We start from the raw sequence: 115343 nt of genomic DNA, 5'->3' as shown, positions 1-115343 counted from the left end.
TGAATTTAAGAATCACAAATTTAATGAAATATTTAGCGTTTTGCGGTATTGTCAGGGACTTTTTCAGTAGGACAATAAAGATCTACAAATAATTCCGCCACCTGCCGACCGCCGATCCTTTTTTTCTTTTTAGCTGCTAAAAATCAATCGTGGTGGGAACTTTAAGAATATTTTAACCTTTCCCAGTCCCAACCTCCAGGAAATATTGGTTAAATTTGAGAAACAAAAATATTCAATTATTATGGCTAATATTACATTACATGGCAATGCCATCAACTCTGCAGGTAACCTGCCCGAACTGGGTTCACAATTAAAAGATTTTACTTTGGTCAATGAAAAGCTGGAGGAGAAAAAGCTATCAGATTTTGCAGGCAAGAAAATGATCATCAATATTTTCCCAAGTATAGATACCGGAGTCTGTGCGGCCGCTGCACGAAAATTCAATGAAGAAGCCGGTCACATTGGTGATGCGGTCGTAATTAATATCTCTAAGGATCTGCCCTTTGCGCTGACCAGATTTTGCGCTGCCGAAGGTTTGGATCATGTGACAAATCTCTCTGATTTCCGTGGTGATTTCGGTACGGATTATGGCGTAGAGCTGATTGATTCACCAATGAAAGGGTTGCTGAGCCGCGCGGTCATCGTGGCGGATGAAAACGGAAAAGTTCTTTATACCGAACAGGTTCCCGAAATTGCACAGGAACCAAATTACGAGGCAGCTTTGAATGCTTTAAAATAAAATATTCACATTGCAGTTTTGGCCCTGCTGGGAATTAATTCGGCAGGGTTTTTTAATTCACCTCAGTCACGATAGAAACCCCCTTTAATAAATAAATGAAACGTTCGGGTTCCGCAGATTTACCGCTTCATTATGGCTATGTTCCGCAGTGGCTGTATGAGCGCATGGCTAAACTTGGACTTTCTGTGGTTGAAGTTTTACTGAGCGATTACGGTAAAGACGAGGTCATCCGCAGGTTGAGCGATCCATTATGGTTTCAGTGCTTTGGCGCGGTGATGGGTATGGACTGGCATTCGTCGGGTGTTACGACCTCCGTCATGGGTTCTTTGAAAAAATCCATTAATCCCAATTCAAGGTCACTCGGAATTTATATTGCTGGTGGCAAAGGAAAATTCTCCCGGGAAACGCCGACAGAATTAATGAAAATATCTGAATCAACCGGATTGAAAGGCGATGAACTCGTGCGCGCCAGTAAACTTTCAGCGAAAGTAGACAACACTGCCATTCAGGATGGCTATCAGTTGTACACGCACAATTTTATTCTAAGTGATGAAGGAAAATGGGCTGTGATTCAGCAGGGAATGAATGTTAAAGATAAAACGGCGCGCCGCTACCACTGGCATTCCGAAGACCTGACATCATTTGTAGAAGAGCCACACTCAGGAATCTCAGGAATTAATCAGGGGCAGATTTTAAATCTCACCGCACAGGCGGCTGGCGAAAACAGAAAAAGAATTTTGGAGGTTTCGCACACAAATTCCGAGAAAATCATGCAGGATTTTGCCCGGTTAATTTTGCCGGCGCATCACGATATTCGCGCATCGGATGTGGATCTGAAACGCCTCGGCGCTCTGCTGTACATGACCCGCGAAACCCAGCCCGAAAACTTCGAAGAACTTCTACTTTTAAAGGGCGTAGGGCCGCGGACGCTGCAAAGTTTGGCTTTGGTGAGCGAGGTAATTCACGGCGCACCATCGCGGTTTAAAGATCCTGCGCGCTTTGCATTCGCGCATGGTGGGAAAGACGGTCATCCTTTTCCGGTACCTCTGAAAATTTATGATGAGACGCTCGAAATCCTGCAGAAAGGAATTGAAAAATCAAAACTGGGACACTCCGATCAGCAGAAAACATTGGCTAAATTACATACAGTAATTTCCCGCGCCGAAGAAAACTTTGAACCGGACTTTGGCCTGAATGATGTAATTGACGAAGAGCGTAAAAACTCCTGGAAATATGGCGGTAAAACTGTTTTTGGTGATGCCAGCAAACCAACAGGTTCGCAGCCAATCCAGCTGTCGTTGTTTTAACGTCGTTGCTTAATGAAATTAATAGTTATACAGGATTTCATAAATACAAAGAATTTTTTTTAAGACTAAATTTTATTACCTTAGTAAAAATGAAAATTATGGAGCCAATTAAAATTGACATCACTATTCTGAAACCTGTTCAGATGGTTTGGGATCTTATGAATGATCCGAAGCATATTGTAAAATGGAACTTTGCCCAGGAAAAATGGCACTGCACAAAAGCGGAAAACGATTTTCGCGTAGGCGGCACCCTGCATACGAGAATGGAGGCGAAAGACGGCAGTTTCGGATTTGATTTTATTGGTGTATACGATGAGATTATTCCGCTGAAAAAGATTAAATACCACCTCTCCGACGGCAGAAATGTGGAAATTACTTTTAATGAAATCGATGCAAACACGACTCAGGTCATTGAAGTTTTCGATGCGGAAAGCAAGAATTCCCGGGAGATGCAGCGCGATGGCTGGTACGGGATCCTGAATAACTTTCACAAGTATGTTGAAAATCATTAAGAAAAATCATGACACGATCCTGTGCAACACCTGATGGATCAATTTTTAAAAATGAATAAATCCTTACCAAAACCTTTTTTAAATAACAGTTTATGAGAACCCTAAATTACGAGAAAGTAATACAAGCGCCGATAGAAAAAGTTTGGGATCTGCTGTGGAATCCGGAAACGTACAGAGAATGGACAAAGTTTTTCGGAATGGGAACAGTAATGAAAACCGACTGGAAGGTGAACGGTGAAACCCTGTTTCTGGATGAGAACGGAAACGGCATGGCCTCAACCATTACGAGCCTTCACGAACCTACAGAAGTCGTGTTCAGTCATCTCGGTCGGGTGAAAAACGGTTTCGCCGATATTAAAGGTGAAGCGGTAGAAGAATGGAGTGGTTTGGAAGAGAAATATTTCCTGCGCGCCATTAACGAAAATACCACGGAACTCCGCGCTGTAACACACACTTTGCCGGAATATGAAGATACCATGAATACAGGCTTTAACAGGGGTTTTGAGTGGATTAAAGACACTGCTGAAAAAGCGCTTTAAATTATGACATCAATTTCCTGCGAAAATAAATTTGCAAAAATCATCCTCTGATCAAATGCTGAAATTATCCTCAGCATTTTTTTTATTTAGGTTCATAAAAATTTAAAATCCGTATTTTTGTGATCTGAATACGGAATGAAGAATTACTACTATTTTTTGGGCATCAAAGAAAATGCGCCCCTCGAGGACATTAAAAAAGCCTACCGTAAACTTTCCCTGAAATACCATCCGGACAAGAACGAAAATGATCAGTTTTTTGCAGACCGTTTTATGGAAATTCAGGAAGCTTACGATATGCTGGGCGACCCGGAGAAAAGGCGGATTTACGACGATAATTTAGGCCATCAGCAGCGAAGTTACCGCCCCACACTGCCGCCCTCCATCAAGAACTTTACGGCAAACAAAGTCCGGGCCCAGAAAGGTGAGGAAGTGATCATCAACTGGCAAACGCACAACGCCGATATTGTAAAGGTGATGCCATTTGGCCTGGAAAAAGGTTATGGCGAGCGGACTTTCCGCATCACGGAGTTCAAAGACGGGAAGTTTCAGCTTCTACTGCATGCCACAAATTCACTGCTGAATAAGACCATTGTCCGCGGCATTACCATCACCGAGATTTTCGGGAGCGACAAAGAACAGTTCAGAGACGAGGTAGAAGAATTGTTTAAACCGCAGCAGCCCACAGCTGCGAATCCGGCAGGGCGCCCAAAGGCGGTACTTATCGTGCTGGCTCTGCTTTTTCTCACGATAGCGCTACTGATTTTACTTAAAGTGTTCAGCTCCTAATCACCGGGATTTGCTCATTCTGAATTCGGTGTTCACATTTTGCTGATTTCCGTCATTGGTCTTCTGACTTAAAAGTAGTACTTTTACGAACCTTTATTTCAACAAAAACCCCATTCAAAATTTTATGAATACCACGCAATTTGTAAACCGCCATATCTCGTTAAATGAAGCGGATAAAGATGCAATGTTAAAGAAAGTTGGCGTCTCCAGCATTGAGGAACTCATGTCTCAGACAATACCCGAAAGTATTCGGTTAACCAAAGATCTGGAGATTTCACCGGCACTTTCAGAACACGAAATGTTGGCACATTCCAAAGATTTGGCATCCAAAAATCTGATGTTTGATAACTATATTGGATTTGGCTATAACAATACGATTTTACCAAGTGCGATTCAACGGAATATCTTAGAAAACCCTTCCTGGTACACAGCTTATACGCCGTATCAGGCAGAAATTGCACAGGGACGGCTCGAGGCTCTTTTAAATTTTCAGACCGTAGTCTGCGACCTTACAGGTTTTAAACTGGCAAATGCCTCACTTCTCGATGAATCCACGGCTGCTGCCGAAGCGATGCACATGTTTTTTGAAAGCCGGACCAAAGACCAGAAAAAGGCGGGTGCGCAGAAATTTTTTGTTTCAGATCTTGTTCTTCCCCAAACCGTCGCTGTATTACGAACAAAGGCTTCCGGTTTAGGTATCGAAATTATTGTTGGTAATCACAACAGTCATCAGTTCAACGAGTCCTATTTCGGTGTGCTGCTTCAGTATCCGGGAAAAAATGGGATCATAATCGATTATACGGAAAACATCGCCACTTATAAAGGACTTAACCTCCAGGTTGTTGTAGCATGTGATCCGTTGGCTTTAGTGAAGTTGAAATCGCCGGCAGATATGGGTGCAGACTGTGCGGTGGGAACTACGCAGCGTTTTGGGATTCCGATGGGTTACGGCGGTCCGCACGCGGCTTTTTTTGCGTGTAAGGAAGAATACAAGCGTGATATTCCCGGCAGAATTATAGGTGTTTCCCAGGATGCGTACGGTAAGCGCGCGCTGCGAATGGCTTTGCAGACACGTGAGCAACACATCAAGCGCGAAAGGGCGACCTCCAACATCTGTACAGCGCAAGTGCTGCTTGCCGTAATGGCCGGTATGTATGCGGTCTATCACGGACCGAAAGGTTTAAACTTTATTGCTGATCAAATTCATTTTAAGGCCAACGCGCTGCGCGACGGTCTAAAAATTCTGGGTTACGAAATTGTGGAAGAACCTATTTTTGACACGATAAAGTTTAGAATCGATGAAGAGGAAAAAACATCTTTAATGTATTTAATGCGTGACCGTAAAATCAATCTGAACTATTTTACCGAAGGTTTTGTCAGCATTTCATTAAATGAAGCATCTACAACGGAAAAAATTCAGGATTTATTTGATGCTTTTGCGCAGTTCAAAGAAAAACAGAGTTTTAAACTTACTTTTAAGGAAGAGCTGCAGATACCCGAAGAGTTTTTACGTACTGATTCGATTTTAAATGAAGAAGTTTTCAACAAATACCATACGGAAACTGAGCTGATGCGTTATATCAAGCGCTTGGAACGAAAAGATCTTTCCCTCACGCATTCTATGATCTCGCTCGGTTCGTGTACTATGAAGCTGAATGCCGCCACTCATATGCTGCCGCTTTCCTGGGCAGAATGGGGAAGTGTACATCCTTTCGTACCGACAGAGCAGGCAGGCGGTTACCAGATATTAATTAAGGAACTGGAAAAAGATCTTGCCGAAATTACCGGTTTTGCAGGAACCTCTCTGCAACCTAATTCCGGCGCGCAGGGCGAATATGCCGGTTTAATGGTTATCCGCGAATATCACAAGTCACGTGGCGAAAGTCACCGTAATATTGTTCTGATACCACAGTCCGCGCACGGCACCAATCCTGCTTCTGCAACAATTGCGGGAATGAAAGTTGTGGTGGTGAAAAATCTTGAAAGCGGCGAGATCGATTTTGCTGATTTGAAATCCAAAGCAGAGTTGCACAGTGCAAATCTTTCTGCAGCAATGATCACCTATCCCTCAACTTACGGATTCTTTGATGAGAACATCAAAGAAATTACAAAACTTATTCACGACAATGGCGGCCAGGTTTATCTCGACGGTGCAAACATGAATGCGCAGGTCGGCTTTACAAGTCCCGGAAATGTAGGTGCTGATGTATGTCACTTAAATCTCCATAAAACCTTTGCTATTCCTCATGGTGGCGGCGGTCCCGGCGTAGGTCCGATCTGTGTGGCGGAACATCTGGTACCGTTTTTACCTTCAAATCCCAACATTAAAACTGGAGGGAACGAATCTATTGACGCAATTTCGGGCGCGCCCTACGGCTCGAGTTTAGTCCTCAATATTTCTTATGCGTACATCAAAATGCTCGGAACTTCTGGTTTAATGAAGGCTACTGAACACGCCATCCTCAATGCGAACTACCTGAAAGAAGTGTTGGCAGAACATTTCCCGATTCTTTACGCCAACTCAGCCGGCAGGGTTGCGCACGAATGCATCGTAGATTTCCGTCAGTTTAAAACTCTGGGAATAGAAGTGGCCGACGTCGCAAAAAGATTAATGGATTATGGTTTTCATGCACCGACAGTAAGTTTTCCGGTGGCGGGTACTTTGATGATCGAACCTACAGAATCGGAAAGTAAACAGGAGATTGACCGTTTTGCAGAGGCGCTGATCGCCATTAAAAAAGAGATCGAAGAGATCGCAACTGGCGAGGCCGACGAAAAAAATAATGTATTGAAAAATGCACCACATACCGAACAGGTGGTTATTTCAGATTCGTGGGATAAACCCTACAGCCGCGAGAAAGCCGCTTATCCTTTGGATTGGGTGCGCGACCACAAATTTTTCGCTACCGTTTCCCGCGTGGATGAAGCGTATGGCGACCGAAATCTCATCTGCACGTGTGCACCGATCGAGAGTTACATGGATTAATTAAAATCTTGCAAATAACAAATCCCCTTCAGTCTAGTCTTGGAGGGGATTTTAGCTTGTTATTGACAGGAATTTACTCTTTAATGAACTTTGAAGAATAGGAAATTCCGTTGCTGCCGGTTATTGTTATAATGTAGGTACCAGCTCGCAAGCCAGCAAGATTAATGGTATTTTCCGTTGTTTCCTTGTTCAGAATCTTTTGTCCAACCAGATTGTATACCGCGATATTTGCAGTTTTCGTCGTATTGGGCAAACTGAAGTTCAGGTTGTTTTTCACAGGATTTGGGTAAACAGCAACCGTTGCTTTGCTAACTGTATTTACTGCCAGACGTTCGCCATTGACTTTGATATTATCATAGAACGCACTGCCACCATAGTTGTTATGCAGAAAGTTGATGCCGTTCACATTTACTTTGCTGGTGTTTTCACCGCTGTAAATTACGGCGTCATTTAAATAATATGTAATGGTATTTTTCTTGATCTCAACTTTAAGGTTGTACCACTGATTGGCGGACCACTGTGCATCAGCATAAGTAAATCCTCCGAAATTTTTTTCGTTGAAAATGTAGATCAGGCCGCGGTTTTCGAAACCAACTGACAACAGAATATCGTATTCCTGAGTCGCATCATTTATGGAATAAACTGCAAATTCAAAATCAGCGCCACCTTGCTGTGGTGCGTAAAAGTCGTAAGAAACAGTCGTGTTTTTGTAATCCAGAGCGGGTGTAAAAGATTTTTCAATCCCAAAGATCGGAAACCACTGCGCATCATATTCGGGAACGTATGCATTTTTAAAAGAATAAATTCCTGTTGATGCCACTTCATTGCTTATGGTCTGATTGGTAAGCGGTCCGTCGCTGGTTTCTGTAACTGTCCAGCCGTTTTGACCGTTGATGTCGCCTAAAACATATCCTTCGCTGCTTTCGAATGAAATTTGGCTCTGCGCCGACACTGTACTGCAGAAAAGCGCTGCAGCCATAAAATATAAACTTTTCATAAAAATAATTTGTGCAATTATAAGCGAACTGCCTTGCAGAAGCAAACAAAAAGTCAACAAAAAAATCACTATAGCAGCAGGTTTTTTTCGGGATTAATGGCTACCGGAACTACCGATGTATCAATTTATGCATACAGTTTCTGGTCGGTTTCGCAATAGAAGGTTCTGCGGTTTGAAAGTCCAAGATGTTTTTTAGTGAGTGGCTGGCCACATTTTGGGCAGTTCTTTTTCGTGTGTACGAGCCAGTTTTTCTTTAAGACATATTCTTTTTTCCATCGCAGAAAATCAAAACTGTAATTACGTGCTTCAAAAATTAGTGCGGAAAGCTTTTTGGGTGGAAGTTTGCCGATTACACTTTCCGGATGCACGCCAATACGGAACAGTACTTCATTTTTGATGATGTTGCCCACGCCGGAAAAAATATTTTGGTCGAGCAGTGCGTCGCAAACCATCATTCCGGGTTGCGCTTTGAGTTTCTTTCTCGCTTTCGAAGGTTTCCAGTCGTCGCTGAGAACATCGGCGTTCCAGTCAATTTCCTTTAATACTGCCGCATCCAAAAGTTTGACCGAACACGAATAGAAGTAAAGGTCACCGTTTGCAAATTTCAGGTGCAGCCGCAGTTGGCGCTCAGGTTTGGTAAGTTCGTCGATGGAGTAACTGCCGAAGAGCAGCAGATGGATCCGTATTGTATAATGCTGGCAAACTAGGTAAGACTGTTTACCAAAGATTTTATATTCCTGAAAAGTAAGTCCCGGGATTTTTTCCATTTCAATTTTAGCGTTTCCCTCCGCGGCAAGTATTTCTTTACCGATAAATTTTGTGGCAAGCTCTTTAAGAATCAGTATGGAAGGACCTTCAGGCATCGTATTAAATTTCAACAGAAAAATCAAAATTTAAACCATTTAAAGAAGGCATCATTAAAAATATCATTTGAGCGAAACTATATCAGAAATAGTGCTGAGCCTTTTGTTAGCTTGTAATGTTGTTATAACTTTGAAAAAATCCGCGGAAACGAATATCCTATTTATTAAAAAAGGAAACTTCGCTGGCAAAAAGACGCGATACTTTCACGACAGCGACAAAAAATGTTTTAAAAACTTTGCGGGATATATTTAGAAAATAATGGATTTAAATAAAATTTTCACCAACCAGCGGACCGGACAGAATGCTGCGACAGCGGCTTCACGAACGGATTATCAGCGGGATTTCGACCGTATTATTTTTTCTGCAGCTTTCCGGAGGCTTCAGAACAAAACCCAGGTCTTTCCGCTGCCAGGTAGTGTCTTTGTCCACAACCGCCTGACACATTCGCTTGAAGTTTCCTCGGTTGGGCGAAGTTTGGGAAGTGTGATCGGCGAATTCATTTATAAAGATTTTAAAAGTGACCTCGACGAAAACAGTCAGAACTTTTACCAGCACAACCTGCAGAATGTAATTGCCGCTGCCTGCCTTTGCCACGATGTGGGAAATCCTGCGTTCGGACATTCCGGTGAAGATGCTATAGCAAGCTATTTCGAGAAAAATGAGAAGGATTTAAAGCATAAGTTTTCGGAAAAGGAGTGGGCAGATCTCGTCAGTTTTGAGGGAAATGCCAATGCGATACGCGTATTAACACATCAGCAAACCGGTAAGGATGAAGGCGGCACGCAGTTGACCTACAGTACTTTGGCCAGCATTGCAAAATATCCGTGTGAGGCTGTTGCTAAAAAGAAAGGCATCATCCACCGGAAAAAATTCGGTTTTTTTCAAAATGAGAAACAAACTTTTCTGCAGATCGCCCAGTCAGTTAACATGATGGCCGAAAGCCGGGAGCCGACCATTTTCAAACGCCATCCTTTCGTCTGGTTGGTAGAGGCGGCCGACGATATCTGTTACAACATCATTGATATGGAAGATGCGCACCGCTTGGGAATTGTGTCTACCGGCGATTGTGAGAATTTATTCTTCGACCTCATTAAATCAGAAAATATCAGTACCAATAGGGTGGAAGCGAAACTGCCGGTTTTGACCAATGCCAATGAACGGATCTCGTATCTGCGCGCAAAGGTGATCAACACGCTGATCAATAAATCAATCGACATTTATCGTGAACGGTTTTCGGACATCTTAACAGGAAATCTAGATAAGGGTTTGCTAGATATTTACAAAGCCGACAATCCATCACTTCAGGAAATTGAAAAATTTTCAATCGCTAAAATTTACAACCATAAAAACGTTATTGAAATTGAAAACGCCGGCTATAACGTAATGAATGAACTGCTCGACCATTTTATTCCACCGGTTTTGAAAGAAAAATCTGCGCGGAAGTCTTATGATAAAATGGCGTTGAAACTTCTGCCACAGCAATTTCTTTATGAAAATGAAAGCGACTATCAAAAAGTGTTGGGCGTGGTTGATTTTGTATCCGGTATGACGGATAATTATGCAACAGACCTTTACCGGAAAATCAAGGGAATTGATATTGGCATGACCATGTGATTAAATTTCGAAATTCCGCAGCCAGCGATCTATAAACGCCTTACCGTTATCATACATTATACCGCGCACGACACTTTTCAGATCGGCCGTAGATTTATTTGCGAGGACGCAGGTTCCGCCGTTCTCATCCACGTAGGCTTTTTCTGCAACAGGCAGCCATTTGATCATGTTTGCCTCCAGTTCCCCGAGTGATGAAATGTCAGGAGAAACTTTCAGCGGTTCTATTAAACCATCGAAATCGCTGCCCAGGCAAATCTGTTTCCAAGGTTCGCTGATCTCTGTTTTCAGCAGACCAACCTGAATGATGTGGATGATATTAAAGCAAAAAGCCAAGGGATGGCGATCTTCTTTGGTGAGGATCAGCCAGCTTTCCTGTTCTGTGACCATCGATTCCATGGTGTTTACCGGCAGATTCTTGACAGTGATCTGTGGAAAGTGTGTCTGGAAATCTGCAGTGCTGAGGAATTCGTTTTCGCTGTTCAGATGAATGCCGTATTCCGACTGGAAACCAAGAATCCGCACGTCGAGACTCATGCCCATGATTCCGTTTGATGAAAGTATTTCTGTAATATCTTCATCCATTAAATTTATGGACCACGGATTAAAAGAAAAATCATTATTCACGAATGAACCCCATTTGCCGCAGTTCTTTTTATCCATTTCTACCGAAACGGCGCGTGTTCCCTCGTAATTATAAACGGTACAGGTATCGCGTTTCAAGGCGTTTTTCCATTCATTATACGTATAACCGGTCACGCCAATGTGCGAAGCGATGATCGGGATATTCGCGTATTTTTTTTCTTTCTGAATTAATGATTTGCGGAACGCATAAAAATCCTGTCTTGATTTCAGGCCCAGATGTTTGACATCCAGGATCACGGGCCGGTATTCATTTTTATCATTGGTGAGTGAATAACATTTCTCAATCACTTCATAACCTGCGGTGGTAATACCGTTTCCATACGGATAGAATGAAGGATGTTTCAGCATTTTCATCCCAAATGCGTGTGTGGCTAAAAACTGCTCGCTGATGTGCGTGAGGTGGGTGAGTGTGAGATACAGCAGATCCATTTTTTCTTTGGCCAGACTTTTATAGAAATGCTCGAAATTTACCGCCGGATTTTGGCTGTGATTATCGGCCGCTGTTTCCGGATCGGTGATCATCTCCCTCCAGAGATTATCGGCAACCTCCGAAAGCTTCACCGACTTCTTTAAATCAATGTAGCGGTCGGGCACATGATCAATGACCAACGGATTACCAATCATGAGTTTGCTGAAATTGTGTGATCCCTCAAGACTAAAAATTATATTTAATGGCTTAGTTCCGGATGTATTACTGCTGTTTCTGGATAAGACTGCAACCGGACTTTCTTTGTGATCGCGCAGTTGCTTATAAAGTGACAGCTCCATTAACATGAGGCGGTAATAGGACACTTCGCCACGGCGTACTTTTTCAAAAAAAGTTTTGTCCAGCGGATTCGAAAACCTGCTTTTTAAAATATTCCCGAAAAATCCGCGGCTGTCTGCAAAGCCAAATTCCAGATTTACAATGGCGGCAACAATGTATGCCGCATTTCCTTTTTCACATTGTTCAATGCAGCTTTGGCTTTTTAAAATGTGAATAAACAGCTCATCGACGACGCTGGTGATGGCGTTGGACATGCGCACGGGTTGCGTTAGCTCTGCGAGTTTGCGGTTGAGTGGCGGCACAGTCACATCATATCTGCTCAGAAAATTCTTAAATAAAGGATGGAGATGCAGGTCGAAATATTTTTTTTCCATGGTTACTGTTTTTTGTAGCTGTCGAAATACATTTTAAGGATCCTGTCGGAATCGGTGAGGGCAGATATGCTGTCACTCTCAAAAATACTGGAAACAGTGTTGCCCGTCATCGCGGTGATCGCGATCCTGGACCTTTCGGTGAGCTGCATATTTTTTGCGGACTCGGTTTCCGACGGCGATTCGCCAAGCTGGTTTTTCCATAAAAAATGAACCGCCTCTCTCACGCCGAGATCCCATTCCTGACGTGAATCATTAGCGTACGCGTACTTTTTCCCATCGATTTCCGGAAGTTCTACTTTTAGTAATTCCGCAATATTTAAAATGCCGGCTCCGTAGTTCTCACTATCCCAAACTTTCGGTTTTGTGGCTGATTGTTTTACACTTACCCGGAAAGCTTCCACGATTTGCCACGGAAACGGATATTTCCGGTAGATATCGCGGCGGTTTTTGGCTTTCCACAAAGCTGCTGCGGCGGCAACATGTGCGGCAGCATAGCCTGTCCCACTTCCATAAACCATTATTTCGTTATATTTTTCGTCTATCGCAGGCACATAGATATCTTCGCCCGGTGCCGACAGATCAACCTCTTCGCCGTAACTGCTCCCACGCCACGGTTTTTCATTTGGATTGCTGGCTGCCACCGCTACAGTTCCCGGATATAAAGCCGGGGAGACCACAAGTTCAACTTCATTTCCGGCAGCGCACACCCAGATTATGCCATTGTCATACGCAGCTTTGGCTGCTTCTGCAATCATTGGTCGTGGAGAGCTGCCAATGCTCAGGAGCATTACATCGCCATTGGTATGAATGACCTGGTTCACCGCGTCAACCACATTTTTGCCACGGTTTATCATGGCAACCGATTCCGCGATGCGGTATGGAATGATATTCAGGAGTGCGTTTTTTTCATTATCGCACAGGATTCCATAATTTCCATCGTCTTTGTAAATACTGCTCATGTCGCCGCCTATAATAATACTTGCGGTTCGAGTTCCATGGCCGGGGTGGCGCAGAAAACCGGTGCGCATCTCATCGCGCGCGTCGGAACCATCGATAAAATCTTCATCACAGTTAAAATTAAAACGTCCTTTTACTTTGGCGTGATCAGTGTAACCTGTGTCTAACTGTACCAATTCCAAATTTTTTAAATTCGCCAATATTCCGTCAACATGGGAAGTCTCGAGCAGTTCTTCATTTGATGAACTACTTTTCTTCGCTGTTAAAGAATTCAGCAAAACCCGGACGCCGGAAGCAGGATCATTGCCAAATCCCACCGCAATCCGGTTCCAGGTGCGCTGTTTCCAAATATCGGCCTCACTCAGTTCGAAGTAGGGCGAGGCGCTCCATTTCGCTTTAAAGTCATCCTGTCGGCCGGCGGCGTTGTTTATCTTCATGCTTTCCATCATTTCAGTTTCCGTCATTGCGTTTGAGCTTTTGCTTTTCATCCGCAGGTCAGTTTCAATTTCAAGATCAGGTGTTGCTGTACGGATTTGAGGCAGCGCTTCCAGGCGGGCTGCGATCTCCCAGGGATTGTCAGCAGATTTCAAGGTGAGATAGTGCATGGTTTTTTGTGAAGCGACGGTTGACAGTGGAAACAAAGGTTCGGAAGTTACAATCTCGGGGACGAGCTTTTTGTAATTTTCCTTCCAGTCCTCCTGCATCATTACCACATTCGAAAGCTCGATTTCAAAATATTGCAGCGGCAGATCAGAAGCCGCCATGGCTTGTGGAATCATGTTTACTGCCTGATTTAAAACAGATTCTGTAGAGTTTTTCATTTCAGTTTTCGGATTTTCATTAATGGGCTCCGGCGTTTTTGAAGAAGTGTCGTCCTTTTTTTGTTTTCCAAAAAATAAAGTTCTCAGATTCGCCATATCATCTGGCAGAACTGCGGCATGGATCGCGCGTACCAGGGAACTTACACGGATTCCCTCGTTGCCGAGCCAGTCGATAGACTCGTCAGGTTCACCGTCTTTATAAACGCCACCATCTTTCCGGAGCCACTGGCCCTGGGGATTTTTGTTGGGAATGCTGCTGTGGTGGAGCGCAACTACTTCGCCTGTTCCCAGTCCAATTACCACGGCGCCGGATGAACCGGGGAGCGTGTCGGATTCGTAGATCAGAAAATCATCTTTCAGCGTAAGCATTCGGATATCTTTCATGACGGTTTTTTTATAATCACCTTTAGGATGCTGAATGACCACACAATTTTCGCCTTCAATGATTTTTCCTAAAGTTTCATCCAGAACAGTGTGCGGGATTTCGCTGATATTTTTACCTTCTTTGGATTTGTCTGTAACTGCCACGATGGTAAAATCTAATCCACTGTTTGGAATCGCGGGATCTGCGACATAGTTTGAAGTAAGGAAGAACTTTTCGGGGATAAAGCCGAATGTCTGCACTTTTCGACATTCGTTATTTTCATCGAGTTCATAGTAGAACTGCACTACAGAATTTTTTGCGGTTTCGGCATCTGGGAAAACGTGGTTGTTGGTGATCAGCAATCCCGGGGCAATGAGAAATCCTGTACCATAACCGGAATTCCCGTAGCGTGTTTTTATGGTGATCCTGCCCACGGACTCAGAAATTTTCAGGATTTTGTACAGAATCTGAATGTCCTGAAAATTCGGCACGCCATTAATCCTTTCCAATGCAGCAGAAACGGGCATGTTTTCCCGCGCAATACGTTTTGAGAGTTTGGAACTGTCCGTTTGTATATCTGTAAGTCTCGCTTCGCCCATCCGGTTTTCCTGAATTCCTTTCTTTATATTGTCTATCTTGGGACTGGCCTGCTGGAAATGCGCGTAAGCTATATCGTTTAGGATTTTATTGAAGGACATGAGCTGGAATTTTAAGATTTTATTTAGAGCCGGATGCTTTCTCTTTTACAGTTTTTTTAAATTAGATAGTTCTCACAATGTTCAGAACGTTATTAGCAAAAAGAAAATAGATCTGCTGTTGAAAATATTCGAGGAGAATCTTCTCAAAATTACAATAAAATAGAGCCCGCCAGTATAACCTGCTAATAAACAGTGAATTCCTCATTACGACCGGGTGAATTCACCTTTTATATTGTTGGTGCCGGAATTTTCTTTATCTTTATAACAAATCAGTGCAATTGCTGGTTTCATAAACATTAACTCATTAAAATTTAACAATGGCATTTTTAGGAATTATAGTCTTTTTTGGACTGATCGTTTTATTTGCGTCCTTCTTTACGGTGAAGCAGGCGACCGCGGCAATTGTAGAGCGGCTCGGGAAATTTCATGTAGTGCGCCAGTCGGGACTGCATTTAAAAATCCCCTTCATCGACCAGGTTGCAAAACGTATGAATCTGCGGATCCAGCAGTTGGATGTGATCATCGATACGAAAACCTTAGATAATGTTTTCGTGCGTATGAAAGTTTCTGTGCAGTATCAGGTGATATTCTCGCAGGTTGCGGACTCATTTTACCGGCTCGAAAATCCGGAAAATCAAATCACATCGTATGTTTTTGATGTGGTAAGAGCTGAAGTTCCGAAACTGAAACTCGATGATGTATTCGTAAGAAAAGATGATGTGGCGGTGGCTGTAAAAAGTGAACTGCAGGAGGCCATGCAGAGTTACGGTTACGACATCATCAAAGCTTTGGTCACCGATATCGATCCCGATGAGCAGGTGAAACACGCAATGAACAGAATTAACGCCGCAGAGCGCGAAAAAACTGCTGCTGAATATGAATCTGAAGCACAAAAAATACGGATTGTGGCTGTGGCAAAAGCTGAAGCAGAATCGAAAAAACTACAGGGACAGGGTATTGCCGATCAAAGAAGAGAAATCGCAGCAGGTCTTGTAGAATCTGTAAAAATGCTGAATGAGGCCAGCATCAATGCGCAGGAAGCTTCTGCATTGATCGTGGTTACACAGCATTATGATACATTGCAGGCGATAGGCGCAAGTAACAGAAGCAATCTTGTACTTCTGCCAAATTCACCGAATTCCGCGAGTACATTGCTCAACGATCTGATGGTTTCTATGGCGGCAACGCAGCAAATGGATAACTTACCAAAAATAGACTAAGACCGGACTTTTAATAAAAGCAAAACCAACTTTTCGGAGTTGGTTTTTTTTATTTGAATCGTTCTGAATATAGTTTGGTTTTTTTAAAACCTTGTACAACTGTTTTAGTTCTGTTCGGTTTTATTTTGCGAGGAAGGAATTTCAGATTTGAACCTTTCTTTTCCTGTCAATAGCTCAAAGAACATTTTAAAATCCGAAGCCAGACTCCAAAGGGGATACTTAAAAGTTGCGGGCCTGTTCTTTTCGAAGACGGCATGACTGAACCACGCAAAGCCATATCCAAATATGGGAATATACCACAGAAATCTTTCTTTCCCCGACTTTATCACGTAGAAAATAACAAAAAAAATTAAAAGTGTGCCCGCAAAATGAAAAATGCGTGTCCACGTTTTGCTGTGCTCCGTTAAATAAAATTTATAAAAGGCGGTGAAGTTTTCTATTCTTTCCGACATGAGATCTAATTTAAATCACCGTTCAGATCGTTATTCAATTTGCTGTGGCTGAAACCATAAGAAAAATAGATCACCAGACCAATTGCAAACCATAACAGGAACCAAAACCAGTTGTTGTGGCTCATTCCGGTGAGGAGGTAAAGACATGAGCTTAATCCAATTAGCGGAATTAAAGACAAATTTTTAACGACAGCCAGAACACAAAGCCCGATATTTATTAAAATGAAGAAAAACATGGAAATACGGAATTCACCTTCTGCAGGATCCTTCCAGTCCATCAGCGTATTGAAAAATACCGGTTGCCACCAATAGAAAAAGGCGAGTCCGCCGAGAAACAGCACCGGAAAGATAATCTTTGAGTTAATGTACGGTAAGTGGAACCTCCCGGGAAGTTTCTTTTTTGACGGCAGCATAAGAACACCGCCGCAGACAAGTACAAAAGCGAAAATCGTTCCTATGCTCGTAAAATCTAAAATAAAGGATTTGTCGGTAAATAAAATCGGCAGGCCAACTACAATTCCCGTGGCGACCGTGGCGTATGAAGGCGTATTGTATTTCGGGTGAATCCTCATGAAGCGCTTCGGCATCAGTCCGTCGCGGCTCATGGCATACCAGATCCGTGGCTGTCCCATTTGGAAAACGAGCAGAACGGTTGTAATCGCAATAATTGCGACAAAGGAAACCGTAAGCTCCATCCAGGGCAGATTTGCGTTGGATCTTTCAAAAATGAAAGAAAGTGGATCGCCGATACCGTCGAACCTTCTGTAATCTACCATTCCCGTTAAGACAAGAGTTAAAATGATATAGATAACGGTACATAAAACGAGTGAAATAATCATTCCCCGCGGCAGATTCTTTTGGGGATTTTTTGTCTCTTCCGATAAAACGCTGAGCGCATCAAAACCGATATAAGCAAAAAATACACCCGACACCGCGCTCATTACCCCGGCGAAACCATTAGGCATAAAAGAAGAAACTTTAGTTTCGGGATTAAGCGGCGTCCAATTGTCGACATTAATGTAAGCTACGCCGACAAGGATAATAAGAACAATAACCGCAAGTTTCATTAACACAAGGGCATTGTTGAAATTTTTACTTTCACGTACGCCACGATAAACGAGCCACGTAATCAAACCATTAATTACTAATGCAGGAACATCTAGTATAATTTTCAGATTGCCGATTACGGGTGCGTTTTTCCAGGCATTCAGCAGTTCTTTATTCTGTGAACCGCCGAAGAATGCTTTTTTGGCCTCAGGGTAACTGCATGTAAGGAAGTCGGGGATATGTACGCCAACTCTCGCCATAAAACTCGTGAAATAATCGCTCCAGGAAAATGCGACGTAAATATTTCCAAAAGAATACTCCATGATGAGCGCCCAGCCAATAATCCAGGCAATCAGTTCGCCAAAGCTGGCATAAGCATAAGTGTAAGCGGATCCTGCTGTCGGAATTCTGCTGGCGAATTCTGCATAGCACAATGCTGTAAATCCACAGGCAAAACCACAAATGATATACAGGATAATTACGCCGGGACCACCGCGGAAAACCGCTTCGCCGAGGGAACTGAAGCTGCCGGCACCGATGATTGCAGCTATGCCGAAGAAAACGATATCCCAAACGCCCAGAACCCTAAGTAAACCTGATGAATTCTCGTTGGCGCGGTAACTTTTTCTGCGGAATAATTGATTCATATTAAAATTAGTTTAGACAAATGTAAAAGAAAATTTGAGAAATTTTATTTTTTTTAGTTTGGAAATACTAAAAACAGTGCGATTCGGGTTATTATTAATGGTGTATTTTTGAAAAAAAATTTATTTGATGCGGAATTTTTCTGTTTTTGTCTTTCTTCTTTTTTGCTCTTTGGGTACGGCGCAAACCGTCACTCTTTTAGATCCTGCAACCAATGCAATGTACCCTTCGCAGATGTATTTTTGCGCGGGCGAAAAATTTTCTTTAAAAGCGGACGCAGCGGCATCTTCTACGGGTGATTATGCTGTTGCAAAAGAAAACCCTTCGAATTATCCGCTGTCGCCGGGTGGAACGCCGATTGTTTTTCCGGCGACCGGTACCAATAAATTCAGCCAGGTTATTCCAATCGGTTTCACATTCAGCTTTTACGGGAAAGATTATACGAACGTGGTTGCGGGAAGCAATGGCAGGTTAGTTTTCACAAACAGCCCGGAACTTGCCAATCTCAATAATATAAATACGTATATAGACCGACCTTTCAGTGGAATTGGAGCTTTTCCGCTTTCAATCTTGCCATCCACTGATTATAACAAAGTTTACCGGAATGCTCCCGCGCAGGAACTGAATCTTGCGCAGATCTTTTTTGGATATACTAATTTGGTCCCAGCTTCGGCGAACGGCACTGTAACTTATAGTTATAAAACAGTTACAACTTCTGAGGGTGAGCCAGCTCTTCAGATATCTTATCAAAACCAAATTCAGACTGATGGTGCGGGAAGCATTTCGAGTTCAAAATATAACAGCACCATCTTGCTGATAAAAGGTGGTAAGATCGTTATTAATGTAACAAATAAAACGGAAGATACCTACAATGCGATTCTCGGAATTCAAAATGAAGACGCTTCAAAGTGGAAAGTTCCTGCCCACAATACAATTCCTTCGGATTATAATAATGGTCACTGGAAAAGTGAAGGCCTGGCGATGGTGTTTACACCCAATCAAAATTTAACACCCAAATTTGAATGGTCGCAAAATGCCACTGTATTAAGCGAAACCTCGGATACATTGTCTGATTTCAGTCCTAATGACGGTGATATCTTAATAGTAAAAGTGACTTATGCGGAAGATGCCTCATTAGTTAAAACAGGACAGGTGAAGTTTATGCGGATCCCGAAACCCGTTATTACGGCTGGTGGAGCAGGTGGTTGCGTAACGGGCGTTAATCTAACTGTGCCCGGCGATCCTGATTTAAATTTTGAATGGTTTCTCGTGGGAAATACCGAAGTTATAGGAACCGGAAATTCATACTACGCGACGCAAACGGGAAGTTATTTTGTTCGTGCTTCCAGAAAAACTTTGCCGGTCTGTTCTGTCGATTCTGACCCCATTCCTGTAAATCGAAATTCTACGATTCCCGCGTTTAATGAAAGCAATACACCGCTTTATTATTGCGAAAACTCCGGTGCTGCGAGTAAATCCATTAATCTTTACAATTATTATCCGGCTGATCCGACAAAATATAGTTTACTGTTTTCGGAAAACGGAACTGCCATTTCCGATCCGTCCAATTTTGTGATCAGTGCGAATACAAACAGAACCGTCCATATTTATGTGAATGATCCTGCATCGACCTGTACCATTGATCAGGATTTTGTGATACGTTTTGATTCATTGCCGCTGCCGGTTGATAATTTACCTAAAAAATTCTGCTATGGATCTGCTTCCGTAGATGTTTCGCAATATCTGCCGGAAATCGGAGGTGCAAGTTTTGCCCTTTTTGATTACCAGTATTCAACAGATGGGACTTCTTATTCTACAAATTCCGTCATTAATCCAAAAAGTTTTCCGAAGGTGTGGATTAAGATTTTACCTAAAAATCCACCAGCGGGCAGCTGCAGTACGATTTCTACAATTGTTTTTACGGAAGACACAAAAGTAGTCGCAAACACTCCTACAACGCAGTTGCCGCCACAATGCGCGAGTGCAACACAAACTTTCGGTCTGGAGTCGCTGATTCCTGAAATTAATCCGGATCCCAATGTGACGGTAACTTTTCATGAATCTCCGCAGAACGCAGCAGACGGAGTTGGTGCTGTTGCATACAATTACAGAAGCGGACTCGGCTATACAACGCTTTACATTCGTGTTGTCGATAATTCTACAGGCTGTGTGTCCCCAGATCGTCCTACAATTACACTTTTAGTTTATCGCAAGCCGACTTTGACAGCGAATACCTTAACGAAAAAGAACTGTCAAGGAAATACATTTTTTGATCTGACACAAAATCCTTCGACGTTGACCAATGCGCAACCTCCCGTTTCTGTGACGTTAGAATATTATGCACCGAACGGAACTTTACTTACCGGAAACGATATAACAAGTTATAACGAAGCGCTTTGGGGCGCAAATCCTTATATTAAAGTCATTTACAATACAACCTGCGGTGATTTGGTTACTTTTAATTTATCTTACAATCCAAAGCCGATTGCCCTCCGCACTCAAATTCCAATCTGCTCCGAAACGACCTATTCACTTGAAGATTTTAAAAATCAAGTCATTAATAATCCTTCACAGTATACTTTTACTGCTGAAGACGGAGGTGCACTTCCTTCAAGTTTTGATGTGAGTTCAGGAGCACTACCGAAAGAGATCAGGTTTTACATCAAAGATAATACAACAGGCTGTACTTCGGAGCTGCAAACGGTCACTTTTGTACAGAACGGGAATTCAGTATTGACTGTAAATGAAATCACATACGAACTTTGTGATCCTGATTTTGATGGAATAACAACATTTGATTTGGACTCAAAAAAATCAATTTTTACTACCGATCCAGCTGCGGTTTTTGAATATTTCAAAGACGCTTCTTTCACGCAGGCAATTCCGGCTAATTATACGAACAAAACGCCTTTTGCACAAACTGTTTATATCAGAATTACGCTTCCCGGCTTTTGTCCGTCCGATGCAGAAATCCATCTGAAAGTGAACATTCCCACAAAATCTTCTACGCTGCTGGAAAAGTATTTTATTTGTTTTAATGATACTTTAACTATAGATGCAGGTCCGGAAAATGATTCAGTTACCTGGAGTGACGGAAAAACCGGGCGTTTTGCAGATTTCACGCAGCCCGGAAATTATTCTGTGACGCTGCAAAATGGTGTTAATGGTTGTCCATACACGCACAGTTTCAGCATTTCTGATGAAAACCAACCGAAAATTCAGGTGATCAACCAAACGAATACTTCCATTGAAGTTGTGGCGGAAGGCGGCACCAAACCTTACTGGTATTATTTTAATGGCGTGAAGCAGCGTTCGCCCATTTTACAGAATCCCACCGAAGACTCTTATCAGATCCAGGTACAGTCGGACACAGGATGTTTCGGGCCACCGAAAACCGTTTATTTCATCAAGATCACCAATGCATTTACACCCAACGGCGACGGCAAAAACGATGTCTGGAAAATTGATAATCTCGACAAAATGCAACAGGTTTCTCTGCTGATCACAGACCGCTACGGCCGCAAGGTTTTTGAAGCCGCAAATCCAGCAAAAGCCGAATGGGACGGTAAAACCAACGGCAGGGAACTACCTACTTCTTCTTATTGGTACGTGGTTTCGTGGTTCGATCCGGTAACGCAGAAAAGCGAACAGCGGCAGGGCTGGATTTTGCTGAAGAACAGGAATTAGGTTTTAGATGGCAAATATTAGATTTTAGATGTCAGATGTCAGACTTTAGATTGTAGATCATAGAATTTTGGATTTGAGCATTTGGGAATGTGAAAATTTGAGGATTCTGGGGCTGAAACGAATAAAAAAGACGGGGTTATCCCCATTTCCACAATAAGTGTATTTGCTTGTGCAGGCAATAACTTTTTTCTATTTTCGTTGATTAAATGTGGATAGCGCTGTTAGAGCTCCGAGCTCTAACAGCGCTCAGCAAATCCCTAAAAACTTCCAGAAAATCAGGATTACATGAATTCAAAAAAGATATTAGTCGCAGCCGCGATTTTCTATTTCGGCTTATCCGAAGCACAACAATCTCAATATTTCAGCGACCGCGAAAATTACCGTTTTAACCTCGCCGAAAATCTTTACCAAAATAAAATTTATAACGCTTCTCAGTTCGAATATGCCCGACAGTATTTCTACAACGGGAATCTTTCCAATTCTAAAAAAGAAGCAGCACAGTTTTTCGATAATGTTATCGGCGTTATTTTGCGTGAGAATCATGCAGAACAAGGTTTAGATGCTTTTATTAAAGAATATCCAAACTCGGCTTATTTCGCGCAGGCAAATTTACCTTTGGCCGATTTTTATCTGGCTCAAAAGGATTTTGATAAAGCTTTGGAAACTTTAAATAGCGTCAATCAATACCAACTTTCACGAGAAGAAAATACGCAATATATCATGAAACTTGGTTATGCGAAATTCATGACCGGCGATTCTCAAGGTGCGATTGAAGCTTTAGAAGAAGCGTACAAAACGAGCGAAGGTTCCGATAAAAACGATATCGCATATATGTTGGGACATCTGTATTATGCGGATGGACAAAACGATAAAGCCTTCACTTATTTCGATCAGATTAAAGATAACGACAAATATGCACGCGTTGTAAAACCGTATTACGTGCAGTTATATTTTAATGATAAAGATTACGATAAGGCGATTGTAGAAGGAAATGCGTTGCTCAACGAAAATATTTCCGCCGATTATAAAGCGGAAGTTCACAAGATGATTGGCGAAAGTTATTTCATGAAAGGTGATTACAGTTCGGCTTATCCGCATTTAAAAATTTATCTGGAAAGTAAGGGAAAACCTTCTGAAAGTGATTTGTATGAAATGGGATTTGTTTCCGCACATTTGAAAAAATATGATGAAGCGGTTTCTTATTACAATCAATTATTAAACAGTAATTCGGCGACTTCTCAAAACGCATATTACCAGTTGGGAAATGCTTATTTAGAAGTGGGTAAAAAACAGGAAGCGCTTTCTGCGTTTCGTTCGGCGTATCAAATGACATACGATCCGAAAGTTCAGCAACTTGCTCATTTACAATACGCTAAGTTAAGTTATGAACTCGGAAATCCTTTTGAATCTGCTTCAAATGTGATTCAAAGTTATATTACGAAATATCCGAAAAGTCCAGATACTGCAGCAATGAAATCACTTTTGGTGAAATCTTATTTGTATTCAGGTGATTATAAAGGAACATTGGCGGCAATTGATAAAATGCCAAATTCCACTCCGGAAACCGATAAAGTTGATCAGGAAGTTTCTTACTTAATTGGAACAGAAGAATTCAATAAAGGGAATTTAGATGCTGCAGAAAAGTATTTTCTAAGAAGTTTAGAATTCAATATCAATAAAGAATTTCATTCTAGAGCATTGTATTGGTTGGCGCAAACTTATTATCAAAAAGCCAATTATTCTTCGGCGATCGTTCGTTTTGAAAAATTACAGAATGAAAGTTTCCCTGAAAAACAACAGTTGAATTATGATTTGGGTTACGCTTATTTTAAATCAAAGAAATTCGACAAAGCGAAACAATATTTTGAAGCATATTTAAAAGATCCAAAACCGGAGTTTAAAAAAGATGCAGAACTTCGATTGGCAGATACCTATTATGCAAATAATGATCTGAACGAAGCAATTGCAATTTACGATAAAACGGAAAGTGCTGATGATTACACGATGTTCCAAAAAGCGATGGCTTTAGGATTTAAAGGGGATACCGTTGCGAAAATTGCGGAATTGAAAAAGTTGCTGGCTCAGTATAAAAATTCAGAATATTTTGACGATGCACAATATGAAATCGGAACTGCTTATGCCGCGAATGATGATTTTAAAAACTCAAACGATTATTTCACACAAGTCATCAAGACCAGTACAGATAAAGATTTAGTTGCAAATGCTCAGATTTATCGTGCTCAGAATTACATCGACCAAAACGAAGATTCCAAAGCTTTATCTGAATTAAAGTCTCTTGGAAATCAATATAAAAACACGGCGTTTGCAAGTAAAATTGTTCAGGCAGCAAGACCGATTTTCATTAAAAATAATGATGTTTCAGGCTATCAAAAGTTTGCCCAAAGTTTAGGCGTAAGAATCGATGCTTCAGAAATTGATGAAATTAACCTGAACACGGCGAAGTCTTATTACGCAAGCAAAGAATATCAGAAAGCAATTCCGCTTTTTGAAAAATATTTAACGCAGAATCCAACCGGAGAAGGTTTGTATCAGGCGCAATATGAATTGGGAGAAAGTTATTTCCAGACTCAGAATTCTACTAAAGCATTGTTGGTTTTGCAGGAAGTTGCGAATGTTCAGAACGATTATCAGGAAGATGCGCAAACCAGAATTACCCAGATTTATTTAGCGCAGAATAATACGAATGAAGCTAAAAAATATTTGGTGTCGCTTTCTAATTCTACAAACGTGAATGTTAAAAACTTCGCAAATGTAGAATTAATGAAGATTTACGCAGACGAAAAAGATTTCAAAAAAGCAGAAATGCTGGCTGATTTAGTTTTGCAAAATCCTAAAAATTCAGCTTCGGTAAATGAATTGGCGAAAGTAATTAAAGCCAGAAGTTTGATGAACAATGGTAAAGACAACGAGGCGAAAACAGCATATACGGCTTTAGAAAAATCCTCGAATACGGAAGTTGCTGCGGAAGCTTTATATGCAAAAGCGTTCTATCAAAACAAAGGAAAAGCCTTTAAATCATCCAATGAAACGATTTTCAAACTGGCTAATAATTATGCTTCCGAAGAATATTGGGGCGCAAAATCTCTGGTCTTAATGGTTAAAAATTATATTGGCCTAAAAGACAATTACCAGGCGAGTTATACCGCCGATCAGATTATTGCCAATTATGGTGATTTCCCGGAAATTGTTGCAGAAGCAAAGGATTTAAAAAAGCAAATTAAAAAATAAATCCAGTAAGCCACGAAGTGGCGCTATCAATAGCAATGGGTGCAGCCCATTAAAAGAAAATTAAAAAAAACTCCAGCAAGCCACAACGTGGCGAGATCAATAGCAATGGGTGAAGCCCATTGAAAGAAATCAATAAAATGGGTGAATCCCATTGACAAGACGTAATAAAATGGCGAGAAACGATTGAACGTCGAAAAAAAAATAAATAAATGAACAAACGATTTCAAATATTATCCCTGTTATTTTTAGGATTTTCGCAATTTGCATTTTCCCAGATCAAAGAAGAAAAATTGATTTTGGACCGAAAGCGCGAACCGGAAGTAAAGAAAATCGAAAAGAAGAAAACTTCTGTCGAAGCAGAAAAAAATTATCCACCAGAAGAAAAATCTGCGAATCCGCCGACTTACGATATTACCAATGTTCCGGCATCTTCAGATTTTAAAACCTCGCTAATTCAAGGTGAAGATATCTCGCCGAAATTTGATGCAGAATATCAGAACAACTATTTCCAACTCGGAATGGGGAATTACGGTAAAATTCTTGCCGACGGAAACATTTCTACCAAATTAGAAAACGGAATGGAAGTCGGAGGAGATGTCCATTTCCTTTCTACCAATGGTTTGCGTAAGATTTACGACTGGAATTCAAAACAAAATTCCGGTAATGTCGGTTTATATTTGAATTCTTACGGTGATAAAGGGAAATTCAGCATCAATGCCGATTATGGTTTAAATGATTATAACTATTACGGAATTTATGCATTTGATCCAGGTTCTTCGAATATAGATTTAAAACAGAAAACCAATCGTATTAAATTAAATGGTTATTACGATTTTTATTCGAATGAAATTTTAAATGATGTTCGCGTGAAATCATCGTTCCTGACAGATCACTTCCACGCAAAAGAAAATCAGGCTGAAATCCTGGTGAATTTATCAAAGCATGGAGTAGAGCTTCCAAAATTTGATGACGTGAATTTTAATGCCGATCTCGGAGTGAATCTGGAAACGGTACAGTCGGATTTTGATATCCTGAACAAAAATTCCTCCGAATTCTTCAATGCGACTTTAGCACCGAAAATGACTTTCTTTAAAGGAAAATCGTATGTAATGATCGGTTCTGATTTTTCGTTTTTAAATGCTAAAAATTCAAATCTTGTTTTGGCAGATAAGATCAAGAACAATAAAACCTTTTGGTTTCCAAAAGCAGAATTACAGTTTGCAGCGGCAGACGAATTCAAGTTTTATGCAGGAATTACTGGTGGCTTAAAGTTAAATACTTTCGCGAATTTACTGGAAGAAAATCCGTATTTGGTTTCGGATCAGGAACTCCGACCTACAGAAACAAAATATAAATTTTATTTTGGTTTGCGTGGTGATATCGACCAGAATATTAAATACAATTTCAGTGCAGGATTCGGAAAAATGAACGATATTCTGTTCTTCAAAGCGAATGATCTGTATAATTATGCGGTAGATTATAATCGGCCGGCTTACGATTTTGCCAATACTTTCTCTTCGGTTTACGACAACGGAACTGTAAGCGAGGCGAAAGCCAGCGTGCAGTATTTCCCATTAGCGAATCTGGCATTGGACGCGGAATTAAGTTTTGAAAAATATATGCTCGATAATTATGATGACATTTATTATAAGCCATTGGTAAAAGCCAGTATTGGCGGTAAATATGCAATGTTGGACAAAAAATTGAACCTTGGCGCGAAAGTATTTTTCGCGACGGATCAAACCACAAATTCATTTGTACTTGATAATGATGGTATTAATCCCGATGTTTTTTTCTCTGTGCAAAACACAAATGACAAAGTTGGTGGATTTGCAGATTTAAATTTGTCTGCAGAGTACCAGGTTCACAAAAATTTCAGTATTTTTGCACTCGGAAACAATCTTCTCAACACCCAATATCAAACGTACAAAGGTTACAAAGTTTTGGGAGCACAGATTTTGGCAGGAGTGAAGATTCATTTTTAATTAATAATTATTGATTAAAAATTAAAAAATGGCTGCGTAGTTCAACTGGATAGAATATCAGATTTCGGCTCTGAGGGTTAGGGGTTCGAATCCCTTCGCGGTCACAAAAAAAGGATGAAATTAATTTTTCATCCTTTTTTGTTTTCTATCAATTATTATATTAACTTTATTAATTGCATTTTAGTGCAGAATATTATATGATGACTATGAAAAAAATAATTATAATCTTTTCCTTAATTTTTTCAGGAATAGCATTCGGACAGTTTACGATTGCAGATTCATCTGACAGTTGGGAAAAGATAGGCAATGTTTATGCACACACTATTCTGTACGAGCGAACAGATAAGACAAAGGCAAAAATAGAGTATCGCGATTTTCAGAATGTAAATCCATATAGTATGGACTTAAGTTATTATATTTTTGAGTTTTCAACTGAACCTGACACCTTAGAAAAAATATATCAAATATTTAAGGACCATTTTGCCACTAAAAAAGAGGAAACAGTAACTCTACAATTTCCAGAAGGTAAAATGATTCTTGAGTTCGGCAAATCATTTGGCGCTTATTATGGTAATTTTAAATTTGAGAAAGCAAGTGAATTAATAGATAAAGGTGAAAAATCTATGAAAACTTCTGGTGCATTCACTGAAAGACAACTGAGCAAGTTGTTCGGTAAAAAATAGAGATTCTTAATATTATCAGTGTAAGATCGAAGAAATGATGAATTAATAAAATAAAACGACACAACTTAAATAAGTGGTGCCGTCTTTACTTTCGATTAAATCTTAGAATCTATTCAATCTGCTATATATAATGATGTGTTTCTGAATAAACCGGTGCAACTGAATTAATTATTGGTTACCGCAAGTTTTACTTCAATATTGTTTCGTGTCGCATTGGAGTAGGGACAAACCTGATGTGCCTGTTCTGTTAAGGATTGAGCTTCTTCCAAAGAAACACCCGGAACATTCACATCCAGCTCAACCGCTAAGCCAAAACCGCCATTTTCGAGCTGGCCGATGCTCACTTTTGCTTTCACGGTGGTTTCACCACTTTTGATTTTTGATTTTTTAATGACCAAATTTAAAGCGCTGTCAAAACATGCGGAATATCCTGCTGCAAAGAGCATTTCAGGATTAGCAAAATCGTCACTTGCTCCTCCCAGTGATTTTGGAGTTCTAACGTCCAATTCCAGAATTCCGTTTTCACTTTTTACATGTCCGTCACGACCACCTCTAGCGGTTGCATTTGTAGTATATAATGTTTTCATTACTGTTGTTTTTCTATTATCTGTAATAATTTATTGACTGATTCTCTCAGTTCCAGCAGGTCACTTTCCGATAAATTAAGTTTTTCCTGCATTTTCCCCGGAATTGCACAAGCCTGCTTTTGGAGTTGATCGCCTTTATCCGTCAGGAAAACCTCAACTACGCGCTCGTCTTCCTTTTTTCGGTGTCTGATGATATATTCCTTCGCCTCCAGTCTTTTCAATAGGGGAGTCAGCGTTCCGCTGTCCAGGTAAAGCTTTTCACCGATCTGGTTCACAGTAAGTCTTTCAAATTCCCACAGAACCATCATGACCAAATATTGCGAGTAGGTAATATCCAGTTCCTCCAAAAACGGGCGGTACATACCGGTGATTTCTTTGGCGATGAGATAGAAGGGGAAGCAAAGCTGTTCGCCCAGTTTTGGCGTGGGATTTTCCATAATTTAAAAGGATAATTGTATTCCTTTATTTTTTAATGATGAATTCCTCCATAGGAATCCGTACTTTTTTCATGTGCGAAAGATAATCTTTCTCAAGATCTCTGTAACCAAGATAGAGCAGCGTGACACTTTTCAGGCCAAGCTCTCTTAAGCCTAATATTTCATCCACAACTTTATTGCTGAAGCCTTCAGCGGGCGTACTGTCAATTTTAAGTTCTGCAGCCTGCGCCATTGCCAGTCCCAGTGCAATATATGTTTGTCTGGCAGTGTGCGCAAAGTTTTCTTCGGCTGTCTGCGCGCCGTACATCTGTTTCAGTTTGTCGGTATAACTGCTGAATCTTCCTTTCGGCAGGTCCCGTACTTCGGTATGATAATCGTATACCCTGTCTATTTTCTCTTCCGTATAAGTATCCCAGGCGGCAAAAACCAGTACCTGCGATGAGTCTTTCATTACCTCAGGGTTAAGGGCGCCCTGAACCATGAGTTCTTTCAATTCCTGATTTTGAACCACAATAACCCGGAAGGGCTGCAGTCCAGAAGATGTGGGCGCAAGCCTCGCGGCTTCCAGTATTTTATTTAAATCCTCTTCCGATACTTTTTTTGAAGGATCATACGCCTTTACAGCATGTCTCCATTTTAAATCTTCTAATAAGGCCATAACTTTTAATAATTTTCTACCGCAAATATAGTAAACAATTAAATTGCACACAATATAATTAAGGGTTTTTTTTCGTTTTTTATAAAAATCGCTGTTAAAATGCGACATTATCGATATTTTTTCTGTTGATATTAGGCTGAATCCCGCATAAATGTTAAGTTTGCAGACTAAATTAATTTTTTATGAAAGAACTTATTGAAAAAATCAACGCAGAATTTGAAACATTCACCACAGAATCTACACAACAAGCGGAAAAAGGAAACAAAGCAGCTGGTACAAGAGCCCGTAAAGCAGCTTTGGAATTAAGCAAACTGTTCAAGGATTTCAGAAAAGTTTCTGTAGAAGAATCTAAGAAATAAGACTTCTTAAGCCGGCTGTCAGTCGGTTTTTTTTTGCTTTTCATTCTAGGTTTCGCGATCTAACATTAACTGCGCACGAAAATGCAGTTGAAATTTTTAACGGATTTTCAGGTTGTATTTAACTGCAGTTTTTTTCTTCTTTTTATAAGTAAATAAATTTCTATATTTGTGAACACACAAATGCTATGAAAAAATTTACTTTTTTTCTGTTTATCCTATGCGGTATTCAGATATTTCCTCAGATTACTCTTTCAAGAGACAACTCCTTCGCCACCGGCGGAACATTTACGACCGGATTCACTGCCGGCGAAACTGTTTTACAAAGCAATGTCCTGGTCCTGCCGGATAATGCCATCCTTTTCCTCATCAACACTTCTATAAAAAGTTACATCTTAAAGCTCAGGCCCAACGGAAAGTTAGACACTACTTTTGGGAACAATGGCAGGTTGCAGTTTGACCAGAATAATTTTGTAAATGCATTGCTGCAGGGTGAGAAGATCATCGTCTGCTTCGGGCCGAAACCTTCGGATTACAACACCTACGAAGATTCAAAAATTCTGCGGTTTAATTCAAACGGAAGCCCGGACCTAACTTTTGGAAACAGCGGCGTAATAAATGAAGTCACAGAAAGTACCAACCCGCAGTCGCTGAGTGTTTTGGTTCTTGACGACAGAAGTCTTGTGGTCAGCAATTCCAACAGCACAAATGCTAAAAAATATACGGCCGACGGTAAACTGGATACCGGTTATGCCGGTAACGGCGAAATACAGTACGACTATCACTTTCCGCTCGGGCAGTCTGCAAACGGAAAAATTGCAACCTGCGATGTGAATTCACTTTCCTCGTCTGTATTTTCATTCTATCACATCAATGCTTTGAATGCCCATACTGTTTTGGATTTAAATGATAAGATTTGCCACCAGTATAATGGAGTTACATTGCAGAATAAGACCAATGTTTCGACCAGGATGACCAATGAAGGACTCGTATATTCCGTTTTCGAGTACAAAAATTATCCGCTCCCTGATTTCAGCAGATTAGTTGTAATTCGTAATGAGCAGCTTGATTCCGGTTTTAATGGCAGTGGTTTCGTGTCTTCCGCAAATTATGAACAATTTTTAGACACCGGTTTTACAGATAATTCATTTTTTGTCCTTAAACAGAAAGATGATCAGAAATCAATAAGTGCCTATTCCACATCGGGAAATTCCTTAATGATAAACAGCCGCAGTGATTTTAAACTTCTTTCCGGACACGAAATTGAAGTGAAAGACAACTATATTTTAGTCAACTCCATTGTTCCTGCGGACGGACAAAATCCTGAGCAGGTAAAAATTGAAAAGTTTACGGTCGTTGATGAGCGCCTTTCAACAGCAGCTGTCACCCTTAAAAGTATCGAAGTTGAAAATCCGCTTAAGGATTTCCTGCGCATTAAAAATGTTGAGAATGCAGCCGGATTTGCGCTGTACAATACGGAAGGACGGATGGTGTTGGCCTCCAAAAACCCAAATTATATGAGCACCGCCAACCTCCTGCGCGGCAATTATATTTTAAAAATCGATATGAAAGACGGTACTGTCTTTTCGAAAAAACTGATCAAGAACTAGTTTTCTGTACAGCGCATTAAACCGGAACTTTTAACTTCAAAAAAACCGCCTGAATTTCAGACGGTTTTATTTATTTTATTGAATGCGGTTCTAGCCCATCTTTTTTGCATCAGCTACGAACTGTTCCAAACCCTTGTCGGTCAACGGGTGGTTAAGCAAATTCAGGATTGACGGTAACGGCGACGTTACTACATCTGCGCCGATCTTTGCACAGTTGATGATGTGCATTGGCGAACGGATCGATGCAGCAAGAATTTCTGTATCGAACATATAATTATCAAAAATAATCCGGATTTCTTCAATTAAATTCATTCCGTCAACGGAAATATCATCTAACCTTCCGAGGAACGGAGAAACATAATTTGCGCCTGCTTTGGCTGCCAATAAAGCCTGACCGGCAGAGAATATTAAAGTACAGTTGGTTTTAATTCCTTTGTTTGAAAAATATTTTAGAGCTTTAATTCCGTCTTTGATCATTGGTATTTTCACTACGATGTTCGGGTGAATTGCGGCGAGTTCTTCACCTTCTTTGATCATTTCATCATAACTGGTGCTTAAAACTTCGGCAGAAATATCACCGTCAACAATTTCGCAAATGGTTTTGTAACGGTTAAGGATCGCCTCTTTTCCGCTGATTCCTTCCTTAGCCATTAGCGATGGATTGGTCGTAACACCATCTAAAATTCCGAGTTCCTGTGCTTCTTTTATTTGCGCAAGGTTTGCCGTGTCGATAAAAAATTTCATATTGATTTTTGTTTGTGCAAAGGTAAGATACTTTCCTTACATCTTTAATTAAAGGGCGAAGGATTAATCTTCTTTCGCTGACAGTTTTTCTTCAATAACTGCCAATGCAGATCTTACATCGCGCATCTTTTCCATTGAATCTGCATCGATTTCAATATCAAAAGCTTCTTCCACATCCAGAACTACATCGACCAGATTGGCAGAGTTGATATTCAGATCATTGATGAAATCAGTATCTTCGGAAATATCTGCTAAACCTTCTCCGTTTTTTACATAAGGCTTTACAATTTCCTTTAATTTTTTAATGGCTTCTTCTCGGTTCATTATGTGATTTTAATTTTAAGAATATTTTTTAAAGATAGCACATCCGTTTACATCTCCAAAGCCAAAACTTACTTTTGCCGCAAAGTTGATGTCTGCTTTTAGTAGTTTTTGCGGAATACACGCCGCGTCAATGAACTGACCGATCTCTGGATTCAGATCTTCGCAGTTGATGTTTGGCGCGACAAAATTTTCAGATACCTGTAAAACAGTTGCAACAGCTTCTATACTGCCAGCTGCGGAAAGGCAGTGTCCTGTCAATGCCTTCAATGAATTGATGTATGGAAAATCTTTCCCTGAGCGCTTCAAAGCTTCAGATAAGTTCTGAATTTCGGCAGCATCTTTTGCAGTGGCAGTTAAATGACCGCTTATATAATCGATATCGTCTGCTTTAATTCCTGCCTCCAGGATCGCATCCTGCACACACTTTTTTACGGCCGCGGAATTTGGTGCAGTCATACTTCCACCGCCGCGCTGCCCACCTGAATTAATGTTTCCGCCCAGAATTTCACAATAGATTTTTGCATTTCGCGCCAACGCAGATTCCAGATCTTCGATTACCAAAGCGCCGGCGCCACTTCCGGGAACAAAACCCGCTGCAGAAGCACTCATCGGCCGGGAAGCCTTCTCCGGCTGCTGGTTCGATTTGAAAGTACACACTTTTATAGCGTCGAAACCGGCCCAGATATAAGGTCCTGAATCACTTGTGCTACCTGCCAGAATACGTTTTGCCTTGCCGGATTTTATACGGTCAAAAGCCATAATAATACTTTCTGTACCGGTTGTACACGCGGAAGAATTTGTGGTGACCTGGTTTCCCAAACCTAATTTGCCGCCCAGATATGCGGAAATGCCGCTGTTCATCGTCTGCGAAACAGCTGTACTTCCCAGCCTTCGGGTTTGCAGCGCATCGATTTTGTAAATACTTTCACGAAATTTTTCGACGCCGGAGGTTCCTGTGCCGAAGATCGTTCCACTTTCCCAATCCGGATCTGCACGTTCTGATATCTCCAGACCTGCATCTTGCCAGGCATCTAAACCTGCAATCACGCCGTACAAAATTCCTGTTGAATTAAAATTCCTCAGTTCTAAGTCGGTGAAATATTTTTGTAAATTTTCTTTGTCAATAGGTGGCGTCCCCGAAACCTGACAGGAAAACTGCAAATCTGCTAATTGTTGATCGAAGCTTATTCCGGAACGGCCTTCTTTTAAAGCCACACAGAAATCTTCCAAGCCAACACCATTTGGTGCAACAACGCCTAAACCTGTAATGACGACCCTTTTTCCTTTCATAATTTTTTAGTTGCTATTTGGTGTGACTTTCGCACCGATTTCCACGGCTTTTCATAGATTTTTAAATGCTAACTTTAAATAATTTTAATCTGTATGGATAATTTCGCTAAAGCAATTTGTACCTGTTTTCTCAGGGTCGGTAATTCTTTCTCCACGAAATCCATGAAAATCTGTGCAATCTGTGCTCGAAATCAGGCAGCATACATTTTAGCTCACATTAATTTCGTTGCATGATATCGGTGCAAATCTGTGGAATCTGTCCGCAAAGACTTTGCTGCATATTTTTCTATTATTAAAAAACTACTTGATAATTCCCGCGATATGACCTTCACAGACGATTTGGGATTGTACATTCAGCATTTTGACTTTGCATTTTAATTTATTAAATCTAAAATAAATTTTCTCCGAAATGACTGTGACTTTTTCACCCGGAAAAACCGGTTTTAGAAATTCGATTTCTGTAGATGTTAACCCAATCTGACTTTTCGCAGTTAAATCGTTGCCAATCAAAAAGATCCCGAGACAAACAACACCAATTTGTGCCATTGTTTCTGTTAAGATCACACCTGGAGTAACCGGATTATTTTTAAAATGACCTTTATAAAAACCGGAACTTTCTTTAAAAGTAAAAATGCCGGTCACGCCGTTTTCATCCACACGCAACAGATCATCCACGAATAAAAATGGCGCCGAGTAAGGTAGTTTTTCGATAATTTCTGTTGTGTCCAACTTTTTCTTTGTTTTTTTTATAAGCTTATCGAGGCTGTAAATTGTTAATTACAGTCAATAATTAAAAATTAATAATTAATAATTAAAAATGAGATTCTTTTCATCAAAAATTTATACTCAGTAACAATTCATAATCCATAATCATCATTCATAATTCAACATTCATCACAAATCTAACATCTATCATCTATCATCTATCATCTATTGTCTAACATATGTTGCAAAGAATCTAACACAAATGTTCGCCGCCATCGACGGGAATTATGCAACCGTTGATCCAGGCTGCTTCATCTGTACATAAAAGACTGACCACATTTGCCACATCATCGGGCTCAGTTAACCGGTGGAAAGGGTTGCGTTTTTGGGTATGCTCTTTTATTTGCTCACTTCCCGGAATCATCTGTAGCGACCGGGTATCCGTCACGCCTGCCTGAATGCAGTTTGATCGTAGTCCAAACGATGCAAATTCCAAAGCAATGTTTCTGCTAATTGCTTCCAAAGCGGCTTTTGCAGCGGAAACCGCGCCGTAGCTGTTGATCGGTCTTGTACTCCCTTCGCTGGTGAATGCCAGAATTCTTGCATCTTCTGCAAAAAGCCTTTCGCTAAAAATCAACTTTGTCCAGTCGTATAAACTTGTGGCCATCGCCTGAAGTGTAATGCTGAAATCATCTGCAGAAAGGCAATCGTCACCAGTCATAGGTTTTAAATTTCCTTTTGCGATACTGTGTAAGAGACACCGAATTTTCCCGCCCGAAGCTAAAGCTTGTTTCAATTCCGCTAAAATATCCTGCTGATGCTGAAGATTCAGCGCATCTTTGTTTAGGCTTAAAAATCTGATGTTTTGGTCCTGGATCAACGAAAATTCTTTATTAATGACTTCCAATTCTGCACGGGCATTGCGGTGAATAATGCAGATGTTCATTCCTTCTGAAGCCAGTTTTTTTGCAGAAGCTAAACCTAATCCTGAACTTCCGCCCAGGATCAATGCCCAAAAATCTGTATTCTCAAATCTTTTTACCATTGCAGTAAAACTCTTTGTGCAGAAAATCCAGGTCCAAAACTCAGCATCAGACCTTTGTCACCTTTTTGCGGATTTTGATTCATAATTTCTTCTAAAACATAAAGTACGGTGGCGCTTGACATATTGCCGTACAGGCGCAGCACTTCTTTAGTCATATCAATATTTTTTCCTAATTCGGAAAATAAACCTTCAACCATCTGAACGATCTTTTTTCCGCCGGGATGAAAAATTAAGTGGTCGATATCATTAATCTCTAAATTACTTTTCGCCAGAAAAGGGTGAATAATTTCCGGAAAATGTGTCCCGATCGTATCCGGAACTTCGATATCCAAGATCATCTGCAAACCCGAATTTGTCAGTTTAAAACCCATCATATGTTCATTATCATAAAAATGATACATTTCTTCGGCAACGATCTCAGGACCTTCCGCATCTTCATCCGAAGAAAGCAGGACACAAGCTGCTCCGTCGCCAAAAATTGCAGCACTTACAATATTCGCCATCGAAAAATCTGTCAGCTGAAAAGTGGCAGTCGGACTTTCTACCGCAATTACGGCGGCGCGTTTTCCCGGGTTGGCCTGCAGAAAATTTTTAGCATAGATAATTCCGGAAACTCCGGCGGCACAACCCATTTCTGTAACGGGTAATCTAACTATATCCTGGCGTAAATTTAACTTATTGATGAGATAAGCATCGAGCGAGGGAATCATAATTCCGGTGCAGCTTACTGTGATGATATAATCCAGCGACTGTGGTTCCCAGTTGGCTTTCTTTAATGCTTTATCTAAAACTTTTTCGCCGAGGGTCACCACTTCGCGCGCATAAATATCATTTTTTTCTTCAAAAGAGGTAGCAGTGAAAACTTCAACCGGATCCATGATGGAATACCGTTCATCAACTGCAGCACCTTCAAAGATCTTTTTGACTTTGCGCACAAAACGGCTTTCCTGGCCGGCAAGCCACTGGTCCAGAAAAGGTAAAACTTCAGCAGTTTTGCGGGAATGTTTCGGCAGCTGTTTGGCAACTGTAACTATTTTTACGCTCATATATCATTGTGCGGTACACTTGTCCAGGACCTTGCGGAAAGTTATCTGTACCTTTTTTTTAATTATTTTTTTCGATGATCCACTGATACCTGAAAGCCCATTTCCATCTGATACTGTAATTTTTAAAATTCAGGTTTTTGGAATATTTGGTCAAATCTTCTTTTTTAAAGCCGCGCAGGATGGAGATCAAACCATCATCGGCCGTCATTTTATCCAGCCTAAATATAAAGATAATTGCCTGAAAAAGCCGGTATGCGATCTTACTGCGATGCAGATCATTCACCACGATGCCTTTTTTCACAAGTGAAAACAGAACTTTCATAATTCTGACAATCCCTTCATCCTTAAAATGATGTAAAGTAAGTGTAATCAGCGCAATATCGATATTGTTTTTTGAAAAATCGTAATGAAAAATATCTTCTGCGAGATAAGAAATATTATCAAAACCTTCAGAACATTTTCGGGCGTGCCGGATCGTGGCTTCGTTGGCATCAATTCCTATCAGCCGGAAGTTTAATTGATTGCGACTGGCATAATAAGACAGCATGCGAAGCATATCGCCACTGCCACAACCAAAATCAATTATTGTAACCTCCGTATCTGCGGGCACATTTTTAAGTAAATATTTCACGCCATTTAAAGTCACGGAATTGCCGCCCAGAAGTTGGTTGATTTTGGAAATATCATCGAGCGCGGTAACAAGTGCATCGTTATCCATTGAAAAATCGTCCATCGATTCTTCCAGATCAGTGCGGTGAGTCGTGTCTAAAGCCATCAGCATTTTACAGCAATTTTTTTGCCGTGCGTATTTTTAATGATAACCGGGAGTAAAAAAGGAAAGTAGGTGATAAAATCTGTAAGCACTTCCGATAACCGGCTGTTCTCGAAAATTGCACCCAGAAAACGTCCGAACCTTAACCTGTTTTTAAAATTTTTATTCCAGTTCTGGGTATAGTTTTTTTCCATTTGGCTCCTTGTAATTTCTTTTGTAATAAATTTCGCGACCTGTTCTGATGCCAGTTTCGCGCTGTGAATTGCCATTGCCATGCCGTTTCCGCAGAGCGGATGAATTAATCCTGCGGTGTCGCCCATCATTAAAATATGGTTTTCGACATTTTCTTTTTTGTCAAAGTTAATCTGACTTATTGTCAAGGGTTTTTCAAAACAAGAGGTGGAATTTTCCAGAATATTTTTTAAATGTGGATTTTGAGAAACTACTTTTTGCTGAAATTCTTCAATATTTTTAAATTTTTTAAATGATTCAAAATTTGTTAAATAGCAGATATTCAGCAGATCATTTTCAACTTTTGAAACACCGCAATATCCACCTTTAAAATTGTGCAAACCCACAACGTCGTTTTTAAATTCACCTCTATAATGGGATTTTACCGCAAGCCAGGGCGATTTTTGCGCGATAAAATTCCGGTGCATTTTTAAATCCAGATTTGACCTTTTTCCAAAAGCACCCAATGCGACTGCTGCCGTGAGCGTTTTGCCGGAGGCTAATTTAACTTCAAAGTAATCATCTTTAAAAATAACTTCATTCACCTGGTCTTCAATAATCTCGCAATTTTGTGAAAGGGCTTTTAAATAAAGTGCATGATCCAAAGTGTATCTGCTGATCCCAAATCCACCCAGCGGAAGTTTGGTTTCAATAGTTCGGCCGGATTCTGATGAAAACTGTAATGTGGAAACGTGCGTTGGTTTTAATTCTTCAATATTAATTCCCAACCAGTCAAAATAGGGAAGGACTTCATTGGAAATATATTCGCCGCAGACTTTGTGTTTTGGGTAAGAATTCTTTTCGATAACAGTCACTTCAGCCCCCGCTTTCGAAAGGTGAATTGCACTCGTTAAACCTGCTAAACCGCCACCAATGATGATGACTTCGGTATTGCAATTTGAATTCTTCAATTTTTTTATTTAAATGTAGTAAATTTTAAACCACGAAATTTTTTTAATAACCACAAAGGCACAAAAGTTTGATTCTACAATTTAATTTTTAAACACATAAGTTTAAGTTCAAAAGCAATACCCCGAAAAGGACACATTAGTTTTCAATTCCCGAAAGAATTCTTAATGAACTTAACTTTTTCGTGATTTTTAATGGTAAAAAATTTAAGATTATTCTGTCGCAGATTTAGCAGATTCTCTTTAACACATGAGTCACATCAGTTTCAAGTAGATGCAAGGTTCACTAAAGGTTGGTGCGGAATCTGATTTTTGTAAGGAATCTTAAAGAAACTTAACTCCTTAACCAAAGCCTTAATGGTGAATTCTTCCACGATTCTAATGCAATCTTTTGAACATCTAAATATTCCTCCAAATTTCTATGGTATATTTTGCGGTTAAAAATAATAACAAAAAACCTCACGTTTCCGCAAGGTTCAAGCATAAATAGATGTTGTATTTTCATCAACGAATTCTCAAATCAACACATCATCAAATCAGATTTTCTCATCCTTAATCTCCTCCACAATCTCCGGATTCAACAGCGTAGAAGTATCACCGAAATTGGCAAAATCACCTTCTGCAATTTTTCTCAGAATACGCCGCATAATTTTCCCGGAACGGGTTTTCGGCAAGGCTGAAACAAACTGTATTTTATCGAGTTTTGCGATTGGCCCGATGGTTTCGGCAATCAGATTGTTGATCTCTTTTCGCAGGTTGTCCTTATCACGGCTTTCTCCCGTATCTTTCAACATTACAAAACCATAAAGCGCACTTCCTTTTACATCATGCGGATAACCGACAATCGCGGATTCTGCCACCGCCGGGTGAAGGTTTACGCTGTCTTCAATCGGTGCAGTTCCCAAATTATGTCCGGAAACAATGATCACGTCGTCAACACGTCCGGTAATCCGGTAATAACCAACTTCATCTCTCAAGGCGCCATCGCCGGTGAAATATTTCCCAGGGAAAGCAGTGAAATAAGTTTCCTTATATCGTTGATGATCACCCCAGATTGTCCGTGCAATTCCAGGCCACGGAAAACGGATGCATAGATTCCCATCTACTTGATTTCCGGTAATTTCATTTCTTTTATCATCCATTAAAACGGGCTGAATTCCCGGCAATGGCAAAGTCGCATAAGTCGGTTTTGTCGGCGTGATAAACGGCAATGGCGAGATCATAATTCCTCCGGTTTCAGTCTGCCACCACGTATCAACAATTGGACATTTTTTCTTGCCCACATGATCATTATACCAGTGCCACGCTTCGTCATTAATTGGTTCACCAACCGAGCCAATTATTCTTAAACTCGACAAATCGTGTTTCTCAACCCATTCGTACGATTCTTTTGCCAAGGCACGGATCGCCGTCGGAGCCGTATAAAATTGCGTAACTTTATGTTTTTCAATCACTTCCCAGAAACGGTCCGGTTCCGGGTAAGTAGGAACGCCTTCAAAAATAACCGTCGTTGCACCATTGGCCAGCGGTCCGTATAAAATGTAAGAATGTCCCGTAATCCAGCCAATATCCGCTGTACACCAGTAAATATCGTTTTCTTTGTAATTGAATACATTTTTGAAAGTATATGCCGTGTAAACCATAAATCCTGCCGTGGTATGCAACATTCCTTTGGGTTTACCGGTAGAGCCCGAAGTGTATAAAATAAACAAAGGATCTTCTGCATCCATAATCACCGAAATAAAATCGGAAGGTGCTTTTTCATACAGCGGTGCCAACCAAAGATCTCTTCCTTCCTTCATTTTCACCTCGCCGCCAGTTCTCTTTACTACCAGAACTTTTTCAACAGTCGGGCATTTTTCTACTGCTTCGTCAATAATTCCTTTCAGATCGATCGATTTCGCACCGCGGTAACTTCCGTCCGAACAGATGATCATTTTCGCTCCACAATCGTTAACCCTGGATTCCACAGCATTTGCCGAAAATCCGGCAAAAATAACAGAGTGAACCGCGCCCAATCTTGCACAGGCCAACATCGTCACGGCCAATTCCGGAATCATTGGTAAATAAATGCACACACGGTCGCCTTTTTCTATGCCCTGATCACGCAGCACATTTGCCATTTTACAAACGCGGTCGCGCAATTCGCTGTACGAAATATGTTGCGCCTCTTCTTTCGGATCATTCGGCTCAAAAATAATCGCTGTTTTATCGCCGCGCTCATTCAGATGGCGGTCGATACAGTTCTTCGTGATATTAAGTTTTGCATTTTTAAACCACTGAATTTTAGCGTCTTCCATATTGTAGTCCACCACTTTGGACCACCGCTGATACCACACAAAATTCTCATCGGCCACTTTATCCCAAAACTTTTTCGGATTTTTTATCGACTTTTTGTACTGCTTAAAGTAATGCGGTAAGTCATCGATCACGTAATTTTTCATAGTCTATCCGTATTTTAATCTTAATGTTTTATCAGGAGCCGGGAACCTGCTATCCGCTCATACTCCTCGCGCCAGGGCTTTATCCCGCGCTTGCTGCGGGGTATCCGCTGCTATCAGGGCTGGTTACGGGCGGTTATAAAACCGAGGTTCCACTTACCCGAAATTTACGATTTTAATTGAAAGTGACATCTGCTAAGAGCAATTTTTATCAGACACAGCCAACCAATCTTTATATTTATCTTCATTTAAACCGGAAAAAAACCCGTAGTTTCCAAAAAAATAATATCTTTGCAATTAATGAAAAGAATATTTCCATTAGACGATTTACATAAGGGCAGCAATGCCGACATCACCGATATTTATTATGATAACGAAGCTTTTTTGGCTTCGTTTTTTTTTGATTAAAAATTAAAATTATGCTTAGAACATCTGATCTATCCGTTGAGAAAATTCACAAATTGCTTCAGCAAGCCGACGCTTTTTCCAAAGGCAAAGTATTAAAGGCGAAACAGGAAATTTATGTGGCCAATCTTTTTTTTGAAGACAGTACCAGAACCAAAACGAGTTTCGACGTGGCCGAAAGAAAGTTAGGGCTGAATGTGGTTCCTTTTGATATTTCCGCAAGTTCAGTAAATAAAGGCGAGTCACTATATGACACAGTGAGAACCCTGAAAAGCATCGGAATTGATCTTTGTGTGATCCGGCATAAAAAGGAAAAATTTTACGATGAGTTTGAGGGAATCGATATGGCGGTCATCAACGGCGGCGATGGAACCGGTAACCATCCTTCTCAAAATATCTTGGATTTAATGACCATTCAACAGGAGTTCGGCAAATTCGAAGGTTTAAAAGTAGGCATCGTGGGCGACGTGAAACACAGCAGAGTTGCAAATTCTAATGCCGAAGTTCTGAGAAAACTCGGTGCGAAAGTTTTCTTTTCCGGTCCCGAACAATGGTTTGACGAAGGCACAATCATAAACGGAACTTATCTGTCGATCGATGATCTGATTAAAGAAGTCGATGTTCTGATGCTCCTCAGAATTCAACACGAAAGGCACGAAAGCACTGAGAAGTTAAAATTCTCTTCCGATAAATACCACAGGCAGTTTGGTCTGACCAGGGAACGCGAAAAAGCAATGAAAAAAGGGGCTGTCATTATGCACCCAGCTCCGATCAACAGAGGCGTAGAGATTGATGATGAACTGGTCGAATGTAAACGGTCGCGAATTTTCAAACAGATGGAAAACGGTGTGTTCGCCAGAATGGCAATTCTAAAGACTGCGCTGGAAGCAAAGGGGTTTGAGTTTGAATAAAAGACTTTCAGAACAAGGAACCAGGAGCCAAATAGTCGACAGTTAATAATTGACAGTTGACAATTGACGGAAAGTTAAAACAAGTCAAAGGCCTTGCATCTTGGTTCATGGATCATTGTTCTCAATCAAAAAAACAAAAATGAAAAAGAAATTAATATTAGAATCCGGCGAAGTGTTCCACGGAAAAGGTTTCGGAGCCGAGCAGGACATTGAAGGCGAAATCGTTTTCAATACCGGAATGACCGGTTATCAGGAATTGATTTCCGATCCTTCCTACTGCGGGCAAATCGTTTGTATGACCTATCCGCTCATCGGAAATTACGGAATTAACCGCGACGATTTTGAGTGTATCGAACCTGCAATAAAAGGTTTGATCGTAAAAGAAGTCTGTGATTTTCCATCAAACTTTAGAACTCAAATGGATCTGGACGAATTTTTCCAAAAGCGAAATCTTTCCGGAATCTCAGGAATCGATACCAGAAGATTAACCAGAGTTCTTCGAAATTCAGGCGTTGTAAAAGGTAAAATAGTAAATGAAGATGCTGATGAAAATTTAGTAATCGAAAATTTAAAAGCCTCTGTTTTAGCCACCGATCAGGTTGCCCAGGTTTCTACCAAAACACCGTATGCAAATCCGGGAAGAGGTTTGAAAGTGGTCTTAGTTGATTACGGTTCAAAACTCGGGATTTTACGTGAACTCGCTCAGAGAGATTGCGACGTTATCGTAGTTTCTCAGGATACTACCGCGGAAGAAATTCTGTTGATCAATCCGGATGGAGTTATGCTTTCCAACGGTCCCGGAGATCCGGAAGATGTAAAAGGTGCTATCGAAATGATTCAGAAACTTTTAGGTAAAGTTCCCATTTTTGGAATCTGTTTGGGACATCAGTTGATTGCCTTAGCATGTGGTGCCAGAACTTTTAAATTAAAATTCGGACATCGTGGTGGAAATCATCCTGTGTTGGATCTGAAGAAAAATAAAGTCGCGATCACCTCACAAAATCACGGTTATGCTGTCGATCAGAAATCTTTGACGAACACCGATTTAGAAGAAACGCACATCGCCTTGAATGACCGAACAAACGAAGGTTTGAAACATAAAATTCATCCTTGCTTTTCTGTTCAATACCATCCGGAAGCAAGTCCGGGACCGGAAGATGCAAATTATTTGTTTGATGAATTTATTGAGTTAATGGAAGAATTTAAATCTAAAAAATTATCTAAGTAAAGATGGCAAAACGTACAGATATAAAAACAATCCTCGTTATCGGAAGTGGTCCAATCATCATCGGACAGGCTGCAGAATTTGATTACGCAGGAACGCAGGCTTGCTTATCTTTGAGAGAAGAAGGCTACAAAGTAATTCTCATTAACTCAAATCCCGCAACGATTATGACCGATGTAGAAATTGCCGACAAGGTTTACATTGAACCGATTTCTCTTGAATTTGTAAGTCATATTATTCGCAAAGAACGTCCGGATGCACTTTTGCCAACTTTAGGTGGACAAACTGGATTGAATATGGCCGTAGAATTGCAAAATTCCGGCATTTTAGAGGAATGTAAAGTGGAAGTTTTGGGAACTAAACTTTCCGCCATCAATCAAGCGGAAGACCGTGATTTGTTCCGTAATTTAATGCACGAATTAAACGAACCTGTTCCGGATTCTGATATTGTAAATGATGTTGAAGGCGCTTTAAAATTCGCGGAAAAAATAGGTTATCCCGTTATTGTTCGTCCGGCTTTTACGATGGGCGGAACTGGAGGCGGAATCGCAAATAATGATGAGGAACTGAAAGAAATTACAAGTTTCGGTCTCAAATACAGTCCTGTTCGTCAATGTTTGATCGAAAAATCCATCGCTGGTTTCAAAGAAATTGAATACGAAGTGATGCGCGATAAAAACGACAACGCCATCGTCGTCTGTAATATGGAAAATATCGATCCGGTCGGAATTCATACCGGAGATTCTATTGTTGTTGCGCCTTCGCAGACTTTGTCGGATCGGGAATATCAAATGTTGAGAAATTCTTCCTTAAAAATTATTCGCGCTTTAGGAATTGAAGGAGGATGTAATGTTCAGTTGGCTTTAGATCCTAATTCTTACGATTATTATATTATTGAAGTAAATCCAAGAGTTTCGCGGTCATCGGCTTTGGCAAGTAAAGCAACCGGTTATCCGATTGCAAAAATTGCTGCAAAAATTGCGGTTGGTTTAACTTTAGATGAAATCATGAATCCCGTAACGGGAACTTCTTACGCCTGTTTTGAGCCTGCTTTGGATTATGTGGTGACAAAATTTCCACGTTTTCCCTTCGATAAATTTGAAACTGCAGATCGCCGACTTTCTACCCAAATGAAAGCAACAGGTGAAGTGATGGCAATCGGAAGAAATTTTGAAGAATCTTTGCAAAAAGCCATTCGTTCTTTGGAAACTGGTTTAAGACATATTGGTTTAAAATCAAAAGACGCCGCAGCTTTAACCGAAGAAGAAATCGAAAGAAGAATCCGTATTTGTGATGACGAGCGTTTATTCATTATCGGTGATGCTTTGCGACGTGGTTACGACTGGGAAAAAATTGTAGAGTGGAGCAAAATTGATAAATTCTTCATCTGGAAAATTAAAAAACTCATCGATTTTGAAAAAGTAATTGCGGCAAACGCATTCAAAAAACATATTTTAATTGAGGCAAAAAAACTGGGTTTTTCAGATTTAAGCATCGCAACTTTATGGAATTCCACTCAAAAGGAAATTTTCGAATTCAGGAAAGAAAACGGAGTAATGCCGGTTTATAAGATGGTCGATACGTGCGCCGCAGAATTTGAAAGTGAAACCCCATATTTCTACGGAACTTACGAAGAAGAAAATGAAAGTGTTCCCTCAGATAAAGAAAAAATCATCGTTCTCGGTTCCGGTCCAATTCGGATCGGACAAGGTGTCGAGTTCGATTACGCCACTGTTCATTCTGTTTGGGCGATCAAAGAATTGGGTTACGAAGCCATCATCATTAACAATAATCCGGAAACGGTTTCCACGGATTTTTCCATTTCCGATAAATTATATTTTGAACCTTTAACGGAAGAAGATGTAATGAATATCATCGATCTGGAAAAACCAAAAGGTGTCGTAGTGCAATTTGGTGGACAAACCGCCATTAATTTAGCGGATAAACTGGCTTCTTACGGCGTTCAGATTTTAGGAACTTCTCTGGAAGATTTAGACCGCGCCGAAAACAGGAATAAATTTGAAGCTGCACTTCAGGAAATGGGAATTCCGCAACCTTTAGGAAAAACCTGTTTTACGAAGGAAGAGGCATTAATTATTGCTAATGAAATCGGATTTCCGGTTTTGGTTCGTCCGAGTTATGTTTTGGGAGGTAGAGCAATGGAAATTGTATATGATGAAATGGAACTCGCTCATTATATGACGAATGCGGTGAAAGAAAATTCTGAACATCCGATTTTAATTGACCGATATTTAACCGGGAAAGAAGTTGAAGTTGACGCGATTTCCGATGGCGAAACCGTCGTGATTCCCGGAATTATGGAACATATCGAAAGAGCCGGAGTACATTCCGGAGATTCCATTGCAGTTTATCCGCCGCAAAATATTAACGCTGATCAGATCGCAACTTTAATAGATTATACCGAAAGATTAGCAAAAGGATTGAATGTCATTGGTCTAATGAATATTCAATATGTTCTTTATCAAGGCGGAGTTTATGTGATTGAGGTAAATCCAAGATCGAGTAGAACTGTTCCTTTCTTGTCTAAAATTACCGAAATTCCAATGGCAAACTTAGCTACAAAAGCGATTTTAGGTCAAAAATTAAAAGATTTAGGATACAAAAACGGCTTGGCTCCGGTAAAAGACGGAGTTTTTGTGAAAGTTCCGGTTTTCTCATTTTCAAAACTGACAAGAGTTGATATTTCACTCGGACCGGAAATGAAATCTACAGGAGAAGTAATGGGAAAAGACATTACCTTAGAAAAAGCTTTATATAAAGGATTGATCGGAGCAGGAAGAAAAGTTCCTTTACACGGTGCAATTTTATTCACGGTTGCAGATAAACATAAAGCCGAAGCATGCGACCTGGCCAGAAGATTTCAGGAAATTGGTTTTAAAATCTGGGCAACAGAAGGAACCGCCAATTATTTTGAGGAACACGGAGTCCGAACGAAAATCGGTTATAAAATAGAAGAAAATCCGGAAATTAATTTGATCGATCTAATTCAAACCGGAAAAGTTCAATACATTGTAAACACTATGACCAAAGGAAAACAATCCGAAAGAGATGGATTCCAAATCCGCAGAACTTCTGTAGAAAACGGAGTTCCGTGTTTGACATCGATGGATACCGCGGAAGCGATTTTAAAAGTCATCGAAAGTATGAGTTTTAAAATGGAGATGATGTAAATTATTCAATCCTTCAAGGATTTTAAATCCTTGAAGGATTTCCAACTCATTACCGGCGAAGATTTATTCTTCGCCATTTTTTTTTCTTTTCATTTAATTTTTACGCTGTACAAAATATTTTTTACCTTGTATCAAATTATCTGAATGGATCTTTGGCAGCGACGCACGTATTTTCTTAACCTTCTTGCAGAACATCTTTTGCTTTCTTTGGGTTCGCTTACGGCCGTTACTGTTGTGGGTATTTCGCTGGGCATTTTTGTTTTTTATTCAGCAAAAAGCCGTAAAGTAATTCTCCCATTAATCAATTTTCTCTACACCATTCCGTCAATTGCCATGTTTGGTTTATTGATTCCTTTAGTCGGAATTGGACTGAAAAACGCCTTGATCGTTTTAATTATTTACGGATTACTTCCTATTGTCAGAAGTACTTACAGCGGTTTAAAGGAAGTTCCGCTACAATTAGTTGAAGCTGCGGAAGGATTAGGTTCAACGCAAATTCAAGTTTTTAAAAATATTTATTTTCCTCTCGCTTTACCTTCCATTTTATCGGGTTTAAGAATTACCGTCGTCATGATTGTTGCCTTGACCGGATTGGCTGCATTGATTGGTGCAGGAGGATTAGGTCAGGCAATTTTTCGGGGTTTAAATACGATGAATACGGGATTAATTGTGACTGGATCTTTGGGGATTTCTCTGTTTGCAATTTTGGGTGATCAATGGATCGGTCAGTTTGAAAAGAACGAAAGTTTGCTCCGGGTGATTTCTAAAAACGCGAACAGAACTCAGAAAAACAGGATCATTTTTTCTTCACTTTTTGTTTTGATCTGCACTTTTGCAGCTATTTTTTACCAAAATCCATTTTCTTCAAATAATTCCAAAACCATCACTGTTGCTTCGAAACCGACAAGTGAACAATTTATTTTGGGCGAAATTATTTCTCAAACCATTGAGAATAATACCGATATTAAAGTCATTCGTAAATTTGGAATTGGAGGCGGAACCACCAATATTCATCCTGCAATGTTGTCCGGTGATCTGGATATTTATGTGGAATATTCCGGAACAGCGTGGCTCAATGTTTTGAAAAAAAAGTTGCCTGAAAATAATCTGATCGATTTTAGTAATTTAAATGAAACATACCAAAATCAGTTTCAATTAAAATGGCTCGGTCTTTTGGGATTCAACAATACTTACGGTTTGGCGATCTCTAAAAAAAATTTAGATATTTCGAATTTTTCTGAATTAGCTGATAAAAGTTCAGACTTTACTTTCGGGGCAGAATTTGATTTTTTCGAAAGAAGTGATGCGTTTCCGGGGTTGATAAATATTTATCCTTTTAACTTTAAAAAACTGGAAGAAATGGATATCAACCTTCGTTATCAAGCTTTTGAGCAGGGAAAAATTGATGCGGTTGATGTTTTCACAACGGACGCGCAAATAAAACATTTAGATTTAAAAGTTCTGAAAGACGATAAAAATTATTTCCCCAATTATGAAGCGGGAATCATCATCAGAAATGAAATTGCAAAAAAATATCCCGAAGTTGAAAAATTGCTTTCCGCTCTGAATGGAAAAATTTCAACGGAAAAAATGCAGCAACTCAATTATGAAGTGGAAGTGGAGAAAAAATCTCCAGCTGAAGTTGCCCAGATTTTCCTTAAAAATTTAAATAATTAAGATGAGTCAAAATACCATCATTTCTGTGGAAAATGTCGATTTTAGATATGAGGAGAAATTCATTTTGAAGGATTTTTCATATCGTTTCGAAAGGGAAAGTTTCACCTGTATTTTGGGCGAAAGTGGAAGTGGAAAATCAACTTTGCTTCGATTAATTAACGGTTTGCTTCTTCCCGAAAAAGGTTTAATTAAAATTGAAAGTGAAACATTAACGCCACAAAATCTCATTGAAAAAAGATTGCAAATGGGTTATGTTTTGCAGGGAAATTCTTTATTTCCGCATCTTACAGTTTTTCAAAATATGGCTTATTGCCTAAAGTTATTAAAGAGACCGGATGAATTTTGCAAAGAAAAAATTTTAGAATTACTTCCATTAATTGGATTGAAAAGTGAACTTCTACAAAAATTTCCGCACGAAATTTCGGGTGGTCAAAAACAAAGAGTCGGAATTATTCGCGCCATCGCACATGATCCAAAAATCGTTTTGATGGACGAACCTTTTTCGGCGTTGGACAGCGAAACGCGTGAGAAACTACAGGTCCTGGTAAAAGATATCCATCAACAACTGAAGACCACCTTCGTAATGGTGACACATTCCAGAGAAGAAGCAGAAACCCTTGCGACAGACATTCTGGAAATGTGATTATTAAGCACAACTGTTTTCTTCGTTTCTCAATATTCCTTTTTAATAATTTTTAAATTCAATTTTGTTTACTTTTTTCAGTTGGCAGTCTATTTTCCGGACTGACGAATTCATAAAATAATTTAATTATAAAAATGATTTGCATATAAAAGGAGTGTAAACCTGAAGCGATTCTTAAAAATTGTTAAAATTATCTGCTTAAATATCCGCTGGCATTTTTATTGTGTCTGTCTTAGGGACTTTGAAAAAATATATTAATCCTAAAATTTAACTATTATGGAAAATTCCACAAATTACAGACCTGAATATCGAAATGATTATGTCTCAAAAGTATTTAATACCAGAGAAGATGCTGACAGAGCCTATAACGATCTTTCAGAAAAAGGATATTCACAGGATGACATCAATGTAATGATGTCCGACGATACAAGAAACAGATATTTTACCAATGAGCATGACAGTGATGATACCGCTTTAGGAGATAAGGTGGCTGAAAACGCCGGCAAAGGATCGCTGATCGGAGGTGGAATTGGTGCTGTAGTGGGAGCTGTGGCCGCAATTGGGTCCAATGTGCTGCTTCCGGGATTAGGACTGATTGTTGCAGGTCCGCTTGCTGCAGGTTTGGCGGGTGCCGGAACGGGTGCTGCAGCTGGAGGCCTGATTGGTGCATTGACCGGAGCAGGTGTTCCTGAAGATGAAGCAGAAAGATACAGAGACCACATTAAAGATGGTGGAATTTATATGGGCTTCAAACCGAGACATGAAGATGATGCCCGTGCCACCTACGACAGTTGGTATTCAAATGACTCAGGAAATATGTAATAAGCAATTAGCATATATGATAAAAACCACCTTAAACTGAGGTGGTTTTTTTTGTTTTATGCAAAGTATCAGCGGTTTAAACTTCTCCCATCACCACCATTTCCTCCATTGTCGGCGTAGCATTTCCACCTTCTTTTTCAATGGTAATAGCAAAAGCCTGCGGTTTTTCCACCGTTTTCATCGGTTGAATTTTTTCAGATTTTACGTGATCGTAAAGGCCCATATCTACAGGTTTTCCATCGACTATTGCCCAAAGCTGATACTGCTTTCCGGTCGGTGCGGCCGGCATATTTTTCAGGTCAAGATAAACTTTTTCCCTAGGGTTCCAATATACTTCCGCGAGCATTCCCGGATATTTTCCAACGCCTTTCAGTTCAATTTTTTTTGAATTCTGAAGCATTTTATTCATTTCTTCAAGGTTTGTCACCTTTGAACTGAGTTCGGTATTGTTCTTTGCAAAAGTTTGCAGCTCACTGTTTTTGTGATTGAGCTGAAAACCTAAATACCCCAGGCCAAGCAAAGCAGCAACAGAAGCAGCCTTCATCCATACCGGTATTGAACCGCTGGTTTTCTTGTCCTGTCTTTCAGCATTAATGGCGATGATTTCACCTTTCTCTTTAGAAGTTCCAAATTCAATTTTCTTCAGAATTTCTTCTTTTACATGTGGCGGTGGTTTTATAGCGCCCGCGGTAGCTAATTTTTCAAAAGTTTCCTGCATTTCGAAAAGTGCGTTCTGCACCTCGGTATTATTTTTTACCACACATTCCAGAATAGCGCTTTCCTCTTGGGTGAGTGTTCCCATGACATAAGCTTCTATAACGCCGGATGATATGTATGTTTTAATATCCACTTTTATCTAAGTAAAAAAAATAAAAAAATAATTTTAAAGTCTTTCAGAATGATCTTCAGTTCATTGAGTGCAGCTCTGGTACGCGTTTTAACCGTTCCTAGGGGAATTCCTAGTTCCTCTGAAATCTCTTCCTGCGTAAGACCGCCAAAATAAGCCTTTTGTATAAGAATTTTATAATCTTCGCGTAATGTGTCTACACCTTTCTCCACCTCATTAAATTCATGCTTCTGTTCCGTAGAAAGTGGGTTACTGCTATTTACGAATTCGGGAAGACTTTGGTTTTTTAAATCGTTTTGAAAGGATTTGGATTTGATCTTGTCGAGTGCGGAATTTCGCGCGATATTAAGCATCCAGGTGTATAAGGAGCCTTTTTTTTCATCGTAACTGGCAATCGAATTCCAGATCTTTACGAAGGCGTCCTGCAAAACTTCATTGCTTTCTTCGGGGTATTGTACAATCCGGTATACAATACCGTAAAGTGCTGCTGCATAATTTTCATACAGATAATTAAAGCCCTGTTCATCCTTACTCTGGAGTAACGATAAAAGCTGGTCGGAAGAAAGTGTTGTTTTTTTCAATGTGTCAAACGCAGTTCAAAAATAGTTTTTTTTTAACTAATGACAAAACCGCGGTGATGCGGTGATAATTATTAATCCAGGTCGCGGTAGATCCGTCAAATCATTAACCCAGGTCGGTTTGAAAATAGTTATAAATGAAGTGCTCTTGATTTTAAAAACTTTGCAGGCCTTATCCAGTGGCGGTTTCCGGTAAAAGATCTATCAATTTTTCAGAAAAATAAAACCAGAAAGCAAATAGCTTCGTAAATGAAAGTAACACAAATCAATATATCACACATTAAAAATTCTTTATTATGAACTTTACAAAAATTACAGCCGCCGCTCTGGCACTCACAATGACTTTCGCTGCTGCAGGTACGGCCACCGCCCAGACGATGGCTAAAAAACAAAACACAGTAATGGTCGGTGGAGCAGCAATGTATCCCACCAAAAATATCGTGGAAAATGCGATGAACTCCAAAGACCACACCACCCTGGTTGCCGCAGTAAAAGCGGCGGGTCTTGTGGAAACACTGGAAGGCAAAGGATCTTTTACGGTTTTTGCACCTACTAATGCGGCCTTCGCAAAACTTCCCGCAGGAACAGTAGAAATGCTGGTAAAGCCGGAAAACAAAGCAATGCTCACAAAGATCCTGACTTACCACGTGGTTCCAGGTAGAATCTCAGCCAAAGACCTTTGGATGTGGACCAAGAAAAATAACGGAAAATACATGACCAAAACCGTAGAAGGGGAGGAGCTTACGTTCTGGACCAAAGGAAAAGACATGTATATCATGGATGCGAAAGGTAATTCCGCAAAAATTACCATTGCAGATGTAAATCAGTCAAATGGTGTCATTCACGTAATTGATACAGTGTTAATGCCATAGTTTCATAGTTTTATTTTTAGGGAGTCACTTAAATTTCGGTTTAGGTGACTTTTTTATGGCAGCCTCCACATTTTACAGCCTTTTTCTTATCTTTAATAAAATTTAAAATCATGAAAAAATTATTCCTGTGCACTTTTCTGGCGATCTCTTTTTCCGCTTTTTCACAATGGAATCTTCCTGCTGCAAGTCCGCGACAGACATTAACGCAGCAATTCTCTATGTCTAAGATCACTGTAGATTACGGCAGACCTTTAATTAAAGGCAGAAAGATATTTGGCGAACTCGTTCCCTTTGGTAAAGTATGGCGCGCCGGGGCCAATAGCGCTACAAAAATCACCTTCGAACAATCTGTGAATTTTGGGGGTAAAACCGTTGCGGCCGGGACGTACGGCTTATTTATAATCCCACAGGAAAAGGAATGGAAAATTATTCTTAATAAAGATGCAGCCCAATGGGGTGCATTTACGTATGATGAAAAACTGAATGTGACCGACGTCACTGCACCGGTTCAAAAGTTAACCGAAAAGCAGGAAGCATTTGAAATTTCAATCAATCCGAAAGATGACAGTTCCGCAGACCTCATATTTAAATGGGATTATACAAAAGTGGTAATTCCGCTTCAAACTGGTAATCCCACAGCAGTGGCAAAAATCCTCGAAAAACTGAAAGAAATCAAGCAGATCGAAAAAGATGCTGCCACACAAAAATAAAATCATGGTGAACTACGGTTCACTTTTTTCTACTAAGAAGTACTTTATTTTTGGCTACTGAATATGAATTCAATTGAAAATCCACAAGACATCCCTAAGTTCATCGATTTAAAGGAAATTGAAACGCCACTCGGAACCATGTATGCTGCTGCGGTGGACGCGGGAATCTGCATGCTCGAATATGCTGACAGAAACAACCTCCAAGCTGAACTGGCAGCTCTCGCAAATTCCTTTGATGCCGAAATCACCTGGCGTGAAAGTTTTCACCTTAAAATTTTGGAAAATCAACTTTCAGAATATTTTTCGGGCGAAAGAAAAATATTTTCAGTGCCGCTTGCACCGGTCGGAAGTGCATTTCAAAAAACAGTCTGGGAAACGCTGGCACGGATTCTTTATGGTGAAACCTGGACCTACCGAGCGCAGGCGGAGATTCTGGGCGACGTAAGAAAAGTCCGCGCTGTAGCCAACGCGAACGGCATGAACAAAATTTCCATCCTTATTCCTTGCCACCGCGTCATCGGCAGCAATGGAAACTTAACCGGTTATGGCGGCGGGATCTGGCGCAAACAGAAATTGCTGGAACTTGAGAAAGCAATATTGTTCTGATCCTAAAAGATGGTCTGTTTCGTTAATCAAAAAAACCAATTTTAACCGTTAAAAATATATGTTATGAATTTCTCGCTGCAGCCTGTACTTGAAAATGATCTTCTAAAACTTCAGCCCTTGACTGCAAATGATTTCGAAAAACTTTACGCCGTAGCTTCGGACCCGGAGGTGTGGGCGATGCATCCGAATAAAGAGCGATACAAGCGCGAAGTTTTTCAGAATTTTTTTAATGGCGCATTCCAAAGTGGCGGCGCGTTTTTAATTTTAGACAAAAAATCAGATGAAGTTTTGGGCAGCACACGCTTTTACGATTATAATGAAAAGGAAAAAACTATATTGATTGGCTACACTTTTTATGGCACAAAATCCTGGGGTAAAAACATTAATTCCTCAGTAAAGAAGATGATGTTGGATTATATTTTTCAATTTGTTGACCGCGTTATTTTTCATGTCGGCAAAAATAATATTCGCTCTGTGAAAGCAATGAACAAACTTGGCGCGGAAAATAAAGGAGAGGAAGAAGTGGCGTATTTTGGCGAAGATTCAAAAACAAATATCATCTTCGAAATTAAAAAAGAAGACTGGCAGCGCTGGACTTACAACGATCAGTTACCGGCACATTCCTGAAACATCTCGGCACCGAAATAAAAAACAAAAAGCCACACGATACCTTTCACTGTGAAAAATATCAATCCGCCAACACCTACGCGTTTAAACCACGTTTTCATCTTCGAATTTTTATTTTCTGTTGAATTTGGCCTGTCCATTTTTTTCAAAACTTTCATCAAAGATAATAAGTTATTTTGATTTGCAGAAACCATCTGCCGCTGGTACTTACTTACATTCATATACGTTTTACCGGTTGTTCAAAAGAAATTCGGTTAGTCTTTAATTTAATCAGTATTTAAATAAAAACGTTTAGGATTTTTCAGACTAACTCAAAATTCATATCTTTAAACGCAACTCAAATTAAAAAATATGTCCACTAAACTTAATGAATTCGGTATTGAAAAAACACTCAAAAATTTAGGAATTTCCACAGAAAACGACGGCGTTTCGTGTGGCGGAAAATACTTCGCAAGTGGTGATCTTCTGGAAAGCTATTCACCAAACGACGGTCAGCTCATTGCCACAATTAAAACAGCAAACTCATCAGATTATGCAGCAGTTATTGAAAATGCCAAAAGTGCATTTAAGGAATTCCGCATGATTCCCGCGCCAAAGCGTGGTGAGATAGTACGCCAGTTCGGCATAAAATTACGGGAGTATAAGGATGATCTGGGAAAACTTGTGTCCTATGAGATGGGAAAATCCCTGCAGGAAGGTCTTGGCGAAGTGCAGGAAATGATTGATATCTGCGATTTCGCGGTGGGACTTTCCCGCCAGCTTCACGGTTACACCATGCATTCCGAAAGACCGGGACACCGTATGTATGAACAATATCACCCGCTTGGGATTGTAGGAATTATTTCCGCTTTTAATTTTCCTGTGGCAGTTTGGTCCTGGAATACGGCGCTTGCCTGGATCTGTGGAAATGTAACGGTCTGGAAGCCGTCGGAAAAGACGCCGCTTTGTGCGATTGCCTGTCAAAATATTATTTCGCAGGTTTTAAAAGAAAATAATCTTCCCGAAGGAATCTCCAACATGCTTGTTGGTGACCACAGGATCGGCGAAGAACTCGTAAACGATAAAAATGTAGCACTCGTTTCATTTACCGGCTCTACAAAGGTCGGCCGGATCGTGGGCACCAATGTCGCACAGCGTTTCGGGAAATCGATACTGGAACTCGGCGGAAATAACGCCATTATCATTACAGAAAATGCAGACCTGAATATGTCGATCATCGGCGCGGTTTTCGGTGCGGTTGGCACTGCCGGCCAAAGATGCACTTCCACACGCCGTTTGATCATACATGAATCTGTATATGAAGACGTAAAAAACCGTTTGGTGAAAGCTTATGGTCAGCTTAAGATTGGGAATTCTCTTGATGAATCCAATCACGTAGGTCCGCTCATCGATAAGGACGCTGTAAAACAGTACCAGGATTCCATCGAAAAATGCAGGCAGCAAGGTGGAAAATTTGTGGTTGAAGGCGGTGTGCTTTCCGGCGAAAACTACAGTTCAGGCTGTTATGTGAAACCTTGCATTGCAGAAGTTGAAAATTCTTATGAAATTGTGCAGCACGAAACATTTGCGCCCATCCTTTATTTGATCAAATATAAAACGCTGGAAGAAGCTATTGCTTTGCAGAACGGTGTACCACAGGGCTTAAGTTCGGCGATCATGACGCAGGACCTGCGCGAAGCAGAACTTTTCCTCTCGCAGGTCGGTTCCGATTGCGGAATTGCAAATGTAAATATCGGAACATCCGGTGCCGAAATCGGCGGGGCGTTCGGTGGTGAAAAAGAAACCGGAGGCGGCCGGGAATCCGGCTCAGATGTATGGAAATATTACATGCGCCGCCAAACCAACACCATTAATTATACCGACAGTCTGCCGCTGGCACAGGGAATTAAATTTGACCTTTAAATACGATTCCGCTTTTGTTATTAAATTTCTCCGGCAGATGCTCTCGCAATCAAACGGGGAAACCTTTACAGCAAAAATTGTTCACCATCTAAAAAACCAAAAATAAAATTAAAACGGAAGTTTCTTCTGGTTCAGCCTTATGAAACTTACAAGTAATCACAAAAACTATTCATATGAACAACGCAATCGCCTCTCATCCGCAACCCACCAATGACGTAAAAGCAACATTGTCGCGACACATGCTCGCCGATGGTTTCGATTTTGTCATGGATTTCGATAAGTCGCACGGCAGCTATATTCACGACCGCAATACCGGCAGAGAATTCCTCGATATGTTTTCCATGTTCGCCTCGGCGTCAATTGGTTATAACCACCCGTATCTTGTAGAAAAATCGGCATGGCTCGGCAAAATGGCCGTAAACAAACCAACGCTTGCAGATGTATATTCCAAAGAATTTGCAGATTTCATGGAAGTGTTCGAACGTGTCGCCATTCCAAAGGAACTGCAGTATGCATTCTTTATCGAAGGCGGAACGATGGGCGTGGAAAACGCCATGAAGGCTTGTTTCGACTGGAAAACCAGGAAGAATTTTGAAAAAGGACTTCACCTTGAAGCGGGCATCTGTATTCATTTCAAGCAGGCTTTCCACGGTAGAAGTGGATATACACTGAGCCTCACAAATACTTCCGACCCAAGGAAATATGAGTATTTCCCCAAATTTGACTGGCCAAGGATCCTTAATCCTCATCTCAATTTCCCCGTCACTGAGGAAAATCTTGAGGAAACCATTAAAAATGAAAACCTTGCACTCCTAAATATAGAGGAAGCCATTCTCTCCAATCCTGATCGGGTGGCGTGCATCATCATCGAGCCCATTCAGGCCGAAGGTGGTGACAATCATTTCCGTGATGAGTTTTTTGTTGGCTTGAGAAATATTTGCGACGAAAATGAAGTACTGCTGATTTTTGATGAAGTACAGACAGGAATTGGACTCACGGGAAAAATGTGGGCTTTCCAACATTTCAGCGCAAAGCCTGATATTATTTCATTTGGAAAAAAAGCGCAGGTTTGCGGCGTTCTGGCCAATAAAGCGAAATTTGATGAAATTCCAAATAATGTTTTCCGGGAAAGTTCCAGGATCAACTCCACATTTGGCGGGAATTTTATTGACATTCTCCGTTTTCAGCTGATTCTGGAAGTGATCGAAAAAGAAAATTTAGTAGAAAATGCCCGGGTTGTCGGCGAATATCTTCTGGAAGGTCTGCAAAAGCTTGCCGAAAAATATCCAAACTTAATTTCAAATCCACGTGGCCGGGGCCTCATGTGTGCCTTTGATCTGCCAACTGGCGAAAAGCGTGACAGACTCCGCGAGGTGTTGTATGATGACGACATGATTATTCTGGCGTGTGGGGATAAATGTATCCGTTTTCGGCCACATCTGAATGTTACTAAGGAAGAAATACAACTGGCACTGGATAAGATCGAAAAGAATATTTCGAAAATTTAAAAAGTTTGCCAATTGCTTTAAATTTTGTGAAACCTTTTATAATCGAGTTTCAGGACAGATTTTCTCCACTTTTTAGCTGCAAATTGTGGAATCTCAATCTCTTACAGTTTGCATATTTTAAATTTTTATCGTAATTTAGAAATTCTAAAATGAAAACGATTATGGAAAGAGAAACTAGAGTGTCAGTTTTTGAAAGTGAAAAACCTACCGATGTACAAATAATCAAGTCCAAACTGGATGCCGGGAATATCAGTAGTTTTTTAAATGACCGGTATATGACGTTCACTACAACGCCTACTGCATCTACGGTTAAACTGATGGTAAATCTGCAGGACGAGAAAAAAGCATTCGAAATCATTGATGCTTATCTGAAGGAAACCGAACTTGAAAGCTTAGCAAACCCCCAAAATTAATTTCATATTTTTTTAAATTTTACGTTTTACAGAAATCGGGATCTTGAAAAAGGTTTCGATTTTTTTTTCGTAAAAATTTCTCGGCAAATCGTGTGGAAAATGTTTCTTAGTTGAATTCGGCTTAGGTAATCTCAGGTTTCAGTTTGTCCTTAAGCATCTTAATGAACACCGACGGTTTCAGATCAAATTTGCGGCGGAAGTGGGCAGAGAAATTTTCCGCACTCGAAAAGCCTGCACGCGCAGCGAGCTCTTTTACGTCCATGTTGATATACTTCACATCGTTTTTGAGGTGATCGATAATATAATCCAGACGGAGATCATTGATATAAAGGGTGAAATTTTTGCCTTTATATGTATTAATGATTTTCGAAAAATAGGTGGAATTTGTGCCCAGCTCTTCACTCAGCGACTTCTGAGAAATCTGCTGATCCAGGAATCTATTTTCTTTTTCAAAAATTTCGAGCTGCTCCAGTATGTTTTCCACAAAGAGCGGGTTTAGGCCGGCAATTTTATTGTAAAATTCGTAATCGGTCTTTTGATCTTGGTGATACTCGCTTACTTCAGGAACAGTTTCAGCTTCCAAGGGCCCGCTTTCGTTTTGCCGTGCAATGATGGCTTCAAACCTTTTTTTGTAATTCTGTTTATCTTTATAAAACCAAAATCCCAGAAGTGTAAAAGCAGCCAATAAAACCACAATCAACCCTGTGAATATCATTCTTTGGTTTTGCAGACTTTTTTCGATCCTGTTTTTTTCAGAAACGAGTTTCTTGGTGTCGTATTCTTTTACAATTTTTTTGTAGAGATACTTGTAATTTTTCTCGTAGGAACGGTCAAGAACCATCAGTTTATTAATGTATTCGAGTTGCTTTTCCTTGTTTCCTGTAGAGTTGTAGTACTTAATTAAAATTTCATACGCCGAGCGGAACTGAGGATCGAGTTTCTTTGTTACATTATAATGTTTATCAATCTCCTCCAGATATTTTACTGCTAATTTTTTCTTTCCCGTATACCAATAAGAAAGACCAAGGTAAAAAACCTCTGTATTGTGCTCCCATTGGTCATCATATAATTTTATTGCTTCTGAAAATTTTGAAATAGCTTTACTGTAATCTTGCGAGTAATATGCATTCAGTCCTTCCGATGTAATAAAGTACGGCAGATACTGCGACAGTTTATTTTTATTCAGATAACCAAAAGCTTCTTTTAGGAGACCTTTATTTTCTTCAAACTGTCCTAATTTGGAATTAGAGTCGATAAGACTCATAAGTGAATAAATGTAATACATCTCGTAATTTTTACCCAGAGATGTTTTACTGTTTAAATTATCTTTAAAAAACTTTAGGCAAACAATCAATTCTTTCTTCGCATCTTCATATTGACCAAGATATATCTTGTTTTGGGCTATATAGTAAATCGTCTTGTTATAAATATAGCTGTTCCCCGATTCCTGAGAAAGTTTGTTGGCCATTAAAATATCATCCAGAGCTTTTTCATAAAACTCTTCGGACATATTAATGTTGCCTCTGTTCAGATAAGAATCTAAAAGTACTTTTTTTATAGATGATTCTTTTGCCGAAATAATTGCGCTGTCCGCATATTTCAGATTCGCCGGATAATCGGTTGACATACTTGCATATCGATATGCATAAAACAAAGCCTCATTATTCTTATCTGTTTTTGATTTCGCGATGTAGAAATTAATAAGTTCCCACATTTTTGTGGGATTATTGCTATTCTCGTCGATCAGTTTTTCGATTTGTTCGTTACTTAGGCCGGAATATTTTGGCTTTTGCGCAGCGATATTTAAAAAAAATACCTGGAGAAATAAAATAAGAAGAGTGGTAATGTATTTCAGCTGCATAAGAACTTAATAAAATGATTCTTAGTAGGATAAATCATTTTTTCATCATTTGTTTTTACAATAATACTGCTATTTTTTTAAAATTGCGGTACATCTTTTATAATTTACGTGTGATTTTTTAAAAAGTAGGTGTTTGTTTTTTTGTTCCGTACATCCAATCTGCAATACATTTGTAAAAATAAAACGCATGAAAAAGTTAGCAGTAATATCAGCAGTAGTTTTTACTACACTCGCATTACAATCCTGCAGAGAAGCAGATGAAGTATTATCCCCTGAAGAAGCGGCAACCCTACATAGAGTACAGGATTCCGCCGGCGCATTAAACAGAGGCGATATAAAAGTAATAAACGGTGACCAAAATACACCGGAAATTTCAAACCTGGATGGAGAAATTGCTCCACCCCCAAGAAAGTAACCCCCTAAACTAAATATTTTTTTTCATCATTTGTGTTGGTTCTTCCGCGGATTGTTTCGCGGAAGAATCGTTTTATATACCTATCTCAAAAATTCAAATTTCAACTTTTGCTTTTAATAGTACTGCAAATAATAATTTCTAAAACACGGAAATATCTTTTTTTGTAAGGAACATAACCAGCGTTCACCCGAACATAATATTTGCCTGTAATTTAATTTGAAGTTTTAATCTGAATAGATCCGATCGTTTTTAAAATAAAATTGGCATTTATTTGATGATAGGAATTTCGAAAACTTCAGGTAAAAACTAATTTTTTAAAAAATATTTAAAGTCACCAAAATCACCGATGCTGAAATGCAGAACAAAGCGGTCATAAACAGATAATCTGCCGCATTTTCATATTTAATTTCCCGTTTCTCGTTGACACACCGGATCGCCATAAAAGAAAGAAAGCAACTTGTGGCCAGGCATAAACTTGCAATTCCCGCGATCTCATCAATATAAGTGCGGTTGCTGATTTTTGTGATTTCCAGCGATGTGAGTATTACAAGACAAAATCCCAGTAATCCCGACGACGCATTTAAAATGTGTGGTGATTTTTTTTCCATGGTTTCATTTATTTACGTAAAAATACACATTATGGAATTATAAAAATTTAACACGCATTTTTTTTAAATCAATAAAATATTTAATTCCTAGGTTTTCCAAATCGTTTCAATTAATTATCTTTGTAGAAATCAAGATTTATATGGAAGCCACCTATATCGAAACCCAGCAAATTTCCTTCGAGGACTTTAAAAACCAAATCCTCGACGATTACAGGTTGGGACGGATTTCCCGCGAACTGTCCTATCTCGGCCGGCGCGAGGTGCTTACGGGAAAAGCAAAATTTGGGATCTTTGGCGACGGTAAAGAATTACCACAACTTGCCATGGCCAAAGTCTTTCGGAACGGTGACTTTCGTTCAGGATATTACCGCGACCAAACGTTTGCCCTCGCCATCGACGCGTTAACTGTAGAAAGTTTCTTTGCACAGCTTTATGCAGATACAAGTGTAGAGCGCGAGCCTGCATCTGCCGGCCGCCAGATGAACGGCCATTATGCCACAAGAAGTTTAAATCAAGACGGCAGCTGGAAAGATCTTACGAAACAGAAAAATATTTCCTCCGACATTTCGCCGACAGCCGGCCAAATGCCACGGCTGCTGGGACTTGCGCTGGCTTCAAAAGTGTATAAATCTGTACAGTTTGAAGGTTCAGAAAAATTTTCAAACAAAGGAAGTGAAGTAGCTTTCGGAACAATCGGTGATGCATCCACGGCAGAAGGTCATTTCTGGGAAAGCTTAAATGCTGCGTGTGCACTCCAGGTGCCAATGATCACAGCGATCTGGGACGACGGTTACGGAATATCCGTTCCGACCCAAAACCAAAGAGCAAAAGCAGATATTGCCGAAATGCTTTCGGGATTTCAGAGAAAAGAAGGTGAAAACCAGGGTTGCGAGATTATTCAGGTCAAAGCCTGGGATTATCCTGCCTTGCTGGACGCTTTTGCACGCGCGGAGCATTTTGCCCGAACTGAAAGTATTCCTGTTGTCGTGCATGTGGTAGAAGTTACGCAGCCACAGGGACATTCAACTTCGGGCTCACATGAGAGATACAAAAGTGAAGACCGCCTAAAATGGGAAGGTGAGTTTGATGGGCTCCGAAAATTCCGGGAGTGGATCCTGGATTATTCCATCGAAATAGAAGGTGCAGAACAGCAGCTTGCAACGGCTGAAGAACTGGAGCAAATTGAAAATGAGGCGAAAAAATTCGTAAAGGAAGGTCAGAAAAAAGCCTGGGAAAGTTATCAGAAAGCCATTCAAACTGTAAGAGAAGAACTTCTTCCCTTAGTAGAAAACCTTAGAAACAATAATGACGCGATCGCAGCGGAAATCGAGGCTTATAAGAAAGTGATTTCGCCGGCTAAACGTGATATCTTCCACTTGGTAAGAAAATCATTAATGCTGACGCGCGGATCTCAAAGTGCGGAACGTTCCAGAATTGAGACAAAGTTCAAAGAACTGTTTGCCACCGAAAAAGACAATTATTCCTCACATCTTTATTCGCAAAGCGAGTGGAAAGCGACCAACGTAAAAGAAATTCCAGCCGTGTTTTCCGACATTTCCGAAACCGTGGATGGCAGAGTAGTGGTACGGAACAACTTCGATAAGATCTTCAGTAAATATCCCGAAACACTTATTTTCGGTGAAGACGCCGGAAATATCGGTGACGTAAATCAAGGTCTTGAAGGGCTTCAGGAAAAATACGGTGAGGTAAGAATTGCCGATACAGGAATCCGCGAAGCCACAATTCTGGGCCAGGGAATCGGAATGGCCATGCGCGGTTTAAGACCGATTGCTGAGATTCAGTATCTGGATTATATTCTCTACTGTCTGCAAGGCATGAGCGATGATTTGGCTACCGTGCAATACCGAACCAAGGGCGGACAAAAAGCACCGTTAATTATCAGAACACGCGGTCACCGCCTAGAGGGTATTTGGCACTCTGGCTCGCCAATGGCCGGAATTATAAATCTTTCAAAAGGGATTTTGATCCTTGTTCCACGAAATCTTACCAAAGCCGCCGGTTTTTATAATACGATGTTACAAAGTGATGAGCCCGCGCTGATCGTCGAATGCCTGAACGGTTACCGCCTGAAGGAAAAACAGCCGGATAATTTAGGAGAATTTACAGTGCCTGTAGGGAAAATTGAAGTGACCAAAGAAGGTTCAGATGTTACTTTGGTTACCTACGGTTCCACGTGGAGACTTGTGATGGAAGCTGCACAGGAGCTCGATAAAATGGGTATTTCTGCGGAAGTGATCGATGTTCAGTCGTTGGTTCCTTTTGATCTCAGCCATGATATTCTGGAAAGTGTAAAGAAAACCAACCGCCTCGTTGTCATTGATGAAGATGTGCAAGGTGGAACTTCTGCTTTTATTCTACAACAAATCCTGGAGAAGCAGAAAGCCTTCAGATATCTGGACTCTGATCCGCTTACTATTTCGGCCGAAAACCACCGTCCGCCTTATGCAAGCGATGGTGATTATTTCAGCAAACCGAGTGTTGATGATATGGTGGAGAAGATCTACGGTTTATTTAATGAAGTGAATCCCGAAAAATTTCCGGCAGTTTAGATTAAACCGAAAACTTTTGAAAATAAAACATACCCTTTTGGATTAAATCTGAAAGGGTTTTTTTTGGTAAAATTAAATCAGATTAACATTTATTGTTGGATTTTTCGAAATAATTAAAACTTGAGAGAAACTGACTTGTTAAGGGAAATATCAGCCCTGTAATCTGTATAAAACCTCAGAAAGTTTCCGTAAATTCGCATCAAATTTATAAAGATGAACTACGATATTATTGTCATCGGAAGTGGTCCCGGTGGTTACGTTACAGCAATCAGAGCGGCACAACTTGGTTTTAAAACCGCTATTATAGAAAAAGAAAGTCTGGGCGGAATTTGCCTTAACTGGGGTTGTATTCCTACCAAAGCACTTCTGAAATCAGCACACGTTTTCAATTACTTAAAACATACAGAGGATTACGGACTTAATAAAATAGAAAATCCGGGTTTCGATTTCTCAAAAGTGATTCAGCGAAGCAGAGGCGTGGCGCAGAAAATGAGCGGCGGTATTGCTTTCTTAATGAAGAAGAATAAGATCGACGTGATCATGGGAACAGCCAAAGTACAAAAAGGCAAAAAAGTTTCTGTGACCGGTAACGACGGTAAAGCCACCGAATATTCAGCCGAACATATCATTATAGCAACCGGTGCGCGTTCCCGCGAATTGCCCAACCTTCCGCAGGACGGCAAAAAAGTCATTGGTTACAGACAGGCGCTGAACCTGCCGGAACAGCCTAAATCAATGATCGTTGTTGGCTCAGGTGCGATCGGTGTGGAGTTTGCCGATTTCTATAATTCCATGGGAACGAAGGTGACCATTGTAGAATTTATGCCTGTGATTTTACCTGTTGAAGACGAAGATACTTCAAAGCACGTTGAAAAATCCCTGAAGAAATCGGGTATTGAAATTATGACCAATGCTTCTGTAGAATCTGTGGACACTTCCGGAAATGGTGTAAAAGCCACGGTAAAAACAGCAAAAGGGAACATCACTTTAGAAGCCGATATTCTGCTGTCCGCAGTGGGAATTGCCTCAAATATTGAAGGTCAGGGTTTTGAGGAAGTGGGCATTAAAACCGAAAAAGGAAAAGTTTTGGTCAATGAGTGGTACGAAACTTCGGTTCCGGGATATTACGCAATTGGTGATATTCTGCCAACCCAGGCTTTAGCTCACGTGGCTTCGGCCGAAGGAATTACCTGTATAGAAAAGATCAAGGGACTTCATGTAGAAAAGATTGATTACGGTAATATCCCGGGCTGTACTTATGCTCATCCCGAGGTGGCGTCTGTAGGACTGACTGAAAAGCAGGCGAAAGAAAAAGGTTACGAACTGAAAGTAGGGAAGTTTCCGTTCTCAGCGTCCGGAAAGGCCACTGCCAACGGCGATACCGATGGTTTCATCAAAGTAATTTTCGATGCGAAATACGGCGAATGGCTTGGTTGTCATATGGTGGGCGACGGTGTAACCGATATGATCGCGGAAGCGGTTGTAGCACGTAAATTAGAAACTACCGGCCATGAAGTGCTGAAGTCAATTCACCCGCATCCAACAATTTCAGAAGCAGTAATGGAAGCAGTTGCGGCCGCTTATGGCGAGGTGATTCACATCTAAAATATTCTAAATATTTTTTGACAAAATACTGATGACGCCGTCTCAAAACTGAGGCGGTTTTTTTGTGATTTGTTTTGAAAATTATTGTTTATTTTATGGTTGTTTTGTATCTTTAAGTATTGATAATCAATGATATGAATATTAAGTTTAAAGATTATAAGCCGATGTCGCGGATTTGCAGTCCGTGACAGTTTTTTTTAACAACACTTCAAAAAATACCAACACTCTTCAGAAACTAAAGCCATTTAACTGAAGTTTTTTTTATTTTTACCTTATGGAAAACGAAATTCAGTTCGAAGATCATTTTATCAACCGTAGCAACTGGATCCGCGCGGCTGTTCTCGGCGCAAATGATGGGATTTTATCGGTTGCCAGTATTGCAGTTGGTGTTTCGGCCGCAGGCAGTTCAAAAGATGTTTTGGTGTTGGCATCACTCGCCGGACTTGTTGCCGGCGTTTTCGCAATGGCAGCGGGTGAATATGTGTCTGTAAGTTCGCAGGCAGATATTGAAGCTGCGGACTTAAAACGCGAAGCAAAAGAACTCGAAGAAATGCCGGAACACGAAATGCACGAACTGGCAAAGATCTATGTAAAAAGAGGCCTCACTCCGGAGCTGGCTTTGCAGGTGGCCGAACAGCTACACGAACACAACGCCCTGGAAGCACACGCGAGGGATGAACTCGGGATCAACGAAATCATGAAAGCGCAGCCACTGCAGGCGGCATTAGCCAGTGGCGCTTCTTTTATAGCCGGAGGTATTTTGCCGCTTATGGTTAGCATATTTCTGCCGATTGATCACATGATGTATTACCAGTACGGTTTTACCATTTTATTTTTAATTATTCTTGGTTATCTGTCCGCACGTGGCGGCGGCTCCCATATTTTAGATTCGGTGGTACGTGTGACCGTTTGGGGGACATTGGCGATGTTGGCTTCGGCGCTTACCGGTTATTTATTTGGTGTAAATGTCAGTTGATTCTAAACACAAATTGGGTATGGTCTTATCCGGAGGCGGAACCCGCGGTGTTGCCCACGCCGGTGTCTTAAAGTTTTTAGCGGAAAAAAATATTCGCGCTGACGTTTTGGCCTGCTGCAGTGCCGGCTCCATAGTGGGGGCGCTGTATGCAGTTCATAAAACGCCGCAGGAAATCCTGGACTTTTTTAAATCAGTATATTTTTTTCACTGGACCCATTTCGCGTTCAATAAGCCAGGACTTGTCTCGTCAATGATATTTTCAAATTACCTTACGCCGGTTTTTGAGGATATGAAGATCGGTGACCTCGACGTTGAATTAAAAATCGTCGCTACAGAACTTGTTTCCGGTGAGCAGAAAATTTTTCAGGCCGAAGATAGAATTGTAGATGCCGTAATCGCCTCGTGCTCCATTCCCGGGATCACCGTTCCATATATTGTAGGTAACGAGATGTTCAGTGATGGCGGTGTGCTCAATAATTTTCCGGCGGATATCATCCACGGTACGTGCGAAAGGCTGATCGGCGTATACGTTTCGCCACCGCAGGATGTAGAAATTGCAGATTTAAATACTATAAAAGCGGTTACAACGCGCGCTTACGAGCTGCTGTCGCACCGAACCGAAATTCACAAATTTGCATACTGCGACTGGCTCATCACCACCAAAAAACTGGCAAACTACGGCACTTTTGAGCGCAAAGCCAACCGCCTGGAAGAGATTTTCGACATCGGGTACAGCGCAGCAAAAACTTCCTACGACGGTATGGTCTTTAAAAAAGATATTTAGTATATACCAGAACTCCCACCAATACAGATGCGGTGGCCATTAGAACCACAGCGCCTGCCGCTATGTCTTTGATGATTTTAATTCTTTCGTCGAAGTCGGGCTGCACCAAATCGCATAGCTTTTCGGCGCATGTATTCAGAATTTCCAGGCTTAACACCGCAAAACATACAATTAGAATAAGTGCAGCGTCAGTCGGTGTTAAGCTCAGAAATACTATTAAGAATAAATTGAGGAGCATCGCAAGAACTTCCAGCTGAAAGTTGCGCTCGGATCTGAGCATCCATAAAACTCCTTTTACAGCGTTACTTAAACTTTTATGGAAAGGAGGTTTCCTCATTACCAGTTTTTATCAACCATGTAAATAAGTTGCCCCATTACCGCCGCACCCAACAACAGTTCTCTTCGGTTTACCTTATCGAATGTATCTTCCTCGGAATGGTGGATGTCGAAGTAGCGCTGTGAATCGGGACTTAGTTCTGCTAAAGGAACACCCAGTACCTCTAAAGGTTCGATGTCGGTTCCGGCATACTGATATTCAAAGTTGTGAACGCCATACGGCAGAAAAAGTGCGCGCCAGGACTGAACCTGTTTTCTTTTATCAGGCGTCATCACCAAGCCAAAACCTCTCGGCGTGAAGCCTCCGCCATCACTCTCCACGGCGAAGATGTGTTTTTCATTTTTTTCCTTTACATTTTTGGCGTACTGTCTTCCGCCACGCACACCATTTTCTTCGTTGGCAAAACATACAACGCGAAGGGTGTGGTTGTTATTTAAACCTAAACTTTTGAAGGTCCGCAGGATTTCAATGCTTTGAACAATGCCGGCGCCATCGTCCTGTGCACCTTCGCCCACGTCCCAGGAATCCAGGTGTCCACCGGCTACGATGACGCTCTGATCTTTGTTACCGGTAATTTCTCCAATTACGGAATGGCTCAGTTTTTCACCCTTCATTCCGCAGTTGGAGTTCAGTTTTGCGGTGATTTTCAGCGTTTGCAGTGCTTTCTCCAGTTCGTCGGAACTTTTTGGCCCAATGGCTACGGCAGGAATTCTGGCGGTGTCATCTTTATCATAAGTCATCATTCCCGTATGTGGAACGTCGTCTAAAGCAGAAGAAAGTGAGCGGATGATCACTGCTTTTGCACCGCGCTTGCCGGCCCAGGACGCAGCCGAACGGCGGTAAATTCCCGCATCACCATAAGCCTGACCGGTAGAAATAAACTTTTGGTTAAAGGCATAATTAAAAAAGACAATTTTTCCTTTTATGGCATTGTCCGGCAGTTTATCGAAATCTGCCTTATTTTTTACGAAGATGATCTCCGCTTCTACATCTTTTCCGTTCGATCCTTCGGAGTTTCCCAGAGACGTCATACGAAGTGTTTTCCATTCACCGTCACTGGCTTTTATCTGCAGCGACTCTTTGCCGCGCACCCACACCGGCACCATCACATCTTCTTTCCAGACCTTATCTGCGCCAGCTTCTTTTAATTTCTGGACTGCCCAGTCTGTGGCTTTTTCGTACGCTTCGGAACCACTTAAGCGGTGACCGATATTTTGCGTGAGATCGCGCAGGCCCTCATAAGCGGTTCCATTAACCAACATTTCATCGGCAATGTGTTTGAACTGAATGGAGTCCTGCGGAGTTTGGGAAAATAAAATTCCGCCCAGAAAGAGCGGAAGTATTTTGATCAGAGAATATTTCATAGGTTTACTTGAATTGATAAACCCAAATTTAAACAAAATTTATGAAAATGCTTTACTGTTTCATATCGTACATAATAAGCGCTGTCACGAGTTTGGGTTCGATATAAGTACACTTAGGCGGCATTTTGATATTCTGGTCAGATACCTTTCGCAGGTCATTAAAACTCACCGGATAAATTCCAAATCCCACTTTATATGCGCCGGAATCGACTTCTTCCTTGATTTTATTAATGCCGTCGACACTCGAACAACCTTTAAGATAGGTTATGCGCTCAGTGGTTTTCGGATCATTGATGCTGAGTATGTCTTTGAAAATAAATTCCTCCAGCAGAAAATGGTCAAGATCGTTCATATCACTTTGCTGTTTCCGCAGGTCATGTTTTACATGCAGCGAATAGAATTTGCCGCCGAGATACATGGAAATATGGAATTTCTGAGAAGGGTAGTACGGTGAAGTTCCTTTTTCGTGAACCAGAAAATTTTCGCCGATGCGGTTCAGGAATTCTTCTTCCGAAAGTCCGTTCAGGTCAGAAATAAGCCTGTTATAATCGTGTATTTTAATAGACTGATTCGAAACCAGGAAACTGAAAACGAAATTATAATGTTCTGTGCCTGTGTGCTTTTTGTTCTTCTCTTTTTGATTGTCAGCGTTCAGCGCTGCACTGCCGATTCTGTGGTGTCCGTCGGCAATATAGAATGAATCGATCTGCTCCAGTACCTCCTTGAACTGCTGCATTTTCAACCGGTTATCTATACGCCAGATCTTGTGTCGCGTGCCGGTATCATCCAGGTAATTCAGGATAGGAATATTTTTCTCCTCATGGTTCATCAGGAGTTCTACCTTAGGATTGGCGATATAAGTCAGGAGCACAGGTTCTGCCTGAAGGTTAACTTTATCCAGATAAAATGCCAGTTTCTCCTTTTTATGGGTGAGCGTAGATTCGTGTTTTTTAATTTTTCCGTTCCGGAAATCATCTACACTTACCAAACCCAAAAGTCCGCGGTAGGTGGATTTATTGGGTAAAAACTGCTCATAAAGGTAATAGGAGGAACTGTCCTGCACGAGTTTTTTATCATCGAGCAGTTCTTCGAAATTGGTTCTTATTTTTCGCAGGTTTCTGTTGATATCTTTGGATTTGCTTACTACATACGGCTTGATCATCTGAATGTACGATGAGTCAGTCTGAGCTTTTTCATTAATGACTTCCTGCGAAAAGTTATCTAATGGATGTGTAGGAAATATGTCGACGAAATCTTCGTTGGGACGGATTCCCCGAAAAGGTTTGAAAGTAGGCATTTCTCTATAGTTTCTTTTTAATGTCAATAATTTGTTGCGCAAGTTCGGTTCCGATCTTCTCCTGAGCATCGAGTGTATTACCGCCCAGATGCGGAGAAAGTGAAAGATTTGGATGCATGAGAAGCGGAAGTTCCGGCGTGGGCTCGTTCTCGAAAACATCCAGGGCAGCACCGGCAACTTTTCCCGAATCGATAAATTCCAGAAGTGCCACTTCATTCAGAACGCCGCCTCTGGCAGTGTTTACAATAAAAATGCCATCTTTCATTTTTTCGAACTGCGGCGTATCGATTATATATCCTTTCGTTTTCGGTGTATTAAGGCTTAAAAAGTCGACATCCTTCAAAAATGCATCCCAATCCTGAACCGAAGAAATCTCGAAACTTACGGACTGGCCATCAAAAAACTGCAGCGCCAGTCTTTCGGTTTTCGGATGGCGTGTCAGCACTTTGACTTTCATTCCCAGAGCAATTCCGATTTTCAGAACTTCCTGACCTATACCGCCAAAACCTACAACACCTAAAGTCTTACCTTCAAGTTCTACGGCTTTCGAATATGACTTTTTTAAAGCTTTGAACTGGGTATCGCCTTCAAGTGGCATCATACGGTTAGATTCGTGCAGGAAACGAGCCAGGGAGAGGAAATGCCCGAAAACCATCTCTGCAACCGACCGCGACGAAGCCTTCGGTGTATTAATTACGTAAAGTCCTTTTTCAATGGCATATTCCACATCGATGTTATCCATACCCACGCCGCCACGGCCTACGATTTTCAAACCGGGACAGGCATCGATCAGATCACGGCGCACTTTAGTCGCACTGCGGACCAGCAATACATCGATCTGGTTTTCATTAATGAAATCTGCCAAATGTTCCTGAGAGACTTTAGCCTCTACAAATTCAATGTTATCTTTCTTTAAAGCTTCGATTCCGGCGTTTGAGATTCCGTCGTTTGCTAAAACTTTCATATTGTGAATTTACGGTTGCAAAAATTGCTGTGTTATTACTTTACTTTAAAGATTTCATTACGTCAACCAATACCTGAACACTTTCTAATGGTAAAGCGTTGTAAAGACTAGCGCGGTAGCCACCCAAACTGCGGTGACCGTTCAGCCCGTTAATTCCGGCTTCTTTCCACGCAGCATCGAAGGTTTCTTTTTTACTTTCGTCAAGTAACTTGAAGGATACATTCATCAGCGAGCGGTCTTCTTTGTTACAGAATGTTTCAAAAAGTGGATTTTTGTCGATTTCACTGTAAAGAAGTTCAGCTTTTGCTTCGTTTCTTTTTTCTGCGGCAGCAATTCCACCGTTTTTTTCAAGATGCTGAAGCGTGAGCAGCGTCGCATAAACCGGGAAGACCGGCGGCGTGTTGAACATGGATTCCTTGGCAATATGCAGGGAATAATCGAGGTATGAAGGTATATCCCGGCCTGTTTTCCCAAGTATTTCTTTTTTTACGACCACCATAGTTACGCCGGCAGGACCCATGTTTTTCTGCGCTCCCGCATAGATCACATCGAATTTTGAGAAATCGAGCTGACGTGAAAAAATATCGGAACTCATATCGCAAACCATTAAAGTATCAACCTCCGGAAAAGATTTCATCTGCGTTCCGTAAATGGTATTGTTGGACGTACAGTGAAAATAGTCGTATTCGTTGCCGACTTTATAATCTTTAGGTATAAATGAATAGTTATCAGCTTTGGAGGAACCTACCACATCTACAGTGCCGAGTTTTTTAGCTTCCTTGATCGCGCCGGCGGCCCAGGTGCCCGTATCCAGATACGCAGCTTTCCCATTTTCGGCCTTCATGAGGTTAAAAGGAACCATCAGAAACTGCAGACTTGCGCCACCGCCTACAAATATTACTTCATAGTCATCATTCAGGTTCAGCAATCTTTTTACAATTGCGCGGGCTTCCTCCATCACGGGAACAAAGTCCTTGCTGCGGTGGGAAATCTCCAGCAGTGAAAGTCCAATGCCGTTAAAATCCAGAATTGCGGCGGCCGATTTTTCGAAAACTTCCTGTGGTAAAATGCAGGGTCCGGCGCTGAAATTGTGCTTTTTATTCATTTTTGTTATTTTGTACGAAGTGTAAGAATGCACATCGTGGTTGGTGTTTTTTGTAGGATATAGCGTAAAAAAAACTGCTCACAGTGCGTGAGCAGAATTACTATTCTCCGTGTAAAAAAGCTTTCTTCTCCAGCAAGCTTTCTTCAGATTCCACGTTATCTTCATCCGGTATGCAGCAGTCGACAGGGCAAACTGCAGCACACTGGGGTTCCTCGTGGAAACCGATACATTCCGTACATTTATCGGTGACAATGAAGTAGATGTCATCGCTTACCGGCTCCTGTGGGGCGTCTGCATCAATTGCCAAACCGGATTTCAGCACTACTTTGCCTTTCAGCGCTGTGCCGTCGGACGCTTTCCAGTCTACTGCACCTTCATATATTGCATTGTTGGGGCATTCCGGTTCGCAGGCGCCACAATTTATACATTCATCTGTTATTCTGATAGCCATTGCTACTTTTATTTTTTAAATTTGCACAAAATTACTAAAAATTCCCTCAATTTTCTTTATTATGACTATAGAAAAACAAATTTCAGGACTTTGCAGGTTAGGTGCCCTCATTAATAATTTTTTAAATGCAGATCCTGAAAATGATAATGAAGTTAATGCGGAATTTTCAGCATTATTAAAGAAATCGGAAATTGAAAATCCGTGGTTTACCTTAGAAAATCAAAAATTTGCACTTTCGCAGTGGGCTGAACTGCTGACAGAATCTCAACTCAGCGGATGGCTTTCTCACTATCAGCCTTCGAAAACTCAAAAGCGTGTAGGCCTGATTCTGGCAGGCAACATCCCGATGGTTGGCTTTCACGATGTAATTTCAGTGATACTGAGCAATCATATTGCGGTGATAAAACTGTCGTCAAAAGATAAACGGCTGTTGCCTTTCCTGCTTCGGAAATGGCAGGAATTTGCCGAAAGTTCACTTAGTTATGAATTTGTAGAAAAGCTTGAAGACTTTGATGCGGTAATCGCTACAGGAAGCAATAATACCGCGCGCTACCTGGAGTATTACTTTAAGGATCACCTGAGTATCATCCGTAAAAACAGAACTTCAGTGGCGGTTTTAAGTGGTGCTGAAACTTCGGCCGAGCTGGAGCTTCTGGCGGAAGATATTTTCCGGTATTACGGCTTGGGCTGCAGAAATGTAACGCGCCTGTTTATTCCTGAAGATTTTAAGATCGACCGTTTGTTCGAAAGTTTCCTGAAATTCAAAGGTATTATTAACCACCATAAATACGCCAATAACTACGAATACAACCGCGCTGTCTACCTGCTGAATCAGGAACAGTTCTGGGATAATAATTTTGTGCTTCTGAAGGAAGATGAGCAGCTCTTTTCGCCGCTGGCAGTGCTTCATTTCTCCCGTTATTCAGCTATTGCAGAGGTACAGGATTTCCTTCGTGAAAACGAGAAAGATATTCAGACTATTGTGGCAGATCCCGGTCTGGGTTTTGATTCTATAGGTTTCGGAGAGGCGCAGCATCCCGGTCTGGACACTTATGCAGACCATGTGGATACCATGCGTTTTCTGGAGGTGATCTAAACACCACCGGTTTATATTCTCGAATTTCGCGGATGCAGCAGCGTTCTGAAGAGCATCACATCTTCGCCAAATTTCTGTTCCAGTCTTTCTGAGATATTTTTCAGTTCTATACCCAGAAAATCATCACGCCGGTCAACACTGTCGAAAAAGAGGAGGAGGTTTGTGTTTTTTCCTTCGGCGATCATCTCGCTTTCCACATCGGCAAGCATATATTTATCAACGTCGAAAAGATTTTCTATCATTTGGGGGAATTCTGTGTGCAGATAATTTTCCCACTCTTCCTGGCGGTGGTTCAGGGTATGAAAAGTCAGGCTCACAACAGTCATTATTTTATGTTTTTTTTATGGTTACAGCACAAATTTACAGCGCAAAAATCGGTAATTTTTTTGTAAATTAGCCCCTTATTAAAACCAAGAAGTTAGGATAAATCAGCGCAGGTTCTAAACCTCTGATTTTCATCTTATTTAAAAAACATTTATGCATAAAGAAGGAGAAAGGTTAATTCCTATCAACATTGTTGATGAAATGAAATCCTCTTATATCGATTATTCGATGTCGGTAATCGTTTCCAGAGCGTTACCCGATGTAAGAGATGGCTTGAAGCCGGTTCACAGAAGAGTCCTTTACGGTATGTACGGACTGGGCGTTTTTTCTAACAGAAAATATTTAAAATCCGCGAGAATCGTTGGTGATGTTCTCGGTAAATATCACCCGCACGGTGATACTTCCGTGTACGATGCAATGGTGCGTATGGCGCAACCGTGGAGTCTGCGTTATCCGCAGGTCGATGGCCAGGGTAACTTCGGTTCTATGGATGGTGATCCGCCGGCAGCAATGCGTTATACCGAAGCCAGACTGCAGAAAATTTCTGATGAGATCCTTGCCGACCTTGATAAAGATACCGTTGATTTTCAGAATAACTTCGATGATTCACTTACGGAACCTACCGTAATGCCGACCAAGATCCCGAATCTTCTGGTTAATGGAACTTCGGGTATCGCCGTAGGTATGGCGACCAACATGGCGCCGCATAACCTTACTGAAAGCATTAATGCCATTGTGGCTTACATCGATAACAGAGAAATCACCATCGATGAATTGATGAAGCACATCATCGCTCCCGATTTCCCAACAGGTGGAATTATTTATGGTTATGACGGTGTGCGTGATGCTTTCCATACAGGGCGTGGCCGTATCGTACTCCGTGCAAAGGTGAACTTTGAAGAGATCGGCAACAGAAATGCGATCATCGTTACCGAAATCCCATATCAGGTCAATAAAGCCGAGATGATCGCACGTACTGCAGAACTGGTAAAGGACGAAAAGATTCCCGGTATCTACGAGATCCGCGATGAGTCCGACCGAAACGGTCTGCGAATCGTATATGAACTGAAAAATGATGCAATTCCGAACGTTGTTCTGAATATGCTTTATAAATATTCCTCAATCCAGACTTCATTCAGTGTAAACAATATTGCATTGGTAAAAGGAAGACCGGAGCAATTGAATCTCAAAGATCTTATTCACCACTTCGTGGATCACCGCCATGAAGTGATCGTGCGCAGAACCGAATACGAATTGAAGAAGGCTAAGGAGCGCGCGCATATCCTGGAAGGATTCATGAAGGTGATCGGCACCCAGGATGATCTCGATAAAGCCATTGCGATCATCCGCCACAGCGCGAATCCTGCCGAAGCCAAGACCGGTTTGATCAATGAATTCGACCTTTCTGACATTCAGGCCCAGTCCATCCTTGATTTAAGGTTGGCGCGACTGACAGGAATGGAGCTCGACAAGATCCGGGCGGAATACGAAGAGATCATGAACCTGATCAAAGACCTGGAAGATATTCTTGCCAATGAAGATCGCAGATTCGAGATCATTAAAAATGAATTAATTGAAATCAGAGAAAAATACGGCGACGAAAGACGCTCAGAAATAGATTACTCAGGCGGCGAAATGTCCATCGAAGACCTTATTCCCGACGAAAAAGTTGTACTAACCATCTCTCACGCAGGTTATATCAAAAGAACCTCGCTGTCGGAATATAAAGTACAAAGCCGTGGCGGCGTAGGAAACCGTGCAGCAACTACCAGAGATGAAGATTTCCTGGAATATATTGTAGCGGCAACCAATCACCAGTATATGCTTTTCTTTACCGAGAAAGGAAAATGTTTCTGGTTAAGAGTTTTCGAAATTCCTGAAGGTTCCAAAACATCAAAGGGGCGCGCCGTGCAGAATCTCATCAATATTGCACCCGACGACAAGATCAAAGCATACATCAGAACCAATGATCTGAAAGATGTGGATTATGTAAAACAGATGAATGTGGTGATGATCACCAAAAACGGAACCATCAAGAAAACCTCTCTGGAGGCTTATTCGAGACCAAGAACAAACGGGGTGAATGCGATTGAGATCCGTGATAACGACCAGCTGTTAGGTGCAAGATTAACGAACGGCAGTTCCGAGATCATGATCGCGACCAAAAACGGGAAATGTATCCGTTTTCCAGAAGAAAAAGCCCGTGCCGTAGGTCGTGGCTCCATTGGTGTCCGTGGTATTTCACTGGACGAAGGCGACGAAGTCATTGGCATGATCGTTGTGGACGATGTGCAGAATGAAACTGTTTTGGTAGTTTCTGAACATGGCTACGGCAAGCGTACGGCGGTAGAGGATTACCGTATAACGAACCGCGGTGGCAAAGGGGTAATTACCTTAAATATCACCGAGAAGACCGGTAATCTGATCGCCATTCAAATGGTGACCGACGATGACGGTCTGATGATCATTAACAAATCCGGTGTAGCCATTAGAATGGGAATGGATGAAATGCGCGTGATGGGCCGAAATACACAGGGTGTAAAAGTCATCAACCTCAAGAAAAACGATTCCATTGCGGCTATTGCAAAAGTGGAAATGGACAAAGATGTGGAGGAAATTGAAGAAGAAGCCGAAATGGAAAACCTGGAAATCACCGATGGTGAGGTTACCATTGAAACTGAAGTGACGCCAACAGACGATGCAGGCGTTCCCGAAGATGAAACCGCCGCAGCTGATGACGGTGAAGAAGACAACGATTCAGAATAAATTTTAAACCAATTTTTTTTAAAAATAATATAATGAAAAAAATATTTTTAAGCGCAGCATTAGTTTCAATGACTTTTGCGATGGCGCAGAAAAAAGAGATCGCTGCAGCTGCAAAGGCAGTAGAGGCGGGTGATATGTCGGCTGCCAATGCGCAGATCACAGCTGCAGAAGCAGCAATGGGTGGGCAAACGTATATGTTGGAGCCTTCCGTTCAGGAGCAGTATTATTATGCCAAAGGCATGTCCCTTCTAAAAGCAGGAAAAAGCGCAGAAGGAGCTACTTATCTTGCAAAAATGACGGACCTGGGAAAAATGAAAATCTATACCGGAAAAGACAGTTCCAAGAACAAAGTGTACTACGTGGGCAAAGAAGCTGCAGATAAATCGGGCATTCAGGGTTTGAAAGAAGAAACTTACAATCCCACGCTTACCGGAAAGATCGCCAACACGATCAACCCGCTTATCGAATCTGCCAACAAAGCCGCAATGGATTATTACAATGCAAAAAACTACGCTGCGGCAGCGCCGAAGTTTGAGGAAGTGTATGACCTTTTAAAGGCCGGCGGACAGGATAATAAACAGTATCTGTATTATGCCGGTTTAAATTACGCCCTTGCACAGAACCGTCCCGCTGCAATTAAGGTTTACGATGAGTTGATCTCTTCGGGATATACCGGCGCGGAAACCACGTATACCGCGAAAAACAAGAAATCAGGTGCTCTTGAGAATCTTTCAAAAACAGCTTGGGACCTTTACAAAAAGATGGGCGATGCTGCTGATTACACCGATTTCAAAATGGACAAGTCCAAAAATATTGAGCAGGAACTGTATGAGACCAACGCCGCTTTACTCATCGAAGACGGGAAATACGATGCGGCGCTCGCACTTATTGATGCCGGCATGAAGAAATTCCCCAAAAGCACCAAGCTCGCAGAATTTCAGGGAACTGCTTATTACAAAGCCGGTAAGATGGATGATTTCGTGGCTACACTAAAATCTACCGTAGCAAAAAACCCTACCGATTCCAATGCGTGGTATAATCTCGGTGTATTGCAGAGCAAAGATCCTGCAACCGAAGCTGAAGCTGTAGCATCCTACAAGAAATCTCTTGAACTGAAGCCCGACTATGTAGAGGCATGGCAAAACCTTACGTATCTGACCATGGGTGATGATGCCAAAGCCATCGACGATTACAACGCTGCCAAAAAAGCGGGAAAACCAGATGCAGCCAACAAAATCATCGAAGCCCGCCGCGCCAGACTTGCGGCAACCTTGCCTTATGCGGAAAAATGGTACCAGTATGATCCCAACAATTTAGAGGCTGTAAGACTGCTCAAAGGACTTTATCAGTCCAATAAGAATGAAGCAAAATTCCAGGAATTCAAAGCCAAGGAAGCTGCCATGAAGGCTGCCGAAGGAAAATAAACTTTTGCAGAATCAATCTAATCCAAAATGTACTGAACCCGTTTCAGTACATTTTTTTTGTTTTCAGCTTTCGTAAAATGCGTATTTTTTTCAGGAGCAACCTGGATTTGAGCTGTTCCGAAGTCGGGTCGCGCTTTCCACTATATCCCAGCCCCGGCTTCGGGGCTGGGGATGCCGTTTCAATCGCGGCTATAAATCAAGATCCACATTTTTCCGGTAACTTTTCTAAATTATTCCCGCGACGAATCTGACCGACACCGAAAACGCCCATACAACTTTAAATTGCAGCCGGGATTTTTAGTAAAACTTTAGCACTAAGACTTTTTTCACCTCTTGATTTCTTCGTAAATTCGGTGAAAATATTATCACATGACAGCATCTGAAAAAATATCGGCACTGCGCCAAAAAATGCAGGAAAACAATATCGGCGCGTTTATCATTTATTCCGCGGATCCGCACATGAGCGAATATCTGCCCGCGGAGTGGCAGGAGCGCACCTGGCTTTCGGGGTTTACAGGTTCTGCAGGATTTGTGGTAGTTACCAAAGACAAAGCGGGCTTATGGACAGACGGCCGTTATTTTGTGCAGGCGCCCAAAGAACTCGCCGGATCGGGTATCGATCTTTATAAAGACGGTATGGATGGCACACCTGATTATATCGACTGGATCATTTCCGAAATTCCGGAAGGCGGCAAAGTCGCCGTCAATGCGTTGGCTACTTCCCACGCCAACTGGCAGCTTCTGCAGGAAAAACTGTCAGCGAAAGGCCGTAAAATCGTCGATCTTCCGCTGTTGAAAGACATCTGGACCGATCGGAATGCAAGCGCGAGGAAAAATCCTGTATTCGTGCATCCCGTAGAACGGGCCGGAAAATCGGTCACCGAAAAACTCAACGATATCCGAAATAAAATGGAGGAGCTCGGTGCGTCCGTACATCTTATATCGAGTTTAGATGATGTAGCCTGGACCTTAAACCTTCGCGGCAGCGATGTACAGGCAAATCCTGTATTTCTGGGCTATATTTTACTGACAAAGAACGAGGCGAAACTTTATGTGGATCTCGATAAGCTTGAAACCGATGCCAGAAAGCAACTCGATGATTCCTGCGTAAAAATGATGCCTTACGACAACTTCTTTGAAGATCTGAAAGACATTAAAGATGAAAAAATACTTATTTCACCGAACAGCAACCAGTCCATTTTCGAAGCATTAAAAGAAAATAATACATTCATCAAAGCACCCGTTCCCGGGAATTTAATGAAAGCCATTAAAAACCCTGTCGAACTCCAAGGCTTCCGAACGGTAATGCAGCGCGATGGAGTTGCCATGGTCAAGTTCCTTCACTGGCTCACTTCGCAGGTTGGCAAAGAACCTATGAGTGAATTTACGGTCGGCGAAAAACTCCGCGGCTTCCGCTCGGAGGGAAAGAATTTTGTTGGAGAAAGTTTTGGCAGTATCGTTGGTTTTAAAGAAAATGGCGCTATCATGCATTATTCCGCGAAACAGGAAGAATGTAAGGAAGTCACTGCCGAGGCCACGATTCTTGTGGATTCCGGCGGACAGTACCTTGAAGGAACCACCGACATCACGCGGACTTTGGCGCTCGGCAAACCTTCGGAAGAATTTAAACACAACTGCACTTTGGCCTTGAAAGGGCTTATTCAACTGTCGATGGTGAAATTTCCAAAAGGAACGCGCGGCGTTCAGCTGGATGCCTTTGCCAGACTCGCCCTTTGGAAGGAAGGTAAGGATTACAACCACGGAACTGGCCACGGCGTTGGCAGTTTTATGAATGTTCACGAAGGTCCGCAAAATATCCGCAAAGATATGAACATGCAGGATCTGATCCCGGGTATGGTGCTTTCCAACGAGCCCGGATTTTATTATGAGAACCATTACGGCATCCGTCATGAGAACCTGATCGCCGTACGCGAAAAGGAAACCACTGATTTCGGTACTTTCTATGATTTCGAAACGCTGACCATCTGTCCTTTTGACCGGAATGTCATCGCTGCGGACCTGCTTACCGAACCTGAAAAAGACTGGCTGAATTCCTATCACGAATGGTGCCGCGAAAAACTTGAAAACGAACTGGAGGGTGATGTAAAAACCTGGTTTTTGGAACAGGTAAAACCGCTTTAACCAAAACTCCCAACTTACCAAGGATTAATTTTTAAAAGTTATTCCTGCTTAAAAAAGGTGCCCACTAAAATGTCGGCATCTTTTTTTTGCCTGATCCGAAAGATATATTTAAAAAATGGATATCTTTAATAAAATCATTTTGATGTCCGCAGAACAACTTCCACTTAGAACCGTTGCAGGTTTCGACTTTACGCAGCCGCCGGTATTCGCCGTTTCGCTTGTACTGATCTGCACTGTCGTATTTTTGCGCTATCTGATTCTTTCCGGCGCCTATCATTTTATGGTCCTGAAGCTGCGCAAAAATGGTAATTCCAAAAGGCTTCTGCTGTCTCACCACAACATGCGCAGCCAGATCAGAAGGGAACTCATCCTTTCGTCTGTAAGCGCGGTAATTTTTGGCGTGACCGGAATGGTCGTACTGGTTTTATACCAGCTGGGTTATACGAAAGTGTATACCGATGTTCGTGAATATCCGCTGTGGTATTTGCCGGTGAGCATTGTCATCTACCTGCTGCTGCATGATCTGTATTATTACTGGCTTCACAGGTGGATGCACAGTTCGGCCGTACTGCGCCGGTTTCATATGACGCATCACCAGAGTGTTCGCACAACGGCCTTCACCTCCTTTTCGTTTCATCCGGTGGAATCTTTGCTGCAGGCAGTTATTTTGCCGCTGATCATTATGTTTCTGCCCATGAGTCTTACCGCGGTTTTTATCACTTTATTCTTAATGACGCTGTCTGCCATCATCAATCATGCGGGCCTCGAAATTTATCCGCTTGGTAAAAGGTTCAGTTTTATAAGAAAGAACGTAATCGGCGCCACGCACCACGACCAGCATCACAGGAACCTGAAGAAAAACTTCGGCCTGTATTTTACTTTTTGGGACCGTTGGATGAAAACAGAGAAATAGCTGACGGAAAAGTAGGCCGACATAACTAATCGCTCAACCAGCTTTTTTGATGGAGCCTTTTAATTTCAGCCAAAAGTTCACCGTCGCCGGGACCGCGAACCGCAATATTTTTAATGATTTCTTCCACCGGCAGGAAGTTAATTGGCGCCGCCGGTAGTGCAGATTCCTTCTGCCAGTTTGCTAGCTGCTCCGCCGAACTCAGATATACTAAAGCTCCCAAACCGACCCAACCGTGGGCAGCGGCACACATCGGGCAGTGTTCGCCGGTGGTATACATCGTTGTGGCTGCCCGCTCTTTTTCGGTGAGATTTTCTGCCGCCCCATAAGCCAGATCTATTTCCGGATGGGCCAGGACTGTTTTTTCGTTCACCCTGTTCCTGGCCTCCGTGATGATGGTTCCGGAATCATCAACCAGAACAGAACCAAACGCTTCGTCGCCGGCATTTACCGCTTCTGCAGCGAGCTCCAGACATCGCTTCAGATACTGGATGTCATTTTCTGTAAGTTTGTTTGCCATCAGGTAAAATTATGGAGTACTGTTTATTAAAGGAAGTCAGGTCTTGCGGGCATGTTTAATGGCCGAGATTCAGCATATATTTAATGATTGCGAGTCGGGAGTCGGAACGGGGATCTGTAATATCGGTGGCGACAGGATAAATCTTTACGATATCCGGATTGTCTTTGGTGAGGAAGGCCATATTCGCCTCGCCACCGGTCATCAGGAAATCAGCCAGCGCTACATGATAGGTTTTCGAGGGCTCTATCGGCATTTCCTTTAAAATCCAGACAGATTTTTGGGGATCATAGTTCACGGTAGATGAATACTGGAGGAATCCGCCTGAACCCACATTATTCCGGCCGGCTTCCAGAATACGTGTCAGTAGACTTCCCTTCATATCTACTTCCATAATGGCGCCGCCGTACGGCAAAGAACGGATGATACCGTACTCTGTGACGGGCATTTGTATAATGTCGTCCACCCGGATCGAGCCGGAATTCAGGATAGCGACATCGGCGGCAGGCGCGGCTTTTTCCATGGCAGAAACCACAATTCTTGTAAGATTGGTTTTTCCGCTGCGGATCATTTCCTCCCGCCCGTCCAGCGGTTCGCCCCGTTCGAGGATCACCCGCTGCGTATCAAATCCCAGCGCCGCGAAATTGGCGTTTCCGATATCCATCCATTTCTGTACGACCTCGGAAGTTTCGGGATCGAGTGGTACGGAAGTATCCAACATTCTAAGCTCCGGAACCACGGAAGTCTTTTTGTTTTTCACATCGATGGTCAGATAGTTTACATACGCTGATTTAGCGTTGGCATGTGCTTTTGTGATGTAAATGTTGCCGATCTTCTTAAACTGCATATTGTGTTCGTGACCACCCATGATCAGGGCCAAGCCGGGAACGCGGCGCGCAAGTATGCTGTCTTCCTCTACGGAGGTGTGGGTGATCGCCACCACCGCATCACATGAATCTTTAATTTGGTTGTAAAGTTTTTCAGCGACCTGATATTCATCGGTGTAAGACACATATTCTGCTTTGTTAAACGGCAGCGTGAGCCCTATGAAACCGATTTTTGCCTGGGTGCCGTCTTTGTCCTGCACGTTCATGATATAGGTTTCGGGAAATTTCTCAGTTCCGGCAGCAGTTGTTTTGGTAAATGGAGCAATACCTGAGGCGGTTTTGTGAAAAGTGTTTGATGACACCCACTGAAAAGCAGATTCATCGATCCTGCCCTGAAGTTCTTTTTCGGTAATATCGAACTCATGGTTGCCAAAAACTGCAAGATCGAGCCCCGCCGAATTCAGTGAGGCTACCATTTGCCGGCCGCGGATCCTTTTGCCTTCGTATTTTAAGCTGTTATATACCGACGGGCTCAAAAAATCTCCCGCCATCACCATAAACGTATTTGGGTTCCTGGCGAGCTCCTGTTTCTTTAATGTCGCTACGCGCGCCACGCCGCCGACCTTTCCACCCTGTAGCGGAGCAATTTCGTATACATCATTGATCTGAACGAAAGTGATGGTGATCTTACCGTCGTCCTTTGCTGCCCTCGTTGGCGTTTTTACTGTGGCGCACGATGATAAGGCGAGCATAGCCAATAACGCGTAAACCGGAAATCGAGTTTTCATTTGAAAAAGTTTAACCCCTAAGTTATCAATTATTCGCAGTTTGCGCAAACAGAGTTCCGAAAGAGCGTTTTTATTTCCGAAATTATTCTGGAAATTCGGTTGATACTCAACTTTTTAGAATTAGACGCCGTCTGCTTATGTATTTTTTTTAATAATAATCTCTGGTGTTCTATTACTGATTAATATCGATTTTAATAATCAATTGCGAAAAATATCATTCGCATGAACTGAATATTTTAATGAAGCGCAAAAAAAACTGCCCATTATGAGCAGTGTAGTTTGACTGGCTGTGAGTTGTGATCAACAGTGCAAAATTTGAAAGCGATATCCCGTTTGCTGATGATTTATTTTTTAATAATTTTTGTTGAGAATGCTTTACCGTTTCCTGTAGTGATTTTAATGATGTAGATGCCTGCAGTTAATTGACGCACGTCGACCTGTTTTTGATTTCCGCTCATATTCAATAGTTTTTGACCGGCCGAATTATAAATTTCGACTGTTCTAATATCGGTCGGGCAGCTGATATTGATGAATTCATGTGCAGGATTAGGATAAACGCGGATTGCAGCAGCCGGATTTTCGTTTACGTTCAAAGTGCAGTCTGCATTCATTGAAAACAGCTGTCTGCCTGTGGGCAGTCTTGCAGAAAAATATATTTTACTTCCCAACTGCACATACCGGGTCTCATAATCCAGACTTCCTTCGGTGGGGTGAATATCTTTGATCTGATAGGTTCCTGCCTCCGTTCCGTTGGTAACCCATGGTTCCACGTTGTTGGCGCCGCTGTCACCATCAAAGAATAGCACATTTCCGCAGCCGCCTTTTGTGGCGTAGACCGCATAATTCGCCGAATTCTGGCCCGGGTTTATGTCTTTGAGTAAAGTCGTATTTTGTGCCGTGCCGTCACTTACCCAAAGTTCAAAACCATGTGTTCCATCATTTGCAGTTACAATCATTTTACCGTTCACTTCCACAAATCCTGACACGCCGGAACTGCCAGCAGTGTTGAATACTTTTACCGGCTCTGTACCGCCGGGCGTCCCGTCGGTGACCCACATGGCGCCAGCATTGACTCCGTCGCTGGCGGCAAAATATAGTTTTCCGTTGTAAACCCCCGAATTAAAACCGTAGAAAGCGTCACCACTGCCGGAATTGATGTCTTTAAGTAACTTCGTACCGCTTTCGATGCCGTCACTGGTCCATACTTCTCTGCCGTGTGTGCCGTCATTTGCCGAGAAATACAGTTTGTTATGGTAGACCTTAAAATTCTGAGGATTGCTGTCTCCTGTTCCGGACCAGATGTCTTTTACGCGAATTGTGCCGGCAACCGTTCCATCGGTGGTATACAGTTCTCGATTGTAAATGTTGGGTGCGGTATCACTTGCTGAGAAGTATATTTTTCCGTTGAGCGCGGTCAGGTTAGAAACTTCGTATAGATCATTCCTTAGCAGTTGCGGTGTATTGCTTCCCGCCTCCAGTATATATAGCTGCGGACTGTTGGGCGAGGCAGAATTGCCCGCGACAAAGTACATTTTCGAGCCCGACACCGTAAACTGCGTAGCAGCCGTCGAATTGCTTCCCAGCGTAGAAACAGACACAGTTCCTGCCAGGGTACCGTCAGTTTTCCAAAGCTCGGTGCCGTTCACAGGATCACCAAAGGAGAAGTACACATTATTGTCGAAAGCAGCCATATTCAACACCTGCGGCAGTGTTTTCAGTTTCAGTGTATTCGCAGCGGTGCCGTCGGTCATATATAATTCGAAAGAATCTTCCAATTGTACGTTAAAAAACAGCCGGCTGCCCAAAGTGGCAGAAAAGTACAGGTTATTGACGCCTCTGTACGTATTTCCTCCGGTATATACAGGCGTTACCACTTGTGGATCATACTGTGCGAAAGCGGTTCGCGCCAGACAGAGCAGAAGGAGAAAGGATAATTTTTTCATAATGTAATTTTTAATGATAGACGGATGCCTCTTTAAATAAAATTAATTCGCGCCATGTGAAGGCGAAATTGTGTAGGAAGTTTAATTTTCCAATAAGCTAAACTGAAACGTGCTCTTTACGAACTTTGAAAAAAGAAGTAAATTCATTTATATAAAGGTATTGGTAGCGGCTAAAAAAAATATACCCTGGGGAGGGTATATTTGCAAATATTAGCGGTTAAGATCAAAGTTGAGACAATAATAACCTCAGTATTTCTGAAGCGGGTCTCAATGCGAACGGTTAGTGCGAATCAGGAAATACGAATGATGAAATTCAGATGTCCCGGAAAGATCAGGGATCAGGACCAAAGCCTTTTCATAAAATTCAGCGCGTTCTCACTGCTGATTTTCTGCATTTGTTCTTCGCCAAAGTTTTCCTTCAGCGATTCATTGATTTCGGGATAAAGTCCTGCATTTTCGTAGGCCGGAAAGTAAAACGGGATCCTGGATTTATCCGGATGATTTTTGGTGTAGAAATAATCGGCACCGTAACAAACGGCATCTTCACCGCCCAGCTGTATCCCGTGTGCAGCATGTTTTTCAAGGCTTTTTTCATCTTTGGGATTTACGAAAGCCCGCACGAAATTCAGGCCGATCAGGCCCTGTTGGTGAATGATCTCTTTCGCCACCTCATCGGTCAGATTCCGCGGGTGCGCGAAAACTGGCCGGTAGTTGGAATGACTGGCTAATATGGGGATTTTAAGGTTTTCTTTAGCAATATAGCGCAGCATGTCATGCGCCAGCGCATCACTTGTATGCGAAAAGTCCAGCGCTATATTTCTACCGTGTAGATAATCAAGCAGGGCTTTACCGTCGTTTTTTAAACCGGCGGTAGAGAAATTGCCACCACCAAACCTGTTTTCTGCATGATGTGTAAAACTCATATACAGAATATTTCCCACGTTCCCGATGATTCTTTCCAGATTTTCGAAACCCTGTTTAAGAGGTATTGTTTCGGTACAGAAAGCAGAGCCACTCTCAATCGCGGCGAGCATGCCGATTTTTTCAGCAGTTCCAAAAGTGTTTAAATCCTGTTTTCCGAAGCGGTAAAGCTCATTTTCCTGGTGATCCAGTTGACGGAATATTTCACTTTGCTGCAAGCCAAATTCATGACTGTCATCTGTCACGGGTGCAAAAATCGCCATGATCTGTAATTTGACATTTCCCTTCATTAAAAAAGGAACTGCGCAGCCGATATCTTCGGTTTTATAAATGCCGGAATTCGGCTGTGTAAGATAGGAGAGGAGATCGCAGTGAAGATCTATAACGGCGGTTTTCATAGAGTTTTTAATAGTCTGCTAAAATAATGATTTAGGCGGAACTACACTTGAGCGCGGAACTCACCTGAAAATTGAATTTAATTTTAAAATTTCCAAACTCTAGCAGTGCTTTTAGGTGGTTAATGCTTCAAATGCAATTTTTTTAAATAGCTCCCTTTCTTCGGTCGCTTAACTACGAGTTTGTTTTTTATAAACCACTTTTTGTCATTCAGAGCGGAACAAAGTGAAGCGTGGAATCTCAATATTAGTTTCTAATCTTTTCTTTATTCTTTTTATTTCATTTTTTTTCCTTGATAAAAAGAACCATCCGCCGCGGCGGAAAAGACTGGAAACTCGCCTAATTAGAATTTAATTCTAAAACTTCCAAACTCGGGCGGAAACTTTAATTGTTTCTTCGATTAACAATTTTTGCCGCCACTCAAACACTGGAAACTTGCCTCATTATTTATTATTGTTTTATTTGAATCGGCGCACCTCCTTTGTCGGTTTCTTAATGGCTCAAATTTCAATTTTCTTAACGGCCCCGTTTCCCAGGTCGTATCGAAACTCCTTTTTCAAATCAGCACATTTTCAAATTCTCAAATTGCCACATTCTCAAATTGCCACATTAGCACATTCTCAAATTATCATCGATCCATCGTCAACAATATCTTCCCGATATGTTCGCTGCTTTCCATCAACCGATGCGCTTCAGCAGCTTCTGTGAGAGGGAATGTTTTGTAGATGATGGGATGAATCTTTTTTGAATGAAACATCGGCCAGATGTTTTTTTCCACTTCTGTGGCGATCTGGGTTTTTACTTCCGCAGTTTGGGGTTTTAGAAAACTTCCTGTCACCGTGAGATTCTTTGCCATTAGGGTGCGCAGATTAATATTGACGTCCATGTTTTTCATACCGTTGATGTAACAAAGTCGGCCTTTTTTATTCAGGATCTCGAGATTCTTTTGGGTGTAATCTCCGCCGACCATGTCTAATATAACATCGATTTTTTCGTCTTTCAGGACTTCTTCGAAGGCTTCTTTTTTGTAGTTGATGACTTTGTCAACGCCCATTTTCTGGAGGAAATCAATCTTGTCTTCAGTTCCGGCGGTGGTGTAGGTTTTGCAGCCCCAAGCTTTTGCCATTTGCAAACCCATGGTTCCGATACCTCTGGTGCCGCCGTGGATGAGTAGTTTTTCACCAGATTGAAGTTTGCCTAAATGAAAGACATTAAACCAAACCGTAAAAACCGTTTCTGGAATTGCCGCAGCGTCGGTTAAACTGATTCCTGCGGGAATGGGAAGACAGTGAGAACTGTCGACCGCCACGTATTCTGCATAACCGCCGTCTGCAATGAGAGCGCAGACTTTGTCGCCGACTTTTTTATCTGTTACGGCTGAACCGATTTCTGTTATTTCGCCGGAAACTTCTAAACCGGGAATTAAAGTGGTTGGCGAACCTTTGCCGTAAGTGTCGGTGTTTTTTCGCGTGATAATATCGCTGCGATTGACTCCGGCGGCTTTTACTTTAATCAAAACCTGGTTTTCTGCCGGTGTTGGTTTTGGAGTTTCCTGTAATTGTAAAACTTCCGGCCCACCGGATTTTGTGATATGGATTGCGCGCATTTTATTGGTTTTAAAAGAGTAATACAGGTACATATTTGGTAGCAACAAAAGTAGATGTGTTAAAGAAATTTAATTTTAAAGAGAATGTTGAGAATTCTCTTACGAAAACTATTCTGCGAAATCATCATGATTTGAAATTTCTAGTATGCTTTTATGAAAGACCTCAAGGTTGTCAATTAATGATTCGACAAATAATAATGATTTTTGATAGGAATTCAAAATCTCTTCTAATGTTTTTTCAATTGAATATGATCCAAAGTTTTGATGAACTAATCTATTTCTTTCATTTCCTAATTCTATAAATGAAATTATACTTTCTTTCAAATTACCATCTTCACTTACTTTTACATTCATAAATTTTTTGAATTCTTGGCCAAATAATGCAAAGAACGGATTAGCATTTTTGCTCTCCCAATCAATTAATGTATGATACTGTCTTTTAAGACCTTCATTTACTAAAAACTCTTTAATGCATATTGATTCGGAATTTTTAGAATCGAAATACTTTGTGTAGGAAAACAATTACAGGAGTAATTCGAAAAGTTATTATAAGATTTTGTAGGGAATTTAAAATGTTATAAGTCTTCAATGTCTTTTATTAAATTTGCAAAATCATATTTCGTTACTTCACGTTCAAAAATTTTTAAATCAAATTTATGATCTAAACAAAATTTTTTTAGGAGGTTTAATGATTTTTCGTAATTACATCTAAATGCTTCGTTAGATGTTTTAATTTCATTTCCACGATAGTACTGTATTCCATATTCACGATATTTTTCTAATAAATTATGAATTTGTCTTTCGCGAAATCCCATTTCATCAACTTTAATTACTGCTAAAATTTTCCAATCGGCGTGCATTCCATATCCTTTATTTTCATTTAAATATTTTTCTCTCTTTTCATAATTTGTAGTCGCTCCTATTTTTATTCGTTCACCCCATTTTGAACCTGCGATATAAAGATATCCACTATTTCTTTCTCGAGAATGATAACTGATCGCAGATGAGTTACACATTACACATTGTCCAACGGAATTTTTTATTGTATGTCCTCTTTTGCATGGAAATGTATTATAAGCAAATTTTTTTTTATGATATTTCATAATCGCTTTTACACCAACTGTCAAACGCATTTTCTGAACATCTATGCAATTCTCAAAATCAATTTTGTGTATTGTGAAAAATTCTTTTTCTATTTCATTCATTTAAATATTTTTATAAATTTTTCATATTAATCAAATAAGTAATTCACTAAAAATAAGAAATCTTATTAGATTTTACATTATTCTTTGTTTTAATATTTTTAATTTTGAAATTCCAAAAAGAAAAACCGCCCTCCATTCTAGCCCCGATGGTAACGGCATCCCCGCCGCGGCGGGATATAGTGGACAGCGGGTCGGGTCTTCGAAAGAGGCGAAATCTTTGTGCTCCTAAAAAAAGGAATAATTCCGTAATTTTACAGCATGAATCAAGATACGATCTGTGCCCTAGCCACAGCAAACGGAGTTGGAGCTTTGGGAATTATTCGCCTTTCCGGCAATGATGCCGTGAAGATTGCGAAACGCTGTTTTCAGGGAACTGACCTGGAAAAGGTGAGATCCCATACGGTGCATTATGGATATATCGTGGATTATAAGGATCACGTTGTAGGTGGAAATGAAATGGACTTTGTGATTGATGAAACTCCTGAAATGACTAAAAAAGACGGTGGTTCGCATCAGTATGTAATTCCCGACCATAGACCATTGACCACAGGTTCAGACCCGGTCATTTATAAAACAGAAGAACTCATTGATGAAGTCATGGTCTCCGTATTTCTTGCGCCGAAGACTTTTACGACCGAAGATGTGGTAGAAATTTCTTTTCACGGATCGCCGCATATTGCAAAGAAAATTCTGGAAGTTTTGGTGAAGAATGGGGCGCGACTGGCGAAAGCCGGGGAATTTACGATGCGCGCTTTTATGAACGGCAGAATTGATCTGGCGCAGGCGGAATCGATTGCTGATTTGATTGCTTCGGAAAATGAGGCGTCGCGGAAAGTGGCTTTGAATCAGTTGAAAGGGGGAATTACGAATGAGATTTCAATCCTTAGAAATGACTTGCTGAATTTTACGTCGCTGATTGAACTGGAACTGGATTTCGGGGAAGAGGATGTGGAATTTGCAGACCGTACCGCCATGACTCAATTGCTGCTCAACTTACGTCATAAACTGGGTTCTTTGATTGAGAGTTTCCAATACGGAAATGCGCTGAAAAATGGAGTTGAAGTCGCCATTATCGGGAAACCGAACGCTGGAAAATCGACGCTTTTGAATGCGTTATTGAAAGAGGAAAGAGCGATTGTTTCTGAAATTGCCGGTACAACGCGGGATACGATTGAGGAACTGATTCATTTGAAAGGAACGGCTTTTCGCTTTGTGGATACAGCGGGACTTCGGGAAACGACGGATGTCATTGAGAAAATTGGCGTAACGAAAGCGAAGGAGAAAATTGCTTCGGCGAAAGTGCTGTTGTATCTTTACGATGAGCAGGATTCCTCGCCTGAAGAAGTAATTGCTTTTGTGAAGGAATTCCACCGCGAGGATCTGAAAATTGTGCTGGTTCATAATAAAGTGGATTTGACCAACGACGAAATACCTAATGAATTTGACGCCACTTTAAACCTGGAATTGTTTCCGGATTTTTGTGATGAATTGTTGAGGATTTCCGCGAAAGATCAAACAGGAATTGAAGCCGTAAAAACGGTGTTGATCGATTACGTGGAGAATTTGAAAGATCAGGAAAGCAATGTGATCATTACGAATCAAAGGCATTTTGATGCCTTGCAGAATTCGCTGCAATCTGTTCTTCAGGTGGAAGTAGCGGTGAGTTCCGGGATTCATACCGAACTGTTGGCGTATGAATTGAGAAATGCGCTGGAGCAGTTGGGTGAGATTTCCGGAGAGTTTACGAATGATGAGGTTTTGGGGAATATTTTCTCGAAGTTTTGTATTGGGAAGTAGTTACCCTTCTTTTATTTGCTAACACATTGTTATTCTTTTAGTTAAAATTATTTAATTTTCTCTTTTTTGTTGCCCGATTGTGTTTTTTCGTGTATATTTGTTGCCCAGATGTTGCTACAGCAACAAATTTGTTGCCCAAAACTAGTATAATCTAGTATCGGGGAGTTTCTGCACCATGCAGCACCACAGAGCTACAAACGGCACCATCTGGCAACAAGATGAACACACGACTCAGCATTCCAAAACACTGTCAGCTGTGCGGTCAGGCATTCGTAGCGCAGACTACCACTACAAGATACTGTGGTGATCGCTGTGCAAAACTCGCATACAAGCTGCGAAAGAAAGAAGAAAAGATTCAGCAGGCACTTTCCGAACAAACTAATTTTGCAAATGATGCAAAACCGCAAAACTTGCAAAGTCTGCAAACCTTGCAACCTTTCCTCAATCTTAAAAACAAAGAATTCCTAAGTGTTCAGGAAGCAGCAGAGCTTCTGGGAGCAAGCAGATGGACTATTCAAAGACTGGTGCAGCGAAATGTATTGCATGCAGCTAAGCTTGGCCGTAGAACTATTATACAACGATCCGAAATAGATAACCTTTTTAAAACTGATGGAAAATGAAAGTAACATTAAGGCAACGGCAGAAAGGAAATAAGATTTCACTCTATCTGGATTTCTATGATAAAGGGAAGAGGGAATATGAACATCTTGGTTTATATCTTACACCCGAACCAGATAAAGGTAAATTGACCAAAGCGCAGAAAGATGAGAACAGAAAAATTCTTGACCTCGCCGAACAAATCCGGAGCAAGAAACATCTCGAAGCTCAAAATAATATTTATGGGTTACGAGATAAAGAAAAACAGAGAGGTAAATTCTACGAATTTTTCGATGCCCTAACTGAAAATAAATATGAAAGTTTGGGAAACTATGGCAACTGGAATGCCGTACGAAAAATGATAAAAGATTATGACCCTAAAGAGGTCAGTTTCGAACATTTAAATAAAGAGTGGGTAGAAGGTTTCAAAAACTACCTCAGCCGTGAAGCAAAAACCAAAACCGGCGAAGGAATATCCTTAAATACCAAATACAGCTACTTTAACAAATTACGGGCGGCATTAAAGCAGGCAGTCAAAGAAGGACTGTTACAAACCAATCCAGCTGATTATGTTGAACCTTTCAAGCAGGATGATGTGCAGCGCGAATTCCTTACTTTGGAGGAAGTTCAGAAGTTAGCAAATACCCATTGTCGGAATAAAACCCTGAAAAGAATGTTTTTATTTTCCTGTCTTACTGGTTTGCGATGGTCTGATATAGAAAAACTGAAATGGTCAGAAATCCAGCATTCAGAAAATTTAGGTAATTTTATCAGGTTCAGGCAAAAGAAAACAAGCGGAGCGGAAACGCTGCCAATTGCGGAAGAAGCCAGGGCACTTTTAGGCGAACAGAAAGGCCAGGAAGAAAAAGTATTCTCGGGATTAAAATACGGAAACTGGAATAAAACCTATCTCAAAGATTGGCTTACTGATGCGGGTATTCATAAACATATTACCTTCCATTGCGCAAGGCATACTTATGCGACATTACAGATTTCGTTGGGAACCGATATTTATACAGTCTCAAAGCTGTTGGGTCATAAAAATCTTTCTACAACGGAGATTTATGCCAAGGTGATTAATGAGAAAAAGGTAGCGGCAGCTAATAAAATAAAAATCAATTTATAAGATATGGATCATAACTCCTCCCTGATTGAATATATTTTCAATAACGAAAATTTAGATTTTATTGTCGATGTTGAAAATAAAAAAATTACCGTTAAAGATTATGATGAAGTAAATCAAAATCTTTTTAATCAAACCTCCGAGCTGAAAAAGCAAATATTTTCGATGTTTATCAAAGGAGAAGATGTCACGTTAAATAGGATTAAAACAAAGCTTTTACAAACAAAAGAACTATTAATGGAGTACAGTAATATTGGCTTCATGATAAATGTTGTAAACAAAGATTTTGAAGGTACGATCGAACCGGAAGATGTACGTACGATGAATAATCTTAAAATCTATTATATTGATGAAATGGTATCGGTAATCAATAATTTCTCTTTTGAAACAGCGGAGGTTCCCGTTGCTAAAGCATCTTTTAAATCTGGTTACACCGTCGAAGAACTTGCTTATTTTTTCAAACTTTCAATCGAGCAGGGAATTATTGTTTTAGACAAAAACCAAAAAACCAAGTTCTTTGATTTTATAGCGGCCAATTTTCAGAGTAAAGACCAACAGCAAATATCACCCAACAGCATCCGAAACAAAAGTTATGATCCATCACCGGCAACAATAGAAAAAATCCGCGAAGATCTTCTGCAGATGCTACAGTTAACTCGCGCTCACAGAGACAGTGATAAAATAGAATGGAAAAAATAATGGAAAAACCAAGAATGTTTTTAGTTGAGGATTTGGAGGATAAAATAATAGATGCCGCAACGAAGTACTATATTAATTTTACAAACGAGGTAGAGGAATTCGATCCTCAATACTTCGCCAAACTTCTTGAAGGTCCGCAATTACATGATTTTGTACAAACAACATTTGAAAAAATACAGCACCTAAATAACCAGGAAATAAATAAGTATCTCACAGTTTCATTAAGCCAGTTTAAAACACATCAACCAGACCGGCGTTATGATTTTCTTAAAAAATTGTTTTTTCAAAAATATTGGATTCCCAATGATATGGAAGAGCATTATATACGCATGCCAGAACACCAGTCCAAATATTTTGATCATGTATTTTATTACTACGACAAATATTTTCACCTCTATCACGAAGCAGCAGACCAAGTTCTGCAGGATTTCAAAAAAGGCTATTTGGGTTCCTTTGCCGATTTCGCACTACCAAACACGGTGCAGCCAAAACAAAAACTCAAAACCAACCTCAGCGTTAAAGAACTAGCCTATTTATTTCGGGTCCTTTACGATGAAGAAATCATTGACAGCAAACACAAAACCGACATCTTTAATTTCATTGCCGAAAACTTTTCCTCAAAACAGAAAGAAGATATCAGCGCAAATTCTATAAAAAACGCATTCGATACTCCCGACTTCAATACAGTCGATTTCTGGCAGGAAAAATTCACCCATTTCATGCAGAAAGCAAGAAAAGACAAAGAAAAATAATCACCAAAAACACCGATAAACAGACACTTTAACGCGGGGTTGTGCAACCCTGTGCAACTACCGTAGCGTCTATATGCTGCATTACTTTGCTTCCATAATTCAAGTTTAACCTATTAAACCCACAAAAATGGAATCAGAACAAATCTTACAAAAGCTCACGCAGCTCGAACAGAAAATCGATGAACAAAACCTTCTACAAAAAGAAGTAATCAATTTTAATGATGCATGCAAGTATCTTGACATCAGTGCATCACATCTTTACAAACTCACTTCCCAAAAACAGATCCCGCATTTCTGCCCACAAGGCAAGAAACTCTATTTCCGTCGCCAGGAAATTGATGAATGGTTAATGCGCAACAGACAGGAAACCGCCGAAGATATAGAAACCGCTGCCGCAAATTACTTAATCCGAAACAAGCGCAGATCATGAGTTTCTACAGATTTTCCGAAGAAGAGGTACAGCAAATCCTCAGCAGATTAGATAAGATTTCTTTAGAGCTCAAACAAAGTCAGAGAACGCAGCCTGAAGAAGTATGGTATGACAGTCAGGAATTCCTTTCCATTATGAATGTCAGCAAACGCACCGCAGCCTATTGGCGAACTGAAAATATCATCACCTATGTCCAGATAGGAAATAAAATCTACTACCGGCTCAATGATATTTTGGAACTACTTTCTAAATGTACCGTTCCTGCAAAAAACACCAACCTGAATCCGAAAACTGATGGCAACAAATTTTCAAATGACCAGCACCCAGGCTGAGCTGATGGTAACTGTTTTCCGAAACTTTACGTTAAAAGTAAAACATTCCACCATGCAGGAGTGTATAGAAGAGATCAAGAACGGCAGCTATAAAAAGCAGGTCGAAGAAATCAGAAAAATAAATACTGAAAAGGGAAAACAGGAAGCCGACAAACTCAAAAAAAATCTACTGGCATTTACAGCTTCCGGCACTTTTGAAAATCACAGGCGAATTACGGACATTACAGAATATAACCAGTGTGTAATTCTGGATTTCGATGAGATCACTCCCGTGAATCTACAGTCCGCAAAAGACACCGCCATTCTTGCACCTTTTACTTTGGCAGCGTTCATCAGTCCACGCGGAACAGGGTTGAAAGTAGTGGTTAAAGTCAGTACCGGCATTTCAGAACACGGCTTGGCATTTCAGCAAGTTGCGGACTATTATGAAACAGCGCTAAATGAAACCGTCGATCCTTCTGGAAAAGATTGTTCACGACTTTGCTTCATGTCTTGGGATTCTGATGCCTGGTATAATGATGAGGCGGAACTATTTGACGTTTCAGTGAAACAGCCCAAACAGAAAGAAACCAAAACGGTTTTGTCCGATGATGAAATATTTGCAAACCTCATTAAATTCACGGATAAAAAACTCACTTATCAACACGGCAGCCGTAACACCTACATTCATCTGTTAGCCTGTAACTGCAACCGTAATGGCTTATCACACTCTAGTGCAGAAGCCAGAATATTATCAACCTTCAATCTCGATCCAAAAGAAATTACAGCGACAGTAAACAGTGCCTACAAACTGAATGAAAGCGAACATAAAAAGTTCTCAGGAATTACAGATATTGCAGACCTTGCAGAATTTGCAAACACTGCAAATAGTGCAGCGCCGATCACGGAAGATGTGCTGAAATCCATGCCGCATATTCCGGAAGAGGTCTATCAAAGCCTGCCCAATATCCTGAAAGAGGGAGCATTGGCATTCGACGAAGATCGCAGAAAACGCGATGTGTTTTTGACCAGCGCACTCACAGTCATCAGCGGATGCCTGCCGGAGGTTGTTGGGATTTATCACCAGGAAAGAGTATTTCCGAATCTATTCGGATTTATCATCGCACCGGCAGCAAATGGAAAAGGCGTAATGAAAAACGCCAAACGGCTGGCAGACAAATACCATTGCAAAATTACGGAACAGTCCAAAGCAGAAAAGGAAGAATATCAAAAGGAATTACTTAGATACAAAGCCATCTGCGCCAAACTCAAAAAAGGGGAGGATCCTCCTGAACAGCCCGTAGAACCACCGTTCAGAAGAGTGTTCATTCCAGCCGATACAAGCCAGTCCATGCTCATCAAAATGATCAACGATAACGGTGGCAACGGCATTATGTTCGAGACGGAAGCTGATACAATGTCCGGAGCAAATAAACAGGATTGGGGAAGTTACTCACCGCTCTTGCGGGGTGCATTTCATCATGAACCTATTTCCATAGCGCGCAAAACCAATAATGAAGTATTTGAAATTAAAGAACCCAAAATTGCCGTCTGTCTGTCAGGTACTCCGGCACAGGTTCCTCGCCTCATCGGATCTGCAGAAAACGGATTGTTCAGCCGCTTTATGTTCTATGCTTTCAGAAGTCCAATAGTCTGGCAAAGTCCCGCTCCGGCGGCCAATGGAATTGTATACAACGATCATTTCGCAGAACTCTCCGAAAAACTTTTGCAGGCTGCAGAACTGCTCATCAATTATCCTACAGAAGTACAGTTTACCCACGACCAGTGGTCGTGGTTCAACAGGGAATTCAAAGACCGGTTAGAGCAGTCTGTTCTCTATAATTCCGACGATATTGCAGGAGTGGTGTATAGATTAGGATTAATAACATTCAGAATCTGCATGGTGTTTACAGCGCTTCGCAAATTCGAAAATGGCGACACTGCAGATACCGTTTTTTGTACGGACGAAGATTTCACGGCAGCCATATTACTGAGCAAAGTCTATATAGAACATTCTATAATGGTCTTTAACAGTCTTTCAGCCAGTGACCAGGAAGAAAACTTCAAACCCACAAATAATAAAGAAAAATTAATTGCGCTATTACCAGAAACTTTTCAACGAAAACAGGCAGTAGTAGAAGGTGCTAAACTAACTTTAAGCGAACGCACAGTAGATGATCTGTTGCGGAAATTGGTTCCCGAGGTATTGGAAAAGATTAAAGATGGAGTTTATAAAAAAATCAACAATCAAAAATAACAAAATCTTGTTATCTTTGGTGGTTTACTAAAATTAACAAAAACAAAACACACGCCTTAATTAAAATCAATAATGACAAGTATAGATCAAAGAAACGAATTAAAAAATAAAATATGGAAGATTGCCAACGAAGTTCGGGGCTCAGTAGATGGATGGGATTTTAAAAATTTCGTTTTAGGTACACTGTTCTACCGATTTATTAGCGAAAATTTTACGGATTATATAGAAGCTGGTGACAACAGCGTAGACTATGCCAAATTTGATGATTCCGATATTCCTGAAAATATAGTAGATGATGCCGTAAAATCTAAAGGCTATTTTATTTATCCCTCGCAACTGTTTATAAATGTACAGACCAAAGCCAGTAAAAACAACAATTTAAACACAGATTTAAAGACTATTTTTAATGCCATCGAAAATTCTGCAAACGGGTATCCTTCCGAATCTGATATCAAAGGGCTGTTTGCAGATTTTGATACCACCAGTTCACGTTTAGGAAATACGGTTGAAGAAAAAAACAGACGTTTAACAGCTGTTTTAAAAGGAATAGCAGAATTGAATTTCGCAAGCTTTAGCGACAGCAAAATCGATTTATTTGGTGACGCTTATGAATTTCTGATTAATAACTACGCAGCGAATGCTGGTAAATCTGGAGGTGAGTTCTTTACGCCTCAAAACGTTTCGCATTTAATTGCACGCCTTGCGATGCATAAACAGGAAAAAGTAAACAAGATATATGATCCGGCAGCGGGCTCTGGCTCTTTGTTGTTGCAGGCCAAAAAACAGTTTGAAAATCATATTATTGAAGAAGGCTTCTTTGGTCAGGAAATTAACCATACCACTTACAACTTAGCACGTATGAATATGTTTTTGCATAACATTAATTACGATAAGTTCGATATTGCGCTGGGTGATACCCTTACAGAGCCTCACTTCGGGGATGATAAACCTTTTGATGCAATTGTGTCTAATCCCCCTTACTCTGTGAACTGGAAAGGTTCGGATGATCCTACTTTGATTAATGATGAGCGTTTCGCTCCTGCTGGTGTGTTGGCTCCAAAATCTAAAGCCGATTTTGCGTTTGTTTTACATGCTTTAAGTTATTTGTCCAGTAGAGGTCGGGCAGCCATTGTATGTTTTCCGGGTATTTTTTACCGCGGCGGTGCCGAACAGAAAATCAGAAAATATTTGGTCGATAACAACTATGTGGAAACGGTAATTTCTCTGCCTCCGAATTTATTCTATGGAACTACGATTGCCGTAAATATTCTGGTGCTTTCCAAGAACAAAAAAGATCCTAAAACCCAGTTTATCGATGCCAGTGGCGAAAGCTTCTATAAGAAAGTAACCAACAACAATATCTTAGAAGATCACCATATAGATACGATTATGGAAATCTTCGATGCCAAAGAAAATGTAGAGTATACGGCCGTTACAGTAGATAATAAACTGATTGCTGGAAATGATTATAATCTTTCTGTAAGTTCGTATGTGGAAGCTAAAGACACCCGTGAAGTCCTCAATATCGATGATCTAAATAGAGAACTTGCCACTACCGTGGAGACTATAACTTCTTTACGGTTTTCTATCGCTAACATTATTAAAGAGATTGAAGCATGAGCGAGTTAATTTTATATACCACAGAAGATGGCATCACGAAAGTGAGTGTCCAACTGGACGATGAGACTGTTTGGCTTACACAAAAGCAAATGGTAGAATTGTATCAGACTGCAAAATCTACCATCAGTGAGCATATTAAAAACATTTATGCAGAAGAAGAATTAATGCCGGAAGCAACTGTTCGGAAAATCCGAACAGTTCAAACAGAAGGCACCAGAGAGGTAACCCGTGAGTTGGATTATTATAATCTGGATATGATTATTGCTTTAGGGTACAGGATAAACTCGAAAATCGCCACACGCTTCCGCCAATGGGCAACATCCCGCTTAAAAGAATACATCGTAAAAGGATTTACTATGGATGACGAGCGTCTGAAAAACCTCGGTGGCGGTAACTATTGGAAAGAACTTTTAGACCGTATTCGCGATATTCGTTCCAGCGAAAAAGTAATGTACCGTCAGATTTTAGATCTCTATGCGACCGCTACGGATTACGATCCGAAAAGTGAAGAAAGTTTAACCTTCTTCAAAATTGTTCAAAACAAACTGCATTATGCAGCGCACGGACATACCGCCAGCGAAGTGGTATACATGCGGGTGGACAGCGATAAACCTTTTGCTGGTTTAACCAATTTTAAAGGGGAGCAACCCACGCAGGCAGAAGCCATGGTCGCTAAAAATTTTTTAGAAGAAAAAGAACTGCGGGTTTTGAATAACCTCGTAGCCGCTTATTTTGATTTAGCGGAATTGAATGCGATTGAAGAACGCGAAATGCGCATGCAGGATTATATTCGCGAGTTGGATAACATATTGAATTCTGCCGGGCGAAAGGTATTGGAAAACGCCGGCGAAATCTCTCATGCAAAAATGAAAGAAAAGGCAACGCTGGAATACAAAAAGTACAAAGCCAAAACCCTGAGCGGCGTAGAAAGCGAATACCTGAAAACCATTTCGATTCTCGAGCAGCAAGCCAAAAAAGGCAGTAAATTAAGCAAAGCAAAAGAAACTAAAAAAGACGGAGAAGCATGAGTGAGTTAACAAAACTATTGGAAGGGGTAAAGGTGGAGTGGATAAGCTTGGATGAAATATCAGAATTGTATGGGGGCCTAAAGGGAAAAAATAAAAATGATTTCACTGATGGTAACGCTAAGTATGTAACTTATAAAAACATATTTAATAATAATGAAGTAAATTTCGATACACTAGAAAATGTGAAAGTTTTACCAAATGAAAATCAATATGTAATAAGATATGGTGATGTCCTATTCACGGGGTCATCAGAAATCGCTAGTGAGGCAGGCATGTCATCCAGTGTTACGAAATCCCCTGATAGTGAAATGTATTTGAACAGTTTTTCATTTGGCTTGCGATTTAATTCGGAAATTAAACTGATCCCAGAGTTTACAAAGTATTTGTTTAGAAGTAAATATATGCGTGATGCCATAGCTAAAACTGCTAGTGGAGTAACTCGCTATAATATTTCTAAGAAGAGATTTATAAAACTTCAAATACCCATCCCTTTTCCCGACAACCCTGAAAAATCCTTAAAAATCCAGCAGGAAATTGTCCGTATTTTAGACAGCCTTTCCGAAGAAACCAACCAACTCACCGCAGCACTGCAAAAAGAACTCGATCTCCACCAAAAACAATATAATTTCTACCGAGAAGAGTTGTTTACGCTTGAAGGTAAAGACGTGGAGTGGAAAAGTTTGGGAGATACTGAATATTTTAAAATTTCTGCAGGAGGTACTCCAAGTAAAACTAAAATCCAATATTGGGAAAATGGAATAATACCTTGGTTAAGATCTGAATCTTGTAATAATACTTCTATCTACAAAGCAAAAGATTTTATTACAGAAGAAGGATTAAATAATTCAAGTGCTAAGTTATTAGAACCTAAAAGCACTTTAATAGCACTAGTTGGAGCTACAATTTTTAAAACTGGATTTTTAGAATTTAATGCGTGTACTAATCAGAATATTGCTAGTATCAAATCATTAAATACACAACTAATTAATGATAAATATTTATTTGTGTACATAACAAGTTTATATAACGAATTAAAGTCCCAGATGAAAGATTATGGTATGCTAAATCTTAGCACTTTACGTCAATTTAAAATCCCAGTGCCTTCTTCACAAGAACAAGAACGAATTGTTAAAATTTTAGATGATATGGATGCCAAGACCCAAGCTATTATATCAGCCATCAAAAAAGAAATAACACTACGAAACAAGCAGTACGAATATTACAGAGAGCAATTGTTAACTTTTTCTTATTAAAATAGAGACTTAATATATGGCACAAACTTTAAGCGACATCACACAAATTTTAAGAAACTCTAAGAATAAAGTACAACTGGTTTACGCATTTAATGGAACGGGAAAAACACGCTTGTCCAGAGCGTTTAAAGAAGAAGTAGCACCTAAGAATAACGAAGATGAACAGAGTAAGATAAAAGTATTATACTACAATGCCTTTACCGAAGATTTATTCTTTTGGGATAATGATTTGGATGGAGATACAGAGAGGAAACTTAAAATTCAACCCAACTCTTTTACAAATTGGGTGCTCGCCGAAGAAGGTCAGGAGTTTAATATTGCTGCCAATTTTCAGCATCATACAAGCAATAAGATAAACCCTGTCTTTAGTGCAGATTATTCCGAAGTTATTTTCTCTATAGATACTGGAGACGACCAAAACTTGGGTAATATTAAAATATCAAAGGGCGAAGAAAGCTGTTTTATTTGGAGTGTTTTTTATTGCTTTTTAAATCAGGTTATCGACGTTCTAAACAAAGCTGAAGATAGAGAAACAGATAATTTTGATGATTTGGAATATGTATTTATTGATGACCCAGTTAGTTCATTGGATGATAATCATTTGATCGAATTGGCAGTTAATTTAGCAGATTTAATAAAGTCCAGCGAATCTGAGGTTAAGTTCATCGTTACGACACACAACCCATTATTTTACAATGTATTGTATAATGAATTTAATAGAGAGAAAAAGATAGTTAAATATCGTTTAGAAAAGCTTGATGATGGTACATACAATATGGAGAATTCAACAGATTCGCCTTTTTCGTATCATCTTTTCCTTATTTCAGAATTAGAAAAAGCGATTGCATCCGGAGAAATTCAAAAGTATCATTTTAATTTTCTTAGAAATATTCTAGAAAAAAGTGCTACATTCTTAGGGTACAGACAGTGGGATGATTTATTATCAAATGATACAGTAGGTGCTCGGGAGGGCTATTATAAACGTGTCATCAACTTTTCAAGTCATAGTAAATTTTCAGGCGAGGAAATACCGGATATCACAGAAAGTGAGAAAGCGATGTTAGCAAAATTGCTACATGATTTCAAGACGAGACATAGTTTTAAATTGACAATTTAATTACCAAAGCACAAAATGCCAGAATATAACACCATAGCAGAATCGAATAACTTTATCGTTTTAGAAAAATACGACAAGTACAGCTCCGTCAATGATTCACAAACTGCCTATCAAACAGAAGCAGCTTTGGAACGGGAGTTCATCCGGGATTTAATCAATCAAGGCTACGAATATGCCTCCGAAATAAAAACCATGGATGCAATGTTGGCGAATGTGAGAAAACAGCTGCAGGCATTAAACAATATGGTGTTCACGGATGGAGAATGGTCCCGTTTTTTGGAAGAATATCTGAATACACCGAGTGACGGAATTATAGCAAAGACCGACAAAATCCAGAAACATCATATCTACGATTTCGTATTTGATGATGGGCATATCCAAAATATTTACCTGGTTGATAAAAAAGATATCGTACGCAATAAAGTACAGGTAATTTCTCAGGTGGAGCAGAAAGGCACCCACGCCAACCGTTACGATGTTACGATATTGGTGAATGGCTTACCTCTGGTACAGGTAGAACTTAAGAAAAGAGGCGTTGCCATTCGCGAAGCTTTTAATCAGGTGCATCGGTATACCAAAGAAAGTTTAAACACCGAATTCTCTCTTTTTAAGTACGTACAGTTATTTGTAATATCAAATGGAACCGATACACGCTACTTTGCCAATACAGTAGAGCGCAATAAAAACAGTTTCGACTTTACCATGAATTGGGCGAAAGCAGATAATTCATTAATTAAAGACCTAAAAGATTTTACAGCTACCTTTTTCGAAAGAAAGACATTACTCAATATTATTCTTACCTATTCGGTTTTAGATATCAGCAATACCTTATTGGTGATGCGGCCGTATCAAATTGCTGCCACGGAAAGAATTCTATGGAAGATAAGAAGTTCCTTTCAAGCTAAAAAATGGGCAACGGTTGAGGGGGGAGGCTTTATATGGCATACCACAGGATCGGGAAAAACACTCACAAGTTTTAAAGCTGCCCGTCTGGCTACAGAACTGGATTTTATCGACAAAGTGTTTTTTGTAGTCGACCGTAAAGATTTGGACTTCCAGACCATGAAAGAGTATCAGCGTTTCTCGCCCGATAGCGTGAACGGCTCAGACAGTACAGCTGGCCTGAAACGCAACATAGCGAAGGACGATAACAAAATTATTGTCACCACCATTCAGAAACTGAATCATCTGATGAAAGGCGATGACAATCTGGATATTTACCAGAAACAGGTGGTATTCATCTTCGATGAGTGTCACCGTTCCCAGTTCGGCGAAGCACAGAAGAACCTAAAGAAGAAATTTAAAAAGTTTTATCAGTTTGGATTTACGGGCACCCCTATCTTTGTCCAAAATGCTCTGGGAGCAGAAACCACCGCAAGCGTTTTTGGGAGAGAATTGCATTCCTATGTGATTACAGATGCCATTCGGGACGAAAAGGTTTTAAAATTTAAAGTAGATTACAATAACGTAAGACCTAAGTTCAAAAGTTTAGAGCAAGAGCAAGACGAAAAAAAACTAAGCGCAGCAGAAAATAAAAAAGCATTCTTACATCCCGGGCGTATTAGAGAAATCTCCCAATATATCCTGAATAATTTCAAATTTAAAACACACAGAAACCAAGCAGGAAATAAAGGATTTAATGCCATGTTTGCCGTAAGCAGTGTAGATGCCGCGAAACTGTATTATGAGGAGTTAAATAAGCTTCAGAAAGACAGTGAGAAACCGCTGAAAATTGCAACAATTTTTTCTTTTGCTGCCAATGAAGAACAGAGTGCCATAGGAGATATTACCGATGAAACCTTTGAGCCTAGTGCATTAGATACCAGTGCAAAAGAATTTTTAACGGCTGCAATAAACGACTACAACGCAATGTTCAATATGAATTTTGGCGTCGACAGTACAGAATTTCAAAACTACTATCGGGATTTGGCAAACCGCGTTAAAAAGAAAGAAATAGATTTGATTATTGTGGTAGGCATGTTCCTAACAGGTTTTGATGCTCCTACCTTGAATACTTTATTTGTTGACAAGAACCTGCGTTACCATGGATTAATGCAAGCCTTTTCGCGGACTAATCGCATCTATGATGCCACAAAGACCTTTGGCAATATAGTCACCTTTAGAAATCTGGAGCAGGCAACGATTGATGCTATTACTTTATTCGGTGATAAGAATACTAAAAATGTAGTTCTTGAAAAAAGTTATAAAGAATACTTAGAAGGCTTTACCGATATTATTACAGGGCAGGCCCGCCGGGGGTATTTAGAAGTAGTAAAAGATTTAAATACTAAATTCCCTGATCCGGATGAGATCATCAAAGAAAAAGATAAAAAGGAATTTGTGAAACTTTTCGGGGAATACTTACGTGTCGAAAATATTTTACAGAATTACGATGAATTCACCAACCTCAAAGAACTTCAGTCTGTAGATTTATCAGATCCCGAAGCAGTGGAAAAGTTTAAGGAGACGCATTATGTAACAGACGAAGATATTGCTGCGATGCAAAATTTTGACGTATTACCAGATCGGGTAGCGCAAAATTACCGTTCAACCTATAACGATATCCGCGATTGGTTACGACAGCAGAAGAGCGGTAAAGAATCTGAAGATTCCACAGTAGACTGGGACGATGTAGTATTTGAAATCGACTTACTAAAATCCCAGGAAATTAACCTGGATTATATTCTGGAATTAATTTTTGAGCATAATAAGAAAACCAAGAATAAATCAGACCTAATTGATGAAGTCAGAAGATTAATTCGTGCAAGTATAGGCAACAGAGCCAAAGAGAGTCTAATTGTTGATTTTATTAATGAAACAGATTTGGACAGTATTGAAGAGAAAGCAAATATTTTAGATGCGTTTTATGCATACGCTAATCAAAAGAAAACTGAGGAAGCGACGGAACTAATTTCCGAAGAAGGATTAAATGAAGAAGCAACGAAACGCTACATTTCCAATTCATTAAAACGTGAATTTGCAAGCGATAATGGCATGGAGTTAAATTCTCTTTTACCAAAAATGAGTCCTTTGAATCCTCAGTATTTAACTAAGAAGCAAAGTGTTTTTCAAAAGCTGGTTTCTTTTGTGGAGAAGTTTAAAGGCGTGGGTGGGCAGTTTTAACTGACAAATTCTGGCACTAAAAAAAGTGAATGGAGATTAATAAAGAAAAAATCGAATAAGTCGATAATCGATGACGTGATTGCTGATCAAATCCTAACAATATTTTTTTAAAAAAATCCGTAGTTGTATAATTATAAACTTATAGATAATTGTTGATGAATTCAGAAATTCAATACATATATTCCCATCGTGCAGTAGCATTTTTAGATGTGTTAGGTTTTCAAAACAAACTACAAAGTTTTGAAGATGAAGCTATTAAGTTTCATAGGGTCATGAAAGAGGAGGTGGCATTGTCAGAAACTGAAGAGGATGATGAACAATTAGGACCATACTATTACTCAAAATCTGCAAGTGAATTTATTGAGACCTTTGATTATGCGATTTCAAAATTAGATAAAGAAAAATTCAGTTATTATTTATTTAGTGACAACATATGCATAACAGTTAAAAATATTAACAGTAGGGGAGAGAAATCTCTAATTGAATTACTTCTAGTTATTTCGGAATTATATTTCGAGTTTGTTCAAAAAGGGTATTTTTTAAGAGGCGGCATTGATTACGGTTTGTTTATAGATCAGTCATCAATCGCTCTAGGAGTTCCCTTAGCGACGGCCTACAAAATGGAAAGTAATTTAGCGGTTTTCCCACGAATTATCCTTTCAACAGATTTTGTGAAGCAACTGGAAATATATCCATCTGAAGATGAAAAGGAATTTGCATCAGTTTTGGAAAGTAGCTTAATTAAGAATAGTTGTGAATTTCAGTATTTAAACATTTTTAATCATATCTTTAAAATTGAGGAAAAGGAACTGTTTTTTAAAATTTTTAACCAAAACATTTCTGAAAATCTTAGTCTTTCGGTCAATAAGGAGAATATATACCTAAAGTATAAATGGCTAGCAGATGAATTCAATGATTTCATTGAAAAATACACTGGCGAATTGGCTTTTTTGGATGAGAACTACGAAGCCACAGAAGAACACATTATTAACGTAAAAAATATGAAAATCTCTTATGGACACTAACTTGATTTATATGCCTGTCTTCCGTGTAAGACAGCAGGAAGTTCTAGCTATGAAAAATTTTGATTTTGGAGATTCGATGTATCCTTTATTGGAAATTGTTAAAGAAAAGACAAGGAAAAATGATCAGAATTCCTTTTTTGAAATATATTCTGGACTAATAAAAGAGATTTCTGCTGAAAAAGTTTTTGTTGATTTGCCGATATATATTAATCAGTCAGGATCTGTTCAGGACGAAGTGGTTAGATTTTCATTTTCGGTGGTAAATAATCTTGAGAAGCGGGTTGATCATTTAAACTTATTCTCAGAGGTTGATAAAGTTATTCCGGTAATATCGTCATATCTGTTAAAGACAGGGGAAGAAAATACGATAGTTAAACAGGAAAAACTTTTGCGACCAAATTTTAGTAGTATTGCTTTTAGGATATATATAAATTCATTTAAAGAAGATTTTGAAGAAGTTAAACAGCTCGCTAGGGAAAACGATTTTTTAATAATTGATCTAGATAAGTTAGGACCTTTTAAGACCCCGCCTTTAAAACCCGTTGTGAATGCTCTACGAGACTTTACAGCTTGTAAGAAAGTTTTATTGAGAAGTGCTATTAACCCGGAGATTGAAAATGTGAAATTAGATCATGGTCAAGTTGTTATGGACGCAGATAACAGTCAAATTGATACAGATATAATGTCGACATTTCAGGTTAATGCAACTGGTGATTATGCAGGCATTAAAAAAGATAATCTGACCGCAGGAGGCACAATCAGTCCAGGCTTTTTATATTATGATGCTTCAGATAATCAATATTATGGTTATAAGGCTGAAATAAAATCTTTAGATGAGTTTGATAACACTATAGTTCCAGCAATTTTAGCGTCTTCGGCAACGACCAGAATGCTAGAGGCTATCCCTCCATTTTTATCTGAAGCTAATTGGGGGTATAACACATTACTGCGAATTTCACGGAAAGAAGAAAGTGGAAAAAGTCAGGCGAAGTTTAAGCGTATTGCTATAGAGCATTACTTATATTGTATGAAAATTCTCATTCAGAAAGGTGAACTGACACAAACGAATATGCCTAATTAATATTGTAAATTAGAAATGGATCAACATTGGTGTTGAAAAAGAATTGTAAGTCAATAGGAACAATCTTTTTAAAGTTATTCTGAAGAAAATTCCACCGATCATTGTATCGCTTCTTTAGCATGATCTTTAAGGCGCAGTTGATTGATTCTCCGGTATTCGTACTTAAAATCGTCTCAATGCAAGATGTGGAAAATGCGGTTTTAAGTTCTTTTTTATTAAACAAAGTTAGTTGTTCACCAGAATTTATGTTGGGACTGTAAGAAGCTTCTCTAAAAATTATTTTCTCATCACCCTCATAATACCAAATGCCGTAAAAATCAGGAAGTGACTTTATTACTTTGGATAAATGACACTTGTCGATCAACACAGTATTATATTCAAATACAGTTCCATAGTCGGCTGTCTGTTTAGCTAATCTCTGAAGAGTATCTATTTTGGACTTAATTTCAAAAGATTTTGTATCACCATTTATAACTAGAAAATCAGTTCTGCTGCTTTTAACTTTTACTTCAAATGCGGCCACATATTGTTTATTAATAAACTCCTTTGCAATTTTATATTTAAGAACTTGTTCACCGTTATAATTTTTAAATATGTCCTCATTTATAAGCAAAGTCAGTTCATGTTTTGATAGTGCATTATAATCTGGATTGTTATGAAAAGTGCAGTACATTTCCCTGAGTTCCTTTTCGTAACTTAAGGTTTTGTATGAACGAGCAAGTACTGAGTAATCCATAAAATCTATGCCTTTTTTACTCTATAAATATACAAAATATATTTTAAATAACAATCTATAATATTGATAAATAGATGGTTACGCTGATTTTGATTATGTATTTTAGAGTTTTCAAAGATATGCTAATATATTAATTTTCTGAAATTTGAATTTTTTTTTATAGTATTAAGATGTGATATCCCCGCCCGGCCACAGCAAATAACATAATTGCAATTATACGCACTTTCCAACGCTACGGAGAGTTCGTCCATTCCGCTGCGCTACATTCCCTCACGAGCCACCAACCAAGTGCCTATAATTGAAAATTATGCTAAATGCTTTCCTTGCAACGGGCAAAGCCCTTTTGCGCCACCCCCTTCCAGCCGCCAGTGCAGTTATAATTTAAAAAAACTCGACCACAAATCCAAGGTGCTAGTTTAAAAGTACGGTTGCATAATTCCATGTGCCTGCAGTCCATATCCTGCAAGAAAAGCAGTTCCTTGATTGAAGTAGAAAGGGAGCAGTATATGCACTTCGGCACCGCGCACAGCAGTATTCCGGTCAGAAAAAAAATAGCTTTGTCCATCGCTTTCCCTTTGCCCGCTTTCCCGCACCATCAAGCATTTTTTTTCCTCCCTCCATACCGCTGTCTTTCCCTCCGCTTTAGTTTCAGTCACAATAGAAAAAGCAACCCCTTTCCCATGTTCCTCCAGCCCATAGCCGGCATTCACAGCAAGGTCCCTGAACTTGCAACTTTCGAAGGTTCCAGAGCCTGTCGATCGTCCCCAGAGCCTGTCGAAGAGCCGTCTATGCGCTTCCGTCACCGCGCACAGCAGTATGCCGGCATACCAGGAATATTTATTTTAGGGGGTTCTGGCACGCCGTCATACCGCTGTCTTTCCCGACCCTTTCCACACTCGCATCCCGCAACCCAATCCACATAATAAGAATCTCATCCCTCATTTTTACTTCCGCTTGGATTGCACCATTTGAAAACTTTGCAACCTCTGCAATTTCACAAGACGACTTTCGCGGAAATATCTAATTACATATTTCCCAACACCTCCGCATCCAACCCACCGTAAAGAAAGTAGGATACCTAACCCAGAAAAATCAAAAAGTGCAGCGAAGATAGGGGGCTTCCATCACCAGCCGCCATCAGCTGTAAAGGTCAAGCCCTACGGGTTTTGTTGAAAAAATCTCCACCCTTGCGGGTTGTATTTTTTCTCCAAAAACCTTGACAGCTTTTCCCGCGCCCCCTTTCAATTGGGCTTTCTTTTTTTTTTTTTTTTCTTTTGAAAAATTTTTCCGTCTTATTTATTTCATAAAAGACTGATATTTAACCCATAGGTAAAGGATACATATTTAACTATTATAGTCAAATTCGAGCATCCAAAAGCAAAGCCCACTCGTAAGAATGGGCTGCTCTGATTTTCCGAATAAAAATCTACTGATGGTCCTTAGAATATTTTTGCCACTTTCATCGTGTTGCCTTGAGCAAAAATGTAGTAGGTACCGTTCACCTCCTGATAAAACTCCACTGAGATAAGATTAATCACTGAAGAATCTGCTGTAATTACGGGTGAGTCCGGAATAGTGGCTACAATGTTTATTGCCGCGGTGGGTACATTCACAGGTTGATAACCGGAATCTGCCACAGCAGTCAGTCCGTTAACGTCAGGATCCTTCGGCTCATAAGCTTTAGTGACAGGATTGTAAACAAAATCAGACATAACAGTAATTGCATTGATGATTTTAAAATGCGTTGCTCCTGCTGGTATAAACATATTGTCTAGCGGATTGAACACCGGAATAGATAAATCCGATTCATCCCGTTCAACCGAGGGCGTAATGCTGTATGGTGCATTAAAAACCCCGCTGAAGGAATTAAACTTATTGAATTCAAAACCGTCCAGATATTGCGGGGCAGCAGTCACTAGAATCGCCCGTTGGCCTCTTGCCTCAGATCCGTCTTCCAGATTAATTTTTTTCATTACAGCAGTAATTCTGCCAGTAACTCTGCTGTCTGCACTGTTCCGGATTAAATTTGCAATACTGGTACGGAAGGAGCGACCTGCAGTTGCAGAGCCTCCAAATTCATTCATGTTTTCCCGCGTACGGACGAAAGCAGGATCAGTAGCAATTTGTTCTCCTGTTGGGCCTCCTTTTAATCCGGCATAATATCCTGGATTATTCTTGATTTTGAAGTGTCGAACTTCGCCCAAAGTTCCGACATACTTAATGTGACCTTTTTGACGTGCCATTGTATTAATTTTTAAAATTATTTAGCTTAAATTTACATATAGAAGACTGAAAAACAAATAGTTAAATAATTGACAATAAGTGTAAATGGAAGCAAAGAATCAGATATTTAGAAAAACACACTACGAAGTCGTAAAAGTTGTGGATGGTGACGGTATAATTGTGAGGAATATTTTGACTAAAGTAGAGGAGGACATAAGACTTTACGGAATCGATGCTCCAGAATTAACGCCCTGCAGAAAATTAAAGCAAGACGAATCAGAAACCAAAATTGCGGGACAATTGCTGATGAAAATGGCGTACGAATCATACGATTTTATGAGGTCGATAGTAAAGCCAGGAGATCCTGTCAATATCATCCAAGAACGGAATAATTTAGCAGACAAATACGGAAGAACATTAGCGTATGTTGAATTACAAGATGGAAGTATTTTAAATGAAATGATGGTTATTGCTGGTTACGCAAAAGCTTACAATAAGATTTTTTGTTCTGACTTACCGAGATATCAGCAGCTTTCCCTGGATGCAAAAACCCAAAAAAAAGGATTATATTTGTATGTTGATCAGTTCTGATTAACCGCGCGATCTTCTCTTATTTACCACCTGATTCTCCAAGTTCTGTTGCTCATTTGTTGCCCAACTTTTCTAAGCTCCTATTAATAAACAAAAGTTAGATTCTGTATCGGAAAGTAAAAGGCTGCATCACAAACTCATCTGCAATTATTTCAAAAGTAGAGTTTGATCAATATCGCCGGTCATTCTGTACGACTTTACTCAGAAATTTTAAAGTGCGCCAAAGCCTATCACTGCGAAGGAAGACGCACAGAATTAAATTAGTGGCTGAAAAATATTATTTTTTTTGTATCTTTTTTAAAGTATTTCAGTCTACCTGACAGATATAAAATATTTAAACATGGAAAATCAAAACTGCCAGTGTACAAGCTGCGAATGCAAAGTGTGTAATTGTGGAAACTGCAAAGAAAACAGTTGTTCCTGTGAAAAATGTAATTGCGATAAATGCAGTTGCTGTAAATAAGTTAAAAGGTTGGTGCGAGCCGACCTTTATTTTTTAATATGGATACGCAGACCGTCTGGAATAATTTCAACAGTGAGCTTTATTTTTTTATTCTTAAAAAAGTAAAGGACAAAAATGCCGCCAACGATATCCTGCAAAACAGTTTCCTGAAAATACACCACCACATTTCCACCCTCAGAAATCCTGAAAAAATCCGCGCGTGGGTCTATCAAATCGTGCGAAATGAAATTATAGATTATCTGCGTCGGGAATCGGCCTACAGCGGTGAATTTAATGAAAATAAGGAAGCACTTGTGGAGAACTATGACCATGCCTGCTGTTTCGACCAGTTCCTGAAGGATTTGCCCGAAAAATACAGGACAGTCATCGATTTGCTTTACGTTGAAGGAAAAAAGCAGCAGGAAGTAGCCAACCTCACGGGCCTCAGTCTGGAAAATGTGAAAATCCGCGTTAAAAGAGCCAAAAACATGCTGAAAAAAAACTTCACCGAATGCTGCAAATATCAGCTGGACGAAAAGGGGAACCTGACCGGTGAACCGAACTGTGCGGTATGCACAGGGCTTTAGGAATTCGCAGCGTCCAATTCATTCTTCATTAATATTTGGTGGCTGAGCCTGTCGAAGTCACAGGATGATAAATGCCCTCGGAGGCTGAGCCTGTCGAAGCCGCAGAAATTGTCTTCGACTTCGCTCAGTCACCCGGAAAATGAAAATGTGCCTTCGACTCCGCTCAGTCACCGGTTGGTTATAAAATCTTGAACGGAGGCTGAGCGGAGCCGAAGCCGGAGATTGTGACTTCGACAGCTCAGGCACCGCTTCAGCAGACGCAATGGCAGATATAAAAATTAAGAATTCTTCTACCGGTGGCTGAGTCTGTCGAAGCCATAGGATAGTACCCCGGAGCGGAGCCGAAGCCGGAGATTGTGACTTCGGCTTCGCTCAGTCACCCGGAAAATGAAAATGTGCCTTCGACTCCGCTCAGTCACCGGTGGTTACAAAGAAAGTGACTTCGACTCCGCTCAGTCACCGGTTGGTTATAAAATCTTGAACGGAGGCTGAGCGGAGCCGAAGCCGGAGAAAGTGACTTCGCACAGTCACCGGTGGTTACAAAGAAAGTGCCTTCGGCTCCGCTCAGTCTCTGGTTGGTTATAAAATCTTGAACCGAGGCTGAGCGGAGCCGAAGCCGGAGATTGTGACTTCGGCTTCGCTCAGTCACCGGGAGATTACGAAATATTGAATGGAGGCTGAGCGGAGCCGAAGCCGGAGAAAGTGACTTCGGCTCCGCTCAGTCACCGGTGGTTACAAAGAAAGTGCCTTCGACTCCGCTCAGTCACCGCGAGATTACGAAATATTGAATGGAGGCTGAGCGGAGTCGAAGCCGGATAAAGTGCCTTCGACAGGCTCAGTCACCGCTTCGGCAGCCGCAATGGCAGTTATAAAAATTAAGCAATCTTCTACCGGTGGCTGAGCCTGCCGAAGCCGCAGAAAGTGACTTCGGCGCCGCTCAGTCGCCGCTGCAATCTCGGGAGGCCGCGTTCTTACATACTGGCACGAAGTTTTCATCCGAGCTTTGGCAATCAATGCAGTTTTGAAGCACATAAAAAGACTCATTCTTTACCTACAGGCACCATGAGTTTCGGTGCTTTTTATTAATCCAATAAAATCAGCAGTATGAAGAAATTAGTAAGCCCTTTAATCGTTATTCTTTCGTTAACCATGTTTTCCTGTGAAAAAGCAGCCACAAAATCTACCGTAGAACAGTCGGATCAAAACAAGGTGGTTGAAAATACCGACCGCGATACTGAAGATCAAGGACTGGAAACTGAAAAAATTACGCTTGCGAAATCACTGCAGGGAAAGTGGAAAGAGGTTGAATATCCGTTTCGTACGGTGGAATTCCAGAATTCTACCGTCAAATTTGTAGAGGAAGGTACAGCAAATGATCCTAAATTCGAAAAATATGAATTAGGAACGCAATGTCCTTATGAAAATACCAATATAAAAGCCGGTAATGAAAAAATGCTGCTGATATTACCGGAGAAAAGGGTGTGCGAGCAAATTGATTTATCGAATGACACCCTTACCCTAAGTGGCTATTCAACCAATACCAACAGCGATTATAAAATTCTGTATGTAAGAGCTAAATAATAAGAAGCTGCAAAAAGCAGGTTTGTGACTAAAGCATTTAAACGGTAATTGAACTTTACCAATGATTTTCACATTTTGGTTCAATATTTTTTTCGGCGGGGCTGTAAGATATCAGCCCGCGCCAAATCAGTCATCATTTTTCTGATTTTTAAATTAAAAAGCTCTGATCTTATCCATCTTTAGAAACCGCGGATCACTAATCTGCGGTTTTTTTTTGTGGGTTTTGCAATACGGATGAAAACGCCATGTTGAAAGGTAGCGAAAATATAGTGGTTTGGCTGACATTCACTTCGTACAGTCATCGGGAGGCGCATATTTTTTATATTTTAAGGCACGTGAAGGACATTATGGCTGACCTTTAAAAACCTGGCTCAACGTCACGCACTACGCGGAACAGCTTTTTTACCGCCAGGCTGAAGACTATTGGTGTGCTGGTATTTATGCATGCAGCTGAATTTTAAAAGCTTTCAGAAGAGAACACCGGATAAGTAGATGCCGGGATTTATAAAATGGTCAGAAATTAAAGGATACGGTTGATATTTTCATCTGCTTCTAGAACCTTTATCAGATCAAATATGAATTTTATTGCGTGTAGCGCGGGCACAATCCTGCTAACGTGAGTTCATACACTCCGTATTTGAAGTAGATTACTTTTAACTGTTGCCGTTTAGTTGCTTTCAATCCCAAATCTTCAATCCCACACAAAATTGATGTTGGCAGTGACTTTAGCGACCATTAAAAAAAAATTCTTTCGTATTTTTAAACGCCATTTAAAACTCACATATGTCACACCAAAATCCCCTCTTCGAATTCACCCGCTTTTATAAGGGTCCCGGCACCGAACCGCAGACAAATGAAAACAATCAGAAACTCTTATGGGACTATGAACGGTTCTGGGTAGAACGTGAAGATGAAAGAGCGATGGATCATCCGCGCGTAGTGGAGTACTTGCAGGATGGGCTCCCGCTGTGTAATGAGGACGATGGTATTCCCATCAGCCTCAAGGCTTTACTGTTTAACAGATACTGCCACTGGATGGGCGGTTACGGCCTGGAAAGCGACGTAGAAGGTTTTAAGAAATTTTTGCACCGGGACTATCTGCGGCCTTTGTAGTGACTTCGGCTCCGCTCAGTCACCGGTTGGTTATAAAATCTTGAACGGAGGCTGAGCGGAGCCGAAGCCGGAGCTTGTGACTTCGACAGGCTCAGGCACAGCTTGGACAGGCACGGCCGCCCATTGATCAGCCGCAATGGCAGTTAAAAAAAATGAGAAATCTCCTGCCGGTGGCTGAGCCTGTCGAAGCCGGAGGATAATACCCCTAAGCGAAGCCGAAGCCGCAAAAGACAATTACCATATGAAAGGCTATACGTACATACTTGAATGCGCTGACGGTTCTTACTACACAGGAAGCACAACCGATCTGGAACGGCGCGTTCAACAGCATCAACAGGGTGAAGGCGCTAATCATACCAGCAAAAATTTGCCTGTAAAACTGGTGTATTACGAGGAGTACCAAAGAATCGATGAAGCTTTTTTCCGGGAAAAACAAATTCAGGGTTGGAGCAGAAGGAAGAAAGAGGCATTAATTAATGGCTGGGATGAAGAACTAAAGAAAGCAGCCGAATGCATGAATGAATCTCATTATAAGAATAAGTAGTGAATTCGACTGCGCAAATAAAGGTGTGACTTCGGCTCCGCTCAGTCACCGGATGGTTACAAAATCTTGAACGGAGGCTGAGCGGA

General features: G+C 40.7%; 96 protein-coding genes and 1 tRNA gene. 58 read left to right on the top strand and 39 right to left on the bottom strand.

Annotated elements, in window-relative coordinates:
* The first annotated feature begins 241 nt into the window (after positions 1–241).
* The 6 genes from tpx (at position 242) to gcvP (ending at position 6869) form a co-directional block, all read left to right on the top strand.
* On the top strand, positions 242–739 hold the full coding sequence (tpx, locus tag H562_RS0113640) for a thiol peroxidase (protein WP_027378007.1): 498 nt from the start codon (positions 242–244) through the stop codon (positions 737–739).
* Positions 740–834: 95 nt separating this feature from the next.
* Positions 835–2046 (top strand): DUF763 domain-containing protein, encoded by a 1212-nt coding sequence (locus H562_RS0113635; protein WP_027378006.1) that lies wholly within the window; start codon positions 835–837, stop codon positions 2044–2046.
* Between the two features lie 98 nt (positions 2047–2144).
* Positions 2145–2558, top strand: coding sequence for an SRPBCC domain-containing protein (locus H562_RS0113630; protein ID WP_027378005.1), 414 nt, complete (start codon positions 2145–2147; stop codon positions 2556–2558).
* A gap of 92 nt (positions 2559–2650) precedes the next feature.
* Positions 2651–3097, top strand: coding sequence for an SRPBCC family protein (locus tag H562_RS0113625; protein WP_027378004.1), 447 nt, complete (start codon positions 2651–2653; stop codon positions 3095–3097).
* A gap of 135 nt (positions 3098–3232) precedes the next feature.
* Positions 3233–3883 (top strand): J domain-containing protein, encoded by a 651-nt coding sequence (locus H562_RS0113615; protein WP_027378003.1) that lies wholly within the window; start codon positions 3233–3235, stop codon positions 3881–3883.
* A 124-nt stretch (positions 3884–4007) separates the two neighbouring features.
* Positions 4008–6869: an aminomethyl-transferring glycine dehydrogenase gene (gcvP, locus tag H562_RS0113610; RefSeq protein ID WP_027378002.1), complete on the top strand. Its 2862-nt coding sequence runs from the start codon at positions 4008–4010 to the stop codon at positions 6867–6869.
* 73 nt (positions 6870–6942) lie between these two features.
* Here gcvP and H562_RS0113605 read toward each other — a convergent pair whose 3' ends face one another.
* Complete coding sequence (locus tag H562_RS0113605; RefSeq protein WP_156832012.1) at positions 6943–7866, bottom strand: T9SS type A sorting domain-containing protein; 924 nt, start codon at positions 7864–7866, stop codon at positions 6943–6945.
* Positions 7867–7991: 125 nt separating this feature from the next.
* Positions 7992–8729 (bottom strand): endonuclease, encoded by a 738-nt coding sequence (locus H562_RS0113600; RefSeq protein WP_027378000.1) that lies wholly within the window; start codon positions 8727–8729, stop codon positions 7992–7994.
* A 259-nt stretch (positions 8730–8988) separates the two neighbouring features.
* Here H562_RS0113600 and dgt point away from each other — a divergent pair, with 259 nt between their 5' ends.
* Positions 8989–10344 (top strand): dGTP triphosphohydrolase, encoded by a 1356-nt coding sequence (gene dgt, locus H562_RS0113590; RefSeq protein ID WP_027377999.1) that lies wholly within the window; start codon positions 8989–8991, stop codon positions 10342–10344.
* On the opposite strand, the gene H562_RS0113585 is transcribed toward dgt, so the two are convergent.
* Positions 10345–12126 (bottom strand): amidohydrolase family protein, encoded by a 1782-nt coding sequence (locus tag H562_RS0113585; protein WP_027377998.1) that lies wholly within the window; start codon positions 12124–12126, stop codon positions 10345–10347. It lies immediately after the preceding gene.
* A 2-nt stretch (positions 12127–12128) separates the two neighbouring features.
* Positions 12129–14966, bottom strand: coding sequence for a S8 family serine peptidase (locus H562_RS15445; protein WP_027377997.1), 2838 nt, complete (start codon positions 14964–14966; stop codon positions 12129–12131).
* Positions 14967–15283: 317 nt separating this feature from the next.
* Here H562_RS15445 and H562_RS15205 point away from each other — a divergent pair, with 317 nt between their 5' ends.
* Positions 15284–16186: an SPFH domain-containing protein gene (locus H562_RS15205; protein WP_034691211.1), complete on the top strand. Its 903-nt coding sequence runs from the start codon at positions 15284–15286 to the stop codon at positions 16184–16186.
* Positions 16187–16290: 104 nt separating this feature from the next.
* Here the strand turns inward: H562_RS15205 and H562_RS15200 are convergent, their stop codons facing one another.
* Both H562_RS15200 and H562_RS0113555 read right to left on the bottom strand, forming a co-directional pair.
* Entirely contained in the window at positions 16291–16638 is a 348-nt protein-coding gene (locus H562_RS15200; protein ID WP_051190519.1) for a DUF962 domain-containing protein, read from the bottom strand.
* Between the two features lie 5 nt (positions 16639–16643).
* Complete coding sequence (locus H562_RS0113555) at positions 16644–18332, bottom strand: APC family permease (protein ID WP_027377996.1); 1689 nt, start codon at positions 18330–18332, stop codon at positions 16644–16646.
* Between the two features lie 127 nt (positions 18333–18459).
* Here H562_RS0113555 and H562_RS0113550 point away from each other — a divergent pair, with 127 nt between their 5' ends.
* The 5 genes from H562_RS0113550 (at position 18460) to H562_RS0113530 (ending at position 27934) form a co-directional block, all read left to right on the top strand.
* The gene (locus H562_RS0113550; protein ID WP_027377995.1) at positions 18460–22017 is read left to right on the top strand and encodes a T9SS type B sorting domain-containing protein; all 3558 of its coding nucleotides are present in this window, start codon (positions 18460–18462) and stop codon (positions 22015–22017) included.
* A 285-nt stretch (positions 22018–22302) separates the two neighbouring features.
* Positions 22303–25266: a tetratricopeptide repeat protein gene (locus H562_RS0113545; protein ID WP_027377994.1), complete on the top strand. Its 2964-nt coding sequence runs from the start codon at positions 22303–22305 to the stop codon at positions 25264–25266.
* A gap of 209 nt (positions 25267–25475) precedes the next feature.
* Positions 25476–27251: a TonB-dependent receptor gene (locus H562_RS0113540; RefSeq protein ID WP_027377993.1), complete on the top strand. Its 1776-nt coding sequence runs from the start codon at positions 25476–25478 to the stop codon at positions 27249–27251.
* Positions 27252–27281: 30 nt separating this feature from the next.
* A tRNA-Arg gene (locus H562_RS0113535) sits at positions 27282–27355 on the top strand.
* Positions 27356–27457: 102 nt separating this feature from the next.
* Positions 27458–27934 carry a hypothetical protein gene (locus tag H562_RS0113530; protein ID WP_156832011.1) on the top strand — a complete coding sequence of 159 codons (477 nt, stop codon included), beginning with the start codon at positions 27458–27460 and terminating at the stop codon, positions 27932–27934.
* 164 nt (positions 27935–28098) lie between these two features.
* Here H562_RS0113530 and H562_RS0113525 read toward each other — a convergent pair whose 3' ends face one another.
* From H562_RS0113525 to H562_RS0113515, 3 genes are read right to left on the bottom strand one after another with little or no spacing between them, the layout of a single operon-like run.
* Positions 28099–28521, bottom strand: coding sequence for an organic hydroperoxide resistance protein (locus H562_RS0113525; protein ID WP_027377991.1), 423 nt, complete (start codon positions 28519–28521; stop codon positions 28099–28101).
* Positions 28521–28958 carry a MarR family winged helix-turn-helix transcriptional regulator gene (locus H562_RS0113520; protein ID WP_027377990.1) on the bottom strand — a complete coding sequence of 146 codons (438 nt, stop codon included), beginning with the start codon at positions 28956–28958 and terminating at the stop codon, positions 28521–28523. Before H562_RS0113520 ends, H562_RS0113525 begins: the two co-directional genes overlap by 1 nt.
* A 25-nt stretch (positions 28959–28983) precedes the next feature.
* Positions 28984–29616, bottom strand: coding sequence for an NAD(P)H-dependent oxidoreductase (locus H562_RS0113515; RefSeq protein WP_027377989.1), 633 nt, complete (start codon positions 29614–29616; stop codon positions 28984–28986).
* A 182-nt stretch (positions 29617–29798) separates the two neighbouring features.
* Here H562_RS0113515 and H562_RS0113510 point away from each other — a divergent pair, with 182 nt between their 5' ends.
* Complete coding sequence (locus tag H562_RS0113510; protein WP_027377988.1) at positions 29799–29975, top strand: histone H1; 177 nt, start codon at positions 29799–29801, stop codon at positions 29973–29975.
* Between the two features lie 185 nt (positions 29976–30160).
* Positions 30161–31582 (top strand): T9SS type A sorting domain-containing protein, encoded by a 1422-nt coding sequence (locus H562_RS0113505; RefSeq protein ID WP_027377987.1) that lies wholly within the window; start codon positions 30161–30163, stop codon positions 31580–31582.
* Positions 31583–31672: 90 nt separating this feature from the next.
* Here H562_RS0113505 and fsa read toward each other — a convergent pair whose 3' ends face one another.
* The 9 genes from fsa to acs form a co-directional block, all read right to left on the bottom strand.
* Complete coding sequence (gene fsa / locus H562_RS0113500; RefSeq protein WP_027377986.1) at positions 31673–32326, bottom strand: fructose-6-phosphate aldolase; 654 nt, start codon at positions 32324–32326, stop codon at positions 31673–31675.
* 63 nt (positions 32327–32389) lie between these two features.
* On the bottom strand, positions 32390–32650 hold the full coding sequence (locus H562_RS0113495; RefSeq protein WP_027377985.1) for an acyl carrier protein: 261 nt from the start codon (positions 32648–32650) through the stop codon (positions 32390–32392).
* A 15-nt stretch (positions 32651–32665) separates the two neighbouring features.
* Positions 32666–33940, bottom strand: a complete 1275-nt coding sequence (locus H562_RS0113490; RefSeq protein ID WP_027377984.1) for a beta-ketoacyl-[acyl-carrier-protein] synthase family protein — start codon at positions 33938–33940, stop codon at positions 32666–32668.
* Between the two features lie 300 nt (positions 33941–34240).
* Positions 34241–34669, bottom strand: a complete 429-nt coding sequence (locus tag H562_RS0113485; RefSeq protein WP_027377983.1) for a 3-hydroxyacyl-ACP dehydratase FabZ family protein — start codon at positions 34667–34669, stop codon at positions 34241–34243.
* A 229-nt stretch (positions 34670–34898) separates the two neighbouring features.
* Complete coding sequence (locus H562_RS0113480) at positions 34899–35690, bottom strand: enoyl-ACP reductase FabI (protein ID WP_027377982.1); 792 nt, start codon at positions 35688–35690, stop codon at positions 34899–34901.
* The gene (locus H562_RS0113475) at positions 35684–36736 is read right to left on the bottom strand and encodes a type III polyketide synthase (protein WP_027377981.1); all 1053 of its coding nucleotides are present in this window, start codon (positions 36734–36736) and stop codon (positions 35684–35686) included. Before H562_RS0113475 ends, H562_RS0113480 begins: the two co-directional genes overlap by 7 nt.
* A 58-nt stretch (positions 36737–36794) precedes the next feature.
* Positions 36795–37511, bottom strand: coding sequence for a methyltransferase domain-containing protein (locus H562_RS0113470; RefSeq protein WP_027377980.1), 717 nt, complete (start codon positions 37509–37511; stop codon positions 36795–36797).
* Positions 37511–38650, bottom strand: a complete 1140-nt coding sequence (locus tag H562_RS0113465; RefSeq protein ID WP_027377979.1) for an NAD(P)/FAD-dependent oxidoreductase — start codon at positions 38648–38650, stop codon at positions 37511–37513. The genes H562_RS0113470 and H562_RS0113465 overlap by 1 nt, the downstream gene beginning before the upstream one ends.
* 533 nt (positions 38651–39183) lie before the next feature.
* Positions 39184–41091, bottom strand: a complete 1908-nt coding sequence (gene acs / locus H562_RS0113460) for an acetate--CoA ligase (protein WP_027377978.1) — start codon at positions 41089–41091, stop codon at positions 39184–39186.
* 416 nt (positions 41092–41507) lie between these two features.
* On the opposite strand from acs, the gene H562_RS0113445 reads away from it, so the two are divergent.
* The 6 genes from H562_RS0113445 to H562_RS15195 all read left to right on the top strand — a co-directional run bounded on the left by H562_RS0113445 (position 41508) and on the right by H562_RS15195 (position 49962).
* On the top strand, positions 41508–42404 hold the full coding sequence (locus H562_RS0113445) for an aspartate carbamoyltransferase catalytic subunit (protein WP_027377977.1): 897 nt from the start codon (positions 41508–41510) through the stop codon (positions 42402–42404).
* A 139-nt stretch (positions 42405–42543) separates the two neighbouring features.
* Positions 42544–43632 carry a carbamoyl phosphate synthase small subunit gene (locus H562_RS0113440; protein WP_027377976.1) on the top strand — a complete coding sequence of 363 codons (1089 nt, stop codon included), beginning with the start codon at positions 42544–42546 and terminating at the stop codon, positions 43630–43632.
* Positions 43633–43634: 2 nt separating this feature from the next.
* Entirely contained in the window at positions 43635–46820 is a 3186-nt protein-coding gene (gene carB / locus H562_RS0113435) for a carbamoyl-phosphate synthase large subunit (protein ID WP_027377975.1), read from the top strand.
* Positions 46821–46964: 144 nt separating this feature from the next.
* Entirely contained in the window at positions 46965–48497 is a 1533-nt protein-coding gene (locus H562_RS0113425; protein ID WP_027377974.1) for an ABC transporter permease/substrate-binding protein, read from the top strand.
* 1 nt (position 48498) lies between these two features.
* A complete protein-coding gene (locus tag H562_RS0113420) occupies positions 48499–49140 on the top strand; it encodes an ABC transporter ATP-binding protein (protein WP_034691209.1) in 642 nt (213 codons plus the stop codon).
* A 276-nt stretch (positions 49141–49416) separates the two neighbouring features.
* On the top strand, positions 49417–49962 hold the full coding sequence (locus H562_RS15195) for a hypothetical protein (RefSeq protein WP_034691206.1): 546 nt from the start codon (positions 49417–49419) through the stop codon (positions 49960–49962).
* A gap of 76 nt (positions 49963–50038) precedes the next feature.
* Here H562_RS15195 and H562_RS0113410 read toward each other — a convergent pair whose 3' ends face one another.
* Positions 50039–50812: an anti-sigma factor gene (locus H562_RS0113410; protein ID WP_027377972.1), complete on the bottom strand. Its 774-nt coding sequence runs from the start codon at positions 50810–50812 to the stop codon at positions 50039–50041.
* A 2-nt stretch (positions 50813–50814) separates the two neighbouring features.
* Positions 50815–51390 carry an RNA polymerase sigma factor gene (locus H562_RS0113405; RefSeq protein ID WP_027377971.1) on the bottom strand — a complete coding sequence of 192 codons (576 nt, stop codon included), beginning with the start codon at positions 51388–51390 and terminating at the stop codon, positions 50815–50817.
* Positions 51391–51683: 293 nt separating this feature from the next.
* Between H562_RS0113405 and H562_RS0113400 the strand changes: the two genes are divergently transcribed.
* From H562_RS0113400 to H562_RS15190, 4 genes are all read left to right on the top strand, one after another.
* Positions 51684–52259 (top strand): fasciclin domain-containing protein, encoded by a 576-nt coding sequence (locus H562_RS0113400; RefSeq protein ID WP_185096061.1) that lies wholly within the window; start codon positions 51684–51686, stop codon positions 52257–52259.
* A gap of 110 nt (positions 52260–52369) precedes the next feature.
* Complete coding sequence (locus tag H562_RS0113395) at positions 52370–52969, top strand: DUF2911 domain-containing protein (RefSeq protein WP_027377969.1); 600 nt, start codon at positions 52370–52372, stop codon at positions 52967–52969.
* 63 nt (positions 52970–53032) lie between these two features.
* The gene (locus tag H562_RS0113390) at positions 53033–53575 is read left to right on the top strand and encodes a methylated-DNA--[protein]-cysteine S-methyltransferase (protein WP_034691205.1); all 543 of its coding nucleotides are present in this window, start codon (positions 53033–53035) and stop codon (positions 53573–53575) included.
* A gap of 63 nt (positions 53576–53638) precedes the next feature.
* Complete coding sequence (locus H562_RS15190; RefSeq protein WP_051190518.1) at positions 53639–54202, top strand: GNAT family N-acetyltransferase; 564 nt, start codon at positions 53639–53641, stop codon at positions 54200–54202.
* On the opposite strand, the gene H562_RS15830 is transcribed toward H562_RS15190, so the two are convergent.
* Entirely contained in the window at positions 54181–54303 is a 123-nt protein-coding gene (locus H562_RS15830; protein ID WP_262493291.1) for a hypothetical protein, read from the bottom strand. The two genes, H562_RS15190 and H562_RS15830, sit on opposite strands and share 22 nt — an antisense overlap.
* Before the next feature lie 250 nt (positions 54304–54553).
* Between H562_RS15830 and amaB the strand changes: the two genes are divergently transcribed.
* From amaB to H562_RS0113365, 3 genes are all read left to right on the top strand, one after another.
* The gene (gene amaB, locus H562_RS0113375; protein ID WP_027377967.1) at positions 54554–56104 is read left to right on the top strand and encodes an L-piperidine-6-carboxylate dehydrogenase; all 1551 of its coding nucleotides are present in this window, start codon (positions 54554–54556) and stop codon (positions 56102–56104) included.
* 173 nt (positions 56105–56277) lie between these two features.
* The gene (lat, locus tag H562_RS0113370; RefSeq protein ID WP_027377966.1) at positions 56278–57612 is read left to right on the top strand and encodes an L-lysine 6-transaminase; all 1335 of its coding nucleotides are present in this window, start codon (positions 56278–56280) and stop codon (positions 57610–57612) included.
* Positions 57613–57761: 149 nt separating this feature from the next.
* Positions 57762–58025, top strand: a complete 264-nt coding sequence (locus H562_RS0113365; protein WP_233702004.1) for a DUF2007 domain-containing protein — start codon at positions 57762–57764, stop codon at positions 58023–58025.
* Positions 58026–58146: 121 nt separating this feature from the next.
* Here the strand turns inward: H562_RS0113365 and H562_RS0113360 are convergent, their stop codons facing one another.
* Positions 58147–59886, bottom strand: coding sequence for a helix-turn-helix domain-containing protein (locus H562_RS0113360; RefSeq protein WP_027377964.1), 1740 nt, complete (start codon positions 59884–59886; stop codon positions 58147–58149).
* A gap of 187 nt (positions 59887–60073) precedes the next feature.
* On the opposite strand from H562_RS0113360, the gene H562_RS0113350 reads away from it, so the two are divergent.
* Positions 60074–60301, top strand: a complete 228-nt coding sequence (locus H562_RS0113350) for a hypothetical protein (RefSeq protein WP_027377963.1) — start codon at positions 60074–60076, stop codon at positions 60299–60301.
* Positions 60302–60615: 314 nt separating this feature from the next.
* On the opposite strand, the gene H562_RS0113345 is transcribed toward H562_RS0113350, so the two are convergent.
* A complete protein-coding gene (locus H562_RS0113345; RefSeq protein WP_027377962.1) occupies positions 60616–60909 on the bottom strand; it encodes a hypothetical protein in 294 nt (97 codons plus the stop codon).
* Between the two features lie 140 nt (positions 60910–61049).
* On the opposite strand from H562_RS0113345, the gene H562_RS0113340 reads away from it, so the two are divergent.
* The 4 genes from H562_RS0113340 to H562_RS0113325 all read left to right on the top strand — a co-directional run bounded on the left by H562_RS0113340 (position 61050) and on the right by H562_RS0113325 (position 66844).
* Positions 61050–63479 (top strand): alpha-ketoacid dehydrogenase subunit alpha/beta, encoded by a 2430-nt coding sequence (locus H562_RS0113340; protein ID WP_027377961.1) that lies wholly within the window; start codon positions 61050–61052, stop codon positions 63477–63479.
* Between the two features lie 213 nt (positions 63480–63692).
* Positions 63693–65084, top strand: a complete 1392-nt coding sequence (gene lpdA, locus H562_RS0113335) for a dihydrolipoyl dehydrogenase (RefSeq protein WP_034691200.1) — start codon at positions 63693–63695, stop codon at positions 65082–65084.
* Positions 65085–65358: 274 nt separating this feature from the next.
* Positions 65359–66060, top strand: coding sequence for a VIT1/CCC1 transporter family protein (locus tag H562_RS0113330; protein WP_027377959.1), 702 nt, complete (start codon positions 65359–65361; stop codon positions 66058–66060).
* Positions 66061–66079: 19 nt separating this feature from the next.
* Complete coding sequence (locus H562_RS0113325) at positions 66080–66844, top strand: patatin-like phospholipase family protein (protein WP_233702003.1); 765 nt, start codon at positions 66080–66082, stop codon at positions 66842–66844.
* Here H562_RS0113325 and H562_RS0113320 read toward each other — a convergent pair.
* From H562_RS0113320 to H562_RS0113295, 6 genes are all read right to left on the bottom strand, one after another.
* A complete protein-coding gene (locus H562_RS0113320) occupies positions 66828–67181 on the bottom strand; it encodes a diacylglycerol kinase family protein (protein WP_027377957.1) in 354 nt (117 codons plus the stop codon). The genes H562_RS0113325 and H562_RS0113320 overlap by 17 nt on opposite strands.
* A complete protein-coding gene (locus H562_RS0113315; RefSeq protein ID WP_027377956.1) occupies positions 67181–68545 on the bottom strand; it encodes a M20/M25/M40 family metallo-hydrolase in 1365 nt (454 codons plus the stop codon). The genes H562_RS0113320 and H562_RS0113315 overlap by 1 nt, the downstream gene beginning before the upstream one ends.
* 52 nt (positions 68546–68597) lie before the next feature.
* Positions 68598–69842: a DUF1015 domain-containing protein gene (locus H562_RS0113310; RefSeq protein WP_027377955.1), complete on the bottom strand. Its 1245-nt coding sequence runs from the start codon at positions 69840–69842 to the stop codon at positions 68598–68600.
* A 4-nt stretch (positions 69843–69846) separates the two neighbouring features.
* Positions 69847–70806 carry a D-2-hydroxyacid dehydrogenase gene (locus H562_RS0113305; protein WP_027377954.1) on the bottom strand — a complete coding sequence of 320 codons (960 nt, stop codon included), beginning with the start codon at positions 70804–70806 and terminating at the stop codon, positions 69847–69849.
* Between the two features lie 40 nt (positions 70807–70846).
* Positions 70847–71911: a 3-phosphoserine/phosphohydroxythreonine transaminase gene (gene serC, locus H562_RS0113300; protein ID WP_027377953.1), complete on the bottom strand. Its 1065-nt coding sequence runs from the start codon at positions 71909–71911 to the stop codon at positions 70847–70849.
* Between the two features lie 100 nt (positions 71912–72011).
* Positions 72012–72362, bottom strand: a complete 351-nt coding sequence (locus H562_RS0113295) for a 4Fe-4S binding protein (protein WP_027377952.1) — start codon at positions 72360–72362, stop codon at positions 72012–72014.
* Positions 72363–72423: 61 nt separating this feature from the next.
* On the opposite strand from H562_RS0113295, the gene H562_RS0113290 reads away from it, so the two are divergent.
* Entirely contained in the window at positions 72424–73458 is a 1035-nt protein-coding gene (locus H562_RS0113290) for an acyl-CoA reductase (protein WP_027377951.1), read from the top strand.
* A gap of 11 nt (positions 73459–73469) precedes the next feature.
* Here the strand turns inward: H562_RS0113290 and H562_RS0113285 are convergent, their stop codons facing one another.
* Positions 73470–73784, bottom strand: a complete 315-nt coding sequence (locus H562_RS0113285) for a DUF4286 family protein (protein WP_027377950.1) — start codon at positions 73782–73784, stop codon at positions 73470–73472.
* A gap of 151 nt (positions 73785–73935) precedes the next feature.
* Between H562_RS0113285 and gyrA the strand changes: the two genes are divergently transcribed.
* The 4 genes from gyrA (at position 73936) to H562_RS15180 (ending at position 81027) form a co-directional block, all read left to right on the top strand.
* Positions 73936–76548 carry a DNA gyrase subunit A gene (gene gyrA, locus H562_RS0113280; protein ID WP_027377949.1) on the top strand — a complete coding sequence of 871 codons (2613 nt, stop codon included), beginning with the start codon at positions 73936–73938 and terminating at the stop codon, positions 76546–76548.
* 32 nt (positions 76549–76580) lie between these two features.
* The gene (locus tag H562_RS0113275) at positions 76581–77972 is read left to right on the top strand and encodes a tetratricopeptide repeat protein (RefSeq protein WP_027377948.1); all 1392 of its coding nucleotides are present in this window, start codon (positions 76581–76583) and stop codon (positions 77970–77972) included.
* A gap of 369 nt (positions 77973–78341) precedes the next feature.
* Positions 78342–80114: an aminopeptidase P family protein gene (locus tag H562_RS0113270; protein ID WP_027377947.1), complete on the top strand. Its 1773-nt coding sequence runs from the start codon at positions 78342–78344 to the stop codon at positions 80112–80114.
* A gap of 142 nt (positions 80115–80256) precedes the next feature.
* Positions 80257–81027: a sterol desaturase family protein gene (locus tag H562_RS15180; protein WP_084466386.1), complete on the top strand. Its 771-nt coding sequence runs from the start codon at positions 80257–80259 to the stop codon at positions 81025–81027.
* Between the two features lie 25 nt (positions 81028–81052).
* Here H562_RS15180 and H562_RS0113260 read toward each other — a convergent pair whose 3' ends face one another.
* From H562_RS0113260 to H562_RS0113230, 7 genes are all read right to left on the bottom strand, one after another.
* Positions 81053–81544, bottom strand: coding sequence for a nucleoside deaminase (locus H562_RS0113260; RefSeq protein ID WP_027377946.1), 492 nt, complete (start codon positions 81542–81544; stop codon positions 81053–81055).
* Positions 81545–81599: 55 nt separating this feature from the next.
* Positions 81600–83156 carry a bifunctional metallophosphatase/5'-nucleotidase gene (locus H562_RS15175; RefSeq protein WP_034691198.1) on the bottom strand — a complete coding sequence of 519 codons (1557 nt, stop codon included), beginning with the start codon at positions 83154–83156 and terminating at the stop codon, positions 81600–81602.
* Between the two features lie 344 nt (positions 83157–83500).
* Positions 83501–85099: a T9SS type A sorting domain-containing protein gene (locus H562_RS0113250; protein ID WP_027377945.1), complete on the bottom strand. Its 1599-nt coding sequence runs from the start codon at positions 85097–85099 to the stop codon at positions 83501–83503.
* Positions 85100–85437: 338 nt separating this feature from the next.
* Positions 85438–86418: a dipeptidase gene (locus tag H562_RS0113245; protein ID WP_027377944.1), complete on the bottom strand. Its 981-nt coding sequence runs from the start codon at positions 86416–86418 to the stop codon at positions 85438–85440.
* 626 nt (positions 86419–87044) lie between these two features.
* Positions 87045–88022: an NAD(P)H-quinone oxidoreductase gene (locus tag H562_RS0113240; protein ID WP_027377943.1), complete on the bottom strand. Its 978-nt coding sequence runs from the start codon at positions 88020–88022 to the stop codon at positions 87045–87047.
* Between the two features lie 108 nt (positions 88023–88130).
* Complete coding sequence (locus H562_RS15170) at positions 88131–88544, bottom strand: HEPN domain-containing protein (protein ID WP_051190516.1); 414 nt, start codon at positions 88542–88544, stop codon at positions 88131–88133.
* Between the two features lie 53 nt (positions 88545–88597).
* The gene (locus H562_RS0113230) at positions 88598–89227 is read right to left on the bottom strand and encodes a GIY-YIG nuclease family protein (protein ID WP_027377942.1); all 630 of its coding nucleotides are present in this window, start codon (positions 89225–89227) and stop codon (positions 88598–88600) included.
* A gap of 258 nt (positions 89228–89485) precedes the next feature.
* Here H562_RS0113230 and mnmE point away from each other — a divergent pair, with 258 nt between their 5' ends.
* The 15 genes from mnmE to H562_RS0113150 all read left to right on the top strand — a co-directional run bounded on the left by mnmE (position 89486) and on the right by H562_RS0113150 (position 107440).
* On the top strand, positions 89486–91024 hold the full coding sequence (mnmE, locus tag H562_RS0113220) for a tRNA uridine-5-carboxymethylaminomethyl(34) synthesis GTPase MnmE (protein WP_027377941.1): 1539 nt from the start codon (positions 89486–89488) through the stop codon (positions 91022–91024).
* A gap of 218 nt (positions 91025–91242) precedes the next feature.
* Entirely contained in the window at positions 91243–91644 is a 402-nt protein-coding gene (locus tag H562_RS0113215) for a helix-turn-helix domain-containing protein (protein ID WP_027377940.1), read from the top strand.
* On the top strand, positions 91641–92747 hold the full coding sequence (locus H562_RS0113210) for a site-specific integrase (protein WP_027377939.1): 1107 nt from the start codon (positions 91641–91643) through the stop codon (positions 92745–92747). The genes H562_RS0113215 and H562_RS0113210 overlap by 4 nt, the downstream gene beginning before the upstream one ends.
* Positions 92748–92750: 3 nt before the next feature.
* Complete coding sequence (locus H562_RS0113205) at positions 92751–93443, top strand: hypothetical protein (RefSeq protein WP_027377938.1); 693 nt, start codon at positions 92751–92753, stop codon at positions 93441–93443.
* Positions 93443–94195 carry a hypothetical protein gene (locus H562_RS0113200; protein WP_156832009.1) on the top strand — a complete coding sequence of 251 codons (753 nt, stop codon included), beginning with the start codon at positions 93443–93445 and terminating at the stop codon, positions 94193–94195. Before H562_RS0113205 ends, H562_RS0113200 begins: the two co-directional genes overlap by 1 nt.
* Before the next feature lie 127 nt (positions 94196–94322).
* Positions 94323–94625, top strand: a complete 303-nt coding sequence (locus H562_RS0113195) for a helix-turn-helix domain-containing protein (RefSeq protein ID WP_034691196.1) — start codon at positions 94323–94325, stop codon at positions 94623–94625.
* Positions 94622–94957, top strand: a complete 336-nt coding sequence (locus tag H562_RS15165; protein ID WP_034691195.1) for a helix-turn-helix domain-containing protein — start codon at positions 94622–94624, stop codon at positions 94955–94957. The genes H562_RS0113195 and H562_RS15165 overlap by 4 nt, the downstream gene beginning before the upstream one ends.
* Entirely contained in the window at positions 94920–97193 is a 2274-nt protein-coding gene (locus H562_RS0113185) for a DUF3987 domain-containing protein (RefSeq protein ID WP_084466379.1), read from the top strand. Before H562_RS15165 ends, H562_RS0113185 begins: the two co-directional genes overlap by 38 nt.
* 72 nt (positions 97194–97265) lie before the next feature.
* On the top strand, positions 97266–98813 hold the full coding sequence (locus H562_RS0113180; protein WP_027377934.1) for a type I restriction-modification system subunit M: 1548 nt from the start codon (positions 97266–97268) through the stop codon (positions 98811–98813).
* A complete protein-coding gene (locus H562_RS0113175; protein WP_027377933.1) occupies positions 98810–99841 on the top strand; it encodes a virulence RhuM family protein in 1032 nt (343 codons plus the stop codon). Before H562_RS0113180 ends, H562_RS0113175 begins: the two co-directional genes overlap by 4 nt.
* Positions 99838–101094, top strand: coding sequence for a restriction endonuclease subunit S (locus H562_RS0113170; RefSeq protein WP_027377932.1), 1257 nt, complete (start codon positions 99838–99840; stop codon positions 101092–101094). The genes H562_RS0113175 and H562_RS0113170 overlap by 4 nt, the downstream gene beginning before the upstream one ends.
* Before the next feature lie 16 nt (positions 101095–101110).
* Positions 101111–102211 (top strand): AAA family ATPase, encoded by a 1101-nt coding sequence (locus H562_RS0113165; RefSeq protein ID WP_027377931.1) that lies wholly within the window; start codon positions 101111–101113, stop codon positions 102209–102211.
* Between the two features lie 15 nt (positions 102212–102226).
* A complete protein-coding gene (locus H562_RS0113160; RefSeq protein ID WP_027377930.1) occupies positions 102227–105334 on the top strand; it encodes a type I restriction endonuclease subunit R in 3108 nt (1035 codons plus the stop codon).
* A gap of 155 nt (positions 105335–105489) precedes the next feature.
* Positions 105490–106359 (top strand): hypothetical protein, encoded by an 870-nt coding sequence (locus H562_RS0113155; RefSeq protein ID WP_027377929.1) that lies wholly within the window; start codon positions 105490–105492, stop codon positions 106357–106359.
* Positions 106349–107440: a beta family protein gene (locus H562_RS0113150; protein ID WP_027377928.1), complete on the top strand. Its 1092-nt coding sequence runs from the start codon at positions 106349–106351 to the stop codon at positions 107438–107440. The genes H562_RS0113155 and H562_RS0113150 overlap by 11 nt, the downstream gene beginning before the upstream one ends.
* Here H562_RS0113150 and H562_RS15440 read toward each other — a convergent pair.
* Positions 107433–108176 carry a sce7726 family protein gene (locus H562_RS15440; protein ID WP_051190515.1) on the bottom strand — a complete coding sequence of 248 codons (744 nt, stop codon included), beginning with the start codon at positions 108174–108176 and terminating at the stop codon, positions 107433–107435. The two genes, H562_RS0113150 and H562_RS15440, sit on opposite strands and share 8 nt — an antisense overlap.
* Positions 108177–109615: 1439 nt before the next feature.
* A complete protein-coding gene (locus tag H562_RS15155; protein ID WP_051190514.1) occupies positions 109616–110419 on the bottom strand; it encodes a hypothetical protein in 804 nt (267 codons plus the stop codon).
* Positions 110420–110504: 85 nt separating this feature from the next.
* Between H562_RS15155 and H562_RS0113120 the strand changes: the two genes are divergently transcribed.
* From H562_RS0113120 to H562_RS0113095, 5 genes are all read left to right on the top strand, one after another.
* Complete coding sequence (locus H562_RS0113120; protein WP_027377926.1) at positions 110505–110990, top strand: thermonuclease family protein; 486 nt, start codon at positions 110505–110507, stop codon at positions 110988–110990.
* A 501-nt stretch (positions 110991–111491) separates the two neighbouring features.
* The gene (locus H562_RS0113115) at positions 111492–112019 is read left to right on the top strand and encodes a sigma-70 family RNA polymerase sigma factor (protein WP_027377925.1); all 528 of its coding nucleotides are present in this window, start codon (positions 111492–111494) and stop codon (positions 112017–112019) included.
* 1104 nt (positions 112020–113123) lie between these two features.
* The gene (locus H562_RS0113105; protein ID WP_027377923.1) at positions 113124–113600 is read left to right on the top strand and encodes a hypothetical protein; all 477 of its coding nucleotides are present in this window, start codon (positions 113124–113126) and stop codon (positions 113598–113600) included.
* 783 nt (positions 113601–114383) lie between these two features.
* Positions 114384–114713 carry a hypothetical protein gene (locus tag H562_RS0113100; RefSeq protein ID WP_027377922.1) on the top strand — a complete coding sequence of 110 codons (330 nt, stop codon included), beginning with the start codon at positions 114384–114386 and terminating at the stop codon, positions 114711–114713.
* 241 nt (positions 114714–114954) lie between these two features.
* Complete coding sequence (locus H562_RS0113095; RefSeq protein WP_027377921.1) at positions 114955–115257, top strand: GIY-YIG nuclease family protein; 303 nt, start codon at positions 114955–114957, stop codon at positions 115255–115257.
* Positions 115258–115343: the final 86 nt, after the last annotated feature.

The sequence above is a fragment of the Kaistella palustris DSM 21579 genome (assembly GCF_000422265.1).
Taxonomy (GTDB): Bacteria; Bacteroidota; Bacteroidia; order Flavobacteriales; family Weeksellaceae; genus Kaistella; species Kaistella palustris.
The sequence above is the reverse complement of the archived record's forward strand: the minus strand, read 5'-3'. Positions and strand labels throughout refer to the sequence as shown.

What these genes read in the sequence shown, in the direction of transcription:
- H562_RS0113155 (WP_027377929.1), top strand. Translation starts at nt 105,490, where the DNA reads ATGAATTCAGAAATTCAATACATATATTCCCATCGTGCAGTAGCATTT.
- H562_RS0113390 (WP_034691205.1), top strand. Translation starts at nt 53,033, where the DNA reads ATGAATTCAATTGAAAATCCACAAGACATCCCTAAGTTCATCGATTTA.
- H562_RS0113350 (WP_027377963.1), top strand. Translation starts at nt 60,074, where the DNA reads ATGAAAAAGTTAGCAGTAATATCAGCAGTAGTTTTTACTACACTCGCA.
- gcvP (WP_027378002.1), top strand. Translation starts at nt 4,008, where the DNA reads ATGAATACCACGCAATTTGTAAACCGCCATATCTCGTTAAATGAAGCG.
- amaB (WP_027377967.1), top strand. Translation starts at nt 54,554, where the DNA reads ATGTCCACTAAACTTAATGAATTCGGTATTGAAAAAACACTCAAAAAT.
- acs (WP_027377978.1), bottom strand. Translation starts at nt 41,091, where the DNA reads ATGAAAAATTACGTGATCGATGACTTACCGCATTACTTTAAGCAGTAC.
- H562_RS0113325 (WP_233702003.1), top strand. Translation starts at nt 66,080, where the DNA reads ATGGTCTTATCCGGAGGCGGAACCCGCGGTGTTGCCCACGCCGGTGTC.
- H562_RS0113275 (WP_027377948.1), top strand. Translation starts at nt 76,581, where the DNA reads ATGAAAAAAATATTTTTAAGCGCAGCATTAGTTTCAATGACTTTTGCG.
- H562_RS0113635 (WP_027378006.1), top strand. Translation starts at nt 835, where the DNA reads ATGAAACGTTCGGGTTCCGCAGATTTACCGCTTCATTATGGCTATGTT.
- H562_RS0113200 (WP_156832009.1), top strand. Translation starts at nt 93,443, where the DNA reads ATGGAAAAACCAAGAATGTTTTTAGTTGAGGATTTGGAGGATAAAATA.
- H562_RS0113210 (WP_027377939.1), top strand. Translation starts at nt 91,641, where the DNA reads ATGAAAGTAACATTAAGGCAACGGCAGAAAGGAAATAAGATTTCACTC.
- H562_RS0113105 (WP_027377923.1), top strand. Translation starts at nt 113,124, where the DNA reads ATGAAGAAATTAGTAAGCCCTTTAATCGTTATTCTTTCGTTAACCATG.
- H562_RS0113420 (WP_034691209.1), top strand. Translation starts at nt 48,499, where the DNA reads ATGAGTCAAAATACCATCATTTCTGTGGAAAATGTCGATTTTAGATAT.
- H562_RS0113510 (WP_027377988.1), top strand. Translation starts at nt 29,799, where the DNA reads ATGAAAGAACTTATTGAAAAAATCAACGCAGAATTTGAAACATTCACC.
- lpdA (WP_034691200.1), top strand. Translation starts at nt 63,693, where the DNA reads ATGAACTACGATATTATTGTCATCGGAAGTGGTCCCGGTGGTTACGTT.
- mnmE (WP_027377941.1), top strand. Translation starts at nt 89,486, where the DNA reads ATGAATCAAGATACGATCTGTGCCCTAGCCACAGCAAACGGAGTTGGA.
- H562_RS15205 (WP_034691211.1), top strand. Translation starts at nt 15,284, where the DNA reads ATGGCATTTTTAGGAATTATAGTCTTTTTTGGACTGATCGTTTTATTT.
- H562_RS0113470 (WP_027377980.1), bottom strand. Translation starts at nt 37,511, where the DNA reads ATGGCTTTAGACACGACTCACCGCACTGATCTGGAAGAATCGATGGAC.
- H562_RS0113480 (WP_027377982.1), bottom strand. Translation starts at nt 35,690, where the DNA reads ATGGTAAAAAGATTTGAGAATACAGATTTTTGGGCATTGATCCTGGGC.
- lat (WP_027377966.1), top strand. Translation starts at nt 56,278, where the DNA reads ATGAACAACGCAATCGCCTCTCATCCGCAACCCACCAATGACGTAAAA.
- H562_RS0113515 (WP_027377989.1), bottom strand. Translation starts at nt 29,616, where the DNA reads ATGGCCTTATTAGAAGATTTAAAATGGAGACATGCTGTAAAGGCGTAT.
- H562_RS0113585 (WP_027377998.1), bottom strand. Translation starts at nt 12,126, where the DNA reads ATGGAAAAAAAATATTTCGACCTGCATCTCCATCCTTTATTTAAGAAT.
- H562_RS0113550 (WP_027377995.1), top strand. Translation starts at nt 18,460, where the DNA reads ATGCGGAATTTTTCTGTTTTTGTCTTTCTTCTTTTTTGCTCTTTGGGT.
- fsa (WP_027377986.1), bottom strand. Translation starts at nt 32,326, where the DNA reads ATGAAATTTTTTATCGACACGGCAAACCTTGCGCAAATAAAAGAAGCA.
- H562_RS0113625 (WP_027378004.1), top strand. Translation starts at nt 2,651, where the DNA reads ATGAGAACCCTAAATTACGAGAAAGTAATACAAGCGCCGATAGAAAAA.
- H562_RS0113160 (WP_027377930.1), top strand. Translation starts at nt 102,227, where the DNA reads ATGCCAGAATATAACACCATAGCAGAATCGAATAACTTTATCGTTTTA.
- H562_RS0113425 (WP_027377974.1), top strand. Translation starts at nt 46,965, where the DNA reads ATGGATCTTTGGCAGCGACGCACGTATTTTCTTAACCTTCTTGCAGAA.
- H562_RS0113345 (WP_027377962.1), bottom strand. Translation starts at nt 60,909, where the DNA reads ATGGAAAAAAAATCACCACACATTTTAAATGCGTCGTCGGGATTACTG.
- H562_RS15200 (WP_051190519.1), bottom strand. Translation starts at nt 16,638, where the DNA reads ATGTCGGAAAGAATAGAAAACTTCACCGCCTTTTATAAATTTTATTTA.
- H562_RS0113530 (WP_156832011.1), top strand. Translation starts at nt 27,458, where the DNA reads ATGAAAAAAATAATTATAATCTTTTCCTTAATTTTTTCAGGAATAGCA.
- H562_RS0113180 (WP_027377934.1), top strand. Translation starts at nt 97,266, where the DNA reads ATGACAAGTATAGATCAAAGAAACGAATTAAAAAATAAAATATGGAAG.
- H562_RS0113525 (WP_027377991.1), bottom strand. Translation starts at nt 28,521, where the DNA reads ATGAAAACATTATATACTACAAATGCAACCGCTAGAGGTGGTCGTGAC.
- H562_RS15830 (WP_262493291.1), bottom strand. Translation starts at nt 54,303, where the DNA reads ATGAAAACGTGGTTTAAACGCGTAGGTGTTGGCGGATTGATATTTTTC.
- tpx (WP_027378007.1), top strand. Translation starts at nt 242, where the DNA reads ATGGCTAATATTACATTACATGGCAATGCCATCAACTCTGCAGGTAAC.
- H562_RS0113365 (WP_233702004.1), top strand. Translation starts at nt 57,762, where the DNA reads ATGAAAACGATTATGGAAAGAGAAACTAGAGTGTCAGTTTTTGAAAGT.
- H562_RS0113290 (WP_027377951.1), top strand. Translation starts at nt 72,424, where the DNA reads ATGACTATAGAAAAACAAATTTCAGGACTTTGCAGGTTAGGTGCCCTC.
- H562_RS15175 (WP_034691198.1), bottom strand. Translation starts at nt 83,156, where the DNA reads ATGAAAACTCGATTTCCGGTTTACGCGTTATTGGCTATGCTCGCCTTA.
- H562_RS0113545 (WP_027377994.1), top strand. Translation starts at nt 22,303, where the DNA reads ATGAATTCAAAAAAGATATTAGTCGCAGCCGCGATTTTCTATTTCGGC.
- H562_RS0113230 (WP_027377942.1), bottom strand. Translation starts at nt 89,227, where the DNA reads ATGAATGAAATAGAAAAAGAATTTTTCACAATACACAAAATTGATTTT.
- serC (WP_027377953.1), bottom strand. Translation starts at nt 71,911, where the DNA reads ATGAATAAAAAGCACAATTTCAGCGCCGGACCCTGCATTTTACCACAG.
- H562_RS0113475 (WP_027377981.1), bottom strand. Translation starts at nt 36,736, where the DNA reads ATGAGCGTAAAAATAGTTACAGTTGCCAAACAGCTGCCGAAACATTCC.
- H562_RS0113195 (WP_034691196.1), top strand. Translation starts at nt 94,323, where the DNA reads ATGGAATCAGAACAAATCTTACAAAAGCTCACGCAGCTCGAACAGAAA.
- H562_RS0113600 (WP_027378000.1), bottom strand. Translation starts at nt 8,729, where the DNA reads ATGCCTGAAGGTCCTTCCATACTGATTCTTAAAGAGCTTGCCACAAAA.
- H562_RS0113285 (WP_027377950.1), bottom strand. Translation starts at nt 73,784, where the DNA reads ATGACTGTTGTGAGCCTGACTTTTCATACCCTGAACCACCGCCAGGAA.
- H562_RS0113295 (WP_027377952.1), bottom strand. Translation starts at nt 72,362, where the DNA reads ATGGCTATCAGAATAACAGATGAATGTATAAATTGTGGCGCCTGCGAA.
- H562_RS0113260 (WP_027377946.1), bottom strand. Translation starts at nt 81,544, where the DNA reads ATGGCAAACAAACTTACAGAAAATGACATCCAGTATCTGAAGCGATGT.
- H562_RS0113270 (WP_027377947.1), top strand. Translation starts at nt 78,342, where the DNA reads ATGACAGCATCTGAAAAAATATCGGCACTGCGCCAAAAAATGCAGGAA.
- H562_RS0113495 (WP_027377985.1), bottom strand. Translation starts at nt 32,650, where the DNA reads ATGAACCGAGAAGAAGCCATTAAAAAATTAAAGGAAATTGTAAAGCCT.
- gyrA (WP_027377949.1), top strand. Translation starts at nt 73,936, where the DNA reads ATGCATAAAGAAGGAGAAAGGTTAATTCCTATCAACATTGTTGATGAA.
- H562_RS0113340 (WP_027377961.1), top strand. Translation starts at nt 61,050, where the DNA reads ATGGAAGCCACCTATATCGAAACCCAGCAAATTTCCTTCGAGGACTTT.
- H562_RS0113445 (WP_027377977.1), top strand. Translation starts at nt 41,508, where the DNA reads ATGCTTAGAACATCTGATCTATCCGTTGAGAAAATTCACAAATTGCTT.
- H562_RS0113360 (WP_027377964.1), bottom strand. Translation starts at nt 59,886, where the DNA reads ATGCAGCTGAAATACATTACCACTCTTCTTATTTTATTTCTCCAGGTA.
- H562_RS0113095 (WP_027377921.1), top strand. Translation starts at nt 114,955, where the DNA reads ATGAAAGGCTATACGTACATACTTGAATGCGCTGACGGTTCTTACTAC.
- H562_RS15440 (WP_051190515.1), bottom strand. Translation starts at nt 108,176, where the DNA reads ATGGATTACTCAGTACTTGCTCGTTCATACAAAACCTTAAGTTACGAA.
- H562_RS0113555 (WP_027377996.1), bottom strand. Translation starts at nt 18,332, where the DNA reads ATGAATCAATTATTCCGCAGAAAAAGTTACCGCGCCAACGAGAATTCA.
- H562_RS0113150 (WP_027377928.1), top strand. Translation starts at nt 106,349, where the DNA reads ATGGACACTAACTTGATTTATATGCCTGTCTTCCGTGTAAGACAGCAG.
- H562_RS0113315 (WP_027377956.1), bottom strand. Translation starts at nt 68,545, where the DNA reads ATGAAATATTCTCTGATCAAAATACTTCCGCTCTTTCTGGGCGGAATT.
- H562_RS15195 (WP_034691206.1), top strand. Translation starts at nt 49,417, where the DNA reads ATGGAAAATTCCACAAATTACAGACCTGAATATCGAAATGATTATGTC.
- H562_RS0113605 (WP_156832012.1), bottom strand. Translation starts at nt 7,866, where the DNA reads ATGAAAAGTTTATATTTTATGGCTGCAGCGCTTTTCTGCAGTACAGTG.
- H562_RS0113310 (WP_027377955.1), bottom strand. Translation starts at nt 69,842, where the DNA reads ATGCCTACTTTCAAACCTTTTCGGGGAATCCGTCCCAACGAAGATTTC.
- H562_RS0113615 (WP_027378003.1), top strand. Translation starts at nt 3,233, where the DNA reads ATGAAGAATTACTACTATTTTTTGGGCATCAAAGAAAATGCGCCCCTC.
- H562_RS0113395 (WP_027377969.1), top strand. Translation starts at nt 52,370, where the DNA reads ATGAAAAAATTATTCCTGTGCACTTTTCTGGCGATCTCTTTTTCCGCT.
- H562_RS0113630 (WP_027378005.1), top strand. Translation starts at nt 2,145, where the DNA reads ATGGAGCCAATTAAAATTGACATCACTATTCTGAAACCTGTTCAGATG.
- H562_RS0113215 (WP_027377940.1), top strand. Translation starts at nt 91,243, where the DNA reads ATGAACACACGACTCAGCATTCCAAAACACTGTCAGCTGTGCGGTCAG.
- H562_RS0113320 (WP_027377957.1), bottom strand. Translation starts at nt 67,181, where the DNA reads ATGAGGAAACCTCCTTTCCATAAAAGTTTAAGTAACGCTGTAAAAGGA.
- H562_RS15165 (WP_034691195.1), top strand. Translation starts at nt 94,622, where the DNA reads ATGAGTTTCTACAGATTTTCCGAAGAAGAGGTACAGCAAATCCTCAGC.
- H562_RS0113440 (WP_027377976.1), top strand. Translation starts at nt 42,544, where the DNA reads ATGAAAAAGAAATTAATATTAGAATCCGGCGAAGTGTTCCACGGAAAA.
- H562_RS0113250 (WP_027377945.1), bottom strand. Translation starts at nt 85,099, where the DNA reads ATGAAAAAATTATCCTTTCTCCTTCTGCTCTGTCTGGCGCGAACCGCT.
- dgt (WP_027377999.1), top strand. Translation starts at nt 8,989, where the DNA reads ATGGATTTAAATAAAATTTTCACCAACCAGCGGACCGGACAGAATGCT.
- H562_RS0113120 (WP_027377926.1), top strand. Translation starts at nt 110,505, where the DNA reads ATGGAAGCAAAGAATCAGATATTTAGAAAAACACACTACGAAGTCGTA.
- H562_RS15180 (WP_084466386.1), top strand. Translation starts at nt 80,257, where the DNA reads ATGTCCGCAGAACAACTTCCACTTAGAACCGTTGCAGGTTTCGACTTT.
- H562_RS0113240 (WP_027377943.1), bottom strand. Translation starts at nt 88,022, where the DNA reads ATGCGCGCAATCCATATCACAAAATCCGGTGGGCCGGAAGTTTTACAA.
- H562_RS0113305 (WP_027377954.1), bottom strand. Translation starts at nt 70,806, where the DNA reads ATGAAAGTTTTAGCAAACGACGGAATCTCAAACGCCGGAATCGAAGCT.
- H562_RS0113115 (WP_027377925.1), top strand. Translation starts at nt 111,492, where the DNA reads ATGGATACGCAGACCGTCTGGAATAATTTCAACAGTGAGCTTTATTTT.
- H562_RS15445 (WP_027377997.1), bottom strand. Translation starts at nt 14,966, where the DNA reads ATGTCCTTCAATAAAATCCTAAACGATATAGCTTACGCGCATTTCCAG.
- H562_RS0113175 (WP_027377933.1), top strand. Translation starts at nt 98,810, where the DNA reads ATGAGCGAGTTAATTTTATATACCACAGAAGATGGCATCACGAAAGTG.
- H562_RS15190 (WP_051190518.1), top strand. Translation starts at nt 53,639, where the DNA reads ATGAATTTCTCGCTGCAGCCTGTACTTGAAAATGATCTTCTAAAACTT.
- H562_RS0113330 (WP_027377959.1), top strand. Translation starts at nt 65,359, where the DNA reads ATGGAAAACGAAATTCAGTTCGAAGATCATTTTATCAACCGTAGCAAC.
- H562_RS0113165 (WP_027377931.1), top strand. Translation starts at nt 101,111, where the DNA reads ATGGCACAAACTTTAAGCGACATCACACAAATTTTAAGAAACTCTAAG.
- H562_RS0113205 (WP_027377938.1), top strand. Translation starts at nt 92,751, where the DNA reads ATGGATCATAACTCCTCCCTGATTGAATATATTTTCAATAACGAAAAT.
- H562_RS0113490 (WP_027377984.1), bottom strand. Translation starts at nt 33,940, where the DNA reads ATGAAAGGAAAAAGGGTCGTCATTACAGGTTTAGGCGTTGTTGCACCA.
- H562_RS0113400 (WP_185096061.1), top strand. Translation starts at nt 51,684, where the DNA reads ATGAACTTTACAAAAATTACAGCCGCCGCTCTGGCACTCACAATGACT.
- H562_RS0113185 (WP_084466379.1), top strand. Translation starts at nt 94,920, where the DNA reads ATGGCAACAAATTTTCAAATGACCAGCACCCAGGCTGAGCTGATGGTA.
- H562_RS0113505 (WP_027377987.1), top strand. Translation starts at nt 30,161, where the DNA reads ATGAAAAAATTTACTTTTTTTCTGTTTATCCTATGCGGTATTCAGATA.
- H562_RS0113170 (WP_027377932.1), top strand. Translation starts at nt 99,838, where the DNA reads ATGAGTGAGTTAACAAAACTATTGGAAGGGGTAAAGGTGGAGTGGATA.
- H562_RS15155 (WP_051190514.1), bottom strand. Translation starts at nt 110,419, where the DNA reads ATGGCACGTCAAAAAGGTCACATTAAGTATGTCGGAACTTTGGGCGAA.
- H562_RS0113245 (WP_027377944.1), bottom strand. Translation starts at nt 86,418, where the DNA reads ATGAAAACCGCCGTTATAGATCTTCACTGCGATCTCCTCTCCTATCTT.
- H562_RS0113100 (WP_027377922.1), top strand. Translation starts at nt 114,384, where the DNA reads ATGTCACACCAAAATCCCCTCTTCGAATTCACCCGCTTTTATAAGGGT.
- H562_RS0113520 (WP_027377990.1), bottom strand. Translation starts at nt 28,958, where the DNA reads ATGGAAAATCCCACGCCAAAACTGGGCGAACAGCTTTGCTTCCCCTTC.
- H562_RS0113540 (WP_027377993.1), top strand. Translation starts at nt 25,476, where the DNA reads ATGAACAAACGATTTCAAATATTATCCCTGTTATTTTTAGGATTTTCG.
- carB (WP_027377975.1), top strand. Translation starts at nt 43,635, where the DNA reads ATGGCAAAACGTACAGATATAAAAACAATCCTCGTTATCGGAAGTGGT.